General features: G+C 63.1%; 89 protein-coding genes and 1 tRNA gene (2 of these 90 cut by a window edge). 63 read left to right on the top strand and 27 right to left on the bottom strand.

The annotated features are described in order from the left end of the window. From C1717_RS09950 to C1717_RS09940, 3 genes are all read left to right on the top strand, one after another. Window positions 1-1,832, top strand: the 3' portion of a protein-coding gene (locus tag C1717_RS09950) for an InlB B-repeat-containing protein (RefSeq protein ID WP_146003694.1). It extends 511 nt beyond the left edge of the window; 1,832 of the gene's 2,343 nt are visible here — the last part of the coding sequence; its start codon lies off the left edge, out of view; the stop codon is at window positions 1,830-1,832. Window positions 1,833-2,114: 282 nt separating this feature from the next. Continuing rightward, window positions 2,115-2,381 (top strand): TIGR03905 family TSCPD domain-containing protein, encoded by a 267-nt coding sequence (locus tag C1717_RS09945; RefSeq protein ID WP_102372996.1) that lies wholly within the window; start codon window positions 2,115-2,117, stop codon window positions 2,379-2,381. After that, entirely contained in the window at window positions 2,378-3,667 is a 1,290-nt protein-coding gene (locus C1717_RS09940; protein ID WP_245859664.1) for a hypothetical protein, read from the top strand. The genes C1717_RS09945 and C1717_RS09940 overlap by 4 nt, the downstream gene beginning before the upstream one ends. Before the next feature lie 93 nt (window positions 3,668-3,760). Here C1717_RS09940 and C1717_RS09935 read toward each other — a convergent pair whose 3' ends face one another. Beyond that, a complete protein-coding gene (locus C1717_RS09935; RefSeq protein WP_180965924.1) occupies window positions 3,761-4,357 on the bottom strand; it encodes a GNAT family N-acetyltransferase in 597 nt (198 codons plus the stop codon). A gap of 156 nt (window positions 4,358-4,513) precedes the next feature. Here C1717_RS09935 and C1717_RS09930 point away from each other — a divergent pair, with 156 nt between their 5' ends. From C1717_RS09930 to C1717_RS09910, 5 genes are all read left to right on the top strand, one after another. Next, on the top strand, window positions 4,514-5,245 hold the full coding sequence (locus C1717_RS09930) for a response regulator transcription factor (RefSeq protein ID WP_102372994.1): 732 nt from the start codon (window positions 4,514-4,516) through the stop codon (window positions 5,243-5,245). Window positions 5,246-5,256: 11 nt separating this feature from the next. Continuing rightward, a complete protein-coding gene (locus C1717_RS09925) occupies window positions 5,257-6,975 on the top strand; it encodes a sensor histidine kinase (protein ID WP_102372993.1) in 1,719 nt (572 codons plus the stop codon). 90 nt (window positions 6,976-7,065) lie between these two features. Further along, the gene (locus C1717_RS09920; RefSeq protein WP_102372992.1) at window positions 7,066-7,944 is read left to right on the top strand and encodes a phosphoribosylaminoimidazolesuccinocarboxamide synthase; all 879 of its coding nucleotides are present in this window, start codon (window positions 7,066-7,068) and stop codon (window positions 7,942-7,944) included. Next, on the top strand, window positions 7,945-8,610 hold the full coding sequence (locus tag C1717_RS09915; RefSeq protein ID WP_180965923.1) for a hypothetical protein: 666 nt from the start codon (window positions 7,945-7,947) through the stop codon (window positions 8,608-8,610). It abuts the gene before it with no gap. A gap of 20 nt (window positions 8,611-8,630) precedes the next feature. Then, complete coding sequence (locus C1717_RS09910) at window positions 8,631-9,911, top strand: aminopeptidase (RefSeq protein ID WP_102372991.1); 1,281 nt, start codon at window positions 8,631-8,633, stop codon at window positions 9,909-9,911. Window positions 9,912-10,471: 560 nt separating this feature from the next. Here C1717_RS09910 and C1717_RS09905 read toward each other — a convergent pair. Beyond that, window positions 10,472-10,547: transfer RNA gene (locus C1717_RS09905), tRNA-Lys, on the bottom strand. A gap of 115 nt (window positions 10,548-10,662) precedes the next feature. Between C1717_RS09905 and C1717_RS09900 the strand changes: the two genes are divergently transcribed. From C1717_RS09900 to C1717_RS09890, 3 genes are all read left to right on the top strand, one after another. Further along, window positions 10,663-10,878 (top strand): PTS system mannose/fructose/sorbose family transporter subunit IID, encoded by a 216-nt coding sequence (locus C1717_RS09900; RefSeq protein ID WP_102372990.1) that lies wholly within the window; start codon window positions 10,663-10,665, stop codon window positions 10,876-10,878. 390 nt (window positions 10,879-11,268) lie between these two features. Then, window positions 11,269-12,963, top strand: a complete 1,695-nt coding sequence (locus tag C1717_RS09895) for a phospho-sugar mutase (protein ID WP_102372989.1) — start codon at window positions 11,269-11,271, stop codon at window positions 12,961-12,963. Between the two features lie 270 nt (window positions 12,964-13,233). Then, a complete protein-coding gene (locus tag C1717_RS09890; protein ID WP_102372988.1) occupies window positions 13,234-14,964 on the top strand; it encodes a class I mannose-6-phosphate isomerase in 1,731 nt (576 codons plus the stop codon). Window positions 14,965-15,099: 135 nt separating this feature from the next. Here the strand turns inward: C1717_RS09890 and C1717_RS09885 are convergent, their stop codons facing one another. Next, window positions 15,100-15,855: a DeoR/GlpR family DNA-binding transcription regulator gene (locus C1717_RS09885; protein ID WP_102372987.1), complete on the bottom strand. Its 756-nt coding sequence runs from the start codon at window positions 15,853-15,855 to the stop codon at window positions 15,100-15,102. Window positions 15,856-16,063: 208 nt separating this feature from the next. Here C1717_RS09885 and C1717_RS10875 point away from each other — a divergent pair, with 208 nt between their 5' ends. The 3 genes from C1717_RS10875 to C1717_RS09875 all read left to right on the top strand — a co-directional run bounded on the left by C1717_RS10875 (window position 16,064) and on the right by C1717_RS09875 (window position 20,054). Then, window positions 16,064-18,382 carry a formate C-acetyltransferase/glycerol dehydratase family glycyl radical enzyme gene (locus C1717_RS10875; protein WP_245859658.1) on the top strand — a complete coding sequence of 773 codons (2,319 nt, stop codon included), beginning with the start codon at window positions 16,064-16,066 and terminating at the stop codon, window positions 18,380-18,382. 29 nt (window positions 18,383-18,411) lie between these two features. Then, window positions 18,412-19,296, top strand: coding sequence for a glycyl-radical enzyme activating protein (locus C1717_RS10870; RefSeq protein ID WP_245859656.1), 885 nt, complete (start codon window positions 18,412-18,414; stop codon window positions 19,294-19,296). 92 nt (window positions 19,297-19,388) lie between these two features. Next, the gene (locus tag C1717_RS09875) at window positions 19,389-20,054 is read left to right on the top strand and encodes a transaldolase family protein (RefSeq protein WP_102372986.1); all 666 of its coding nucleotides are present in this window, start codon (window positions 19,389-19,391) and stop codon (window positions 20,052-20,054) included. Between the two features lie 290 nt (window positions 20,055-20,344). Here the strand turns inward: C1717_RS09875 and C1717_RS09870 are convergent, their stop codons facing one another. From C1717_RS09870 to deoC, 3 genes are all read right to left on the bottom strand, one after another. Then, a complete protein-coding gene (locus tag C1717_RS09870; RefSeq protein WP_102372985.1) occupies window positions 20,345-21,223 on the bottom strand; it encodes an SDR family oxidoreductase in 879 nt (292 codons plus the stop codon). A 64-nt stretch (window positions 21,224-21,287) separates the two neighbouring features. Beyond that, the gene (locus C1717_RS09865; protein ID WP_102372984.1) at window positions 21,288-22,238 is read right to left on the bottom strand and encodes a type I phosphomannose isomerase catalytic subunit; all 951 of its coding nucleotides are present in this window, start codon (window positions 22,236-22,238) and stop codon (window positions 21,288-21,290) included. Between the two features lie 63 nt (window positions 22,239-22,301). Next, window positions 22,302-23,033, bottom strand: coding sequence for a deoxyribose-phosphate aldolase (gene deoC, locus C1717_RS09860; RefSeq protein WP_102372983.1), 732 nt, complete (start codon window positions 23,031-23,033; stop codon window positions 22,302-22,304). 303 nt (window positions 23,034-23,336) lie between these two features. Between deoC and C1717_RS10635 the strand changes: the two genes are divergently transcribed. The 4 genes from C1717_RS10635 (at window position 23,337) to C1717_RS09850 (ending at window position 25,340) form a co-directional block, all read left to right on the top strand. Then, window positions 23,337-23,492, top strand: a complete 156-nt coding sequence (locus C1717_RS10635; protein WP_180965921.1) for a hypothetical protein — start codon at window positions 23,337-23,339, stop codon at window positions 23,490-23,492. Window positions 23,493-23,526: 34 nt separating this feature from the next. Beyond that, window positions 23,527-23,655: a hypothetical protein gene (locus tag C1717_RS10945; RefSeq protein ID WP_281255288.1), complete on the top strand. Its 129-nt coding sequence runs from the start codon at window positions 23,527-23,529 to the stop codon at window positions 23,653-23,655. A gap of 69 nt (window positions 23,656-23,724) precedes the next feature. Beyond that, window positions 23,725-24,372 carry a ribulose-phosphate 3-epimerase gene (locus C1717_RS09855; RefSeq protein ID WP_219722314.1) on the top strand — a complete coding sequence of 216 codons (648 nt, stop codon included), beginning with the start codon at window positions 23,725-23,727 and terminating at the stop codon, window positions 24,370-24,372. A 206-nt stretch (window positions 24,373-24,578) separates the two neighbouring features. Then, window positions 24,579-25,340 (top strand): GntR family transcriptional regulator, encoded by a 762-nt coding sequence (locus C1717_RS09850; RefSeq protein WP_180965920.1) that lies wholly within the window; start codon window positions 24,579-24,581, stop codon window positions 25,338-25,340. Window positions 25,341-25,363: 23 nt separating this feature from the next. On the opposite strand, the gene C1717_RS09845 is transcribed toward C1717_RS09850, so the two are convergent. Next, window positions 25,364-25,636, bottom strand: a complete 273-nt coding sequence (locus C1717_RS09845) for a hypothetical protein (protein ID WP_146003692.1) — start codon at window positions 25,634-25,636, stop codon at window positions 25,364-25,366. Window positions 25,637-25,703: 67 nt separating this feature from the next. On the opposite strand from C1717_RS09845, the gene C1717_RS09840 reads away from it, so the two are divergent. Further along, a complete protein-coding gene (locus C1717_RS09840; RefSeq protein ID WP_102372980.1) occupies window positions 25,704-26,435 on the top strand; it encodes a GntR family transcriptional regulator in 732 nt (243 codons plus the stop codon). 14 nt (window positions 26,436-26,449) lie between these two features. On the opposite strand, the gene C1717_RS09835 is transcribed toward C1717_RS09840, so the two are convergent. Beyond that, window positions 26,450-26,974, bottom strand: coding sequence for a hypothetical protein (locus C1717_RS09835; protein ID WP_102372979.1), 525 nt, complete (start codon window positions 26,972-26,974; stop codon window positions 26,450-26,452). Window positions 26,975-27,309: 335 nt separating this feature from the next. On the opposite strand from C1717_RS09835, the gene C1717_RS09830 reads away from it, so the two are divergent. Further along, a complete protein-coding gene (locus tag C1717_RS09830) occupies window positions 27,310-27,735 on the top strand; it encodes an Hsp20 family protein (RefSeq protein ID WP_102372978.1) in 426 nt (141 codons plus the stop codon). A gap of 157 nt (window positions 27,736-27,892) precedes the next feature. Here the strand turns inward: C1717_RS09830 and C1717_RS09825 are convergent, their stop codons facing one another. Next, window positions 27,893-28,762, bottom strand: a complete 870-nt coding sequence (locus tag C1717_RS09825; RefSeq protein WP_102372977.1) for an MBL fold metallo-hydrolase — start codon at window positions 28,760-28,762, stop codon at window positions 27,893-27,895. A 37-nt stretch (window positions 28,763-28,799) separates the two neighbouring features. Here C1717_RS09825 and tilS point away from each other — a divergent pair, with 37 nt between their 5' ends. The 4 genes from tilS (at window position 28,800) to C1717_RS09805 (ending at window position 34,441) form a co-directional block, all read left to right on the top strand. Continuing rightward, complete coding sequence (tilS, locus tag C1717_RS09820) at window positions 28,800-30,347, top strand: tRNA lysidine(34) synthetase TilS (protein ID WP_245859642.1); 1,548 nt, start codon at window positions 28,800-28,802, stop codon at window positions 30,345-30,347. 48 nt (window positions 30,348-30,395) lie between these two features. Further along, a complete protein-coding gene (gene hpt / locus C1717_RS09815; RefSeq protein WP_102372976.1) occupies window positions 30,396-30,953 on the top strand; it encodes a hypoxanthine phosphoribosyltransferase in 558 nt (185 codons plus the stop codon). Between the two features lie 210 nt (window positions 30,954-31,163). Continuing rightward, complete coding sequence (ftsH, locus tag C1717_RS09810; RefSeq protein WP_245859717.1) at window positions 31,164-33,221, top strand: ATP-dependent zinc metalloprotease FtsH; 2,058 nt, start codon at window positions 31,164-31,166, stop codon at window positions 33,219-33,221. Window positions 33,222-33,238: 17 nt separating this feature from the next. After that, a complete protein-coding gene (locus C1717_RS09805; protein WP_102372974.1) occupies window positions 33,239-34,441 on the top strand; it encodes a pyridoxal phosphate-dependent aminotransferase in 1,203 nt (400 codons plus the stop codon). An 8-nt stretch (window positions 34,442-34,449) separates the two neighbouring features. Here C1717_RS09805 and C1717_RS09800 read toward each other — a convergent pair whose 3' ends face one another. After that, window positions 34,450-35,304, bottom strand: a complete 855-nt coding sequence (locus tag C1717_RS09800; protein ID WP_102372973.1) for an HAD-IIB family hydrolase — start codon at window positions 35,302-35,304, stop codon at window positions 34,450-34,452. A 948-nt stretch (window positions 35,305-36,252) separates the two neighbouring features. On the opposite strand from C1717_RS09800, the gene C1717_RS09795 reads away from it, so the two are divergent. Together C1717_RS09795 and C1717_RS09790 are read left to right on the top strand one after the other, a co-directional pair. Then, window positions 36,253-37,092 (top strand): PHP domain-containing protein, encoded by an 840-nt coding sequence (locus C1717_RS09795; RefSeq protein ID WP_102372972.1) that lies wholly within the window; start codon window positions 36,253-36,255, stop codon window positions 37,090-37,092. Continuing rightward, window positions 37,076-38,377: a lipase family protein gene (locus tag C1717_RS09790; protein ID WP_102372971.1), complete on the top strand. Its 1,302-nt coding sequence runs from the start codon at window positions 37,076-37,078 to the stop codon at window positions 38,375-38,377. The genes C1717_RS09795 and C1717_RS09790 overlap by 17 nt, the downstream gene beginning before the upstream one ends. Window positions 38,378-38,471: 94 nt before the next feature. Here the strand turns inward: C1717_RS09790 and C1717_RS09785 are convergent, their stop codons facing one another. Further along, a complete protein-coding gene (locus C1717_RS09785) occupies window positions 38,472-39,692 on the bottom strand; it encodes an IS110 family RNA-guided transposase (RefSeq protein ID WP_245859336.1) in 1,221 nt (406 codons plus the stop codon). A gap of 226 nt (window positions 39,693-39,918) precedes the next feature. Between C1717_RS09785 and C1717_RS10940 the strand changes: the two genes are divergently transcribed. Further along, complete coding sequence (locus C1717_RS10940) at window positions 39,919-40,041, top strand: hypothetical protein (protein ID WP_281255287.1); 123 nt, start codon at window positions 39,919-39,921, stop codon at window positions 40,039-40,041. A 125-nt stretch (window positions 40,042-40,166) separates the two neighbouring features. Here C1717_RS10940 and rlmD read toward each other — a convergent pair whose 3' ends face one another. Further along, a complete protein-coding gene (rlmD, locus tag C1717_RS09780; RefSeq protein WP_102372970.1) occupies window positions 40,167-41,495 on the bottom strand; it encodes a 23S rRNA (uracil(1939)-C(5))-methyltransferase RlmD in 1,329 nt (442 codons plus the stop codon). Between the two features lie 288 nt (window positions 41,496-41,783). Then, window positions 41,784-43,004, bottom strand: a complete 1,221-nt coding sequence (locus C1717_RS09775; RefSeq protein ID WP_245859336.1) for an IS110 family RNA-guided transposase — start codon at window positions 43,002-43,004, stop codon at window positions 41,784-41,786. Window positions 43,005-43,758: 754 nt separating this feature from the next. On the opposite strand from C1717_RS09775, the gene C1717_RS09770 reads away from it, so the two are divergent. The 20 genes from C1717_RS09770 to C1717_RS09675 all read left to right on the top strand — a co-directional run bounded on the left by C1717_RS09770 (window position 43,759) and on the right by C1717_RS09675 (window position 82,441). Then, complete coding sequence (locus C1717_RS09770; protein ID WP_146003691.1) at window positions 43,759-55,737, top strand: SpaA isopeptide-forming pilin-related protein; 11,979 nt, start codon at window positions 43,759-43,761, stop codon at window positions 55,735-55,737. Between the two features lie 1,063 nt (window positions 55,738-56,800). Continuing rightward, complete coding sequence (locus tag C1717_RS09765; RefSeq protein ID WP_102372968.1) at window positions 56,801-57,310, top strand: HTH domain-containing protein; 510 nt, start codon at window positions 56,801-56,803, stop codon at window positions 57,308-57,310. A gap of 267 nt (window positions 57,311-57,577) precedes the next feature. Beyond that, on the top strand, window positions 57,578-60,250 hold the full coding sequence (locus tag C1717_RS09760) for an ABC transporter ATP-binding protein/permease (protein WP_102372967.1): 2,673 nt from the start codon (window positions 57,578-57,580) through the stop codon (window positions 60,248-60,250). 239 nt (window positions 60,251-60,489) lie between these two features. Continuing rightward, window positions 60,490-62,556 carry an elongation factor G gene (locus C1717_RS09755; protein ID WP_102372966.1) on the top strand — a complete coding sequence of 689 codons (2,067 nt, stop codon included), beginning with the start codon at window positions 60,490-60,492 and terminating at the stop codon, window positions 62,554-62,556. A gap of 315 nt (window positions 62,557-62,871) precedes the next feature. After that, window positions 62,872-64,191 (top strand): VanZ family protein, encoded by a 1,320-nt coding sequence (locus tag C1717_RS09750; protein WP_102372965.1) that lies wholly within the window; start codon window positions 62,872-62,874, stop codon window positions 64,189-64,191. Window positions 64,192-64,560: 369 nt separating this feature from the next. Next, entirely contained in the window at window positions 64,561-66,291 is a 1,731-nt protein-coding gene (gene purF / locus C1717_RS09745) for an amidophosphoribosyltransferase (RefSeq protein WP_102372964.1), read from the top strand. Window positions 66,292-66,444: 153 nt separating this feature from the next. After that, a complete protein-coding gene (locus tag C1717_RS09740; protein ID WP_102372963.1) occupies window positions 66,445-67,917 on the top strand; it encodes an ATP-binding protein in 1,473 nt (490 codons plus the stop codon). 281 nt (window positions 67,918-68,198) lie between these two features. After that, the gene (purM, locus tag C1717_RS09735; RefSeq protein WP_102372962.1) at window positions 68,199-69,305 is read left to right on the top strand and encodes a phosphoribosylformylglycinamidine cyclo-ligase; all 1,107 of its coding nucleotides are present in this window, start codon (window positions 68,199-68,201) and stop codon (window positions 69,303-69,305) included. A 229-nt stretch (window positions 69,306-69,534) separates the two neighbouring features. Further along, window positions 69,535-70,131 (top strand): phosphoribosylglycinamide formyltransferase, encoded by a 597-nt coding sequence (purN, locus tag C1717_RS09730; protein WP_245859714.1) that lies wholly within the window; start codon window positions 69,535-69,537, stop codon window positions 70,129-70,131. A 551-nt stretch (window positions 70,132-70,682) separates the two neighbouring features. After that, window positions 70,683-71,660 carry a hypothetical protein gene (locus C1717_RS09725; RefSeq protein WP_102372961.1) on the top strand — a complete coding sequence of 326 codons (978 nt, stop codon included), beginning with the start codon at window positions 70,683-70,685 and terminating at the stop codon, window positions 71,658-71,660. Between the two features lie 196 nt (window positions 71,661-71,856). After that, on the top strand, window positions 71,857-73,134 hold the full coding sequence (locus tag C1717_RS09720) for a peptidylprolyl isomerase (RefSeq protein WP_102372960.1): 1,278 nt from the start codon (window positions 71,857-71,859) through the stop codon (window positions 73,132-73,134). Window positions 73,135-73,223: 89 nt separating this feature from the next. Continuing rightward, the gene (locus C1717_RS09715; RefSeq protein WP_102372959.1) at window positions 73,224-73,667 is read left to right on the top strand and encodes a GatB/YqeY domain-containing protein; all 444 of its coding nucleotides are present in this window, start codon (window positions 73,224-73,226) and stop codon (window positions 73,665-73,667) included. Between the two features lie 194 nt (window positions 73,668-73,861). Then, window positions 73,862-74,515 carry a recombinase family protein gene (locus tag C1717_RS09710; protein ID WP_102372958.1) on the top strand — a complete coding sequence of 218 codons (654 nt, stop codon included), beginning with the start codon at window positions 73,862-73,864 and terminating at the stop codon, window positions 74,513-74,515. Window positions 74,516-74,788: 273 nt separating this feature from the next. Next, window positions 74,789-77,608: an autotransporter outer membrane beta-barrel domain-containing protein gene (locus tag C1717_RS09705; protein WP_245859641.1), complete on the top strand. Its 2,820-nt coding sequence runs from the start codon at window positions 74,789-74,791 to the stop codon at window positions 77,606-77,608. Between the two features lie 3 nt (window positions 77,609-77,611). Then, on the top strand, window positions 77,612-77,965 hold the full coding sequence (locus C1717_RS09700; protein WP_245859639.1) for a MarR family transcriptional regulator: 354 nt from the start codon (window positions 77,612-77,614) through the stop codon (window positions 77,963-77,965). Between the two features lie 450 nt (window positions 77,966-78,415). Beyond that, the gene (locus tag C1717_RS09695) at window positions 78,416-79,147 is read left to right on the top strand and encodes an amino acid ABC transporter ATP-binding protein (protein ID WP_102372957.1); all 732 of its coding nucleotides are present in this window, start codon (window positions 78,416-78,418) and stop codon (window positions 79,145-79,147) included. Window positions 79,148-79,246: 99 nt separating this feature from the next. After that, complete coding sequence (locus tag C1717_RS09690; protein ID WP_102372956.1) at window positions 79,247-80,110, top strand: transporter substrate-binding domain-containing protein; 864 nt, start codon at window positions 79,247-79,249, stop codon at window positions 80,108-80,110. Window positions 80,111-80,266: 156 nt separating this feature from the next. Beyond that, window positions 80,267-81,019, top strand: a complete 753-nt coding sequence (locus tag C1717_RS09685; protein ID WP_102372955.1) for an amino acid ABC transporter permease — start codon at window positions 80,267-80,269, stop codon at window positions 81,017-81,019. A gap of 3 nt (window positions 81,020-81,022) precedes the next feature. Continuing rightward, a complete protein-coding gene (locus C1717_RS09680) occupies window positions 81,023-81,670 on the top strand; it encodes an amino acid ABC transporter permease (RefSeq protein WP_102372954.1) in 648 nt (215 codons plus the stop codon). A gap of 63 nt (window positions 81,671-81,733) precedes the next feature. Continuing rightward, window positions 81,734-82,441 carry a cytidylate kinase-like family protein gene (locus tag C1717_RS09675; RefSeq protein WP_245859636.1) on the top strand — a complete coding sequence of 236 codons (708 nt, stop codon included), beginning with the start codon at window positions 81,734-81,736 and terminating at the stop codon, window positions 82,439-82,441. A 143-nt stretch (window positions 82,442-82,584) separates the two neighbouring features. Here C1717_RS09675 and C1717_RS09670 read toward each other — a convergent pair whose 3' ends face one another. The 7 genes from C1717_RS09670 to C1717_RS10955 all read right to left on the bottom strand — a co-directional run bounded on the left by C1717_RS09670 (window position 82,585) and on the right by C1717_RS10955 (window position 89,021). Beyond that, complete coding sequence (locus C1717_RS09670) at window positions 82,585-83,658, bottom strand: AbrB family transcriptional regulator (RefSeq protein ID WP_102372953.1); 1,074 nt, start codon at window positions 83,656-83,658, stop codon at window positions 82,585-82,587. 9 nt (window positions 83,659-83,667) lie between these two features. Then, complete coding sequence (gene citC, locus C1717_RS09665; protein WP_219722313.1) at window positions 83,668-84,717, bottom strand: [citrate (pro-3S)-lyase] ligase; 1,050 nt, start codon at window positions 84,715-84,717, stop codon at window positions 83,668-83,670. Beyond that, a complete protein-coding gene (locus tag C1717_RS09660) occupies window positions 84,714-85,574 on the bottom strand; it encodes a LysR family transcriptional regulator (protein WP_180965918.1) in 861 nt (286 codons plus the stop codon). The genes citC and C1717_RS09660 overlap by 4 nt, the downstream gene beginning before the upstream one ends. Window positions 85,575-85,835: 261 nt before the next feature. After that, entirely contained in the window at window positions 85,836-86,762 is a 927-nt protein-coding gene (locus tag C1717_RS09655; RefSeq protein ID WP_180965917.1) for a triphosphoribosyl-dephospho-CoA synthase, read from the bottom strand. Then, window positions 86,749-87,450 (bottom strand): GntR family transcriptional regulator, encoded by a 702-nt coding sequence (locus tag C1717_RS09650; protein ID WP_180965916.1) that lies wholly within the window; start codon window positions 87,448-87,450, stop codon window positions 86,749-86,751. Before C1717_RS09650 ends, C1717_RS09655 begins: the two co-directional genes overlap by 14 nt. A gap of 206 nt (window positions 87,451-87,656) precedes the next feature. Continuing rightward, window positions 87,657-88,517, bottom strand: a complete 861-nt coding sequence (locus C1717_RS10745) for a transporter permease (protein ID WP_219722312.1) — start codon at window positions 88,515-88,517, stop codon at window positions 87,657-87,659. A 21-nt stretch (window positions 88,518-88,538) separates the two neighbouring features. Next, a complete protein-coding gene (locus tag C1717_RS10955) occupies window positions 88,539-89,021 on the bottom strand; it encodes an SLC13 family permease (RefSeq protein ID WP_219722311.1) in 483 nt (160 codons plus the stop codon). 496 nt (window positions 89,022-89,517) lie between these two features. Here C1717_RS10955 and C1717_RS09640 point away from each other — a divergent pair, with 496 nt between their 5' ends. From C1717_RS09640 to C1717_RS09605, 9 genes are all read left to right on the top strand, one after another. Next, entirely contained in the window at window positions 89,518-89,883 is a 366-nt protein-coding gene (locus C1717_RS09640; RefSeq protein WP_102372950.1) for a hypothetical protein, read from the top strand. A 138-nt stretch (window positions 89,884-90,021) separates the two neighbouring features. Next, window positions 90,022-90,216 (top strand): biotin/lipoyl-containing protein, encoded by a 195-nt coding sequence (locus tag C1717_RS10735; protein WP_219722310.1) that lies wholly within the window; start codon window positions 90,022-90,024, stop codon window positions 90,214-90,216. A 31-nt stretch (window positions 90,217-90,247) separates the two neighbouring features. Further along, the gene (locus C1717_RS09630; protein WP_245859634.1) at window positions 90,248-91,375 is read left to right on the top strand and encodes a sodium ion-translocating decarboxylase subunit beta; all 1,128 of its coding nucleotides are present in this window, start codon (window positions 90,248-90,250) and stop codon (window positions 91,373-91,375) included. A gap of 12 nt (window positions 91,376-91,387) precedes the next feature. After that, window positions 91,388-91,519 (top strand): OadG-related small transporter subunit, encoded by a 132-nt coding sequence (locus C1717_RS10935; protein WP_281255286.1) that lies wholly within the window; start codon window positions 91,388-91,390, stop codon window positions 91,517-91,519. Window positions 91,520-91,636: 117 nt separating this feature from the next. Next, entirely contained in the window at window positions 91,637-91,948 is a 312-nt protein-coding gene (citD, locus tag C1717_RS09625; RefSeq protein ID WP_102372949.1) for a citrate lyase acyl carrier protein, read from the top strand. 8 nt (window positions 91,949-91,956) lie between these two features. Continuing rightward, on the top strand, window positions 91,957-92,826 hold the full coding sequence (locus C1717_RS09620; protein ID WP_245859630.1) for an aldolase/citrate lyase family protein: 870 nt from the start codon (window positions 91,957-91,959) through the stop codon (window positions 92,824-92,826). Then, window positions 92,826-94,361 carry a citrate lyase subunit alpha gene (citF, locus tag C1717_RS09615; RefSeq protein WP_102372947.1) on the top strand — a complete coding sequence of 512 codons (1,536 nt, stop codon included), beginning with the start codon at window positions 92,826-92,828 and terminating at the stop codon, window positions 94,359-94,361. The genes C1717_RS09620 and citF overlap by 1 nt, the downstream gene beginning before the upstream one ends. A gap of 58 nt (window positions 94,362-94,419) precedes the next feature. Beyond that, window positions 94,420-95,028 (top strand): citrate lyase holo-[acyl-carrier protein] synthase, encoded by a 609-nt coding sequence (gene citX / locus C1717_RS09610; protein ID WP_102372946.1) that lies wholly within the window; start codon window positions 94,420-94,422, stop codon window positions 95,026-95,028. Continuing rightward, on the top strand, window positions 95,025-96,419 hold the full coding sequence (locus C1717_RS09605) for an oxaloacetate decarboxylase subunit alpha (RefSeq protein ID WP_102372945.1): 1,395 nt from the start codon (window positions 95,025-95,027) through the stop codon (window positions 96,417-96,419). Before citX ends, C1717_RS09605 begins: the two co-directional genes overlap by 4 nt. A 308-nt stretch (window positions 96,420-96,727) precedes the next feature. Here the strand turns inward: C1717_RS09605 and C1717_RS09600 are convergent, their stop codons facing one another. The 4 genes from C1717_RS09600 to pth form a co-directional block, all read right to left on the bottom strand. Further along, window positions 96,728-99,961: a YDG domain-containing protein gene (locus tag C1717_RS09600; RefSeq protein WP_102372944.1), complete on the bottom strand. Its 3,234-nt coding sequence runs from the start codon at window positions 99,959-99,961 to the stop codon at window positions 96,728-96,730. A 273-nt stretch (window positions 99,962-100,234) separates the two neighbouring features. Further along, window positions 100,235-101,638 (bottom strand): NADPH-dependent glutamate synthase, encoded by a 1,404-nt coding sequence (gene gltA, locus C1717_RS09595; protein WP_102372943.1) that lies wholly within the window; start codon window positions 101,636-101,638, stop codon window positions 100,235-100,237. Beyond that, window positions 101,626-102,462, bottom strand: coding sequence for a sulfide/dihydroorotate dehydrogenase-like FAD/NAD-binding protein (locus C1717_RS09590; protein ID WP_102372942.1), 837 nt, complete (start codon window positions 102,460-102,462; stop codon window positions 101,626-101,628). The genes gltA and C1717_RS09590 overlap by 13 nt, the downstream gene beginning before the upstream one ends. 650 nt (window positions 102,463-103,112) lie before the next feature. Continuing rightward, window positions 103,113-103,742, bottom strand: coding sequence for an aminoacyl-tRNA hydrolase (gene pth, locus C1717_RS09585; protein WP_180965915.1), 630 nt, complete (start codon window positions 103,740-103,742; stop codon window positions 103,113-103,115). 679 nt (window positions 103,743-104,421) lie between these two features. Between pth and C1717_RS09580 the strand changes: the two genes are divergently transcribed. Continuing rightward, window positions 104,422-105,102 (top strand): PDDEXK family nuclease, encoded by a 681-nt coding sequence (locus C1717_RS09580; protein ID WP_245859623.1) that lies wholly within the window; start codon window positions 104,422-104,424, stop codon window positions 105,100-105,102. A 317-nt stretch (window positions 105,103-105,419) separates the two neighbouring features. On the opposite strand, the gene C1717_RS09575 is transcribed toward C1717_RS09580, so the two are convergent. After that, on the bottom strand, window positions 105,420-106,403 hold the full coding sequence (locus tag C1717_RS09575) for a ribose-phosphate diphosphokinase (RefSeq protein ID WP_102372941.1): 984 nt from the start codon (window positions 106,401-106,403) through the stop codon (window positions 105,420-105,422). Window positions 106,404-106,454: 51 nt separating this feature from the next. Then, window positions 106,455-107,843 (bottom strand): bifunctional UDP-N-acetylglucosamine diphosphorylase/glucosamine-1-phosphate N-acetyltransferase GlmU, encoded by a 1,389-nt coding sequence (gene glmU, locus C1717_RS09570; RefSeq protein WP_102372940.1) that lies wholly within the window; start codon window positions 107,841-107,843, stop codon window positions 106,455-106,457. A 193-nt stretch (window positions 107,844-108,036) separates the two neighbouring features. Here glmU and C1717_RS09565 point away from each other — a divergent pair, with 193 nt between their 5' ends. The 3 genes from C1717_RS09565 to C1717_RS09555 are packed head-to-tail and all read left to right on the top strand — an operon-like array spanning window position 108,037 to window position 111,267. Next, entirely contained in the window at window positions 108,037-108,960 is a 924-nt protein-coding gene (locus tag C1717_RS09565) for an energy-coupling factor transporter transmembrane component T (RefSeq protein ID WP_102372939.1), read from the top strand. Next, entirely contained in the window at window positions 108,957-110,513 is a 1,557-nt protein-coding gene (locus C1717_RS09560) for an ABC transporter ATP-binding protein (protein WP_102372938.1), read from the top strand. Before C1717_RS09565 ends, C1717_RS09560 begins: the two co-directional genes overlap by 4 nt. After that, window positions 110,494-111,267, top strand: coding sequence for a DUF6580 family putative transport protein (locus C1717_RS09555; protein WP_102372937.1), 774 nt, complete (start codon window positions 110,494-110,496; stop codon window positions 111,265-111,267). Before C1717_RS09560 ends, C1717_RS09555 begins: the two co-directional genes overlap by 20 nt. Window positions 111,268-111,341: 74 nt before the next feature. Here the strand turns inward: C1717_RS09555 and C1717_RS09550 are convergent, their stop codons facing one another. After that, window positions 111,342-112,172, bottom strand: a complete 831-nt coding sequence (locus tag C1717_RS09550; protein WP_102372936.1) for an exodeoxyribonuclease III — start codon at window positions 112,170-112,172, stop codon at window positions 111,342-111,344. A gap of 247 nt (window positions 112,173-112,419) precedes the next feature. Here C1717_RS09550 and C1717_RS09545 point away from each other — a divergent pair, with 247 nt between their 5' ends. From C1717_RS09545 to C1717_RS09535, 3 genes are all read left to right on the top strand, one after another. Next, window positions 112,420-113,172, top strand: coding sequence for an NAD-dependent protein deacylase (locus C1717_RS09545; RefSeq protein ID WP_102372935.1), 753 nt, complete (start codon window positions 112,420-112,422; stop codon window positions 113,170-113,172). A 184-nt stretch (window positions 113,173-113,356) separates the two neighbouring features. After that, window positions 113,357-115,069 carry a dihydropteroate synthase gene (gene folP, locus C1717_RS09540; RefSeq protein WP_102372934.1) on the top strand — a complete coding sequence of 571 codons (1,713 nt, stop codon included), beginning with the start codon at window positions 113,357-113,359 and terminating at the stop codon, window positions 115,067-115,069. A gap of 15 nt (window positions 115,070-115,084) precedes the next feature. Then, a protein-coding gene (locus tag C1717_RS09535) for a J domain-containing protein (RefSeq protein WP_102372933.1) crosses the window boundary here: on the top strand, window positions 115,085-115,343 show its 5' portion. 365 nt of this gene lie beyond the right edge of the window; 259 of the gene's 624 nt are visible here — the first part of the coding sequence; its start codon is at window positions 115,085-115,087; its stop codon lies beyond the right edge, outside the window.

Below are 115,343 nucleotides of genomic sequence, written 5' to 3'. Positions count from 1 at the left end.
CCGCTGACACCAGCACCGTTGATCGTGGGAACGGAGACTGCAAGGGCATCACCATCGCAGGCGGTACGGTGCATGCGAGTGCAGCGGACTGGATGTCGTCGGGAATCGGTGCAAGCGGACACGGATCTGCGTGGGATATCTCCATAACAGGTGGAGCGGTGTATGCCTCCTCGATCGGGGATGCAGGGATATATTACACCCATAATTCGACCATCACCGGTGGATACGTCGTCACCGGTGCTTGGGAGGGGAACGCGCCTACAGGTGGCATGGTGAGCACGGACAACGGCTCCAACTTCGTTGTGTACAGCGACACGAGCATGCCTTTTAATGTGACCGCTCCCAGCAACGGGACGCTCACGGTGAATGACGGTGCGACGCTCACGATTCCCCAAGGGACCACGTTGACCAACGACGGGATCATCTACAACAACGGGGGCATCGTCGTCGAGGGCCAGCTGATCAACAACGGCACGATCTGGAACGGCGGCCCACTTGGCGAGGTAGACGGATCGGGTACGATTCTCAACCAATATGTAGAGGTGACGAGCGGTAGCGGCACCGGTCCCTATGGGGCGGGCGACACGGTGACCATCACGGCGGATGAGTTCGATGACGGCCGCGTGTTCGATCATTGGGAAGTCACCCATGGCAGCGACGTGGCATTTGCAGATGCCGGCAGCGCAACCACTACGTTTTCCATGCCGGACGGCTACGTCAGGATCCGCGCGGTGTACGTATACGTTCAGGCGACCGTGACATACGAAGATGGCACCGAGGGCAGGATCGCGGTGGCAGAGCGAGACCGTCCTCTAGATCTTGATGGTTGCAGCAACTGCACCATCACGCTTTCCGAGACTTATCCCTACGGAGGCAACTGGACCATCTATGCTTACCGCGCGAGCGATGTGGTTCTCGATCTGTCGGGGCGGTCGGTGCACTTGAATGAAGCGCCGGGAGGAACATCGACCATACGAAACGGTGCGATATCAGTACGAGATATGTATCTCGACAGACAGACGCTTACGCTCGAGCACGTCGATGTGTCGACTGGCTATCTCTCAGGAATCGCTCTCAACGATAGCTCCGTGCTCGTGGTCGGCGAGGATGTGACGTTCTCAAGCGATGTGGAGTTCTACAACTATGGCGTTATCCGCACGCTCTGCACCGACGATCGCCTGTATTCAGGTAAAGTCGAGTTGATGCACGATGCCGGTTCCGATGCGCGCATCGAGAACGACAGCTTGGTCTACACCTGCGAGCGGTGCAGGCAGGCGGTGAGCGAGGCATGCAATGAGGTGCGCGATCCTTCGCTGGCCCTCGAGCTCGAGCAAAATCCTGTGTACGACGGCGAGCCCATCTCCGCGACGGTTGCAGCCAAGCGCGGGGAGGAAGACGTGGCGGATGAGGTGATCTTGTCCTACCGTGCCGCCGATGCGGCGGGAAGCGTCCCGTTCACGGATGGCCTGCCCTCAGCACCCGGCACGTACGTGGTCCGCGCCGTTCTGCCCGCTGCGTTGGTCCGGGCAAAGGACGGTACCGTCGTGGGGTACACCCGCATGGAGGTTGAGCGCGAGGTGACCATCGCCGCTGAGGGCCAGGGCGGATCCAGCGACGAAGGTGGTACGGGAAGCGGCTCTCAAGGCGACTCTGTCCACGGAGGCCAAAGCAATCAGCCCGGTGACGGGCAGCCCGAGGGTACTGGGGGCTTGCTTGCCTCAACGGGAGATCCGCTTTCTGCGGTCGTCGCTGCATGCATGGGGCTTGGCGGAATATCGGTGGGCCTGGGTGCTGTGCTCCTGAGGAGCCGCCGTATGTCGAATAGGGTATAGAGAGCATCCGCTGCCAAGGAGGCACGCGTCCGTGGCTGAAAGGCGAGCCAGGCCGGCTGGTGCAGCCGGGCGCGTCAACGCCCTGCGCCGGCTATTCGTGCGATCCAATCTGCTTTTTGGCTGGTCCGCGCCCTGTGGCCTTGCATCGGGCCGTGCAGCGGGTAGCATGGTTGCAGCACCGAGCCATAGGGGCGGGACGTGAGCGTGCACAGGGCTGGACGCCGGCGTCCCTGCGCCTCGCCAAGATAGCCGCTTCTTGTTCGCAGGCATAAGGAGAAACCAATGGTAGAGATCGACTTCACGCCTCGCGGCGTATGCTCCAAACGTATCCACGTCGCGCTTGATGATTCGGGCGAGACCATCGAGCAGGTCTCCTTCACGGGCGGCTGCAACGGCAACCTCAAGGCCATCTCCAAGCTCGTCGCCGGCAAGCCTGTCGATGAGATTCGCGACATCCTGCGCGGGAACACGTGCGGTCCGCGCCGTACATCTTGTGCGGACCAGCTCTGCTGTGCACTCGACGCCGCCCAGGAACAGGCGCGGGCATGAGGCTCTTCGGCAACAAGAAGCGCGCTGCCAAAGGCGCGGGGGTCCAAGCGGGGGCGCGGGTAGGCGCACGGCCTGAGGCGCGTGACCGCCGGGGCATCTCGCGCCGCGCATTCGCAGCAGGCACCCTCGCGGCGGGAGCTGGCATCGCGGCCATCTCGCTCGTAGGATGCTCGTCCGATAGCTCCGACCCGGCCACGGGCGACCCGCAGGTGGTGACCGATGAGTCGCAGATCATCGCCGTCATGGACGGTGACTACGAGAACTCGGATTCCACGCCCGCGGTCTCGTACGCTTGGACGCTCCCCTTGGGTACCATGCTCTTCCACAACGGAGGCGGCTCCTGGGCGGCGGCGCTTCTCACGCCCGAGTCGGCTGGCAACGCCAACACCCTCGGTGTTGTGAGCCTTGCCACAGGAAACGCCACCACGCTGCTGGAAACCCCTACGCAGGGTATCGCGTACGACTTCTTCGATGTGCGCTGCTCAAGTGGCGTGTACGCTTGGGTGGAGATCAACTATACCGACCGCAGCTGGCTTCTTCTTGCCCAAGAGCTGTCTAACGGCTCGCTGGTGGGCAATGCCGTCAAGCTCGACGAGGGCGATGCGGATTGGGAGCCTCCGCGCTTCACAGCATGGGAGTCGAGCGTGATCTGGCAGAAGATGCCACTCGCATCGGGCTCCCAGTCGTCGTCATACTCGCACTGCTACCGATGGACGGTTGGCTCCGACCAAGGCGTGGAGATTCGCGAGTCGCATGGGCGCTTCGCGACGGCGCCGCGTGTTGCCGACGGCATCCTGACCATCGCGCCCCGCGTGCACGAGGACGAGGGGACCTACTACGGCATGACGGCGATCGACCTCGCGGACGATTCGTTTTCCCAGGTCGATCAGCTCGTGCTCCCGCGCTCGGTCTCGCCGTTCGACGCGGTCTACATGAACGAGGCGTTCGTCTTCTCCATCGAGGCCTCTTACGAGGGCGTGGGCAGTCTGGGCAACATGGGGACCTACATCGGGCGCGAAGGAGGGCCCTATGTCTACCTGCGACGCGAGCCGCTCGCCCAGGTAACCGGCAATGGCACAAGGTACCTTGTGAAGTCCCAGGCATCGAACATCCTCGTGGATACCGAGGCAAAGACCTATGCGGTCATCTCCGCGCCGGATCGGTGCCTCGACTATGGAGATTGGCCTGCGACCGAGGGCGTGTCTGACCGGTTCGTGACCTACGCCACCGTTCGCGATGAGACCGGCATCCCTGCTAGCGTATCCGTGCGCGTGTTCGGACTGTAGGGCTGCCGCCGCCAAGCGGCGAGTGCGGACGCGCGGTAAGGGCTGCGGGTTCCCGCCTGGGGTTCTTTGCGACTGTTGTTGATCGAGCTTGCGTTACGCGAGCTGCTCGAGCCTTGCGTTTGCCTCGGCGAGGATGGCGCTCGCCTTCTCGTTGTCGAGCGGTTGCAGCGGTACGGGCTGGCTGGGCTTCTCGGCTATCGCCTTCTCCATCCACACGATGCCGAGCCAGCGCTCGAACTTGTGGGCGCAGGAGGGAAATACCGCACGGGTGCTATAGCCGTGCCGTTCGTGGAACGCAATCGAGCCGGTGTTCTCTGAGCAGATGCAGGCTTCGGCATTCACGATTCCCTGCGCCGCCATGAGGCGTTCGAGCGCGTCGAGCAGCACCGCCCCGAGCCCGCATCCGGTGAGGCCCTCTGCAAGGTAGATCGTGGTCTCGGCCGACCATTGATACGCCGCGCGATGGCCAAAGGGCCCGTGGCAGGCAAAGCCTATGATTCGCTTGCTGGGTATGTGCTCGAGCACGATGAAGGTACGCCGCTCCAGGGCCTCGGCGATGCGTGCTGCGTACTCGTCGACGGAGGGCACCGTGAATTCGAAGCTGACGGTCGTGTGCTCCACGTATGGGGCATACACCGCGAGGACCCCCGCGGCATCGCGCGGCGTGGCGGTGCGAATTTGGTATGTCATGGCAACCTCCGAAAGAAAAACGCCGCGATGGGAAAAATGAGCCAAACCATGCATTGCCCCCGCGATGCGTTTCCGCTGCGTGCTTGCATAACCAGTCTAGCGTCGCGTGCGGTACAATGTGGTAGTTCTTTCGAGTTGAGACAAGGAGGCCTGCTTATGGCTTCGGACGCAAGGAAAATCCTGCTCGTCGAGGATGAGAAGGCCATTCGCGATGCCGTTGCGGCATACCTCGAGCGCGAGGGGTACTGGGTCGTCGGCGTCGGTGACGGTCAATCGGCTGTTGAAGAGTTCGAGAAGCACCAGTTCGACCTCATCGTGCTCGACCTCATACTTCCGAAGCTTTCAGGCGAGCGCGTTTGCCGTGCCATCCGCGATACCTCCGATGTGCCCATCATCATGCTGACCGCCAAGGGCGAGGTCGAAGACCGCATCATCGGCCTCGAGCTCGGCGCAGATGACTACCTTATCAAGCCGTTCTCGCCCCGCGAGCTCGTGGCGCGCGTGCGCGCCCTCTTCCGCCGCGCCCATCAAAGCGATGAGCCGCAGGTGGAGGTTCTCGATTTCGGCGACCTGGTCATCGACATCTCCGGGCACAAGATTCTGGTTGAGGGCAGGGAGGTCGACCTTACGGCTTCTGAGTTCAAGCTGCTCACCACGCTTGCCCGTCATCCCGGCCGCGTGTACAACCGCATGGAGCTCGTCGAGAAGGTGCTCGGCTACGATTTCGAGGGTTACGAGCGCACCATCGACTCCCATGTGAAGAATCTCCGCGCCAAGCTGGGCGACGATCCCAAGCATCCCAAGTGGCTGTACACCGTGCACGGCGTGGGCTACCGTTTCGAGGCGCCGGCTCAGAACGCCGACGACAAGGCGGCTGCCGCTAAGTAGAAAGAGCGCGCATGCTCCCTGCTCGCGTAGAGATCGGACAACGGCATAAGCAAGGCGACGAAGCGAATTCCCGCGCGCGCTGGAATACGCCTCGTTCCGATGTGCGAAACGGCATGAGCTATGCCTCGCGCATGGCGGCGTCGTTTGCGTTGACCTCGGTGATGACAGTCGCGGTTCTGGTGACCGTGGTCACGGTGGTGTGGAGCGGCGTCTTCACGGATTACACGCGCGACAACATGACCGAGATCGCTCAGCTTGCAGCCCAGCGCCTTGCCGAGGCGTATGAGGCAGACGGCGAGTGGACCACGGAGTTCCTTGCCTCCGTTGCGGACTCGAGTCTGGTTTCCGACGACACGGGCATGCAGGTCGCCGACGAGGACGGCACGATTCTCTACGACGACTCGTGGCCAGCCGCCGCTATCGCCGCCGAGGTGCGCCGCAGCCAGGAGAACGAGGAGGCTGCGGACGCCGGGGCTGCGGAAGCGGATGCCGGAGAGGCAGAGGGCTCCGCCCCCGAAGGTTCGGCTACGGTCGAAGATCCCGCTCCGGCGGATGGAGCGAACCCCGAAGGCGATGCCGGCGATGCGGCATCATCGGAGGGCTCAGCCGACGAGGGCGATGACGACGAGCAGGCCCACAGCCTCACGTCGAGCGCGCCGACCGACGCCTCCGCCTCGGTGACGCGCGACATCGTTCTCTCCGACGGCACGGTCGTGGGACAGGTTCGTCTGTGGGTGCTTGGTTCCGATGCGTTGCTTAGCCGCGCCGATACGGCTTTCCGTGAGCGGACCTTCAACGCCATGTTCTTCGCTGCGATCATCGCCGTGGCGATCTCGCTCATCATCGGCTTCCTCGTCTCGCGGATGCTCACCAACCCGCTCCGCCGCATCACCGGTACCGCCAAGCAGATTCGCGATGGCGATCTCTCGGCTCGCACGGGCCTGCGCGGTGACGACGAGATAGACCGTCTGGGCGAGACGTTCGACGAGATGGCTACCTCGCTCGAGAAGGACCTCAAGCACGAGCGCCGCATCACGTCCGATGTCGCGCACGAGTTACGCACCCCGCTCATGGCCATGCTCGCGACCGTCGAGGCCATGCAGGACGGCGTGCTGCCCGCGGATGACGAGCACCTCGAGACCGTTGCATCCGAGACTCGCCGTCTTTCGAGGCTCGTCCAGCAGATGCTCGACCTCTCGCGCATGGAGAACCGTACCGCCCCGCTCAAGCTCGAGCCGGTGGACATCGCGCCGTTCGTCCAGCGCATCGTCGATAGTCAGCAGCAGCTCTTCCAAGCGCGCGATCTGCGTTTGCGCTTCGCAGATGATACGCAGGGCCGTCCGGCGACGATCGAGGTCGATCCGGACATGATTACCCAAGCCGTGATCAACCTGCTCAGCAATGCCATGCGCTATACGCCTGAGGGCGGTTGGGTCGTGGCGTCCGTCTCGGGTGATCGCCGCTACATCATGATCTCGGTCAAAGATACCGGCATCGGCATCGCCAAGGAGGACCTGTCGCGCATCTTCGGCCGCTTCTGGCGAGCGGATGCGAGCCGTGCGCGCGAGGCGGGCGGTCTAGGCGTGGGCCTCTCGGTCACCAAGCAGATCGTCGAGCGGCATCATGGGTTCATCTCGGTGGAGTCCGAACTTGAAAAAGGTACGACCTTTACGATTCATCTGCCGCGTGAAGCCACACCGGAAGGCTCATCCTCTACAATAGAACACTAGGCCTAGGCAGGGCGGCCTTTCCGACGGCTCGCGCCCGTGCCAGCCTGCGCATGTCACCATTGGATAGAGGAGTTGACTCTCGTGGCTCACATGGAACGCCGCCCCGATTCCCACGGCAAGGTACGCGATATCTACCAGGCGGGCGAAAACCTGCTCATGGTTGCGACCGACCGCATCTCAGCGTTCGACTACATTCTCCCCGATGAGATCCCGTTCAAGGGCGAGGTCCTGAACCGCATCTCCGCGTTTTGGTTTGAGAAGTTCGCCGACCTGGTGCCGAACCACCTTGTGAGCATCGACGTCGACGATTTCCCCACGGAGTTCGCTGAGTACCGTGATTATCTCGCCGGTCGCTCCATGCTCGTCCGCCGCGCCGAGCCCATCATGATCGAGTGCATCGTGCGCGGTTACCTCACCGGCTCCGGCAAGAAGACCTACGACGCGGACGGTACCGTTTGCGGCATCAAGCTGCCCGCCGGCCTCGTCGAGGCGTCCAAGCTTCCCGAGCCCATCTTCACCCCGTCCACCAAGGCGGCCATTGGCGACCACGACGAGAACATCTCGTTCGACCGCACGGTCGAGCTGGTTGGTGCCGATGTGGCCGAGCAGATCCGCGATCTGTCGCTCAAGATCTACACCGCCGCGAGCGATTACGCTGCCACGCGCGGCATCATCATCGCCGACACCAAGTTCGAGTTCGGCATCATCGACGGCAAGGTGACCCTTATCGACGAGTGCCTCACCCCCGACTCGAGCAGGTTCTGGCCTGCCGACTCCTACGAGGAGGGCAAGGTGCAGCCAAGCTATGACAAGCAGTACGTGCGTGACTGGCTGCGCGCCAATTGGGATATGACCGGCGACGCCCCGCACCTGCCCGCCGAGATCGTGGAGGGAACGTCCGCGCGGTACCGCGAGGCATATCAGATCATTACCGGCTCTGATTTTGTAAGCATGAAGGAGAACGCATAAGTGAGCATCCGTAGCGCCAACAACAAGCGTACGCAGAACCATGAGTATGTCGGGGCGGCCCGCAAGTCCGCCTCGTCCGCGAAGCCGGCGCGCGCTGCCGCGAGCTCGGTGCGCGTGGTGCCCGCCTCCTCGAAGGCTCGCCGTCGCGAGCTCGAGCAGGGCGAGTCGCTCGAGGGCTTGTCCAAAGAGGAGAAGAAGGCCCGCAAGCGTGAGGCCCGCCTCAAGGAAGATCGCATGATCTCGGCGGCAACCATCCTGATGAAAGAAGATGACGAGTACAACAAGAAGCGTCGCATCTTCTGGGTGCTCGTCGTGTTCGGCATGATCGTCGCCATCGCCGTGTGGATGCTCATGTCCTTCTCGCCGACGGTCGGGCAGAACCCGGTCGTGCAGTTCGGCGGCATCATCGTCGCGTATGCCGCGGTGATCGGTGGCTTCATCTACGATCTCGTGGCGATCCGCCCCATTCGCAACTACTACAAGTCGACCGTCGCCGGCATGACCGATAACAAGGTGCTCGCCGTGCTCGAGCGCTCGGCCGAGAAGGAGGAGCGCAAGCGCAGCGCGAAGAAGGCCGACGGCACGAAGGGTGATGACGCGCCGGCTCTCGCCGAGGAGGCTCCGCGCAAGCGCGGACCCAAGAAGAACCATCGTTCACGTCGATAAGGCACCGTAAAGGAACAGCCATGATCAAGGCCGCTCTGACCGTCGAGGACGCCCGCGCCGGCATGCAGGCGCTCGAGCCCGCTATCGAGCGATATGCTCGACTTATTGTCAGCAAGGGCGTAAATGTGCGTCTGGGACAGGAGGTTGTGGTCCAGGCGCCGGTTGAGTCCTGTGCCTTCGTGCGCAAGCTCGTCGCTGAGGCGTATCGCGCCGGCGCCGGTCATGTCACGGTTGTTTGGGGAGACGATGCGGTCTCGCGCCTGACGTACGAGAACGTCGAGGTATCGTGGTTCGAGCAGGTGCCCGCCTGGCAGCGGATGCAGCTGGATTCGCTTGCCGAGGCAGGTGCCTGCTTCATCTTTGTCGAGGGCGCGGACCCCGAAGCGCTCGCCGGCATCGATCCGGCAAAGCCCGCTGCTGCCTCCAAGGCGCGGAACACCCAGTGCGCGATCTTCCGCCGCGGGCTCGATTTCAATCTCAACCCGTGGTGCATCGCCGGCGCGCCAATCGTGGCTTGGGCTCGGGAGGTGTTCCCGCGCGTGCCGGATGAGGTTGCCCTCTACAAGCTGTGGTGCGCGATTCTCTCGGCGGCGCGTGCGGACGGCGCGGATCCCGAGAGCGATTGGGAGCTCCATGACGCCACATTCGAGAAGAACCTTCGCTTTCTGAACGAGCGTCATTTTGACGCGCTGCGCTATGAGTCGTCGAACGGGACGGCGCTTACCGTAGGCCTTGTCGATCGGCACCTTTGGGCTGGCGGCAAATGCGAGACCCCCGATGGACACGAGTTCTTTCCCAATATTCCCACCGAGGAGGTCTTCACCTCGCCGGATCGCATGCGGGCCGATGGCATCGTGTACTCGACGATGCCGCTTATCCATCATGGCAACAAGGTCAACCACTTCTGGCTTCGCTTCGAGGAGGGGCGCGTGGTCGACTACGGTGCCGAGCAAGGGCTCGAGACGCTGCGAAGCATCATCGAGGCCGATGAGGGCGCCAGCCGCCTGGGCGAGGTGGCGCTCATCTCCAAGAACACACCCATCCGCGAGAGCGAGACGCTTTTCTACGATACGCTATACGACGAAAACGCGAGCTGTCATCTAGCGCTCGGCGTCGGGTTCCCGGAGTGCTACGACGGCGGGTATGACCTCACGCCTGACGAGCTGCGTGAGCGCGGCGTGAACACGTCGAGCACCCACGTCGATTTCATGATCGGTGCGGACGACCTCGCTGTTACCGGCATCATGGCGGACGGTACCGAGGTGCCTGTCTTCGTTAACGGCCAGTGGAGCTGGGAATAGGCTGCTACCGGGTATTGTTCGCAAGTCTATTTCCGTTGCCGTCGCGGTTGCGTCAATGCGTCGCCTCGTGACGATGGATGACGCGCGACAACCTTGAAATGCTCCTAGGCCTGTTTCTTGGCGAGCGGGATGATGCCTACCGTCGAGGAAGAGCGAAATGAGAACACATCGTAAGATGTCTGCATATATCCGACGCTAATAGTGAGGTCTGTGCATCTATCAGAAACCATTCATAAGCACTATGCGCGTAACAGATGCTCATCGTAAGAAAAATGCAGTTCAGAATTTGATATCGTAAGAATATTGTAATAACAATAGAAATAATGAACAAAACTTACGAGCAGCATGGCAATAACAAAGAAATTATACGATAGCAATTTTAAAAATGAAAGAATCTTACGACAGTCACGTCTGGAAATGAGGAATCGTTACGACTCCTTTTACCGCACGATTGACGGGCGTGCCGCACAACTCCGCGCTGGAGCAAAATGCGGTTTCGCTATTGGGTCCGAGGATGCGAGAAAGAAAACGCCTCCTTTACGGGAGGCGTTACCATGTCGTGGTGGGCCGTTAGGGGTTCGAACCCTAGACCTTGGGATTAAAAGTCCCCTGCTCTGCCAGCTGAGCTAACGGCCCGTAGGCGCTATTGTAACACGAAGGCGGAGGTGCCGGGGCTGGGTACCGGCGTACGACCGAATTGCGGCTTGCTGGCAAGAGCAAAGAGGAGCAGGCCGAGGCCCTTGTGCGGCACATGGCCATCTTCAACACCACGCCGCTCGCCGTGACGCTCGGTGAGACGACCTTCGCGATCCAGGACTACATCGACCAGATCTTCCCGTCGCTGCTGCCGTTGCTCTACGTGCTCGCGATGTTCGGCTGCCTCAAGAAGGGCATGAGCTCGACCGCCATCCTGCTCATCACGATCGCCGTGGCGCTTCTTGGCGTGTGGACGGGCCTGCTGGCGTAGGCTTATCTGACGATTCTGCCGCTTGTTCTCACGTTCGGCATGTATAGTCCGGTTGACCCGCTGAGATGCAAGGAAACAATCCGGATGTGAGAACCTGTGACGCAGCGGCTAGGCATTAGCTGCGTTTGGGGGCGATCGCAAGGTCGCCCCCTTTTTCTCTATGGCCATGCCGCCGTTGGGCGAAGATGTTCCGTGGGACATGCGGCCGTATCCACGGGATGCCACCTGCTTCGTCCTCTGCCGCCCTGCAATCTTGCGCGTTCACCGGCGCGTTAGAGTCTGCCCGCACCAGTTGCCGTATGATTCTGCTATAGAGGCGCGCCTGCGCTTGGTGGCTGCTGCTGCGATTGCGCGGCGGCGCGATGCACGGCTCGGAAGGAAGGCAATGCAATGGCAGATGTACATGAGCTTCTCGACCTTTGGATCGAGAACGTCAAGGACGACGAGCTCCTGGCGGAGCTTACTGCGCTGAAGGAATCCGGCGACGAGAACGCGATCACCGACGCGTTCTTCCAGGACCTGGCCTTTGGTACAGCGGGCCTGCGCGGCACCATTGGAGCTGGTACCAATCGCATGAACATCTATACCGTCGGTCGCGCAACCCAGGGCTTCGCGAACTACCTCAACGCGACGTTCGAGAATCCCACGGTCGCCATCGCGCGCGATTCGCGCAACAAAGGCGAGCTGTTCGTGAAGACCACCGCAGCCATCCTTGCGGCGAATGGCGTTACCGCCTACGTGTATCCCAAGATCTCCCCGGTGCCCACGCTTTCCTGGGCAACCCGCTACCTCAAGTGCTCCGGCGGCATCTGCATGACCGCCTCGCACAACCCCGCCGCCTACAACGGCTACAAGGCTTACGGACCCGATGGCTGTCAGATCACCTCCGAAGCTGCCGACGCCATCGGAGCCGCGATGGAGGCCACTAATCCCTTCACCGACGTCAAGACCATGGACTTCGACGAGGCGGTGGAGCAGGGCCTCGTGAAGTGGATCGACGACGAGGTGCTCGACGCCTACTACGATGCCGTGCTCAAGTGCTCGGTCTGCAACCTTACCGAGGAGGAGTCTGCCTCAGCGCCGCTCAAGCTCGTGTACACGCCGCTTAACGGCACCGGCCTCATTCCTGTGACCACCGTGCTCGCCCGCGCCGGCATTACCGACGTCACCGTGGTTCCCGAGCAGAAGGACCCCGACGGCAACTTTCCCACCTGCCCGTATCCCAACCCGGAGATTCGCGAGGCCATGCAGAAGGGCATCGACCTGTGCCAGGAGGTGCAGCCCGACCTGCTTCTCGCCACCGACCCCGATGCAGACCGCGTGGGCGTGGCTTGCCAGGATGGCGACGACTACACGCTGCTCACCGGTAACGAGATGGGCGTGCTCCTGCTCGACTACATCTGCAAGATGCGCGCCGCTCGCGGCGAAGACCTCTCCAACAAGGTCGCTGTGACCACCATCGTGTCTTCCGCCATGGTCGATGCGCTTGCTGAGGAGTATGGCTTCGAGATGCGCCGCTGCCTCACCGGCTTCAAGTACATCGGCGACATCATCACCGGACTTTCGGACGCCGGCGAGGTGGACCGCTTCATCTTCGGCTTCGAGGAGAGCTATGGCTACCTCTCTGGTGACCACGTGCGCGACAAGGATGCCGTGAACGCCTCGCTGCTCATCTGCCAGATGGCCCAGTACTACAAGCTGCAGGGCAAGAACCTGGTCCAGGCTATGCGCGAGCTGTACGAGAAGTACGGTTACTACCACAACAAGACCGTGTCGCTGAGCTATCCCGGTGCGGATGGTGCCGCCAAGATGGCGGGTATCATGGCGGGGCTGCGCGAGACCACCCCGACGGAGATTGCAGGCAGCAAGGTCGAGGGCGTTGTGGACTACAAGGGCGGCGTGAACGGCTTGCCGAGCGCCAATGTCATCGAGTTCGACCTCGAGGGCGGCAACAAGGCTATCGTGCGCCCCTCGGGCACCGAGCCCAAGATCAAGCTTTACATCTTCGCCAAGGGCGAGGATGCCGCGGCAGCGGATGCGCTCCTTGCGGCGATCGAGGAGGACGGCCGCAAGCTGCTGAGCTAACGCGTCGCCGCGCTAGCGTGACAAGATCGTTTCCCTGCTGTGGATGAACGCAGGGGTAGGGGCGGGTGCCTGCGGGTGTCCGCCCTTTGCGTGCGCATGCTCGTGCATGCGAGGCGCGCCACGATAGCCGTGCGCAGGCTGTCTGGGTGATGGCTGCGGCGAGCTTTCGGCGGCGGTGTTGCCTGGGTGCATGATGCTCGCTCGGGCACGCCTCAACCAAAGAGTCATGGCATAATGGCGCTATCTGTCTCCACGTTAATAGGAGTGTGCATGAGCTCGTACGACGGGTTCCCGACGACGGTCATCGCAGGCTACGGTTCTGAGGCCGTAACGGAGGGATGGGAGGCGATTACGGCGCGCCTTGCCGCGATCATGCCGCAAGACGGCGTTCTTGCTATCGAAGCATATCCGGGCGTCGATGATGATGCGGTCCTTTCGCATCTGGAAGCGCTCAACCCCGCACTCCTCGTAAGCACGCGCGAGCTCTTCCCCGAGCCGGCGGAGCTTACGGCGCGTCTCAAGCCCTTCCTTACCGACGACCGTGTGTTTGGCCGCATGTGCTACTTCGATCTCGAGGACCTTATGGAGCCTGAGCGCCTGGAAGCTGCTCGCGAGCAGGTGAACGCCGCGGAAGGCCCGGTAGTGGTGTACGGCTGGGGAGCTACGCTCGTTCACCCGGGCGACCAGCTCGTCTTCTTCGACATGACGCGTTGGGAGATCACGCTGCGCTACCGTGCGGGCATGACCAACTACCGTGCGGAGAACGCCGATGAGGACAGTCTGCGCAAGATCAAGCGCGGCTACTATGTTGAATGGCGCGTGGCAGATAAGCACAAGATGACCTTCTTCGACCGGATGGATCTGTTCGTCGACACGGTCGATACCGATGCGCCCAAGATGCTTGCGGGTGACGCGGTCCGTGACGGCCTGAGCCAGATAGCGCGGCGCCCGTTCCGCCTCAAGCCGTACTTCGACCCGGGTGTGTGGGGCGGCCAGTGGATGAAGCGCGTTTGCGGTCTCGATCCCGAGGCAGATAACTACGCGTGGTCGTTCGATGGCGTCCCCGAGGAAAACGCCCTTATCCTGGCGTATGGCGATAAGACCATCGAGCTGCCGGCGATGGACCTCACCCTCACGCAGCCGCTCGCGCTGTTGGGCGAGGATGTGTACGCGCGCTTCGGTGCCGAGTATCCGATTCGCTTCGACTTCCTGGACACCGTGGGCGGTCAGAACCTGTCGCTGCAGGTTCATCCTACGACGGAGTACGAGCACCGGCAGTTCGGAATGGCGTACACTCAGGACGAGAGCTACTACATCCTCGATGCCGACGAGGGCGCCACGGTTTACCTTGGTCTCAGGGAGGGGGTCGACCCTGACGAGATGATCGCGGCGCTGCGCGAGGCCAATGCGGGCGGCGATCCCTTCGATGCCGAGCGCTATGTGAACCGCTTCCCGGCTAAGAAGCATGATCATTTCCTGATCCCCGCGGGCACGATCCATTGCTCGGGTGCGGGCGCCATGGTGCTCGAGATCAGCGCCACGCCCTACAACAACACCTTCAAGCTGTGGGATTGGGGCCGGCTCGGCCTCGACGGCAAGCCGCGTCCGGTTCATGTCGACCATGGTTCGCACGTCATCAGGTGGGACCGTACGACGCCGTGGGTCGAGGAGAACCTGGTCAACGCCGTCACGGTGGTCAACGAAGACGAGCATGTGCGCGAGGAGCACACCGGTTTGCACGAGCTCGAGTTCATCGAGACGCGACGCCTTTGGATCGAGGACGAGGTTACCATCGATAACGGCGGTTCGGTGAACCAGCTGAACCTCGTCGAGGGTGAACGGGCGCTCGTGGAGAGCCTCGACGGCAGTTTCGAGCCGTACGAGGTGCATTACGCCGAGACCTTTATCGTTCCGGCCTCGGTCAAGGGGTATCGCCTGGTCAATCCCACCGGCGAGCGCATCGGCGTGATTCGCGCCTACGTTCGCAAGCCGCAGGCGTAGGCGGGCGCTGCGGCCTGCCGGGCCGCACCGTTCGGGCAGATAGTTGAGAAGAAAGAGGGATGGAGGCCAAGCGGCTTCCATCCCTCTTCGCATGCGTACCGGGGTTCGGCACCGGCGTCGATGCTGCGGTGAGTGCTAGAGCACGTCGACGTCGGCATCGCGCAGGGTGCAGATGCTTTCCTGATCCTGGTCATCGCAGACGAGCGCATCGAAGTCGCTGAGCGATGCGAAGCGGTACGTGCCGAATGCTTCGAACTTGCGCGACTCGCACAGCAGGTAGCTTTGGCCCGCGCGTTCGATTGCGGCGCGCTTGAGCAAGCCGTCCTCAGCATCGAACGTGGCAACGGCATGGGTGTCGACATCGATGCTGTAGGCACCCAGAAACGCGATGTCGAACCGGTGCGGATCGAGCGCGTCGATGGCGAGGGCTCCTACGAAGCCGTTGAGATCGGGCCGCATGGTGCCTCCGGGACAGATCGCTGTCACGTTGGGGCTGGAGCCCATCGTCGTGAGGATATCGACCATGGGGGAGATGACGGTGAGCGGCATGTCGCCTTGGGCGAGCAGGCGCGCGAGATGCAACGCGGTGGTCGAGATGTCGAGGTAGAGGGTCTGGTTGGGCTTCACGAGCTCGATGGCCTTCAGGGCGATCGCTTGCTTCTCCGGTTGGAAGAGGTTCAAGCGCTCGCCCACGGTGCGGCCACCGGAGCGTTCGATGCGGGTGGCACCGCCATAGACCTTGCGACACCGACCCTCGGCTGCGAGCAGCTTCAAGTCCTTGCGGATGCAGTCCTCGGTAACCTCGAAGCGGCTTGCAAGGTCGGATACGGTCACGCGGCCGCGCTGCTCTATGAGGGCGCAGATCTGCTGTTGACGCTCTTCTTGGAACATGGGCGGCTCCTCGCGGGTATAGCTGAGGCGAGCCCTGGATAGGTGCTCGCGCTCTGGTGAATCTCAAACTAAGTATAGGAGGTTGCCCGTGCAAACGATACAGACTAATAATAAATTCCAACGTAAACGGAATAATCACTTGTAAATCAATACGGAAAACGATAAAGTAATAATAATTTGGATTGGCCCAGTCCCAAGGAGGGAATCCATGCTCACCCCACGTACCCAAGCCATCAGGGACAGCCTCTTTGCCGAAAATCGCGTCGTTTCGCTCGAGCGCGGACGGCTCTACATGGAGAGCTATAAGGAGACGGAGGGAGAGCCGGTTGTCGTCCGTCGCGCGAAGGCCTTGCGCCACCTGCTCGAGAACCACGAGATCGTTATCGATGACTACGATTTGCTTGCCGGTAACCGCACCGCCAAGCCGCGCGCCGGCGTGATCTCGCCCGAGATGTCCCCGTACTGGATCGACGACGAGCTCGACGTGTTCCCTACGCGCCCGCAGGACACGTTCGACATCTCCGACGAGGATAAGGCCTACTACCGCGAGGTGCTCCTGCCGTTCTGGAGCGGCCAGTCGCTGAACGACTGGTACCAAGCGCACATCGACGAGGAGGTCACCGAGGCGGAGCGCACCAAGGTCTTCTCGGTTGCGCAGACCGACAAGGGGCAGGGACACATCATCTGCGACTTCGATATGGTGCTGCACCGCGGCTGGGGCGACATCCTGCGCGAGGTACGCGGGCTTCTCGAGGCTCATCCCGAGAACGAGTTCTACCAGGCGGCCGTGATCTGCCTCGAGGCGACCATCGCCTACTATGGCCGCTATGAGGAGGCGCTGCGGGCCAAGCTCGTCGATGCCACGCCCGAGCGCGCTGCCGAGCTTGAGCGCATGATCGAGATCATGCACCACCTCGCGACCGAGCCCGCTCGCGACCTGTACGACGCGCTGCAGCAGGTGTGGATGATCGAGGTCGTGCTCGAGCACGAGAGCAATGCGAGCTCGCTGTCGCTCGGCCGCGCCGACCAGTACCTGTGGCCCTACTACCAGAAAAGCCTGGAGCAGGGCGAAACGCCCGAGTTCATCCGCGAGCTCCTGCAGGACTTCTACCTCAAGACCAACACCATCGTCTTCATTCGCTCTACGGCGAGTGCCGCGTTCTTCGCCGGCTTCCCGAGCGGCTTCAACCTCGTGGTGGGCGGTGTCGACGCCGAGGGCAACGATTGCTCCAACGACCTCTCCGAGTTGCTGCTCGACATCCAGAAGGACACGCGCCTTCCCCAGCCCAACCTGTCGCTGCGCGTGCATGAAGGCACTCCTGCCGAGCTCTACCACGAGGCGGGCGAGATCATCCGCCTGGGCGACGGCATCCCGCAGTGCTTCAACGACGAGGTCAACATCCCTGCGTTCGTGAACCGCGGGATCTCGCTCGAGGACGCGCGCGACTACGCCGTCGTGGGCTGCGTCGAGCTCTCCATCCCCGGTCGCATGTACGGCCTGCACGACATTTCGATGTTCAACATGGTGCGCTGCCTCGAGATCACGCTCGAGGAGCATCCCGAGGGCTTCGATACGTTCGAGGAGCTCGAGGAGGCCGTCGAGGCGACCATCGACCGCTATGTCGAGCTCATGGTTCGCGGATGCAACGTGTGCGACCTCGCGCATCGAGAGACCTCGCCCACGCCGCTGCTCTCCTGCCTGGTCCACGACAGCCTCGAGAAGGGTGCCGACATCACTTCCGCGGGCGCGCGCTACAACCTCTCCGGCGTGCAGGGCGTGGGCACCGCCAACGTCGCGGACTCGCTCGCGGTCATGAAGCGCGCGGTCTTCGGCGAGGGCGAGGACGGCAAGAAGCTGGAGCCCAAGCTCACCTACGGCCAGCTGCTCGAGATGCTCGAGCGCGATTGGGAGGGCGAGGGCGACGAGATCTGGCGTCAGTCGTTCATCAACCGCTATCCCAAGTACGGCAACGATATCGACGAGGTCGACCTGCTCGGCCGCCGCTTCCTCTCGCACTACGGCCACGCGGTCGAGAAGTACGACAACGTGCGCGGGGGCAAGTTCCAGCCCGGAAGCTACACGGTGTCGGCCCACGTGCCGCTGGGTGCCGCCTGCGGCGCGACTCCGGATGGCCGCAAGGCGCACGAGGCCCTCGCCGACGGCGGCCTCTCGCCGATGCGCGGCGTCGACAAGCACGGCCCCACCGCGAGCCTGCGCTCGGTGAGCAAGCTCGAAAACGTGCTCAACTCCAACGGCAGCCTGCTGAACGTCAAGTTCTCGCCGTCCACGCTCGAAGGCGAGCGCGGCCTTGCCAAGCTCACCGCCTATCTGCGTGCCTTCTCGCGCCTCAAGCTGCAGCACATCCAGTTCAACGTGGTCAACCGTCAGACGCTTATCGATGCGCAGAAGCATCCCGAGCGGCACAAGGACCTCGTCGTGCGCGTGGCGGGTTACAGCGCCATGTTCGTCGAACTGTCGAAGGCCATTCAGGACGACATCATCAACCGCACCGAGCACGTGCTCTAAGCATCCGGCAAAGGAGAGTCGAGGACCGAGTGGACGCATCCCAGAAGAGCCTCTGCATAACCAACGTGCAGCGCTATTCCCTGCATGATGGCGGCGGCATCCGGACCGTGGTGTTCTGCAAGGGCTGCCCCTTCAAATGCCCGTGGTGCTGCAACCCCGAGAACCTCTCGTTCAAGCCGGAGGTCTCGTGGAAGGAGCGACTGTGCATCGGGTGCTCCGTGCGCGCCGACGGGCGTCGCGATCAAAACGGGTGCCCCTGCGATACCCCGCCCGACCAGTGCCCCACGGGAGCCAAGGAGCTCATGGGTGTGGAGCGCAGCGTGCAGAGCCTCGTTGACGAGGCCATGCGCGACCTCGAGTTCTACGAAGAGAGCGGCGGCGGCGTGACCGCGTCGGGCGGGGAGGCCCTTGCCGGGGCGGCGCGCCAGGCCGCTGTGACCGAGATGCTCGCCGCCTGCAAGCAGCGGGGCACGCACACGGCTATCGAGAGCACCCTCGCGCTCCCGCTTGACGATCCAGAGGCCCTCGTCGCCGCCTGCGACGTGTTCCTGATCGACTTCAAGATCGCGGATCGCGAGCGCAGCCTCGAGGTCACCGGCATCGATCCCGACGTGCGGGACGCCAACCTCAAGCGCGTCTTGGAGCTCGGCGCGAAGGTCGTTGCCCGCATGCCCATCATCCCCGGCTACACGGACAGCCCTGAGAACGTGCGCGCCAACGCCGAGCGCGCTCGCGAGCTCGGCATCAGCCGCGCCGACATCCTGCCCTTCCACCAGCTCGGCGAGGGCAAATACGACTCGCTCGGCATGGACTATACCTGCGAGGGAATTCCTCAGCTTACCGATGTGGACGTGGAGTTCGCCGTCAAGATCTGCGAGGAAGCCGGCCTTGAGGTGGTGGTGCACGGGGAATGACGCGGGGTGCTAACCGATAACGATGTAGTATTAGTATGCGCGCGTGCGCGAAGGCGCTCGGTGAGCGGCGCAGGTTACAGGAGGTTGTACCAATGGAATTCATGCTTGACACCGCTGATCTCGATGCAATCAAGGAGTTCGACGAGGTCCTGACCGTTGCCGGCGTCACCACCAACCCCACCATCATCACCAAGAGCGGAAAGACCCCCGAGCAGGTCATCAGCGAGCTCGTTGACTACCTGCGCCCCGACCAGTCGCTCTTCGTCCAGTCCGTCTCCACGGACTTCGAGGGCATCATGGAGGAGGCCCGCTACATCAACGCCCTGCGCCCCGAGAACACCTATGTCAAGATTCCCGTTACCCGCGAGGGCATGAAGGCCATCAAGGCTGCCAAGGCCGAGGGCCTCAACGTGCTCGCTACCGCTATCTACTCCGCTGACGAGGCCTTCATGGCGGCGCTCAACGGTGCCGACTACCTCGCGCCTTACGTCAACCGTATGTGCAACTACGGCGATGGCGTGGGCCAGGTCATCGACCTCATCCGCATGATCGAGGTCCAGGGCCTGAGCTCCAAGATCGTCGCCGCCTCCTTCAAGAGCGTCGAGCAGGTGCACGAGCTTATCGCTGCCGGCATCCAGGCCGTGACCGTCCAGCCCGATATCGTGCGCGCCATGATCGACCACCCCGGCACCGAGATCGCCGTGGGCGAGTTCACCGACGCGTGGGACAAGACCTTCGGTCGCAAGACCCTGCGCTAGGTCGCGTCGTGCACGCGCCCGTGTCTGGCATGCGGGGGCGTGCAGGGTCGGCTGTGGTTGGGAGCCGCCTGCGTGCCGCTGCGGTTTCGGTGCCGTTTGCGAGCAGCGGTTGTTTCTCGCCGGTGGCCAACCTAAAACGAAACAAGACAGGAGAGGGGCGCCCGTGGGCGCCCCTCTTGTTGTTCTGCGCTTACGATGAGCTTCGCGGCGCATCAATCCGATGATTCGGCCGTGCGGTGCGAGCAGGTTGGTTGTCAACCGCTTCGCACCGCATCGACGCGGCGCTTATGCTACTTCCAGCCGAAGTCCGCCAGGCAGCGGTCGACATCGGACTCGAAGGTTCCGAGCTCGATACCCGCCTGCTTGATCTTGGTCGCATCCATGCGGAAATCGCGGAAGCGATCCGCGTAGCGCTCCGTGTTGGGAAGGATGCAGCGCTCGACCTGCTCAGGGGTCGTGATCCCGGCTTCGATCAGCTTGCTGCCGATGAGCTTGGCGGCCTCATAGGTCGAGAGCTCGTTCTGGCTGGCGAAGTGATACACGCCGTTCGGCAGCTCGCTGATGGCGGCAAACTGGTCGGCAAGGTGCTGCGCATAGGTCATGCAGCGCTTCTCGTTTACCGTGAAGAGCGTGGGCGTGTCGGTGCGCAGCGCTTTGATGACGTTGCCCATGATGCCCGGCGAGGGCTTGACGTGGGGCATGGGCATGCCGAACATCCAGGAGAAGCGAAGGACCAGATAGTCTTCCATGTTCTGCTGCATCCAGGAGTCGACCTCGGCCTTCTGCATGCCGTAGTTGGTCACGCTTGCGGGCTCGGCGTCCTCGGCGAAGGGGCCGGGCTCGGTCTTGCCGTTGAAGATCTGCTCGGTCGAGATGAAGATCATGCGGCATCCGCGCTCCTTGCAGATGCGCGCGATCTCGATGGCGGCGTCGCAGTTGACACGATGGGTGCCCTCGGGATCGTTCTCGCAGTCCGCCGTGGTGGCGTTGGCGGCGGTGTGGAACATGATGTCGAAGTCGAGGTTTTCGAAGTAGGAGCGCACGGAGCCAAGGTCGGTGTAGTCCACATTCTTGCGGCTGACGCGAACGAACTCGAAGCGGTCCTTGTTGTACATCTGGACGAGGCTTGCGAGGTACCCGTTGGCACCTGTGATGGCGAGGCGCTTCATCGGACGGTAATCCCTTCTGTGAGAAGGAGGGTCGCAGCTGTGCGGCCCTCCTGCTGGTCGTTGGCTATTTGCGGCAGCTGTCGGGACGGTAGCTTTGGAGCACGCGGCAGGTCCCGCGCACGGTGTAGGCGCCGGCGGAGGCGGGCACGAGCGTCGACTCGGTGTAGCCGAGCTCGACCGCGCCGTCTGCGGTCTCCACCGTGCAGATGTCCTCGACACAGGTGACGATGTGGTAGATGCCGTCCATCTCGACATGGTACTCGCCGGCCACATCGGCGACGTTGGAGACGAAGGTGCTGCAAGAGACGCCTTCACGCACGCGCGTGCCGTTGGCGGGGTCGAAGGAGCCCAGATGGTTGACCCCGGGCTTGCTCGAGGTGTCGAGAACCTCGAACGCCTTTTCGACGTGCAGCTCGCGACCGCGACCCCAGTCGCAGATGCGGTAGGTGCGGTTGCCGAACGATCCGACCTCTACGGCGAACATGCCGGCGCCGAGCGCGTGCATGGTTCCGGCGGGGATCACGATGAAGTCGCCGTCGTGCATCTCCACGCGACGCCCGTAGCGATCGCCGATGGTGTCGTCGGCGGCGGCGGCGCGCAGGGCGTCGACGTCGTCGGTCAGGCTGCCGGCGATGAGCGTCGCGCCCGGTTCGGCATGCAGGATGTACCAGGACTCGCTCTTCTCGTGGTCGCCGTCGAGGCGCTGCGCCTGCTCCTCGTTAGGATGCACCTGCACAGACAGGGTCTCGCATGCGTCCATGAAGGTTACCTGGATGATGTCGTTCTCGGGAAGATCGCCGATGATCTCGTCATGATGGGTGCGGACGGCTTCGTCGAGGCGCATGCCGGCGAGCGGGCCGTTCGCGATGGTCACGCAAACGTCGGGGTGCATGGTGACGTCGAACGCCTCGCCGTTGTTGCGCTCGGCATCATGTTCAAGGCCCCGTGCTTCGGAGATGGCATCACCACCCCAAATGGGATGGGCGTACGTTGTATTGAACTTCAGGGGTTGCATCACGAGGCTCGCTTTTGAAAGAATGCGGGCCGGCCTCAGCCGACCCGTCGCCTGCATGGGATATTAGAGCTCGATGGAGTCGATGCTTTCGGCTTCGAAGCGACGGCGAAGCTCATCGATGATGGGGATGCCGGCGCTGCAGCCGATGCGCGTGGCGCCCGCGCGGACCATGTCGAGGAATTGGTCGGCGGTGCGGATGCCGCCGGCGGCCTTGACCTGGATCTCGGGATCGCAATGCTCGCGCATGAGCTTGACGTCCTCGACGGTGGCGCCACCGGTGGAGAAGCCGGTGCTCGTCTTCACGAAGGTGGGCTTGACCTCGTTGGCAATCTCACAAAGCTTGATCTTCTCGTCATCGGTGAGCAGGCAGTTCTCGAAGATGACCTTGGAGGGGATCTCCTCCTCGCGCCCTTCGCTTGCCTCGCGGCAGATGTTGACGATCTGGTTCATCTCGTCTTTAACGTAATCCCAGTTACCGGCTTTGACCTCGGTGAGGTTGACGACGTAATCGATCTCGGTCGCACCGTTCTCGATGGCGTCACGGGTCTCGAAGGCCTTGACCGCGATGGTCTGCTGGCCCAGCGGGAAGCCGATGGCGGCACCGGTGTGGATGTCGGTGCCGGCGAGCAGGGCGGAGCAGCGTGCGGACTGGCCGGAGTTGATGGCGACCATCTTGAAGTGGTAGGCCTTTGCCTCGTTGCAGAGCTTCTCCATATCGGCCTCGGTGGCATCGGCATGGAGGTTCGTGTGGTCTACGAGGCGGGCGAGATCGTCGAGGGTGTACATCTTGCTCATGGCGGATCCTTTCCTGTCGGAGGAGATGACGACTAGAGTATAGAACAAATTGTAAAGAGGTTGAACAACGAATTGTAATTATGTATGCAATTATGTATCTATAATACAATTAAATCCAAGGTCTAAGACACAATAACTGCAAATCAGTGTTGACAGCGTGAAGAAATTCGACGTATCAGCACATGTTATGTAGAGGCGCCTAAATCGTTAAGAGAATCGACCGTGTAAGCCACGTGGTTGCGTGGCTTTTGTCGAGTCGATTCGCGATGTCGCGCCCGTGGCCCGATAACAGGAGGTTGGGGTATGAACATTCTTCTCGTCTCGCACGGCGGTCTGAGCGCGGGTGTGGCGGAGGCCTACCGCATGTTCTCGCCCGGGGCGGACTACGTTCACTCCCTGAGCCTGACCGAGGACGGCGGCATGGCCGTCTTCAATCGAGAAGCTCCAGATCGACGATGACACGTATCGCCTCGAGGAAGGCGCATACGAGCTGGTGAGCGTCGTTCGCGGCGAGGGCACCGTCAACGGCGAGAGCGTCAAGGTCGGGTCGCATTTCCTCGCCCCCAAGGACTGCCCGGTGGATATAGCGGATACCCTTACCTGCATGATGACGACCGCGTAATTTCGATCATGGACTTGGCCGCGCTGCTGCACGGACGGCGCGGCCGCTACGTTTTAAGGAGACGCCCCTATGCTAATGATCCCCTCCCTCATGTGCGCCGACTTCGCCCGCCTGGGCGAGGAGGTCGACGAGCTTGTTGCCGCCGGTGCCGACGGTTTCCACCTTGATATCATGGACGGCTCGTTCGTCCCTAATTTCGGTATGGGTTTAGGTGACGTGCAGGCGGTCTGCAAACGCTCGCCGATTCCCTGCGACGTGCACCTTATGGCCGAGAAGTCCGAGGTCTTCATCGACTTGTTCGCCGATGCCGGCGTGAAGATCATGTACGTCCATCCTGAAACCGAGCGCACCATCAACTCCACGTTGCTTGCTATCGAGAAGCGCGGGATGCATCCCGGCCTCGTGGTCGACCCGGGCGTGACGTTCGAATCGGTCGAGTACTCGCTGCCCGTGGCGGATTACGTGCTCGTGATGACCGTAAACCCCGGCTTCGCGGGCCAGAAGTACCTGGACCACGTGAACCCCAAGATCGAGCAGTTCGCCGCTGCTAAGGAGAAGTACGGCTACAAGCTGCTTATCGACGGCGCCTGCTCGCCCGAGGTCGTGAAGCATGCGGCAGAGCTCGGCGCCGACGGCGCGATCCTGGGTACGAGCTCGCTCTTCGGCAAGGGCCGCCCGTATGCCGAGCTGCTCAAGGAGCTCCACGAGAGCTGCTAGCACTTGCGAGTGCCCCCTAGCGGGGCGAATTCCCCCGGCAATCAGTAGCGCCAAGTGCATGCGGTACGCTACCATAAAAAAGGGGGGATCGCGACGGTGTGCTGGCTCTGCGCTGGCTTGCAGCCGGCGGGGGCTGCCCATCTAGGCAAAACCAGCCCGCACGTGACCAGGTCATGTGCGGGCTCTTGCTTCGAGGTAGAGATACGATGACGGCTCGGTACATGACGGTAAGGGACGACCTGCTCAGGAAAATCGAGGATGGAACCTACGCGGTGGGTGAGCTCATTCCCTCGGAGATCGAGCTTGTCGAGGAATATGCCGTGAGCCGTTCGACCGTGCGCAAGGCGCTGCGCATGCTTGAGGCGGAGGGTCGCCTCGACCGCCGTAGAAGGCGCGGCACCGTGGTGAAGGCGGTTGAGACGCAGGAGGAGGTCGCCCAAGCGGAGGGTTACACCCGCGGTGACCCGTGGAGCATCGAGGACAACATCGCGACCCAGCTACGCCTCTCCACGACCGTGCCCATCGTGGCCAAGCGAACGCACGCCACCGCGGAGATCGCCGAGAACCTCGACATAGAGCCTGGCGAGGAGGTCTACCGACTCGTGCGGCTACGCTATCTGAACGGCGAGCCCAACCTCTTCGTGGAGAACTACATACCGGTCGCGATGTATCCAAACCTGCTGGATGGCGTTGACTTCTCGCGCGTTCGCCTGCACGATCGCCTGCGCGAGCTCGGTCGGCCCGTAAAGGAGCAGCGCAACCGGGTGAACGTGTGCGCGGCAGACGAATCGATGGCGACCCTCCTCGATGTGCCGGAGGGAGATCCGCTCCTGGTGTTCCACATCACGAGCGTCGACATGGGAGGAACGGTCGTCGAGTACGCTATATCGACCTATCGCTCGGCGAATACGTTCGAGTTCACCGTCGTTCACTCCGTCGTATTGAGCAACGAGGAGCTATTGGGCTAGCACACGGCCGGCGATTAGAACCCTCAACATGAAGAACCGCTGTCAGCAGGTGCCTGCTCGGCTGCGGATTCCTTCTCGAGTTCTTCGAAGAGCTTGCTATCGAGCTCGGTGTAGCGTGCAGCGCCCTTCTTGTCCCCCTTGTTGGCGTACTGCAGCGAAAGCAGGTAGTACAGGCGATGCTTGGTCGCGGGATCGGCGTCATCGAGCTGGGCTTCCATGTCCTCGATGTAGGCGGAGGACTTGTTCGCCATGATCTCGTAAAGCTGCGTGAGGTCCTCGACCATGGGCTGGAGCAAGTTGATGGGTGCATGTAGGCTATATTGTATAGAAAAACGTGTCGCATCGTACGAATAAGAGGCTCGCATGGAAGCGCTGTACTTGAAGATTCGCGACGAGCTTGCTCGGCAGATCAAAAATCGTGTTTACCGCGAGGGGGAGACGCTTCCTTCGGAGGATGAGCTTGCAGAACGCTTTGGGGTGAGCAGGCCAACCATCAGGCGGGCGATCCAAGAGCTGGTCGATGACGGTATGCTCGAGAAGAAACCGTACCGAGGCACGACGGTGTGCCCTGCAAAGATCGAGCAGGGGTTCACAACCATGCTGCGCAGCTTCAACGAGGAGATCCTTGCAAACGGGCGCATCCCGCGCACGACGGTGCTTACCGCGCGCGTGCAGGAGGCGAGCCCCGAGGCGTCGTCGCGCATGGGCGTCGAGGTGGGGGCGCCGCTGTTCAAGCTTGTGCGCCTGCGGTACGCCGGCGACTATCCCAACGTGCTCGTGTCAAGCCTGATTCCGCTCGACATGTATCCCGGAATCGTCGAAGTCGACTTCTCGCAGGAATCGCTCTACGCATACTTTAGGAAATACGGCAAGCCGGTGGTGCGCGCCCATCGCCAGCTGGAGGTCATGAAGGCAAGTTCCGGTATGGCAGCGTTGCTCGACATCGACGAAGGCGATCCGGTGTACCGGTTCTACACCACCGCGACGACCGAGGCTGGTCGTGTTGCGGAATACACGACGGCAACGTATCGCGGCCGGAGCAACGCGTTTGAGTTCGACGTATCGCTTGTTGATGGAAGCCAGGTCAACGGCTAGCGCTCGGCGAGGCGTTAGAGGACGAGCCAGAGCACGAGTCCGACGATCGCGAGGATCACGAGAAGCGCCACCAGCAGATGCAGGCGCCTGCGCTCGCGTTCCTGTCGCGAGGTGAAGATCGATTTGCGACCCGACGGACCCTGTAGATAGCGTTCGTAATGGAGGCGAGGGCGCTCCTCGCCGGGTTGCGGCGTGCGCCTGGGGTGCGCGGGGCCTGTTGGCGGGAGATACTGCGGGTCGGCGGTGGCGACGCCCATGTGCCGGCGCCCGGGCCGCGGCTGCGTGGCTTCAGGGGCTTGCTCCGTGTTGAGTGCGCGGGGGTCTTGCGCCGGCTGGTGCGCATCCGCTGCCTGTCGGGCATAGGGATCGCGTTGGGATTGTGTAGGGTCAGGATAGGTGCCGGGGTGGACGCGCTGGCGGTACTTCAGGGCGTCATCGGTGATGGGCTCTTGGGTGATATGGGGCGTCGAGCGACGGTAGGGCACGCGTGCTGCCCGTTGAGGCGATGCTGATCGGGGTGTGCGGCTGTCCTCATCCATCGAGGTCTCCGTCCAAAGTGGAAAGGTGCATACCAGCACACATTTTAGTGATAGGCGCGCTGCTTGAACAAGGTACAACCAGGAAATGAAGCTAAAAAGTACGAGGTTGGAAACATGGCGTTGGGAGCAGAGCTATCGAGAGGCGATTTGTGGAGGTGGAGAAGGGGCAAACGATAAATCTAAGCCTATTAGACTGAGGTTTGATGATAATGTGACGCTTAGAAAATATCGGTTTGTTGGTATAGATGTCTCTGGCTCGGGAATAACTGAGAGCGAACAAAGAAGTCCACGTCCCGCAGGGTACGGGATGTGGCAATCACAAGGGAGTGATTGTTATGGCAAGCCTGATTCCTTATCGTTCGGTTCTCGGTATTCGTCCCGGTTCGATTTTCGATGCGTTCGATGACATGATGGACCTCGCATCTTCGCCGATGTCTTCCAGCGCGTTCCCCATGGACGTCGAGGACAAGGGCGATGCTTACGAGATCAAGGCATATCTCACCGGCGCCAAGAAGGACGACATCGACGTCGAGCTCAACGAGGGCCGTCTCTCCATCGCCGTCAAGGTTGAGGAGACCGAGGAGAACAAGGATAAGAACTTCCTGCAGAAGGAGTTCACTTCCTATAGCGCAACGCGCGGGGTCTACCTCAAGGATGCCGCGAGCGAGGGTCTTTCCGCGCGCTATGCGGACGGCGTTCTGACCGTCACGGTGCCTAAGATGGTCGAGAAGAAGAACGTCACCAAGGTCGCTATCGACTAACTGGACGCGCAGAGGCGAGGTTCAGCATTCGACCTACTGGGCTAACTGCACATAACGAGGCCTTCGGGCTCATGGGGGCGGGGCTGCGCAAGCGGCTCCGCCCTGCTTTCATGCGCTCGTGCTGCCAAGATGCGCCTGCGCTGCCAACGAAATGGTGTCATAAGATGGTGATGGGGCGGTTCTGGCCGGCTGCGCGGATATGCAGCGTGGGCGCTCCGGTGCGTTCGAGCATCGCGGTGGAACCGAGTTCGTCATCGAGCTCGGCTCCCAGAGCTGCCGCCCACGCGCGCACCGCGAGGCTCGGCCGGTTGTTCTCTTGTGAGATGTGCATCGCGATGAGCTGCTCGGTCCGTTCGGTAACCAGGTTGGGAAGCGCTTCGGCGGCTTGGGCGTTCGAAAGATGACCCCGCTCCGAGATGATGCGGTCCTGGAGATAGCGCGGGTAGGAGCCGGTGCGGAGCAGGGCGACGTCATGATTGCTTTCGAGGGCGAGGATGCGCACGTCGCGTAGATAGGTGAGGGAGCCGGGTGTAAGAATCCCGGTATCGGTGGCAAACCCAATGGAGTCGCCGCTGCAGTCGAATCGAAGCCCTACGGGATTCAGCACATCGTGCATGGTGGGGAAGGTCTGGACGTGGATGCCTGCAACCACAAACGAGCCGCCGGGCGCGAACTCCTCGAAGGGCAGCGCGGTGAGGGCGTCGCGGGTGCCCGGCGTGCCCAGGCTCGCGTGAAGCGATCCCCCGAAGCGCTTGCACCAAACGGCTGCGCCCTTCACGTGGTCGCCGTGCTCGTGCGTGATGATAAGAGCCTGGACGCGCTCCTCATCGAGGTCGAGCTCGTGCATGCGGCGCAGCGTCTCGCGGCGCGAGAAGCCTGCGTCGATCATGATGAGACCGCCGGGACCTTCCACCAGCGCGCAATTGCCCTTGGAACCGCTGCCTAGGATATGCAGGTGGAGCTGGTTACAATGGGTTGGTGCGGCGTGGGGCGCCGTGCTTCGTATGTGTCCATCTGCATCATGCATGGAGAACGCCTCTCGCCAGTTCAAGAAGGAGGAACATGTGCCTACGGTAGCACAGCGCTATATCCAGGGGCAGTCGTGCGCTGCCGCCCATGGTTCGTCTGCGCCCGCGAGCCCGGTGGTGCTCATGGTATCAGGCGGAGCGGACTCGACCGCCTTGCTCGTAATGGCATGCACCTCGAAGCTCGATATCGGTGACGGGATGGGCCGTGCGCGCATCGCGCGCGAGCGGATCTTCGTCCTGCACGTGAACCATCACCTTCGCGGCGAGGAATCCGATGCGGACGAGGCCTTCGTGCGCGATCTCTGCGAACGCTACGGGGTTCCGGTCTGCGTGGTCCACGCGTCGTTCACCGATCTGGGCGGGCAGAACCTCGAGGCCGCTGCGCGCGAGGTGCGCTATGCTGCGGCTCGCCGCTATGTGCGCGAGCTTTGCGCCGAGCGCGGGTGTCCCAGGTCAACCGCGCGCATCGCCACGGCGCATACGGCGAGCGATCGGACCGAGACGTTCTTTATGAACGCGATCAAGGGCTCCGGGCTTGCGGGGCTCTCGAGCATCCCGCGCCGGCGCAACATCATCGTGCGCCCGCTCATCGATATGACCCACGAGGAGCTCTGCCGCTATCTCGAGGTGGCTGGCGTGGGCTGGCGCGAGGACTCGACCAATGGCGACACGGCCTACCTGCGCAACTTCGTGCGGCATCGCATCGTGCCCGTGGCGCGGGAGCGCAACGCCAACCTTGCGCGGGTGGTATCTGCAGCCTGTGACGTGCTGGGAGACGAGGACGCCTTCATGGCGCAGCTTGCCGCCACCGCTCTGCGCACCTGCACGCGCCGTAGCCGCGAGGGGCTCGTGGTGATCGACGGCGCGCGGCTTGCCGCGGCGGAGGTTGCCATCGCGCGCCGCATGGTGCGCCTTGCCGTGAAGCAGCTCGACCCAGACGTTCGCCTGGAGTTCCGCCATGTCGAGGCGGTCCTTTCCTGCGTGGCGGCAGGCGAGGGGTCGCTCACCCTGCCGGGCGGAATCGATGCGCGCATGGAGTTCGGCACGCTCTCGCTGCGCACGGCGGCAGCTCGCGAGGAGCTCGTCTCGGGCTGGCTCAGGGTGCCCGGGCGCATGCCGCTTGCCAACGGTGCGATGCTCGAGGCTTCGCTTGAACGCGTGTCCTCTGGTGAGGACGCGGTGGTGCTGGCACGCTCGCTCGCCGCGGCCGATGATGCGACAACGAGCACGGTTCTGGTCGATGCGGCATCCCTCGGCTATGCGGAGCACGACGTGGTGCGGCTCAAGGAGGACGGTTCCGGCCAGTCTGCCGGGGTCATGGGAGTGCGCCTATGGGTCGATGCTCCCGCTGCGGGCGATCTGATGTGCCCTTTGGGCATGCACGGTCGATCCAAGAAGGTCTCGGACATCCTCAACGAGGAGCAGGTTCCGGTTGCCGAGCGCGCCCAGGTGCCCGTGGTGCGCACGGCGCCGAGCGGCTCCGTTGTGTGGGTTGGCGGAATTCGCCTCGACGACCGCTTTAAGTGCACGGCTGCAAGCAGGGTGCTGGTAAAATTGGTTATTCGTCGCGTCGATGCCGCCTAAGGTCGGCGCGCGGTTCGAGGTCCAAACGAACGAGCAGGAAGGGCGAGTATGAGCGAGACGAGCATGCAGCATCCGGATGTCGAGAGCGTGCTGTTCGATGAGGAGACCATCGCGTCGATCGTGAAGCGGATGGGCGAGGAGATCACGCGCGACTATCACGACAGGGACCTGGTGCTCATCGCCGTCCTGCGCGGCGCCGTCGTGTTCATGGGCGACCTCATGCGCGCGATCGATGTGCCGCTCGCCATCGACTTCATGGCGGTGTCGAGCTACGGCGACAAGGCCAAGAGCTCGGGCGTGGTCCGCATCGTCAAGGACCTCGATATGGATATCAAGGGCCGCGATGTGCTCATCGTCGAGGACATTCTCGACTCGGGCCTGACCCTCAAGTACCTCATGAAGAATCTCAGCAGCCGCAAGCCCGCGTCCATCGAGGTCGCGACCTTCCTGTGGAAGGACATCGAGGGCAAGCAGGCGGCCATCAATCCTAAGTACGTGGGAACCCATTGCCCCGACGCGTTCGTGGTGGGCTACGGTCTCGACTTCGCCGAGCGCTACCGCAACCTCCCGTACGTGGGCATTCTCAAACCGGAGGTCTATTCGTAAATGCCTTGTTCAACCGAATCGCTTCAGAAGGAGGGGCGCGCTCTTTTGCGCACGGCCCTGTTTGCCGAAGCCGAGCATAAGCCCAGCGAGGACAAGCCGACCCCCGAGCCCGAGGCCCAGCGCCCTGCCGGCGAAGAGCCCCGGGAACAGCATCCTGAAGCCCCGCGCCCGGATCGTTCGGACGACAGCCTCTTCGATCGTATCGACGGCATGGTGGCCGATAACCGCTCCGGCGCGCGCAACGGCGGGCGCAACGGCGGCGGACGTCGCGGGCCCAGCCGCGCTTCGCTGCTCTACCTGCTGATCGCGTGCGCCTTCATCGCGTACCTCTTCTTCAACATGGGAGGCGCGCTGGGCGGACAGGAGCAGTCGCAAACGCTCCCCACCAGCCAGTTCGTTTCTGCCGTGAAGCACGGCCAGGTGGACTCCGTGGTCTACACCGTGGTCACCGGCGAGGTGAGGGGCACGTACTGGCCGGATGCGGAAGACAAGGGTGACGCAGACGCGCTCGTTCCCTTCACCTCCACCTACGTTGGATCCGATTCGCTCGCTGAGCTCATGGCGCGCTTCCCGGGTGTGACCTACGAGGTCGACACCAACAACCCCAACGCCTTCACCGACATGCTCATCAATGTGGTTCCCACGATCATCCTGGTGCTCGTGATGTTCTACCTCATGCGCCAGATGATGGGTGCCAACAGCAAGACCATGCAGTTCGGGAAGACCAACGCCAAGACCGACGAAGCCACGCGCCCAAAGGTCAAGTTCAAGGATGTCGCTGGTATCGACGAGGCCGTGGAGGAGCTCGAGGAGGTCCGCGACTTCCTGGCCGATCCCGATCGCTACCGCAAGCTCGGTGCCAAGATCCCGCGCGGCGTGCTTCTGGTGGGCCCTCCGGGCACCGGCAAGACCTTGCTCGCCAAGGCGGTCGCCGGCGAGGCGGGCGTTCCGTTCTTCAGCATCTCCGGCTCCGACTTCGTGGAGATGTTCGTGGGCGTTGGCGCGAGCCGCGTGCGCGACCTCTTCTCCAAGGCAAAGGAGCTCGCCCCATCGATCATCTTCATCGACGAGATCGACGCGGTGGGTCGCCAGCGCGGCGCAGGTCTGGGCGGCGGCCACGACGAGCGCGAGCAGACGCTCAACCAGCTGCTCGTCGAGATGGACGGCTTCGAGGAGAGCGAGAGCGTGATCCTCATCGCCGCGACCAACCGCCCCGACATCCTGGATCCGGCGCTGCTGCGCCCGGGGCGCTTCGACCGCCAGATCACCGTCGACAGGCCCGACGTGCGCGGCCGCGAGCAGATCCTGCGCGTGCATGCCGCCAACAAGCCGCTCGCCGGCGATGTGAGCTTTGAAAAGCTCGCCCAGCTCACCGTGGGCTTCACGGGTGCGGACCTCGCCAACCTCATGAACGAGGCGGCCCTGCTTACCGCTCGCCGGCATGAGAAGCGCATCACCATGGCCGAGATCGAGGAATCCATGGAGCGTGTGATCGCCGGTCCCGAGCGCAAGGCTCGCGTCATGACCGAGGCCGAGCGCCGCACGATCGCCTTCCACGAGAGCGGACACGCGCTGGTGGGCCACGTCCTCGAGCATTCGGACCCGGTTCACAAGATCACGATCATCCCGCGCGGCCAGGCGCTCGGCTACACGATGCAGCTCCCCACGGAGGACCATTTCCTCAAGACGCGCAACGAGATGCTCGACGAACTCGCTGTCTTCTTGGGCGGCCGCGTGGCCGAAGAGCTCATGTGCGATGACATCACCAGCGGAGCCTCGAACGACTTGGAGCGCGCGACCAAGATGGCACGCGAGATGGTCACGCGGCTCGGCATGAGCAAGGAGCTGGGAACGCAGGTCTTTGGCGAGGCGCAGCACCAAGTGTTTTTGGGTCGCGACTATGCCGATCACCAGGACTACTCCGAGGAGACGGCGCGCCGCATCGACGCCGAGGTGCAGCGCATCATGCGCGAGGCCCACGAGCGCGCCGAGGCTATCCTCTCCGAGCGCCGTGAGCAGCTCGAGCTCATGGCGAGCGTCCTGCTGGAGCGTGAGACCGTCGAGGGCGATGCCGTGCACGCGCTGCTTGATAACACCTGGGATGATTACCTGGCTCACGAGGCCGAGCAGCCCGGTGCGTCCGCCGCTGGCGGCCCGGCGCGCGGTCGCAAGCCGCGCCAGAGCGACGAGGAGATCGCGGAGGAAGCGGCTCGCTTCGCCGAGGAGGCCATGGCATCTGAGGACGGGGATTCCAAGGAAGGCGTGTAGGCTGCCGGGAGGTACCGATGATCAACGAGACGATGTATGAACGCGGAGCCGAGAGCTCGGTTATCCGCGAGATCTTCAGCTACGCCAACGAGCGCAAGGCCCAGATCGGGGCGGACAAGGTGTTCGATTTCAGCCTGGGCAACCCCAGCGTGCCGGCGCCGGCGGCGGTGCGCGCGAGCATCGAGCGATCGCTTGCAGAGCTCAGCCCGGCGGAGCTTCACGGTTACACGCCCGCACCCGGTCTTCCCGCGGTGCGCCAAGCGGTAGCGGACTCGCTGAACCGTCGCTTCGGAACATCCTACGGAGCCGCAGACGTTTTCATGACCGTGGGGGCAGCGGCGTCGGTGTCCTGCACCCTCAAGGCAGTCACCTGTCCGGGTGAGGAGGTCATCGTCATAGCCCCGTACTTCCCCGAGTACCGCGTGTGGATCGAGACGGTGGGCGCGACTTGCGTGGAGGTGCCGGCAGATTCCAGGACCTTCCAGATCGACGTCGCAGCGGTGGAGGCGGCCATCACGGAGCGCACCGCAGCGGTCATCATCGACTCGCCTAACAACCCCACCGGCGTAGTCTACCCCCGCGAGAGCCTCGAGGCGCTCGCCGCCGTGCTTGAGCGCGCCAACGCCCGTCGCGCGGAGCGCCTGGGCCACCCGCAGCCCATCGTGCTCGTGTCTGACGAGCCGTACCGCGAGATCACCTACGGTGCCGAGGTCCCGTGGGTGCCGAGCCTCTACGAGCACACCATCGTGTGCTACTCCTACAGCAAATCGCTGTCGCTGCCCGGCGAGCGCGTGGGCTGGGTGCTTGTTCCCCAGGTGAGCGAGGGTGCCCGCCGCGCGATGTGCGCGGTGGCGGGCGCAGCCCGGGCCCTGGGCTTCGTGTGCGCCCCGGCGCTGTTCCAGCGCGTGGTTGCCGACTGCGTTGACGAGCCGTCGGACGTTGCTGCCTATGCGCGCAACCGCGACCTCCTCTGCGACGCCCTGCGCGAGGCGGGCTATACGTTCGTAGAGCCCGACGGTGCCTTCTACCTGTGGGTTAAGGCGCTCGAGCCGGATGCTGAGGCGTTCTGCGAGCGCGCCCGCGCCTATGAGCTGCTGCCCGTGCCGTCGAACAGCTTTGGTGTCGAGGGTTGGGTGCGCGTGGGCTACTGCGTGGCGCCGGAGGTCATCGAGGGCTCGCTGCCTGCATGGCGCGCGCTTGCCGAGGAATATCGCAGCTAGCCTGTTTGCTAGGCGATGGTCACCCGGCCGCGCTCAGCTCGCACGATGGCGAGCATGTGGCGCGGAACCGCGTGGAACGCGCAGTTGCCGATCACATTGCCCGCCGCCTTCTTGGCATCCGCGTCGGCGTTGGCGGTAGCGTAGGCATGCTCGAAGCGCTCGAGCATCGTCACGTCGTTGCCGCCGTCGCCGTAGACGGCGACCTCGTTGTCGGTGAAGCCAAGGCTCTGCGCCAGCCACGAGATGCTCGCGCCCTTATTCACGTCGGCGTTGGTGATCTCGAACATGATGGGGTTGAAGGGCGTGTTCACGAACGCGTCCTGGGCATCCAGGTAGGCTGCTAGGTCGCGCTTGAGCTGCTCGTCGACCACGCGGCTGTTGATCTTCACGATGTCATGCTCGAGCACCTGCTCGACGGACTGCTCGAAGTGCATGGTGGGGTCGGATTCCTCGCGCTTATACATGCCGCGCATGGCGATGCGGCGGATGAACCCGTCGCGCGCGAACTGAGCTTGGCGCTTCTCGCGCGTGGCGGTGATGTAGGTTCCCTCTGCGGAAACGCATTCGAATACCACATCGGGGAAGGCGCGCAGCATCTTCTCGAGCGCTGCCTTGTCGAGGGGGAACGACTTGACGACCTTGCCGGTCGCGTCGCGCACGATCGCGCCGTTGAGCTCGACGATGTCGAGCGGCAGCCCCTCGAACCCGTGCTCGTTGGTGGAGCGCATGGTGCGGCCCGTGGCGATGACTACATGGGCGCCTGCGTCGACAACCTGCTTGAGCGCTGCGAGAATCCGTTTGTCCGTTAAGTGGAACGCGTTGAGCAGCGTGCCGTCGAGATCGGTTGCGAACACTTCGATCATGCTGATTCCTTCCCCTGCGACGCAATGAGCCGAGAACCATCTTGTTATCATTCTATCGCACTCTGTATTGTTCTGTATCGTTAATTCTGAAGGTTTTGTCACAACACCTCGTTGATTCCCCAGCGCTTCCACATGCGTGCAGACGAGAGCCCCTACACGTCCTCGCGGAACATCGGCTACGTTCCGCGGCGGGGCTTCCTGAAGCATGGCGCCGCGGACGGCCGGGCCTCCCGCTCGCGGCTCCATCGGGCCTCTCCGCCCCGTCGGGGCCCATCCGTCGGAAAGATGAATAGCACCATTCCCCGAGCGCCCATTCGATGGAAAAATGAACGCCTTCGCCCCCTGAACGCCCACTCGTTGGAAAAGTGAGCGGCTTTTTCGTGCTCAAAAAATGCGCGAATAGAATGCCGTCGGAATAACCGCAGGTAGCCGGGTTGCCCGCCATCCGCTCCAGGCGGATTTTCCACACACTTTTCGATCGGATGGTCGCGGAGCCCCCATCGGCCCATATTCTGCATGGTTTTCGGCGCTTGCCCTCCCGTTCGGCGTTCAAATGATCGCCGAGTGGGAGGCAGGAGCCCATCAGGCGTTCAAATGATCGCCGAGTGGGAGGCGGGAGCCCATCCGGCGTTCAAATGATCGCCGAGTGGGAGGCGGGAGCCCATCCGATGATCAGACGACCGGTGGATGGGGGCAAGAGCCCATTCGATGCTCGAAAGGACACTGCCGCAACGGCGTGGTTGACCTTCCAGCACTTCTACGCACGCGCAGGCGAGAGCCCTGTACGCTTTTGAGGAGTATCGGCTATGTATCGTGACCGAGCCATGCTGAAAACCGTAGCGATACGTGGCGTTGTTGTTCAAGATTCCGAGTGCTTCTTACCGCGCGGTACAATGGACCGCAGCTTCTACGCCGTCCAACAGCCGAGTTATCGATGGAGGAGCACCCGTGACCTATCGCATCAAGTCGGATATCCACAACCATACCCTCTTCTCGCGGCACGCCTATTCCACCATCGCGGAGAACGTCGCTGCCGCTCGCGCTGCGGGTCTCGAGGTGCTCGGTTCGGCCGACCACTTCAGCCCCATGCTTTTCCCGGAGCAGCACATCCGCAACTTCCAATTCTTCTTGAACCAGGGCATCTGGCCGCGCGCCTGGGACGGGGTCACGCTCCTGCGCGGGGCCGAGGTCGATATCCTGGGTCTCGACGGCCGCCTCTTCGCGCAGGACATTCCCTGTCCCGAAGCTATCGAGGGCTCGGTGTATCGACGCGAGCAGAGCCTGTTCGAGCGCGTGACCGGCAACCTCGATTACCTGGTCGCGAGCGTGCACAACTCAAGCTTTGCCGAGGGGGCCACCGTAGCGCAGGCCACGGCCATGTACACCGCCGTGCTCGAGCAGCCGCGCGTGTTCGTGCTCGGCCATACCGGTCGCTCGGGCGTGGCCTTCGACGTGGACGAGGTCCTTACCGTGGCTAAGGAGCGCGGCAAGCTCATCGAGATCAACGAGCATAGCCTCGAGCGCGGGCTCGACAGCAAGGTGGGCCATGCGTGCCAGCACATCGCCGAGCGCTGCGCCGAGCTGGGCGTGGGCATCGCGGTGTCGAGCGATGCACATATCGCGTGCCACATCGGGCGGTATCCTCTGGCTCAGACCTTGCTGGACCAGATCCACTTCCCGCAGGAGCTTATCGTCAACCGCGACCGCGCGTCGCTCATCAAGGCCCTGGCCTCGTCGGGCGTGTGCGACCTCACCGAGCTGCTCGAGCACGATGAAGCTGCTGAGTAACGCGCTCGCTGTCATTCTGGCGATCGCCGGCGTCACCGTGCTCGCCGCCGCGGTGGTGCTCATCTGCCGCTACTACCAGACGCGCATCGCTCCAAGCGAGGTTCCCGAGCCGCCGCAGCAGCCCGCGGCTGCGGTGTCGCAGCCCGCACACGGCCGCTTCGAGACGAGCCTAACCTACACGTGCCTGGCCTCGCCCACGGGCGAGGCGACGTCCACCATCACCTGGGACGATGCGTGGTTCGCGCTCGATTCCAATACCTACAACCACGAGCTTGCTCGAGCGGCCGCCGTGCTCTCGGCGCTCGCGTACGCCGAATCGAACTATTACCAGGCGTCCTACGATTGCCCACCCTATATGGAGGACGCCCTGACCGCCTTGGGCTTCGACGAGGTCTCGACCGAGTCGTATCGCTACCGGAGCGAGATCGTCGATCAGGTGCTCAACGTCTTCACGCAGGAAGAGGACTCGGTTGCCTACACGATCGCTCGCAAGCGCCTGGACGAGGGGACGGGTGCCACTCGCTCGGTCATCCTGGTGTCGGTGCGCGGGAGCTACGGTGCCGAATGGGTGAGCAACCTCTACGTGGGCGAGCAAGGCGCCGCCCCGCACGAGGAGCTCGCTGCGCGGGCTCGCGAGGCGCTCGAGGCCGAGGCGGACCGCGTGCGCGAGGCGCCGGACCTCGAGGCGCTTCTCGAGGCGCATGGCAACCACGCGGGCTATACGGACGGCGCTGCCGAGATCATGGAAGCCGTGCGCCCCTGGATCGCAGCGAGCCACGAACGCGGCGATGCTGTGACGCTGCTGGTGGTGGGGCATAGCCGAGGCGGTGCCATCGCGAACATCGTCGCTGCCCAGGCGGACGACGAGCTTGCCGGAGCGAAGGACGATCCCACCTGGGAGGAGGGCGCGCTTGGCCTTGGGACGGGCGATGCCGTTATGGCCTACACCTTCGCGTCGCCGGCGACCACCGTCTCCCAAGATGCGCACGATGCGCGCTACGGCAACATCTTCAACATCGTGAATCCCTCTGATATCGTGCCCTACCTGCCGCTTTCCGCATGGGGCTACGGACGTTACGGCGAGGACCGCTTCCTGCCGGCGGTCGATGACGCGGGCTTCGACGAAGCCTATGGCGAGATGTGCGTGCGGTTCGAGCAGGCGGTGGGCACGGAGAGCCCCTATGACCCGGCGGACGCCCGTACCGTGCGGGCGGTCATCGCCGAGGTGTCGCGTCAGGTGCCCACCACGGACGCATTTCTCACACCGCAGGGGGTGTTCCTATAGTTTTGTCAACTGATTTTGTTGGCAAAGATCACTGCTTTCGAGCATGCTGACGCCAGCCCTTGTCGGGCTGGCGTTTTTCTATGGCTCTGGCTAGCTAGGCCGAGTACGGGACCTTGTCCCTCATGATCGCGTAGATCACCTTCATCCTCTTCCTGGCGACCGCCTTCAATGCCTCTCCGTGGCACATGCCGCGATCCCTGCATTTGCGGTAGTAGTCGCCGAACCGGCCCCTGCTCCTGCTAAGCGAGTTGCAGGAGAAGATGAGCAGGTTTTTCAGCCTCTTGTTTCCCTGGCGCGAGGCGCTCACCGACGATATCGACTTGCCTGACTGGCGGTTCCTGGGAGCGATTCCGCAATACGATGCGAGGTGGTCGTGGTCGGGGAAGTCGTCGATGTCGATGCTTATCACCAGCTCCGATGCGGTCCTTGGGCCGATTCCTGGGATGGTCAGCAGGCATTCGTAAGTGCCGTCCTCGACGAGCAGCGCCGTTATCTCCGTGTCGAGCCTTGCGGCTTCCTCGGCGGACTCCCTGATACGCCTGGCAAGCATCCTGACCTGCGGGTTCTCTGCCATGACCTGGTATTCGGACGGGCGCGTCGACGACGATATCGCCGCCAGCGCGGCGTCGATGCGCGCCCTGTTCGCGCCGCGGGTCACGGCGCCGACGGCAGGCTTGCCGGCATCCAGGATGCCCCAGGGGCCGCCCAGGGACTCCATCATCTTCAGCCAATGGGGATCGGCCAGGTCGGCCAGCGCCTCGAACGCGGGGCAGCTTTCCAGGAGTATGCTCCTGAGCCTGTTCTTGTCACGGGTGGAGCAGGTGACCATGTGGTTCCTCTGCGCCGCCATCGACCTTGCGGCCTCGAGCCTCTCGTCGCGCCTTGGCACGGGCAGCAGCGAATCCGGGATGCCGAGCGCCGTCTTGGCTATGACCGCGGCGTCGCGCTCGTCGGTCTTGGCGTCGCCCGCGAACAGCTTGGCAGCTCCGTGGGCGGCGATTCCCGGCAGGTAGGCGACGGGCAGCCCGGCCAGCCTTGCCCTCGATATCGCCAGCGACCCGATGTTGCGCACTTGGTCGACGACGACCAGCGTCCCTGCATCCACTCGGGCGAACAGGCTGTCCAGGTCATGCTCGGTGTTGGCCACGGGGCCGCTGGCGAGGATCTCGCCCTGCCTGGTCACGTGGCACGCCCAATGGGAGAACTTCCCGACGTCGAGGCCTATTACGGCAGGGCAGGCGGTGGCTTCGGTCAGCATGATGGTATCCTTCCAATCGTCGGTCGATCGGAATGCTGCCTCGCGCGACACCCACATTACCTGGCCGTGGCGCTCTTTGGTCGGAGGAGCCCGGCAGTTTCCTATTAGTCGTCAGAAGCAGCGGCGCCCGCGTCGGCAACACCCCCCGGGCCCTCAAGGGGCAGGGGCATAAGGCCGTCCGCGGGCGCCCGATCGGCAGTCCCTCGGGACATATGTCAATCGTAGTCCGACCGTCTAAGCGGATGGCTTAAGCGATTGGGCTAACTACTTCTCAAACTGTAATGTGGCGTCGGTGATCGGCGCCTGCGCAACCAACGTCGACCCCATCCGCATCCTCTATGGACACTATCCCAGCACCTATATCGCCTGGATGCAGGCGATCGAGAGCGATGGTCTGCACAGGTAGCACACGCTGGGGCGGTGCCGCGCCGATCGGACGAGCACCGCTGGTCGGGCGTGAACTGCCGCCTGCCGCCCTCGCTGCTCCCGCACATCGGTTTCCGCCAAGGTGCCCCGTCGGCGGCGCTGCTATCAGCGACGGTTGAGAACGGCGACGGTCTCCACATGTGGCGTGTGGGGGAAGAGGTCCACCGGCGTGAGCCGCGTCAGCGCGTAGCCCGCCTTGCCGAGCACCTCGAGGTCGCGGACCTGCGTGGCGGGGTTGCAGCTGATGTAGACGACGGTTCGCGGGGCCATGGCGGCTGCCGCCTCGAGGAACTCCGGCGTGGAGCCGGCTCGCGGTGGGTCGAGGACCACGACGTCGGCGTGCTCGCCTGTGCCTGCCGCGCGCTCGAGGTAGGCCGTGGCGTCCTCGGCGATGAAACGAGCGCGGTCACCAAGGCCGTTGAGCTCGGCATTGCGCTGCGCATCGGCGATGCCGGCGGCATTTCGTTCCACGCCGATGAGCGTTGCCTCGACGCCGGTGTCCACCGCGGCGCGCAGCGCGGTGATGCCGATGGTCCCGCTGCCGCAGTACGCATCGATGAGCGTATCGCCCGCCTGCAGCCCCATTCCGTCGATCGCCAGCTGGTAGAGGACCTCGGTCTGCCGGGGGTTCGTCTGGTAGAAGGCCGTGGGCGAGATCTCGAACGTGCAGTTCAGCAATTGGTCGCGCATACAGGGCTTGCCTGCGATGACCTTGGTCACGGGGCCGAGCACGGCGTTTCCCGGCAGGGTGTTGATGTTGTGGGCCACGCAGACGATGCGCGGGTCATACGCCATGAGCGCGGCGGCGAACTCGTCGGCGCGCGGCAGAACGCGCTTGGCGGTGACGAGCGTGAGCATTGCCTCCTCGGTGCGCCAGCCCATGCGCAGCACGGCGTAGCGCAAGATGCCCCGGCGCGTATCCTCGTCGAAGGCGGATATGCCGAGATGTTCGGCCGTGCGCGCCACTTCGTTGAGGATTGCCCGTGCTCCAGGGGCCTCGACGGGGCAATCCGGTACGGCGACGATGTCGTGTGTGCCTTGGGCATAGAGTCCGCTCAGCACCTCGCCATGCTGTCCCGGCGCGAAGGGGGTCTGCGCTTTATGACGAAAGCCGCGCGGTGCCGGTGCCTTACCGGGTTCGCCGGCATGCGCGCCCATGCCCCACACGGGATCGAGCTTGAGATTCCAACCCATGCGGTCGAGCAGGGGAGAGAAGAGCTCCTCCATCGCCTGCTGCTTGCGGGCAAGCTGCTTGCGGTAGGGCATGCCGATCCAGGCGCAGCCGCCGCAAGCGCGCATGATGGGGCACGGACCCGCCGTGCTCTTGGCTTCGCGGCGTTGAGCGGAATGCGAGGGCACGGCGGGGCGCGGCGTGTTCGACGAGCGCGCTTTGCGGTTCGGTCGCGGGTTGCGCGAGCGGGGTGCGGATGACATAAGACTCCCGGTTCAAGTTGCTGGAGGATGGGCTGCCGACGGTAGGTGCCCATACCTATATATAAGTATACGTGCTTGGAAGAATAGAGGCTTTGCGTGCGGACCCGGGGCACTCCGAGCCTCCAAGAGAAACTATGTAAATTTGGTGAAGAGCTTTTGCATCGAATCCATAAAGATGGGGGGTGTTCCTATAGTTTTGTCAACTGATTTTGTTGGCAAAGATCACTGCTTTCGAGCATGCTGACGCCAGCCCTTGTCGGGCTGGCGTTTTTCTATGGCTCTGGCTAGCTAGGCCGAGTACGGGACCTTGTCCCTCATGATCGCGTAGATCACCTTCATCCTCTTCCTGGCGACCGCCTTCAATGCCTCTCCGTGGCACATGCCGCGATCCCTGCATTTGCGGTAGTAGTCGCCGAACCGGCCCCTGCTCCTGCTAAGCGAGTTGCAGGAGAAGATGAGCAGGTTTTTCAGCCTCTTGTTTCCCTGGCGCGAGGCGCTCACCGACGATATCGACTTGCCTGACTGGCGGTTCCTGGGAGCGATTCCGCAATACGATGCGAGGTGGTCGTGGTCGGGGAAGTCGTCGATGTCGATGCTTATCACCAGCTCCGATGCGGTCCTTGGGCCGATTCCTGGGATGGTCAGCAGGCATTCGTAAGTGCCGTCCTCGACGAGCAGCGCCGTTATCTCCGTGTCGAGCCTTGCGGCTTCCTCGGCGGACTCCCTGATACGCCTGGCAAGCATCCTGACCTGCGGGTTCTCTGCCATGACCTGGTATTCGGACGGGCGCGTCGACGACGATATCGCCGCCAGCGCGGCGTCGATGCGCGCCCTGTTCGCGCCGCGGGTCACGGCGCCGACGGCAGGCTTGCCGGCATCCAGGATGCCCCAGGGGCCGCCCAGGGACTCCATCATCTTCAGCCAATGGGGATCGGCCAGGTCGGCCAGCGCCTCGAACGCGGGGCAGCTTTCCAGGAGTATGCTCCTGAGCCTGTTCTTGTCACGGGTGGAGCAGGTGACCATGTGGTTCCTCTGCGCCGCCATCGACCTTGCGGCCTCGAGCCTCTCGTCGCGCCTTGGCACGGGCAGCAGCGAATCCGGGATGCCGAGCGCCGTCTTGGCTATGACCGCGGCGTCGCGCTCGTCGGTCTTGGCGTCGCCCGCGAACAGCTTGGCAGCTCCGTGGGCGGCGATTCCCGGCAGGTAGGCGACGGGCAGCCCGGCCAGCCTTGCCCTCGATATCGCCAGCGACCCGATGTTGCGCACTTGGTCGACGACGACCAGCGTCCCTGCATCCACTCGGGCGAACAGGCTGTCCAGGTCATGCTCGGTGTTGGCCACGGGGCCGCTGGCGAGGATCTCGCCCTGCCTGGTCACGTGGCACGCCCAATGGGAGAACTTCCCGACGTCGAGGCCTATTACGGCAGGGCAGGCGGTGGCTTCGGTCAGCATGATGGTATCCTTCCAATCGTCGGTCGATCGGAATGCTGCCTCGCGCGACACCCACATTACCTGGCCGTGGCGCTCTTTGGTCGGAGGAGCCCGGCAGTTTCCTATTAGTCGTCAGAAGCAGCGGCGCCCGCGTCGGCAACACCCCCCGGGCCCTCAAGGGGCAGGGGCATAAGGCCGTCCGCGGGCGCCCGATCGGCAGTCCCTCGGGACATATGTCAATCGTAGTCCGACCGTCTAAGCGGATGGCTTAAGCGATTGGGCTAACTACTTCTCAAACTGTAATGGGGTGCCTATTTATCCAATAGAACTCAGAATCTAGCGAATCTGAAAGCTTGATAGGGGGGTCATTTTTATTCGCAAGGTGCATGAGGTGCTCTGGTAGGGAAAGATCGGCGATTGTTCGAGTCTATTTGAATGGGTCATCGAATCCTTGATGGACGAAGCGGCGATAACGAATGCGTGTGAAAAATGATAGGGGGGACCACATTAAGTAATTTGTATGAAATCTGTAAGACCCCTGTAAGAAATGAAAGAGACCACCTGATAGCCCCATTGTTTCCACAGGTGAGAGACGTAAACGGAAAACCCTTCCAATCCGTAGAGTAGTACGTACTCGTATTAGGCACCTTGAGTGCCTAATACATGGAGCGTGTCGATACAGGGTGTACGTGGGTGAGTCGGGGAATCCGGCAGCGCCCCCGGTATCGAGGCGGCGCATAGCACCCGACTCCTGAGCGGCTGGAAGGAAATTCAAATGAAGCACGGCAGTCGAACTGGTCAGCACAGAGACGCATCGTCTTTGGCCACCCGCATGGCGCAAATGGGGCGCAAGGCCCTCAAGACGGTTCGCCGCGAATGGCGCGGCGCGCTTACCGTGCTCGTGGTCGTCGCGTTCTTGTGGCAGACCTTTGCGTCGAGCGGCGTGGCGTTCGCCATCTCGGAGACCGCGGGCGACGTCGCCCACACTGTGATGGTCAACGCAAACAGCGAGAGCGATCCCACCGCATCCACTGGCAACGGTGCGAGTACCGAGCCTTCTGGCGATGAGAATGCTTCCGGCCAGGATGGCGATACCGGCACCGCGGCAGACCAGAGTGGAACCGATCAGGGCGATGCTTCCGCCGAAGATGACGGAGCCGCTGAGAGCGACGAAGCCGATTCCACGACGAGTTCCGATGAGGCGCTGACCGGAGCGGGCCAGGGCAGCGACGCCGCGACCTCGCAGGGAGACGGCTCGACCGTTTCGACCGAGGGCGATGGCGCTACGGACGATCCCTCCGCCACCACCGGTGCCGAAGGCGAGGAGCCTGCTGACGAGCTCCGTGCTGTGGAGGCGTGGGACTGGACTGGTCGCGCGCTGAACCTCGAGCTCTCCTCTCCCGAGGGCCTTGCGATTGACGAGGACGCGGTCCGCGCCTACGTTGCCGAGCAGCTCGCCGCTCAAGCTGCCGACGACGCCGCGAGCGCGCCTGCTTCGGAGGACGGCCAGGATGGCTCCGCGCTCGCCACAACCGAGAATGAGGAGGGCGACGCTGCTGGCGATGCTACCGACGAGACCGCCCCTGCCGAGGATGTCCTCACGGAGGACGACGTACGCGCGCTGCTGCCAGCCCAGCTCCCTGCGACGCTCGACCTCGCCGCAGTGCTCGACCCGGCTGCCAACGCCGAGACGGGCGACCACACCGTGATCATGCCCGGCGACACCTTCACCGTGAACCTTCCTGAGGGCATCGTGCTCGCGAGCGCCGATACCTTCGATATCTACCAGCGCGATGCGAACGGTGATGAGACCAGCATCCGCATCGCGACCGCCGAGCCTGCAGCCGATGGCTCCGCGCTCACCGTCACCTTCGTCACCGCGACCGATGCGGCCGGCACCACCTACACCATCGGCGCCCCCACCGAGGGCACCGAGCCGGCGGCGGAGGCCGAGGGCACCGAGGCCCTTGCGACCGCCGATATGCGCCTTGCGCTCGAGGTCGAGGTCGATACCGCTCTTATGACCATGGCGGAGACCCAGATCGAGTGGGCCCTTCAGATAGCGACCGATGGCGACGCCAACCAGACCGCGGTCCTCACCCTTCCTGCGCTCGACGCCTTTGCGGCGGCGATGGGCATCGAGGGCGAGATCCAGGCGAGCGGGTCCGTGGAGACCGAAGAGCCCGCCGAGGGGGACCCGGCCAACGAGTCGACCCCCGAGGAGGACGCCCTCTCCTCGGGCCTTGACGTGCTCGATGCCATGAGCGACCTCATGCTCCTTGCAGACGAGAACAAGCCCGCAGACGAATACCGGCTCAGCAACTTCAACGGGTCCGGTAGCATCATCACGCAATGGGCCGATAACAACAGCTCGAGCCGCCCCTCCGTTGAAACCATCAAGAGCAACAGCAAGCTCTACTTCACGGTAAACGGAACGCAGCACGAGTTCACGTTCGAGAACGCCAAGACCTACTTGGGCATGAGCGAAGAGCAGTTCCAACAGATCCAGGACGCTTTTGTGGCGACGTCGACCGGCGTGAATACCGTCGAGATCTCGGCGACGGGCCTGCCCGGCAACCTCGCGGTCACCACCTACGCGCCGCGCCTCGATGACGAGGGCTTCCAGATGACGGATACCGACGGCAACCTCCTGTGGGATGCGACCACCAAGGATCACCCGATCACCTGGAGCGTCAGCCACAACGCCGAGAGCGCCGACTACAGCCGCTACTTCCATGGCAACAGCACGGCGGACAGCCAGATCTTCCAGCTCGAGTCCGACAAGTACTTCAACATCATCATGAAGGTCGGCGACGAGGACCCGGGCACGCTGATCGGTGCCACCGACGCCCGCGTATGGCTCGAGATGTTCGTGGACAACCAGCCCTACGGGACGAGCTACTCGCTTGCCGCCCTCTATGCGATGAGCGCTGAGGATCGGGCGCAGATCGGCATCGAGATATCGTCGGAAGATTGGGACGAGCACAACCAGCTCGTCATCACGCTCACCTCCCCGCAATACACGCCCGATGGCAAGCCCATCGAGTACCGTATCCGCTACGAGCGCGACCAAACCCAGACGACGGACTACTACGAGGCGACCTACGACAACACCGCCGTGCCCAACCGCGGCAGCGACGTGACCGCTGCCTACGGCGGCACCTCGCAGGAGACGGCCGGCTCGATGATCATGACGCACGTGGGCGTGACCGACTTCACGGCCAGCAAGGCATGGCTCGACGGCGGCAACACCGAGGGGCGCGGCCCGGTCTCCTTCAGCCTGTGGCGCTACACGCAGAACGGCTCGGCCGCCACGGCCTCGCAGGTGCGCGACGCCGAGGGCAACTTCGTGACCCTCACGCTCGACCCCGCCAGCCCCGACTACGAGGATTACCTCAACGGTGACGGTACGGTGAACCTGGGCAAGCTGCTCGACGCGCAGTACCCGAACCTCAGGCTCGACAAGTACGACTCCGACGGCTACCCGTATGCCTACGGCGTGCGCGAGGACACGCAGCTTGCCAACTACGAGACCGTCTACGGCAGCGTGAGTGCCGACGGCACGGTGGCGGACACCGCGCCCAACTACACCAACCGCAACGGCCAGAACACGCCGCTCACCGGCAGCTACACGCGCACCTCGACCGACCGCCTCACCTACAACGGCGGCACGGTGAGCAACCGCCTGACGGGCCAGACCATGGTCACCGCGACCAAGACCTGGGCCATGGACGCCTTCGCCGACCAGGTGAAGGGGATCACCTGCGAGTTCACCCTGCAGGAGTGGGTCGCTGACGACAGCGAGGCCGGCGGACATTGGGCCGACGTGCTCGGCGACGACGGCAACGCCGTAACCCAGGACCTCGACGGCTTCAACGCCGAGCAGCTCACGCTCGACATCAGCGGGCGCTTCGACCGCTATGACGAGGAGGGCGAGGAGGTCCGCTACCGCTGGGTCGAGTCCGGCGTGACGCAGGACGGCTACACCGCCGACGACGTGGACTTCCAGCGCAACGAGGACGGCTCGGCGAGCTTCACGCTGCACCTGCGCACCACCGAGGGCGACGGCGACTCCGTCGAGGCGGTGCACTTCACCTCCACGATCGACGAGACCGGCGAGACCCCCGTCATCACCAACACGTTCGAGAACACGGTCGACGAGTACGTGGACAAGACCTGGCAGCAGGCCGACGGCGAGTTCTACCACGAGCAGGTCGACTTCCCCGACAAGGCAAGCGCCTGCACGGTCAACGTCTACCGGGGCACGACGCTCATCGGCACGTTCGTGCTCGACGGCACTGTCGACACCGAGCCCCAGGACGGGTTCGTGGCCGAGGGCTTCGAGGGCGCGACGGTACTCGAGACGAGCGCCTACTACCTCGAGATCGAGGGCCTGCCGCTCTATGACGAGACCGGCGGCCGTTACGTCTACCGCATCGTCGAGGAGGACCCCGAGGGCTGGAACAGCACGCGCGTCTACGATGCCGAGACGCACACCACCTACATCGAGAACTCCTACGGCCCCGGTGAGGCGACCGACTTCCACCTCACCAAGGAATGGGTCGACGGCGACGACGCGGCGCACCGCCTCACGAGCCTCGTGAGCGTCACCGCCAACAGGAATATCTACAACAGCGCGGGCGATCTCGCGATCCCGGCGGGCACGCTGCTCTTCGGCGAGGATGCCGAGGGCAATCCCGTCGGCGGCGGCTACCTCGAGCTCTCCGAGGCCAACGGCTGGTTCCACGAGTTCACGGTCGCCGGCTCCAACACCATCGACTGGCGCGATCTCACCATCGAGGAGGTCATGCTCCGTGACGAGGTGACCGGTGAGGAGTACCCCGTGGTCGCCAACCGCGACGAGGCGCTCGATGTCTACGGCGAGAGCGCGGCCTACTGGGCGAACCAGGGCTGGGACGACGATTATCCCCAGAACCAGACGTGCCCGCGCGTGGCCACCGAGAACCACGTCTACGAGGTGACGACCTCCGGCAAGGGCATCGGCGAGGAAGGCACGATGGGCAAGCAGCTGCTCACGGTCGAGAACCGCCGCATCGGTCTGGTGGACCTCACAGTCGAGAAGGAGTGGAAGGACGAGGGCGCCGACGCCACGAGCCGTCCCGAAGCCATCCTCGAGCTCACGGTCGATGACCCGGGCGCGACCTTCGTCGAGTACCAGGGTCGCATCTACATCCACCTGACCGACGGCAACTACCTGCCCGTCTACAAGAGCCGGGGCGGCACGTCGACGAACAAGGAGCAGTACACCACGGCCGACGCCACGGTCTCCGCCGACGGCAAGACACTCAGCGTCCCGGTGAGCACCCAGGCGGACGGCACGTACTACTTCTCCGGCCTGCCCAAGTACACGGGCGCGGGCGACGTGGTGCACTACACCGTGAACGAGGTGTGGGCACCCGGCACGGATGCGGGCGACTACCGCATCTCCGTCTCCGCGGGCGACTACAACGTGGGCGACCTGCACTTCCATGACAACCAGACCTGGACCGCGACCAACCGCCGCCAGGGCACCACGGAGGCGCATTTCCACAAGCAGTGGAACGACTACTACGTGAACGAGGGCTCCGCGCAGCAGCGTCCCGACATCTACCTCACGCTCTACCGCGTGACGAGCGAGAACGGCTACAAGCCCGAGCAGGTCGACGGCTACGTGAACTGGCTGTGGACCGCCGATGAGGAAGAGGCAACCGACCCGGGTTCCTCGAACCTTGCGGCGTCGCAGTATGCGCAGACCTGCTCGATCAGCAACCTGCCCAAGTACGACGCGAACGGCTTCGAAATCATCTACTACGCCACCGAGCAGATGGCGAGCGACGGCGCGAGCATGGGCTACGGCGACGTGACCTTCTCGGCCGACGGCGTGACCGATGACGACTTCGCCAAGCTCGTGAACGTGAAGGGTACGGGTAGCGCGCAGGACAACGACACCACCGGCACCGCGATCGCCGACGAGAACATCGGCAACGTGGCCGGCTCCGACTACGCCGTGCGCTCCGGCGGCACGTTCCACAACGCGCTCACGGGTACCGTGGTCGCGAACGGCACCAAGCTCTGGGAGGACGTGCCCGGCATCGCTGACGGCGAGGACCTGCCCGAGGTGCTCGTCATCATCCAGCGCCGCCCGGTGCGCGCCGCGGGGCAGGAGGTCGCATGGCCTTCGGTGCACCTCCAGCACAACACTGACGGAACCTGGACGCCGGTAGCGGGAGAGGAGACCGCCGACGGTGCGAACAGCGCCATCGCGTGGACGCAGGAACTCGAGTCCGTGGGCGGCAACGCCTATTCGTTCACGATCGACCACAAGGGGCTCAACACCTCGGATAGCACCGACACGGGCGAGGCGCTCGAGCGCTACAACGAGGCGGGTGAGCTCTACGAGTATCGCGCGGTCGAGGTCATCGTGGGCCTCATCGGCACCGACGCGCTCGAGGGCACCGACTGGAACGACCCCGAAAAGGTCGAGCAGATCGACCTCTCCGACGTCTACACCAACCTCGAAAACAACGTCTACATCGTCCAGCACGGTGAGACCGGCTCCTTCATGCTCCGCAACGTCTACCAGCCCACCGATGGCAGCCTCACGGTGAAGAAGCTCTTCAGCGGCGAGCGCGTCGATGGCGACGTCTACCCGGACGTGACCTATACGCTCTACCGCACGTTCAGGCATGAGAACGGCGACACCAGCGACCCCGAGCTCGTGGCGACCCATACCGTGACGGGCGAGCAGTTCACCGCGGCGGCGTCGGGCACCGGTGACACTGGCGGGCTCGCCTACACCGCGGACGGCGGCTTCGCCTACACGTTCGAGGGGCTCGACATCTACGCGCCCGACGGCGAGTACTGGCACTACTACGTGGTCGAGAGCTCGATCGACGGCTACACCACCACGGTGGGCCTGGGCGACCTGAGCCTGGGCAGCGGCGACCTCAAGACGGGTGAGACCGTCGAGCTCGCCGACGGCTCGGAGGGCATGCGCTCCGATGACCTCATGGATGGCGACGGCAAGACCCTCGTGGTCGCGGCGACCGAGAACGCGGGCGATGACGGCACCACCACCAAGACCTACGACCAGATGGTCGACGTGACCTTCGCCAACAGCTACCACCGCGATACGCTCGAGCTCACGGGTACCAAGCGCTGGGAGGACTACGGCGGCTACTACGGCCCGCGCCCGGATTCCGTCATCCTCACGCTCTCGCGCTATACCGAGAACATCGCAGAGCACACCGTCCAGCTCAACTACGTGAACGACGAGGCGCCGGCGTATCTCGAGTGGACGCAGATCGATAGCGCTACCGACCAGCACGACACCTGGACGTACACCATCTCGAACCTCGAGCAGTGGGCGCCCGACGGCAACGCCTGGACCTACAAGGTGACCGAGCGGCTGCCGGACGGCAGCACCTCGTACCGCGTCATCACCGGCACGGGCGAGGGCCAGGGCACCGACCTGGTGCAGGGCACGACCGATGAGTACACCGGCGAGATCTCCGAGCTGGTGAACGGCCTTGACGGCAGCGTGACCGTGACCAAGGTCTGGCAGGACGAGGGCAACCAGTGGAACCTGCGCCCCGTCTCCATCGAGGTGACGCTCCAGGCGCGCTATCAGGTGGTCGGCTCGACCGATTGGTCCGCATGGGCGGACGCCGACGTGGCGTTCGGCGCGAGCGGCATGAACAGGCCCCTGCCGAACTCGCAGCAGCCGATCGAGACGCAGACGCTCAGCGCAGCCAACAACTGGACCTACACCTGGGAGAGCGTGCCCACCGTGGTCACGAACGACGCGGACACGAGCTACAACGTGCAGTACCGCGTGGTCGAGTCCTCGATGACGCAGACGGCGAGCTCGCAGTCCCCCGTGGACGTTGACATCGCCCAGAACGGCGATACGACCCATGACGACGGCAGCTGCGAGATCACCTACGAAACGACCCTCTCGTACCACGGCGCGGGCGTGACCGAGCAGACGGAGAACGTCCTCGGCCCCGGCCAGGGCAACGAGATCGAGAGCGCGACGACCATCACCAACAGGCTCGAGTCCACGCAGCTCTCCATCAAGAAGGTGTGGGACGACGAGTCCAACATGTGGGGCCTGCGCGATGAGGTGCAGAACGCCGATGAATCGACGTATTGGACGGTAACGTATCGCCTGCAGCAACGCATCGGAGACGGCGAGTGGTCCTATGTGACCGATGTCAACAACAACCAGATCGAGGCGACCGTCCGCTCCGCCATGCTGGACGGCAACGGCGACGTTATCAACGAGGCGACGGCGACCTTCACCGGTCTGCCAATGTACGACGCTGGCGGCCGTGCGTACGAGTACCGCGCCGTCGAGGTCGTGCCCGATGCGTACGATGTCGAGAGCCCCCTGAATGAGAACCTCGGCGACGGTATGGCGACGGTCGAGGGCGACAGCACCGAGCTCAACGGCGACGGTGTGAACCAGACCTTTGTGAACTCGACCGAACTGATCGGCTTCAGCGGCACCAAGACGTGGGACGACCACGGCACGGGCATCGCGCCGAGCCAGCCCGGCGATGACGTCACGCCCGAGCTGACGCTCCAGTCGACGACGGATGAGACCCTTGCGTCCGGCTGGACGAACGTGACGTATGAGTACGGCGAGGATGCGACCCACGCGCCCGAGGCGACGTGGACGATCGAGGGCGTCACATGGACATGGGCATACAGCAGCCTGCCCAAGCTCGATGAGAACGGCAACCAGCTCTATTACCGCGCCGTCGAAAAAGACGGTTCGGTGGCGGGCTACTATGCCGTGAGCGATGGCACCACCACCGGCGCGGGCGATGCGGACACCGGCGACCAGACCGCCGGAGCCATCCAGAACGTGGCCACGCGCTTCACGCTCGACAAGGTCGATGACACGAACGACGGCACGACCGAGATCGACCAGGGCGACGTGACGCTCGAGCTCGCCATCATGCAGCACGGGCGTGTCTACGGCGTGTGGCAGAAGGCCCCCGACGGCACCGTCTCCAGCTGGGTGTGGCCCGGCGGAGCCGAGCAGAGGGCGGTGTGGCCTAACGGGACCGGCAACGGCGGCGCCGTCACGAGCGGCAACGGCGCGGTCCCGATGACGGGCGATAACGCCGGCTGGTTCGTGGGCATCCCCACGGGCACCTATACCGTGGTAGAGACCGGCGCCGTGCCCGATGGTTACGCGCGCATGGACGAGGTGACGTTCACCATCTCCGCCAGCCGAAACGGCTATGCCGACGATAACAATGGTACGCAGCTCACGCTTGGCGCGGGCGAGGAGGGAAGTGTCTCGGTCGAGGACGGCCGCCTGACGCTCACCGTGGAGGACCCGATCTTCCGCGGGTACTTCAGCTTCACGAAGCGCCTCGGCGGGGCGAGCGGCGCCGGCATCAACGGGGCGACCTTCGACCTGTACCGCGCCGTCGGTGATGCGCCCGACCTGAGCGAGGGCTCGCAGGATGTCCTCATGGTCGAGGGCATCAGGACCGGCTCGAACGGCATGTACAACTCCAAGACAGGCATCGGTACTGGCCAAGAGTACATTAACGGCGGCGATGACGAGCACAAGCGGACCGGGGACGGCCTGCTGCCCGGCACGTACTACCTCGTGGAGACCTCCACGAGCGATAGCGCCTACCTGCCGGACGGCGAGGACGCCGTCTTCACCTTCCAGATCACCGAGGATAACCACGGCGAGACGGTGACGGTGCGCGACAACGCGGAGCAGAACCCGGCAACCGTGCTCATCAACGAGCAGTTTGGCGCGACGGTGACGCTCCATAAGTACGATGCGGACGACCCGGATCAGGGCGGCATCTCGGGCGCGACCTTCAAGCTCGAGTACCAGGCGCCTGGCAGCACCAGCTGGTCGACGGTGGCGCCTGCCCTCAGGACCGACGCGAACGGCGACCTGACCATTTCGACGCAGCTCAACCGCAAGGGCACCTACCGCCTGACCGAGACGGCCAACCCCGGCTATGAGGTCGACGCGCAGAACCCGCTCACTATCACGTTCGAGCTTGAAAACGAGGACCATAACGGCGAATTCAACCTTATGGATGCGGGCGCCCGCGAGGCGCTCCGCGTGGACGTCCGGTACGGCACGCTCGATGCGGCCGGCGTCGCGAACACGCGCCTGCCGGGCACGGTGACCCTCACCAAGATCGACGCGCAGACGCGCGAGCAGCTCAACGGCGCGGTCTTCACGCTCCAGCGTCAGGACCCGGAGAGCGGGAACTGGGAGGACGCCATCACCAACCTGGTGACCGGCAACCGCTACAGGGTCACCGAGGGCCAGGACGGCACCCTGAGCGCCGGCGCTCCTGAGTCGCTCGGCGACACGAGCGGCGTGCTGACCCTCGAGAACCTGTCCTGGGGCACCTACCGTTTCGTCGAGACCCAGGCCGCCCCGGGCTACGAGCACGTCGCGCCGGACGGCACCACGGGTGCCGGCGGCATGGTGACCACCCAGGCGTTCACCATCGGCCGCCTCGCTGACGGCTCTGCATCGCTTGACGTCAACCTCGGCAACGTGGTGAACACCCAGACGGGTCTCACGCTCCGCAAGGTCGACGAGGCGGGCGGCGCGCTCACCGGCGCGACCTTCAGCGTGACCCCGGTCGGTGGCAGCGCGTTCGCCGACGGCACGACGGACCCCAAGGACTTCGCGACGGGCAACGTCGAGTTCGTGAACATCACGGGTGAGCTCGTCGACGGCGGCACCTACCGCATCGAGGAGGTCGCGGCGCCCGCGGGCTACGCCTGCGCGCAGGGCAGCATCACTGTGACCATGCACCACGACGGCACGGTGACGGTCGACGGCACGGCGGACAACGACCCGCTCTTCAAGCTCGAGTACAGCCAGGTGACGATCACCGCGACCAACCGCCCGGTAACCGTGAAGCTCCAGAAGAACGGCGACGACGGCTCGCAGAACCTCGTGGGCGCGCGCTTCGTGGTCGAGCCGGCCGACGGCACGACGTTCGCCGACGGCACGACCGAGAACGACCGCTACACCACGACGGACGCCGGCCCGCTCGAGATCGAGCAGCTGCTCGTGGGCGGCACCTATACCATCCGCGAGGACATCTACCCCGAGGGCTACGAGGACATGACGGCCGAGCTCACCTTCACGGTGGGCGACCACGGCGAGATCGTCCCGCTGGGCGACTACGATGAGTCCGTCTACGGCATCGCCTTCGACGGCCAGACCGGCGTGGCCACTATCACGGTGACCGACCCGGCGACGCGCGTGCAGCTCCTCAAGACCGACGCCGCGGGCACGCCGCTCGCGGGCGCCGTGTTCGAGATCAAGCCCGCCGGAACCTCCACGTGGGCGGGCGGCGGCCAAGAGGTGCGCAGCTACATCAGTGACGTGGACGGCCTAATCACCTTGGAGGCAGAGGTCGCGACTGGTGGCACCTACCAGGTGACCGAGGTCACGGCGCCCGAGGGCTTCGAGCTCGCGGGCACCGTGGAGTTCACGGTCGCCGCGGACGGCACCGTCGAGGTCGCCGGGGCCGCGGACGGCACGCTCGCGCCGACGGACGGCTCGGGTACCTACACCGTCACGCATGACGACGGCACGGGCATCGCCCTCATCACCGTCGCCGACACGCCGGCTGAGCTCACGGTCGTGAAGGCCGCGGGCGCCGACGGCGGCAAGGTCTACCTCGCGGGCGCCGAGTTCACCCTCACCGAGGTGCTGCCTGCTGGTAGCACAGGGGAGCCGCAGGTCATTAGCGGTATCACGGGCGATGACGGCTCCGTGGTGCTTGCGGGTCTCAAAGCCGGCAGCCGCTATGTGCTCGCCGAGACCGTGGCGCCTGCAGGCTACGAGCTCCTGACGGATACCCTTACGTTCGACGTTGCTGCGGACGGCACGATAACCGTGGTGGGCAATACCCCCGACGGCTTCACGGTGGGCGCTGCGCAAGATTCGGTCGAGGTGCTCGACCGGGTGCTCGGCGTCTCGCTCGTGAAGACCGATGAGGGCGGCCAGGCGCTCGCCGGGGCCGAGTTCACGCTCGAGCCGGTGGAGGGCACCTTCCCGGACGGCTCGGCCTCGAAGACCTTCACGTCCGATGAGTTCGGCGCCGTGTTCACGGATCTCCAGCTCGCGGGCTCGCCCGAGGGTCGCGCCTACGTCCTCACCGAGACGGTTCCGCCGAACGGCTACCGGGCGATCGACCCGATCACCCTGCTCGTCTACGAGGACGGCACGGTGGCGCTCGCAGGCGATACGCCCGAGGGAGTCGCACGTCTCGTCCAGGTCGACAATGCGGGCGATACGCCCGTGGTGACCGTTGCCGACGAGGTCGTCCAAGTCGACCTTGCCAAGGTGAGCACCGGCGGCGGTGCGCTTGCGGGCGCTGAGTTCCGCATCGAGGGCACCTTCGCGGACGGAACCACCGAGAGCACGGTCGCGGTCGCCGAAGATGGTACCGCGGCGCTCGAAGGACTCGTGGCCGGGGAGACCTACACCCTGACCGAGACGGTGGCACCCGAGGGCTATGAGCTCATAGCGGGCGACTTCTCCTTCACGGTGGCCAACGATGGCTCCGTGAGCGGCGAGGCTACCTCCTCTGCCGGGTTCCTCGGCCAGCGCTCGGCCGGCTACTACGTGTCGGACGATGGACTTACCGTGACCGCGGTGGACGAGCCTACGCCGCTGCTCGACCGGCTCACCTCGACCGGCGACCTGCTGCCCATGGCGGGCTACCTGGTCGCGAGCGGTGCGCTGCTGATCATGGCGGGTGAGCTGCGACGCCGCCGCAAGGCTCGGTAAGGCAGGCGGCCGTGAGGGCCGACGTGCGATAGCTGCCGGCCAGGGGGGCAGATTCGGGTACCGCTGGATGTCGGCTGCAAGATAAGGGACGCGGGGCGTCCGCTCAATCGAGCGGGCGCCCCGTTTTCCATGGATGCCGGACTCCGTTACGCCGCGCGCGGTGTCGTCCGTGCCAGCTTATGCCGTGCGGCGCGCACAGCGCCGGCATTTCTCGCGCGGCGAGCGCGGAGACGAGGGAAACGTCCATATTCCAGAATCTCGAGATGAGCTCAAAATTCGAGATTCCGCAAATTGGACAGTATGGGCCTTTGAGGAGCCGATTCTGTACATCCAGAGGGACCTCGGCGGATTTTATATATAAATCAATTCATCGAGATGCTCTCAGATGGCCATTCCGGGTCGGGCGGCCATTACGGGCTGGATCTTCGACTGGGCACGCCGTTTCGGGCGGCAGCGCTCCCCAAGGTGCTGCCGAGGAAAGGGTTCCCGGTTCTGAACCGGGGGCCGTGGCTCGCCCGAGGGCTCCCGGGGGCACGGAATGTCTATATCACCGCATCTCGAGAAGCGGTGAAAAATCGAGATCCCTCAAATCGGACAGAATCGGCCTTTGAGAAGCCGATTCTGTCCATCCGGAGGGATCTCAAAGAAATGAATTTATAAATAAATTCATCGAGATGCGGGCAGATAGCCATTCCGAGATGGAGGACCATTCCGGGTCGGGCGCCATTTCGGGCTGGATCTGCGTTCGGGGGCGCCGTTTCGGACGGCGGCGTTCCTCGGGTGATGATCGAGCATGGGATTCGTCTCTGAACCGGAACTTGAGCGCACCCGAGGGTTCCCGGGAATAAAAGCATCTTGTTTACAATATCGTTTCGATTGTCGAACAACAACGTCTCAGACCGGCGAGATATTGGTGAAAGGGAATATTATCGAGGGGGGCCATAACATTTTTCAGCACGATCCGCCTGCCTTGGTACCCACCGGCGTTCCGGTGGGGAGCGGCCACCGTTCGAGCGCCGCATTCGTCCTGTCCACCCCTATGGAGCTTGCTTGGAGGATCAACATGGCAAACCGCACCTTCACCTCGGAAGAGCGCGCCTACTTGGAGTCGCTTCCTGCTGTGGCCGCGGTGGGCGATGACACGATCTCGTATGCTCCCGAGTTCAGGAACGCATGCATGGAGCGCTACTATGCAGGCGAATCGCCTGCGGCGATCTTCCGCGAGGCGGGGCTCGACCCGGCATTCATCGGCTATAAGCGCATCGAGCGCTGCATAGCGCGTTGGCGAGGACCCAAAGACCCGGCCTCCTCGACATCCGACATCAAGGTTGCCGCCGAGCAGCGCGATATACGACAGCAGAATCGCGACCTCAAGACGCGCGTTGCGGCGCTCCAAGGGCTGGTCGAGCTTGCTGATGCTCGGAACATCCATGTGGTGCGCAAGTCGCTCCGCTTCGAGCTCATCGACCGGCTGCACGAGGAAGACCCCGATTTCGCCATCTCCACGGCGTGCGAGGAGCTCGGCGTCTCGGTAGGCGGCTACTACCGGTGGAGAAATGCGCGAGGGGAATAGCAGCCAAGGCTTCGGAAATCCGACAATATCGAGCTGATGGGTGGTGCCGCGGTCTGCGAAGCGGTACTGCGACGTGCGAAGCGGTGCTGCGATTCGTGAAGCGATGGCGCGATGCGCGAGGTGGCGTTGCGAACGGTTAAGGAAGCCGGTGGAAGGCTTCTAGAGCATGCGCGAAATCCGCGCGTTTTAGGATAGCCGCATGATGATGGGGTACAACGAGATAATGCGTCCATCCATGACCGCGCCATGCTGCTAGGAAGGCTTCTCGTGCTCGAACTCAAAGGCATCACCAAAGACTATCCATCGGGCGATTCGGTCGTCCACGCGCTCAAGGGCATCTCGGTCACGTTTAGGGACAAGGAGTTCGTGAGCATCCTCGGCCAGTCTGGCTGCGGCAAGACGACGCTGCTCAACATCATCGGCGGGCTCGACCAGTACACCAAGGGCGACCTCGTCATCAACGGCCGTTCCACCAAGAGCTACCTCGATCGCGACTGGGATACGTACCGCAACCATTCCGTGGGCTTCGTGTTCCAGAGCTACAACCTCATTCCGCACCAGACAGTGCTCGCCAACGTGGAGATGGCGCTGCTGCTCTCGGGTACGCCCAAGGCCGAGCGCCGCCGCCGTGCAGAAGAGGCCCTGCGCCGCGTGGGCCTGGGCGAGCAGCTCAAGAAGCGGCCCAACCAGCTCTCCGGCGGACAGATGCAGCGCGTGGCCATCGCCCGCTCCCTCGTGAACGACCCCGAGATCATTCTCGCTGACGAGCCGACCGGAGCGCTCGATACCGATACCTCCGTCGAGGTCATGGAGATCTTGAAGGAGCTCTCCCGCGATCGGCTCGTCATCATGGTGACGCACAACCCGCAGCTCGCGGAAGAGTATTCCGATCGCATCGTTCGCATCAAGGATGGCCTCATCACCAGCGACTCCGATCCGGTGGACCCGGTGCGTGAGCGTCTCACCCAAGAGCAGATCCAGGCGCACGCCGTGGCGGATGCCCGCAAGGGGAAGCGGTCGATGAGCTTCCGCTCGGCGCTCTCGCTGTCGTTCACCAACCTCATGACCAAGAAGGGGCGCACGTTCCTCACGGCGTTCGCGGGGTCGATCGGCATCATCGGCATCGCGCTGATCCTCTCGCTCTCGGACGGCGCGCAGAACTACATCACCGAGACCGAGGAATCCACCATGGGGAGCTACCCGCTCACCATCAACGCCACCAGCATGGATATGGCGAGCATGATGACCTCCATGATGGGATCGAGCGACGAGATAAGCTCTGCGAACACCTCGGGTGCGATCGAGTCCAAGGATCTGGTGACCGACATGGTCTCGGGTGTGGCAAACGGCGCCACCGAGAACGATATGGAGGCCATCAAGGCGTGGCTCGAGACGAATCCCGGTGACATCCAGAGCCTCGTAACCGATATCGAGTACGGCTACGACACCCCGCTCAACGTCTACGCGTCGGACACGAGCGACGGCGCGGTGCAGGTGAACCCCGCCACCGTGCTGGACTCGCTCGGCATCGCGATGGGCGACACCCAGACCGAGATGCTCACGAGCATGTCGGGCGGCGGCGGGACGGCCTACGACGTGTGGACCGCGCTGTTGCCCAACCGCGATACCTGGGAGCGCGACTACGACGTGGTGGCAGGCCGCATGCCCGAGGCATGGAACGAGGTCGTGATCTACGTCGACCGCAATGACCGCATCTCTGACTACACGCTCTACGCGCTGGGCCTTATGGACCAAAGCGAGCTGCGCGGCATGATGGCGGACGTCATCGCGGGCGAGCGGGTCGAGGCGAGCGAGACGACCACCTACACCTACGACGATCTCATGTCGCTCACCTTCAAGCTGCTGCCCGAGAGCGCGAAGTACGCCGAGCAGGCGGACGGTACCTGGGCGAACATGAGCGAAGACGACGCCTACATGCGCGAAGCCGTGGACGCGGCCGATGAGGTGCGCGTGGTGGGCATCGTGCGGCCGAGCGAGGACAACGCCAGCGGCAGCAACTGGGGTGCGGTGCTCTACACGCCCGAGCTCATGGAGCACCTCATCGACGAGGTCGATGCGAGCCCGGCGGTCCAGGCGCAGGAGGCAGATCCCACGACGGACATCTTCACCGGCCTGACCTTCCCCGACGACGTGAGCTTGAACCTCTCCATGGAGGAAATCGAGGCCATGATCGCCCAGATGCCTGGTGACCAGGGAGCCCAGCTGCAAAGTTACGTGGACGGCTTGCGCGAGGACGGCATGAGCGACGAGGACATCGCCGCGGCGTTCTCCGAGCAGATGGCCGCGCAGACCGATAACGCAACCTACGAGGGCAACCTCGAGATCCTGGGCAAGGCGGACCTCGACGACCCGGCGAGCATCAACATCTATCCGATCGACTTCGAGGCAAAGGAGCAGATCGACGCGCTCATCGACGAGTACAACGAGCAGATCCGTTCCGCTGGCGAGGGGACCGAGATCCAGTACACGGACATCGTGGGGATGCTCATGTCGAGTGTGACCGACATCGTGAACGCCCTTACCTACATCCTCATCGCGTTCGTGGCGATCTCGCTCGTGGTGAGCTCCATCATGATCGGCATCATCACCTATATCAGCGTGCTCGAGCGAACGAAGGAAATCGGCATCCTGCGCGCCATCGGCGCGAGCAAACGCGACGTGAGCCGCATCTTCACGGCTGAGACCTTCATCATCGGCCTGGTGAGCGGTGCTCTGGGCGTGGGGATCACGGTGGCGCTCGACATTCCGGTGAACATGATCATCTACCAGGTGGCGGGGGTCGAGAACCTTGCGGCGGTGCCGTTGGGGCCGGGCATCGCGCTCGTGGTGATCTCCGTCGTGCTGTCGTTGGCGGCGGGCCTGGCGCCATCGCGCATGGCGGCCAAGAAGGATCCCGTTACGGCGCTGCGCACGGAGTAGATGCGCCGGCCTCGTGGGCGGCGCGCCCGCGTATCGAGTTCGCCATTCTGCCGCGCGCGGCGTCACGGTGCGCGCTGGGCGAAATGTGCGAAAGATGCTCCCGCGCCGAGGGTAGGCTAGTCCGTAACGTATGAGTTCGGTGCGCGTGCGGCGTGCCAGCTGCGCGGGCGCCTCCACCTCACAACCGGTTGCGGCGCCCCCGGGCATGCCACGCGCCCCCTTGGACGAAGGAGGCTGCCATGGGTGCGCCCAAAACCGGTGATGTAAGGAACGTGGTTCTCGTAGGCCAAGGCGGGGTGGGCAAGACCTCGCTCGCAGAGGCCATGCTCCACCTTTCCGGCAAGACCGCCCGTCTGGGCGGCCACGCGGGCACCAAGCCCACGCTCGACTATGATGCCGAGGAGGTCAAGCGCGAGTTCTCCATCTCGACCTCCATCGCGCCGATCGACTGGAAGGGCGTCCGCATCAACGTCCTCGATGCCCCGTGCTACCCCGATTTCATCGGCGATGCCTATGCCGCGATGAGCGTGTGCGAGACAGCGCTCTTCGTGGTCGATGCAGCCGAGGGACCGCAGCCCACCACGGTGAAGCTGTGGTACGCCGCCGAGGACCTGCGCCTGGCACGCGCGGTGTTCATCAACCGTATCGACAAGGAGAACGCCAACTACGACTCCTGCATGAAGGAGCTTCGCGAGCGCTTCGGCATGCGCCTGGGTGCCGTGACGCTGCCTTGGGGCACCGGCGAGGACTTCGAGGGCGTCATCGACGTCGTGCGCATGAAGGCCCGCCATTGCGAGGGCGTCACGCAGACCGAGTACGACATCCCCGAGGAGTATCGCGCCGCCGCCGAGGAAGCACGCGAGCAGCTGTGCGAGGCCGTCGCCGAGGCCGACGACGAGCTCATGATGAAGTATCTCGACGGTGAGCCGCTCACCCAGGAAGAGATCGAGGGCCTGCTGTCCGAGGCAATCGCCAAGCGCCTGTTCGTCCCCGTGTTCGTGGGCTCGTGCACCAAGGAGCTCGGCATCCACTCGGTCATGGACGATGTGGCCACGTACTTCCCGAGCCCCACGGATTACGGCGAGATGCCGCTCTTTGACGGCGACACGCTCAAGATTTCGGCAGAGGACGACCGCCCCGTGGCCTTCGTCTTCAAGACCTTGAACGATCCTCAGCAGGGGCGCATCAGCTTCCTCAAGGTGCTCACCGGCACGCTCACACCCGGCATCGAGCTCACCAACGCGCGCACCCGCAAGGGCGAGCGCCTGGCGCACCTGTATGTGATGTGCGGCCGCGAGCAGACCGAGGTCGGCAAGGCCGAGGCGGGCGACATCATCGTTACGACCAAGATCTCCGCTGATACGGGCGACACGCTCTCCGTCTCCGGCAAGATCGAGGCGGCTGCCTTCCAGTTCCCCAACAGCCAGTACCGCATCGCCATCGAGGCCGAGAACCGCTCCGACGAAGACAAGCTCTTCACGTTCATCGACCGCGCCTGCGAGGCCGACCCCACGATGAAGATCGAGCGCGACGAGGAGACCGGCCAGACCATCATCTCCGCTGTGGGCGAGGCGCAGGTGTCCGTGCTGCTCAACCGCTTGGAGGAGCGTACCAAGGTCGCCGCGCACATCGTGCCCATCCGCATCCCGTACCGCGAGACCATCCGCCGCGTGGCGAGCGCCCAGGGCCGCCACAAGAAGCAGACCGGCGGCGCCGGGCAGTTCGGCGACTGCTACCTGCGCGTTGAGCCGTTGCTCGACGGCACCGACTACGAGTTCGTGGACGAGGTCGTGGGCGGTCGCATTCCGCGCGCGCTGATCCCGGCCGTGGACAAGGGCGTTCAGGAGACCATGAAGGAAGGCGTCATCGCCGGCTACCCGCTCACGGGCATTCGCGTGGCGTGCTACGACGGCTCGTATCACCCGGTCGACTCCAACGAGATGGCATTCCGCGCCGCCGCGCGCATCGCGCTCAAGAAGGCATGCGCCGACGCCGACCCCGTGGTGCTCGAGCCCATGGAGAACATCACGGTCACGATTCCCGAGAGCTACGCTGGCGCCGTGATGGGCGATGTGTCCGGCTCGCGCGGCCGCGTGACCGGCATGGATACCGACGAGCGCGGCAACACCGTGGTCACCGCCACCGTACCGTACGCCGAGCTCGTGGACTACGCCACCCGCCTGCGCTCCATCACGCGCGGCACGGGTGATTTCACCATGGAGCCTGCTGGCTACGAGCAGGTTCCCTACGACGTGCAGAAGCACCTCGTGGAGTTCTACGAGGAATCTCGCTCGCAGGGACGCTAGGCGCATCCACGCGCTAGCTGGATCCGCGCCTTACAATCGGCGCGTCCTCGACGCCGCAGGCAGCGACTCGCCTGCGGCGTCTTTTTATGTGGACAGCGCTGCTAGCGCGCACCTTCGCATAGCGGTTGACGGATAATCTCGACAGGTTCCGTGTACCTGGTCTTGTTGCGGTATGCTTGAACGCCGTGAAACGCCAGAGGCGGTGCGCAACGCCGGGCAAAGAGGTCTCCGGGCTCGCAAGTGGTGCCGGCTACCTCCCATGCTCGATACGAAAGGCATGTGCTGCCGGCGTTCTTCCGCGCAGAAAGGGCCTGCATGAGCTCATATGTGAACAACATCCGCGTCGCGGTCCTCCTCTTCCCGCTGCTCTCCGCGTTGTTCTCGCTGCCGTATGCGATCTACCAGTACCGCAAATACGGGAGCATCTCGTTATGGAAGACGTTTATGGTCTTCTCCTTCATCTTCTACCTCATGTGCGCCTACTTCATGGTGATCTTGCCGCTTCCGGCCGACCGCACCATCCTGATCCCCTCCGCGCAGCACCCCCAGCTCCATCCGCTGAGCTTCCTCGACAGCTTCACGATGGCGGACTTGCGCAGCCTCGCCTCGTTTAGCGGGGTCATCGCCTTTCTACGCCGTCAGGATGTCTACACGGTCTACTTCAACGTGCTACTCACCGTGCCATTCGGCCTATACATGCGCTATCTGTTCCATCGCAAGTGGTGGCAGACGCTCATCGTGGGCTTCTGCCTTTCGCTGTTCTTCGAGATCTCGCAGCTGAGTGGTCTGTTCGGTATCTACGAGCATCCGTACCGACTCTTTGATGTGGACGACCTCATCACCAACACGACCGGTGCAATACTGGGCTTCTGGGTATCGATTCCGCTGTGCCACTTCCTACCCGACCTGCGCGAGGTCGACGAGCGCTCCATCGTTCGCGGGTCCGTGCACACGTCCTTCACGCGCCGCCTCATCGCGTTCGCGATCGACCTTGTGGTGACGGCCGCCGTTCTCTGGGCGTGGCACACCTTTATCGCTGGTGGATCGACCTGGCGTTATGATACGCTCGCGGGCCTGCTCGTTTCCACGGGAGTCGCATTCATGCTCATCCCCTGCATCACCCGCGGGCAGACGGTCGGGCACATGGTGCTCAGGCTGCGCGTGGTGCGCCCTGATGGCGACAGCGCGACGTGCCTTTCCTACATAGCTCGCTACGGCCTGCTGTTTTGGGTGTTCCTGCTGCTCCCCGTTTGGGTGAGCGCGCTGTATCCCACGCAGGGCATCACCGTGCGCATGTGGGTCGACGAGTACGCGGTGGGCGCGGATACCGTCGAGGCGATCCTCTCGTCCGTCTACATCACGTGGTTCGTCACCATCGCGCTGCGCGCGGTGATCTCGGCGTTCAAGCACCCGTTCGTGATGCTCAACGGCGTGATGACCGACACGCGCGTGATGTCCGAGGCCCAGGTCGAACGCCTGCGTGCTGCCCGCAACGCCCAGAGCCTCGCCGACGAGCTGGCAGAAAACGACCTAGGCGCTTCAAGCGTGGACGACGCATTCGACACATCGTTCGACAGCGTGTATTCCGACGAGCTTGATTCCGAGATCGATGAGGTTCGTGCCGAGGACGAGTAGCTCAGGTCGAGGAGTTTTCCCGTGAGTGCTGGCCGAAGAGGGCCGCTCGGAGGATGGTTCTACGCGGAACGACGCGATTTCCGCTGAAATGGCCCTATTCCTGCATCTCGACGATCATCCCACGAGAAATGGCCCTATTCCTGCATCTCGACGAATAGTTATATAGATGAATTTCACCGAGATGCTGCCAGATAGCCAGAATCGGTCTCCAGAAGGCCGAAATTGGCTATCTGGCGGGATCTCGATTTTCGACTCTTGCTCGAGGTCCGGCAATTTAGACGTTTGTAACGCACGGCACGATTTGTCGGTGTTGTGGTGGCTGGTCGTGCCATAATGGCAAAATCGCGAGTTCAGGAAAGGGGCGCAGTAATGACGAGCGATTTCAGCGACAGTGTGACTCGGTGCGCGAAACGGGAAGACGGCGGGCGCGTGGGTGTCGGGCGCCTGGATGTCGGGTGCGCGGGCGGCAGGCGCGCACGTGGCAGGCGCGTGGATACCGGGCATACGGGCGATGGGCGCGTGGACAGCGCCGCAGATGATACCCTGCATGAGGAGTGCGGCGTCTTTGGCGTATGGGCACCGGATCGCGACGTGGCGCGGCTCGCGTACTTCGGCCTCAAGGCGTTGCAGCATCGCGGCCAGGAGTCGGCGGGTATCGCGGTGGGCGACGGCGGCACCGTCATGGTGCGGAAGGACCTGGGCCTCATCGACCAGGTGTTCAGCGACGCCGACCTCTCCACGCTCACCGGCCAGCTCGCCGTTGGGCATGTGCGCTACGGCACGGCTGGAGCCAAGAGCTGGGAGGCAGCGCAGCCGCACCTCTCGACCATCAACGACGTCATCATCGCGCTCGCCCACAACGGCACCCTGGTGAACACCGACGAGCTGCGGAGACAGCTCATCGACCTGGGCGTTCCCTTCCTATCCAACTCCGACTCAGAGGTCGCGACGAAGCTCATCGGCTACTTCACCCAGCGCACGAAGCATCTGCGCGAGGGCATCCGCAAGACGATGGAGCTCATCCGGGGCGGCTACGCCATGACCCTCATCAACGAGCAGGCGCTCTATGCCTTCCGCGACCCTTACGGCATCAGGCCGCTCGTGCTCGGCAAGCTGCCGGCAGCCGAGGACGGCGATTCCCAGGAGCCGGCTACTGAGGGCTGGATCGTGGCATCGGAGACCTGTGCCCTCGACATCGTGGGTGCCGAATATGTGCGCGATATTCGCCCTGGTGAGATTCTGCGCATCTCCGCAGAGGGGCTCGTCTCCGAACAGGGGGTGCCTGCGGCCGCCGAGTCTGCCGAATGCATCTTCGAACAGGTCTATTTCGCTCGCCCGGATTCGATCATGGGCGGCAAGTCCGTCTACGCTTGTCGTTACGACATGGGCCGTCGCCTCGCGCTCGAAGCGCCGGTTGAGGCAGATATGGTGATCGGCGTGCCGGACTCGGGCCTGCCGCCGGCGGAGGGTTACGCGCACGAGAGCGGCATCCCCTTCGGGGAGGGCCTCATCAAGAACCGCTACGTTGCGCGCACCTTTATCCAGCCCACCCAGGAGCTTCGCGCCATGGGCGTGCGCATGAAGCTCAACCCGCTGCGCGACAACATCGCCGGCAAGCGCCTCGTGGTGATCGACGACTCCATCGTGCGCGGCACCACCATGGTGCAGCTCGTGAAGATGCTCCGTCAGGCCGGTGCGGCCGAGGTGCACGTTCGCATCAACAGCCCCGAGGTCGTGTGGCCGTGCTTCTATGGCATCGATACCGACGTGCAGGCGCAGCTCATCAGCGCGAACAAGTCGGTGGAGGAGATTCGCGCCTACATCGGCGCCGATTCGCTGGCGTTCCTCTCGGTCGAGGGGCTGCTCGCCTGCGTGCCCCAGATCGGCGAGCCGGTGTGCGGCGGCTGCGCGGAGCGCGGGTACTGCACAGCATGCTTTACGGGCGTCTACCCCGTGGCGATCCCCGACAGCTTTGGGCGCGACAAGTTCATGCCCGGCTACGACCCGCTTAACTTCACGACGCCCGAGCCGGTGAGCGGGCACTGCGTTACCGAGAAGGAGCGCGATCGCAGCTGGGAGACCGCTCACGGCGAAGCATAAGCCGAACAAGCCGGCTCATCGCGTCCTCAAGACATATCGCTTACGTCACTTACGTCACTTACGTCATGCGACGTGACGTAAGTGACGTTAGTTGTGATATAAGTGAGGTGGTGCTGCTGATGACGCTTCCGAGCTTTGTGAGGTGCATGAGACATGGGACTTCCTACGAGCATAAAAACCTTGCTACGCGGGGGTGTCGTTGAATGGGCGCGCATCGAGTTCAAAACCACGTGGGATCCGCAAGCTTCTCTCAAGACCATTTGTGCCTTTGCTAACGATGTGGACAATTGGGGCGGCGGTTACCTTGTGATCGGGGTCTCACAGCAGGATGACGGTACCCCAGCTCAACTGGTTGGCGTCCCGCCTGAGAAGATCGATACCTATCTCAAAAACATGCTCAATGCATGCAAGCTTATCCAGCCCAGCTACATGCCTATTACCGAGGTTGCTGAATACGAGGGAAAACTCTTCATCGTTGCCTGGGCACCTGGGGGAAGTACGCGGCCGTATTCATCGCCCAAGCATATCGGTTCAAAGCAAAGTTCGCGTATACACTGGATCCGCCGTATGGCGAGCACGATCGAGCCGACGGTGGAAGATGAGAGAGACCTCTATAACCTGGCAAACAACGTGCCATTCGACGACAGGGTCAATCATGCTGCCGAGTTATCCGATCTCAGCCTGCCCCTCATCGAGAGCTATTTAAATGAAGTGGGGAGCTCGCTGTACCGCGAAGCGGCCTCGATGGATTTTAGTGAGCTATGCCGCAGCATGAATATCGCTGATGGCCCAGACGAATACATCAAGCCAAAAAACGTCGGGCTGCTGTTCTTTTCGATGACGCCCGAGGTCTGGATGCCATATACGCAAATCGATATCGTCGAGCTTCCAGAAGGCGAGGCGGGCGACATCATCCGAGAGCACACATTCAAAGGCCCGCTGCACCATCAGCTTCGTGACGCCTTGCGTTATTTGAACAACTACATAATCGTTGAAGAGGTAGTTAAGCACTCAGATGTGGCGGAAGCGGAGAGGCATTTCAACTATCCCTATGCGGCGATAGAAGAAGCGCTCTCCAATGCGGTGTACCACAAAGGATATGATTCGCGTGAACCCATTGAGGTTCGCGTGCTTCCCGATCGCATTGAGATCCTGAGTCATCCCGGCGCTGACCGCTCGATTAGCATCGAGAATCTTAAGCAGTTCAGGGCGGTAAGCAGACGGTATAGGAATCGTCGTGTGGGTGAGTTTCTAAAGGAGCTACATCTCACCGAGGGGAGAAATACCGGATTCAGGACAATACTCAAAGCCCTTCGTTCAAATGGATCTCCAGATCCCCTGTTCGAGACAGATGAGAGCCGAATCTATTTCCTGACGACGATTTATGCGCGTAAGAGCTCGGAGGGTGTTCCTAACACGACCGCCGCGACTGATGAGGTCAACGAGCGTCGTCGTGCAATGCTCCGGTATTTGGCAAAACACCCGTCTGCTAGCCTGTCGGTGGTTGCTCGCGAGCTAGATGTATCGCGTAGCACGGTTGATCGAGATGTGCGCACATTGAAGCTCGAAGGGCGCCTGCGGCGCACGGGCTCTACCTCCAATGGGGCATGGGAGGTGCTTGCCTAGCGGTTGCGCGCGGCGAAGCGTGCTCGGACATCGGGCGGATTATGGCTGTCGTTGGGTCGGACCGCCGAATGCCTCTAACGTCACTTACGTCACTTACGTCATGCGGGGTGACGTTAGTGACGTTAGTTGTGAAGGAGCGCAGAAAGGCTGTCCGCGATTCTGGAGACACTCCTTTGGACGTGTCGTGTTCTGAGTGTTGCGGCATGCGGCCATCGTCGTGTTGGCCCTCATACCCTGCTATCATCATGAGCAGGTAAAACCCGTTCACGAAAGGACCGCCGATGAGCGAGACCCCGAAGCACGTAACGTACGAAGACGCGGGTGTGGATACCGCCGAAGGCGGCCGCGCGGTCGATGCGATCAAGCAGATGGTCGCCTCCACCAATCGCTCTGAGGTCATCGGCGGCATCGGTGGCTTTGGCGGCCTGTTCTCCGCTGCTGCGCTCAAGGACATGGACGATCCCGTGCTCATCTCGGGCACCGATGGCGTGGGCACCAAGCTCGTGCTCGCCCAGATTCTCGACCGGCATGAGACCGTGGGCCAGGACTTGGTCGCCATGTGCGTGAACGACATCCTCGCTTCGGGTGCTGAGCCGCTGTTCTTCCTCGACTACATCGCCATCGGTCACATCGAGGCCGACCACATGGCAAAGATCGTGAAGGGCGTGGCCGACGGCTGCAAGCTGGCGGGCTGCGCACTCGTGGGCGGCGAGATGGCTGAGCATCCTGGCGTCATGCGCCCCGATGACTACGACCTCGCCGGCTTCACCGTGGGCGTGGTCGATCGGCCCAAGATGCTCGACCCGGCGAACGTTTGCGCCGGCGACGCGATCATCGGCCTGCCCTCGACCGGCGTGCATTCCAACGGCTACTCACTGGTGCGCAAGGTCATCGGTGTGGACGGCATCGTCCCCGGCACGCCTGAGGCTGCTGCGAAGAAGGCCGAGCTGGAGCAGCCGCTTGCTGAGCTCGGCGGTGCGACGCTTGCCGACGCCCTGCTCGAGCCTACGCGCATCTACGTGAAGCCCGTGCTCGAGCTGCTGCGCGGCGGCGCGAAGGTCCACGCGATCGCGCACATCACGGGCGGTGGCATCACCGAGAATCTCAACCGCGCGCTCGCGCCGGACGTCGACGCCGTGGTCACGCGCGACGGCGCCGCGATGGGCTGGGACGTCCCGCCCGTCATCACCTATATCTCCGAGCACGCCGGGCTTACGCCCGCGGAGGCGTGCAAGACCTTCAACATGGGCGTCGGCATGTGCATCATCTGCGCTCCCGAGGATGAGGCCTCCATCACCTCGGCGCTCGAGGCTCTGGGTGAGCATCCGTTCCGCGTGGGCACCTGCGTGCCCGGCTCCGGTGAGGTGAGGTATTCCGATGACCGATAAACCGCTGAACAGCAGCGACGAGTATCGTAGGCTGGTCGAGGAGGCCGGCCTTCCGCCCGAGGCGCTGCCGCGCGATTTCTTCTTTTCGAGCGATGTCGACGGCGAGCTCTCGCGCGCGCTTGCTGACGCGCAGGGCAAGATCGACCGTCGTCCGCTTGCGCCGGGAAACAACGAGGTCCAAGCTGCCCGCGCTGCCGCTCGCGAGACGGGCGCGCTCGCTCCGCTCAAGATCGGCGTGCTCATCTCCGGGTCGGGTACTAATCTGCAGGCCATCATCGACCGCATCGCGGACGGTTCGCTCAACGCCGAGATCGTGCTCGTGGTCTCGAGCCGCCCGAGTGCAGCCGGTCTCAAGCGCGCGGCGGATGCCGGCATCCAGACGCTCGCCCTCTCCAAGGACATCTATGCCGATCCATGGGATGCCGACGAGGTCATCGCCACGGAGCTCAAGCGCGCCGGTGCCGAGTACATCGTTATGGCGGGCTATATGCGCAAGGTCCATGAACCGTTGCTTGCGCTCTGGCCCGACCGCGTGGTGAACATCCATCCCGCGCTGCTGCCGAGTTTCCAGGGTGCGCATGGCATCCAGGATGCCTATGAGCGCGGGGTCAAGGTGACCGGCGTGACCGTGCACTTTGCTAATGCCGTGTACGACCAGGGGCCCATCATCGCGCAGGAGTCGGTGCGCGTGGAGGAGGGCATGACCTTGGACGAGCTGGAGGCCGCCATTCACGCGGTCGAGCATCAGCTCTATCCTCATGTGGTAAAGCTGCTCGTTGAGGGCCGTGTCCACGTGAACGATGACCGCACGGTCTCGATCTCGTAGGCACTATCTAGTCGGAGCAAGAGTCCGCCTTGAGATCAGACGATGCGCATGCATTAAGGTGACGCGCTTGCTTCCAGGTGGCGCGGCTGATCAAAGGGGTTTTTCTCCAAAACGGCCATTCGCCCGCATCTCGGTGCGTCTAGATCTGGCTTCATTTCTTCGAGATCCCGCTGGATGGACAGAATCGACCTCCAGGAGGCCGAAACCGTCCAATAATCGGGATCTCGATTTCTTGCGGCATTTCGAGATGCGGGAACATGGACGTTTCAGGGCTCGCCGCATTGCCGATTCCCGCGAGCGGGAATCTCGGCCATAGTTTTCAACATAATCCACGGTTTTGCGAATGTACGGGGAGTAACGCTCGTTCACCCGCCGTTTCCTGCCGCTTGCCGACGGAGGTTTTCCACAGGCAGCAGCTCTCGAGGACTTGAGCTGCTGTGTAAGATTCCTGTTTGACCGCTGAAAGCTGTTGATAACATCATCGCAGGTCAAATGGCCTATCCTTGTTCCCACGAATAGATTTCAAGGGCGGGATTCTAAGGGTGGGGTAGATGGCGCATGCGGTAGACATACGGCTCTCGGGCATGCTCGATGCAGCGGAGTGCGCCGCGCGCTGTCTCGTGTTGACCTTGCAAGCAGACCAGCGAGCGGCGCATCGCAGGGACAGGGAGATCCTATTTCTGGCTCCGCGGATCTGCGTGCGAGCGGTGTACTGGCGCAAGCTCGGTCCCAAGCAAAAGGTCATCCATCTTGCGCGAGCACTTGCTGAGATTCATCCAGACTGGATGTTCACGCACACAACGGCTGCCGTGCTCCACGGGCTCTATGTTTCATACGCAGACATTCAAAAAGAAGGGAAGCCCCTGCTTCATGTGCAGGGGAAGAGTGAAACACTCGTCTATCCAGAGTTCACGGTCAAGTCCGGGCTCTTTCTGCCGGAGATCCGGGTGAAAAAGCAGGTTCTGGGCGTCCCGGCGGCAGATGCGATGACCACGGCGCTCGAATGCGCGTGCTCGCTGACGTTTCCGAAAGCACTTGCCATTGCGGATTCGGCAGACCGCTTCTACGGGCTTGGGCGCGGAGCGATGCTCAGCGTGATCGAGCAGTGCGGAAGAGGCATCCGAGGCATCAAGACCGCGCGCAGGGCCTTCTCGCACGCGAACCCGGCGAGCGAGAACGGCGGGGAGTCCATTGCGCGTGGCGTGATGATCGAGGAAGGATTCCAGGAGCCGTTGGTTCAGGTGCACGTCATAGACTGCATCGACGGCGAGGAATATCGCACAGATTTCGCTTGGATGGATGAAGTGCGTGCGATTGCGTTCGGCGAGCTTGATGGCCAGGAGAAGCTGATCAACGAGGAGATGCGGGCAGGTAGGAGCGTTGCTCATGCTGTCCGCGATGAGCGCCTGCGCGAGTCGCGTCTCACCATCAACGGGGTCAAAGTGGTTCGCTTCACCATGGAGATCGTCGAGAACAGGCAGGCCTTCACGAACCCGCTCGATGCATACGGCATTCCTCGCGTTAGGTGATGGAGGGCAGGCAACGCCGGGGCTGATGGATTTTGAGGCGTCGAGCGTTCGGTAGCCTGATGAAGAACGAAGGCGCCCCGCGCGTGAAAGGATAAGGGGGTTTGCGTACGCGCGAGTCGCATGCAGCCGGCGTGCAAGAGGCCGTAGTATCATATGGCCTAGTGTGATTCGAGTACGTACCATGGGAGGTAACCCTATGGCATCCAATAATCAGCAGGGCAAGGGTAGGTCCGCTGGCAAGCACCCCTCGCGCAATGCCCATAGCGGCGCGTCGGCGCCTTTGACCAAGGGCGACTTCAAACGCGAGCAGAAGCGCAAGATGGGCACCGGCGTCAAGTACGTGCTGGTCGTCATCGGCATCCTGGCGATGCTGCTCTCCGTCACCGGCGTTGCATGCTCGGGCATCCTGAACCAGGTGCAGTCCGGAGAGTCCTACAACCTCACGGGCGGCGTCGCCGCGACGGTCAACGGGGTGAACATCACCGAGGACACGGTTACCAACCAGATCATGAGCACGCGTTCGTCGCTCGGATGCGATGCCGACGAGGACTGGGCGGCATACCTCGCGCAGAACGACCAGACTCCGGAGAGCTACCGCGAGAGCGTGATCCAGAGCATCGCTGAGGATTACCTCTTAACCGAGGCAATTCGCGACAACAACATCACGGTAAGCGATGAGGAAGTCGAGGCCAGGTGGCAGGAGGCTGTCGCCGGCTATGAGTCCGAGGACGCTTTCGTCTCCATGCTGTCCCAGTTGGGCTATACCGAGGATTCTTACAAGCAGATGATCGAAAGCCAGCTCCAGCAGCAGGCGCTTCGCGACGCCGTGGCGCCGGTCGAGGATCCCACGGATGACGAGATCATCGCCTACGCGAACGAGAACCTAAGCACCTACAATGACGCCCGCCGCTCCTCGCACATCCTGATCGAGGTCGCCGAGGATGCCGACGACGCCACGCGCGAGGAAGCACGTCAGCAGGCGCAGGACATCCTCGACCGGATCAATGCCGGAGAGATCTCCTTTGAGGACGCGGCCAAGGAATACTCCGACGATTCCTCGGCGGAGAATGGCGGCGATGTGGGCTGGGACAAGGAGACCACCTTCGTGGATGCCTACCAGGAAGCGCTTTCCGCACTCGATACCGGCCAGGTGAGCGGCGTGGTGGAGACTGAGTACGGCTTCCACATCATCACGTGTACGGATCACTTCTACGTGGACGGCGAGGTGACCTCGATCGATCAGATTCCAGAGGACCTGCGCACCACGTTCAGCGATGCCATCAAGTCCGAGAAGCAGGGCACCGCTTATACCGAGTGGTTCCAGAACTACGTCGACTCGGCAGACCTGCAGATCAACGAGATGCCTGCCGACGTGCCGTACAACGTGGACATGAACCTTGCAATGAGCGCCTCGACCGACGAGGGCGATGCAAGCGGAGACGCCTCATCTACCGGGGATGCCGCCGCGGAGTAACTGCCGGAACGAATTGCACCACAAGGTCGTGAGCCGGCGGGGATGAATGTCGCCGCTGGCAGCGCACCGGCTTTAGGAGGAGAACGCGTATGACAAACGAAGAGCTGCACAACGAGATGGTCGCCGCCATGAAGGCGAAGGACAAGGTCCGCCTTTCCATCGTCCGCCAGGTTATGGGCGAGGTGAAGAACATCGAGGTCAACGAGCGCCGCGATGCCACCGAGGAGGACGTCAACAACATGATCAAGCGCCTCATCAAGCAGACGAACGAGACGCTTGAGATGTCCCGTAAGGCTGCGAACGATCAGGAGCGCACCGACACGCTCGCGCAGCAGGTCGAGATCCTGGAGAGTCTGCTGCCCGCGCAGCTCTCCGGCGACGCCTTGGTGGAGCTCATCGAAAAGACCATAGCCGAGGTGGGTGCCACCACGCGAAAGGATATGGGTCGTGTGATGGGCGCGCTCAACAAGGCAACCGGCGGCAACTTCGATAAGGCTGCCGCAGCCAAGGAGGTTGGCGCGCGCTTGGCGTAGAGCTTCGCGCTTTGAATACGTTTATGGGGCGTTCCTCCTATTCGCGAGGGACGCCCTATTTGTGTCTCGGATGGTAGTTTCTCTTTCTGAATTGATAAGCTGCGCCACACTCCCGGCAGTGCTACCCGCAAACCCTCCTACAACCCGCACGCTACGCTGTGTCTCATCTAGCCAGCTCGATGAAAAGAGGCAGTATGCAGCGGAAGAAGCCAAATGTGAAAAGGACGGGTCAGGAGGCGTGCGAGCGGGCGATCTATGGATATGCACGCGTTTCATCTCGAGATCAAAACCTCGCTCGTCAGCTTGACGCGCTGAGCGAATATGGCGTAGATGAGCGGCGCATCTATGCTGACCAGGCGAGCGGAAAGAACTTTCAGCGCCCTGCATATCGCAGGCTCATGCGTCAGCTCCGCCCAGGCGATACGCTTGTTATCAAGAGCATCGATAGACTGGGCCGCAACTATAACGAAATTCTGGAGGAGTGGCGGCACATCTCAAAGGAGCGCCAGGTGGGAATCGTGGTGCTCGACATGCCGTTGCTGGACACCACGCGCGAGCTCGACGGTATCACAGGTGCGTTCATCGCCGACATGATGCTGCAGCTACTGTCGTATGTAGCGCAGATAGAGCGTGAAAACATTCGGCAACGACAAGCGGAGGGGATCGCCGCTGCTCGAGCTCGCGGCGTGCGCTTTGGGAGGCCGCGCCGTGAGCGCCCTGCGGCTTTCGAGGAGATGCGTCAGGCGTATCTTTCCGGCCGCGTCGCAGGTGCGAGGGCCGCCGAGCTCTGCGGCATACCCCGATCCACATTTTTTCGATGGGTCCGCGAGGATGCGCCTCAGGAATGAGATGCGAGCGCAGAACGCTCATCGATGTCATGGCACCATCTGCGGCCAAAATGTAGACGTTTTTGGACAGGATGCAGCGCGATTCTGCCCGTAGCAACGCCCCTGCTCAGCATGCCGACATGCATATATCGTGAATTAAAGCACCCCTCTCTAAAAATGTCTGCTAATTGATCAGCGCGCCACATGCACCTGCCGTCTTCGCCGGCGCTCAGTGCAATCGAAGGCGGTTCTTACGCGGAGGGAAACGAGAAAGAAATGAAGGGGTGACCTGCGTTGAGAAGAAAAGGCCTGGGGGTGCTCGCGGCGTTCGGCATGCTGTTCGCGCTGCTCCTCACATGGACAACACCGGCGTATGCGGTCGGCGAGGTAGCACAGGTTGGCGACACACAATATATGACGCTGGATGAGGCGATTGAAGAGGCTCCTGAGGGATCAACGATTGTGCTGCTGCAGGATTGCACACTCGAAACCGGCTTCAACAAGACCCTTACCTTTACGGGCAACGGTAGGATTACCGTTGATAAGCAGCTTACAAGCAACGGTGAGGGCTGGATGTGTTTCGGCCTGTACGATCCGTCTCGAGTGCTAACGCTCGATGGTCCTAACGTTTCGATCGAATGGACTTCTGACGGTTCTGCACCGTGGCTCATGCTTTCACTGAGCGGAACGATTAACGTGACCAATGGTGCACATTGGACCTTTAAGTTTGACAGCAGGACCACCGGCACCAGAAACGCGCTCTACATGAACGCGGGTTCTGAGCTTAACGTGAGCAATGGCTCCACGTTTGAGATTCTCGGTGTGGGCACTGAGGGGAATGCCGGGCAGGGCATTCAGCTTGATGCCACCGGTGCTGCAAATATCAATGTTACAGGCGGTAGCACCTTCCTTATTGACGGGACGAACCGCGGCTACGTGAATAGCCCGTCGATTTATGTTGAAGACTCGACTTTCACCGTCCAGAATTGCACGAGCAACGGTTCAAATGGTGGCACATTTACCGCGATTAACTCTCAGGTCAAATATGAGAACAATGCGGGGCACGGCCTTTCTGCTGGGAATGTGACCATTCAGAACTCGACGGTCGATTGCTTGGACAATGGATTGTTTGGCTTTACATATTCCGGCAATATGACAGTGGATTCGACTTCCACCATCAATGCAAATGGGAATGCGTTCAAGGGGAGCGGTGGCGGTATCCGTGCGAGCAGCTCGTCTGGCACTACTACCGTTGAGGCCGGAGCCACAATCAACATTCTGAATAACGGGCACAACGGTTTGGAGAATTACGGATCCTTCACCATGGAGGACGGCGTCAAGTTTGTGGCGACGGGGAACCAGGAGCGTACGACCAACGGCGGTGGTATTTACAACGGCGGCACACTCGTTCTGCCTTCAAACGCTGTCATCACGGGCAACTATGCCAAGCAGACCGGTGGCGGAATCTGCAATGACGGAACTGTGATCATTCCCGATGGTGTTACCGGCATTCAGCTGTATAACAACCATGCTGATGATGCTGGTGACGATATCAATAACCGCGGTGACGCGAGGATTGAGGGGCTATTCCAGACGGGTGATTGGACTCTTGATGGCGTCGGTCTGGGCGGCGTAGCCGATGACTGTACGGATCCCATTACTGGATGGTATGACGATGCTGCGTCTACTCGCTGGGAGGCCCATGCGGATACGTATGCTGGCGTTCATGCGGAGGAATACGCTTTCGAGGGCGAGGCCACTACGGTAACCGGTCCTCTGGCTCTCAAGGCCGCCCATGGCCTTGGCTCCGTGGCGGTCGATCCTGCCGACATCACCGTCTACATGGGTGGCGACCAGGGATACGAGGGCGTCATCACCGACGAGGACGATGGCAGCTACGACGCGAGCAACTCGCTCCCTGAGCCGGGCTTCTACTTCGTCCTTCCCGATGAGATCAATCAGGCATTTGCCGACGCCGACATCGCCGAGGTGGGCGAGGCCGCCGACCTTTCGAGCTACATGACCATCTACACCAATGGTTACGGCGGCTCGACCGGCGAGCTTCATTGGAAGCTTGTGAAGTACGGCGCGACCAATTCCAGCGCGTACGGTCAGTTCATCTACCGCATCGTGCCCGTTCCCGCCCCGGGTCAGGAAGCGGTGCCCGTGCGCCTGCAGTTCACGTCTGAGGACGGCACCACCTTCACCAACGACACCTTCGATCCCGCCCAGGCAGGCGCTCTGCACCAGCAGTACACGATGCAGCTCTACACCGAGCTCGTCGACGCGAATCAGGTCGTCTTCGAAGTTGATATCAAGGGCACGAAGTACTACAACAGCATGGAGCTCCAGGAGGGCGTGCTCGATATTCGCTACGTCACGGGCAACCAGGACGACGTGGTAACCGACGTGGTCAATTCCAACGAGGAGCTCGCTGCTGCCCGCGCTCAGAATCCCGACAAGGCTTATGCGGTCATGCCGGATAGTACGGTCTACTACATCAACGAGAGCCAGGTCGACGTGACCGACTCCGCCGCACCGTCGCTTCTGTTCGACGACCTTGCGGACAGCGATGACACCGGCGTCGCGGCAGATCACCCCCAGCAGCTCGCTAACCGCGCGCTCGACGTGATCACCGAGACAGGCGCCAGCTTTGAGCACCCGTGGTACCAGGCCAAGTATCTCGATTTGGTGGACGCCAACAACGGTAACGTGTACCTCACGGCTAACCATCCCGTGACCGTGTATTGGCCGTACCCCGCGGGCACCGACCAGAACACCGAGTTCCATCTGGTGCATTTCGCCGACCTCGACCGCGACATGAACAACGGCGAGCTTTCCGGCCAGATCGAGAGCTCGTCCGCTGCATACGTCGAGGTAGAGAATACCGAGCATGGTATCCGCTTCACTACCGATGGCTTCTCGCCGTTCGTGCTCATGTGGGAAGGCGAGGGCGATGGCCCGGCTGAGCCTCCGGTGAATGCGGAGCCCCCGGCTTCCGGCACGCTCACCGCTACGGGCGACAATTCCCTCACCGCCATTACGGTGCTGGGCGCCGCAGGTGGCACCTGCATCGCGGCTGCCTACGTGCTGCGCAAGAGGAAGGCCCAGTAGCCTATGGCAAGGACGGGCGCGGATATCTCTCTCGAGGGCGTGAGCTCGCGCATCAACGGCCGCCATGCTTTCGTGCATGAGCGCGTCCTGGAGCTCATCGTGCGGGAGACCGAGCAGAACGGTTCGGTGAACTTCCGCAAGAGCGAGCTCGTGGAGCGGCTGGGCTGCTGCGAGCGGACGATCGACCGGTCGCTCACGCGCCTTCGCCGCGAGGGCTTGGTGACCTCCACGCCCGCCTTCAACGAGAACGGGGCGCAGCTGGGTAATACCTACAGCGCCACCGAGGCCGGGAAGGTCCATGCTCGGTGTTTCACGGCCGAGAAGGCACCGCGGCGCGCAAAGAGCGCCAACGTCTGAGTTGCCAATCTGGCACAGCGGAAACGCAGCAATCGGGCGGCGGGCATCCATCGCGGGTGCTCGCCGCCCGTTCTTGTGTCGCGAAGTCTCATAGATTATTCAGTCATATCATGCGCGTGAGCGAGCTCGTCCTCGTTTTGATTGATAGGGGGGCGAGTCCGATGGCTGTTGCTCTGATCGACCCTTGTTAACAATTATGGCTTAAAACTGTCCAAACGGCGCCTTATAGGGTATACTGCCATCCAACCAACTGGGGTTTCTTTGGCTAGCAGTGAGAACTCCTGGGTAAACGGTTTGTATCGCTTGGGTTTCGGGTTCGTTGCATCTTCAGAGCCAAAGCGTTCACGGCAGGGTGAAACCGTACAATTGTGCTAATCGTATAGCGCGTTTACACACGGGCTCAGGTCCATGCCGCTTACGTGCATGTAAAGAAGGAAGGGGACCTCGCGCATGGCGAATATGATCGAGATCCGCAATCTCAATAAGTATTTCGGTGACCTTCACGTGCTGAAGGACATCAACCTCACCGTCGCGGCCGGCGAGAAGGTCGTCATCATCGGCCCGTCCGGCTCCGGTAAGTCGACGCTCATCCGCTGCGTCGACTGGCTGGAAGAGCCCACCACGGGCGAGGTCCTCATCGACGGTCAGCTCGTCACCAAGAAGAACCACCTCGAGATGGCGCGCAAGTACTCCTCGATGGTGTTCCAGCAGTTCAACCTGTATCCCAACATGACGGTGCTCGGCAACCTCACGCTGGCCCCCATCAAGCTGCAGAAGAAGTCCAAGGAAGAGGCTACCAAGGCAGCCATGGTGGCGCTCAAGCGCGTTGGACTGGAGCAAAAGGCCGGCGAATACCCGCAGAACCTCTCCGGCGGTCAGCAGCAGCGCGTGGCCATCGCCCGCGCTATGTGTACCAAGCAGCCCATCATCCTCTTCGACGAGCCCACCTCGGCACTCGACCCCGAGATGATCCAGGAAGTGCTCGACGTCATGATCGAGCTCGCGCATGAGAACATCACCATGATCTGCGTGACGCACGAGATGAACTTCGCCAAGCAAGTGGCAGACCGCGTGATCTTCATGGATGACGGCCAGATCCTGGAAGAGGGCACGCCGGAGCACTTCTTCACCAACCCGCAGAACCCGCGCTGCAAGGACTTCCTCAACAAGATCTTGCACTAGCGCAGCCTTCGTTGATCGCATCGCTACCACGCCCTTTTAGGCGATGCGGAGACGATAGCCCCGTTCCGGGGCACCTATTTCGACTGGAAGGAGTCAATCATGTCCATCTCTCGTCGTAACTTCATCAAGGCATTCGGTGCTTCCGCTGCCGTGGCAGGCCTTGGCCTCGCAGGCTGCGGCGGCTCGGGCGACACCGGCTCCGGTTCGGCTGCTGCGAGCGCATCCAAGCTGCAGACCATTCGCGACCGCGGCGTGCTCAACTGCGGCGTCAAGGCCGATGTTTTGGGCTATGGCTACCTAGATACCGCCACGCAAGAGTACGAGGGCCTGGAGATCGATCTGTGCTACCAGATCGCGGCCGCCGTCTTTGAGGTCGAGTACGAGGAGGCCAAGGAGCAGGATCTCTGCGCCTTCACCACGGTGACCCCCGCCACGCGCGGCACGCTCATCGACTCCGGCCAGCTCGACATCGTGGCCGCCACCTACACCATCACCCCCGAGCGCGAGGAGGACTGGGACTTCTCCACGCCGTACCGCACGGACTCCGTGGGCATCATGGTCAAGAAGGACAACGGCTGGACCAGCATGGAGGACCTCGACGGCGTGACCATCGGCGTCTCCACCGGCTCCACCACCCAGTCGCTCGTCGAGCAGATGATCGAGGACGAGGGCTTCAGCTGCGTACCCACCTTCCAGGAGTACCAGTCCTATCCCGAGATCAAGGACGCCCTTGACGCCGGCATGGTGGGCGCCTTCGCGATGGACCGCTCGACGCTCAACACCTACATGGACGATACCGTCGAGTTGCTCCAGCCCGAGGTCGAGTTCGGCACGCAGGACTACGGCGTTGCGACCGAGAAGGGTTCCGACCTCTCCGAGCTCGTCGATGAGACGGTGAATGAGCTCCTCGATAACGGTTGGATGGACGAGGAGATCACTACCTGGCTGGGCGAGAGCGCCTAGTTTGGCATGATTGATGCTGCGGCTGCGGGCCACGTAGGTGCGCTCGCGGCCGCTTTGTCCCGTTGATGGCAATCGAATAGCTGACCGCAAGGCGCGTGGCGCCTATTCGATGCCGGCCATGATACGGGCTGTTTGTTGGATTGAGAAAGGAGCGCCATGCTAGAGAGCATCTTGGATCCTGGACGCTGGGAGGTGACGTTCGCCTCGCTCGATGCGTTTTGGGCCGGCTTCTTCGTGACTCTGCAGGTGGTCGCATGGGGCCTCTTGCTGGCGCTCGTGCTCGGAACGATCCTGGGCGTGTTCTCCACCACGCATTCGCGCATCTTGCGCGCCATCAGCCGCGTGTACGTGGAGTTCTATCAGAACACGCCGCTTCCCGTGCAGGTCGTCTTCATGTACCTCATGGGCCCGCAGCTGCTCCAGATCATCACGGGCGCGCCGCGACCGGTCGCGATTCCGCCGGTGGTTCTGGGCTTTGTGGGCGTCGGCCTGTATCACGCTGCCTACGTATCGGAGGTCATCCGCACGGGCATCGAGAGCGTCCCGCGCGGGCAGATGGAGGCGGCGCTCTCGCAGGGCTTTACCCGCGTGCAGGCCTACGCCTACATCATCTTGCCGCAGACGTTCAAGGTGATCCTGCCGCCGCTGTGCAACCAGGCGCTCAACCTGGTCAAGAACAGCTCCGTGCTCGCGCTCGTGGCGGGCGGCGACATCATGTACCGCTCGAACAGCTTTGTGGGCACCTATGGATACCTGCAGGGATACTTCGTCGCCTGCGCGATGTACTTCGTGATCTGCTTCCCGCTGGCGCTGCTCGTCCAGTTCCTGGAGAAGCGTTCCAAGCGCATCCCCAAGGCCAAGAAGATCGACATCGCGGCTATCACCGCCGAGACCGCGAAGGAGGCGTAAGGCATGGACGCGTTCAACGCTACGAACATCGGGTTCATCTTGAGCGGTTTTTGGCTCACCATCCGCATCTCGGTGCTCGCGATCATCTTCTCGGTGATCTTTGGCACCATCCTCGCCATGATCAAGCAGTACTGCCGCGGCAAGCTGAGTCCCCTGCGCTGGCTCGTGACGGCGTATATCGAGCTCTTCCGCTGCACGCCCAACCTGCTGTGGATCCTCTTCATCTACTTCACCATGAGGGCGTCGAACTTCGTGGTGTCGGTGACGGCGTTCACGGTCTTCACCTCGGCCGTTATGGCCGAGATCGTGCGCGGCGGCTTCAACTCGATCCCCAAGAGCCAGTTCGAGGCTGCGCAGAGCCAGGGCTTCGGCTTCTTCGCGACCATGCGGCTCATCATCTTACCGCAGACGTTCAAGACCATCATCCCGGCGCTCTTCAGCCAGTGCACGACGGTCATCAAGGACTCGTCGTATCTGGCGAGCATCAGCGTGATGGAGCTCATGTTCAACGCCCGCGTGGTCATGGCCCAGATCCCCAGTTTGGACCAGAAGCTTCTCATGTACGGCTTGGTGTTCTTGCTGTATTTCGTCCTCAATTTTGGCATTTCGCTCATCGTGCGCGCCTATCAGCGTCGTATAGTGGCAGCATAGGGACGTTCGCGTTCGGTTTGATGGAATCCGGTCGCATGCGGCCGGACGAGGGAAGGGCAGCATATGTCGCAGAAGGACCAGAAGAAGCTCGATGTCTCGAAGCTGATGGCTCGTGACATGTACTCCAACGAGGCCCTCGGTGCCCCGACCGAGGACATCGACCCTTCGGCCCCGGTGGTGATTTCCATCGCGCGCCAGTACGGCACGGATGCTCATGAGATCGGTATCGCGCTCCAGGAGCGTCTGGGCATCCCGCTCTACGACAACGAGCTGCTCATCCGCGCCGCCAAGCGCAGCGACACCGTGGTGGAGAAGGTCGCCCCCTACGACGAGGTCGTTGCGGCAGAGATGATGGCCTTCCTGCCGGATCGCTTCGATTCGCGCACGATGGCGGATAAGCTGTTCGAGAACCTGCGCCAGGTGATCCTGGATGTGGGCACCACGGAGTCGTGCATCATCATCGGGCGCCTGTCCGACTACATTCTGCGCGACAACCCCAACCTCATCAGCGTGTACGTGACGGCGCCGCTCGAGGAGCGCGTCGAGATCGTCATGAAGCGCCGCGGCATCTCGGAGCGCCAGGCGCTCAAGCGCATCAAGCACATGCAGCGCAACCGCGAGCTGTTCTACAAGCGCTACTCTGCCGGTAAGGCGAAACTGCGAGGCGATAAGGACCTCACCATCAACCGCGCGCTGTTTGGCGTGGAGGGCTGCTGCGAGATCATCGCGCGGGCCTACGAGATCAAGATGAGAGAGCTCGGCCGCATGTAGCGCCGTAGCACCGGCGCCTCCGTTTGCGCCTGGGAACCTATCCGCGCCGTGCGTGCCCGGATGCTGGGTGCGCACGGCGCGGCCTTTCCATGCAAGCGCCCCTTTTGCAGCCGCGTCCTTGCGCCGCGAACCGGTCTTCTGCGTCAGCCCCAAAGCCGTACGCACAGGAGCGCGACCTGGGGCATGATGGCGGCGGCATATGCGGCGCGCGCGATCTGCATCACGCCGATCTTGGTGAGGTCGGCGCCAAAGTCCGCGGCGATGAGGGCCATGTCGCTCGCACCGCCTGGTGACGATGCGAACAGGGCGCTCTTCATGTCGAGCATGCCCGTGCGCGATGCGATGATGGAGAACAGGGCGTTCACTGCCATGTACATGACGATCATGCAGATGAGCGGTCCAACGATCGAGCCTAGGTGTGCAATCGTATCGGGCGTGACGGACGAGCCCACCAGGCTTCCTGCCAGGATCTGCGCGATGCGCTTGATGTCGATGGGCATGGTTACGACGTCTGTAGTGATGTTGAGCGCTGCGACGGCGACGAGTGAAAACACCAGGGCACCTGCCGGCACGCCGCTCATATAGCCGGCAACACCGCAGCTAAGGGCAATGACCAGCGTGAATGCCGTCTTACGACGTGGCGTCGTGAGCAGCCGGTCGAGTGGGGTGGGGCTCGAGCCGGGCGACATATCGAGGGGCTCGCTTGCGGCGGGCGCGGCGTCCGTGTTGCGCGTCATGAAGCCAATCCATGATGGAAGGACCGCGAGCACGAAGAACAGGCGGATCGTCTGCATGATCGCGACGGTCGAGGCGTCGGCGTCCATGTCCATCGCAATAAGCGACACATCGGCGATACCGCCAGCCACGCACGAGAGCAGACCGGTCATGAGATCCCAACCAAAGAGGGTGTGGAACGCGAAGCCCAGCAGCAGCGTGTTGAGCGTGAGCAGCGTGAGCAGCAGCAGGAGGGGCTTGATCATATGCGGGATATTGCGCACGTCGCGCCTGCCCACGGAAAGGCCGATGAATGCGCCGGAGATCCCCTGTGACGCCATCTTGATGGGCGCGGGCATCTCGGCAAAGCCGGTAAAGGCGCTCACCAAGCCGACGGCGAGCATCGAACCGATCATCGCGGGAGCGGGGATGCCGGCGCGCCGTGCAACGAAATAGCCCAAGATACCGATGACGATCGTTCCAACAATATGAAATAGATGCATGCGGGCTCCCTAGTAATGCTCGACGTTTTGGGCTGCGCGCAGGCGTTTCAGCACAGGTGCGGCTTCGGGGCTGGCGAGGTAAGCGTAGGTGGTATCGGGAACGAGGGCGCGCACGGTTTCCAGATCGCCGTCATGCAGGGCATGGCGCACGGTCGAGGCGCTCACCGGGTTGCCGTCCGCTGTAGCGAGTCGTGGCACGATCTGGCAGGAGATGCCTGCGCGCGGGAGCTCCTCGGCCATGATGCGATTGTAGGTGCTCGTCACGCTGCTGGTGGGTTCTTCGCCCACGAAGCGTTCCGTGATGCCGAGCGCCTGAGCGATGCGCTGGAACACGGCTATGTCCAGGCGTGCATGGTTCTCGTTCACGGCGGCGGTGTCTTTGAGGAAATAGCTGGGAAATGTCGCTGACGAGATGATGTATGGGCCAGAATCGTGCAGCACCACGTTAGGCAAGTCGGCCACGCCCTCGCGCACCAGCCGCCGGCGCACCTCGAAGGGGATGAGGCTCGCATCCTCGCTGAGCACGAACAGATGGAGTGTATCGCAGGCGCGCGCCGCAACCTCGACGAGGTGCCGGTGCCCTAAGGTGAACGGATTGGCATTCATCACCACTGCCGCCGCAGTGCCAGGTCGGCGGGTAGCGGCAAGCTCGCGCAGGTAGGCATCGAAGCCCCCGGGCCGATTCTCTAAGAACACGAGCGAGCCGTCTACACGAGCGATCTCGTGGAAACCCATGTCGCGGAAGAACTTCGCGGCTGCGACCTTCGTATACACGAAGAGCTGCAGGTTGCCTCGGACGCGCTCTTCCTCAATCAGGTGGCCCACAAGCTTGCTCATGAGCCCCACTCCCTGGTGGTGCTCATCGACGGCGAGACAGCGTAGCGTGTTGCCAAAGAAGCTCCCGGTGGCGATCACGTCAAGGTCGTCGTTGAAGATGGCGCAGGTGTAGTCGAGGTTTCCGTCGCGCTCAATGCCTTCCTGCGCGAGGAGAGCGTCGACCTTTGCGAGCATGCCCGCGTCTTGCGGCCAGACCTTGCCGATGCTGTAGGTGTCCATCATGCGCCGTATCCTTTGCGAATGAGATCGACCATGGCATCGACCTGGGGCAGCTCATACGTTTCGCGGTGGCAGCAGATGTACATGCGCCTCATGAACGCCTCGCCGTTTGCGAACGTACAGGGGTGCACTGCCCCGTCGAACTCCTCGAGGATGATGTCGGGTAGAAGCGCCCAGCCCACACCCAGCTCAACGAGGCGCATGCAGGTGTGCAGGTCTGCGACGTTGAGGGTGCTTTTGGGGTCTGTGAGGCCGTTTTCCCTCAGCCAGCGCTGCATGAGGGCGCTTTGGCTTGAATCGGTGATATGGCAGATGTAGGTGAGTTCCCCGAGCGGCACCTGCTCGAGCTCGTGTGAGCGAGCGACGCAGACGCGCTCCTCGGCGAGCAGATAGCGCTTGCCGTCCCAAGGGAGCTCGCCGCGCACGACCGCGACGTCGAGCTGGCTCGTCTGGAGCTGCTTGATGAGGTTGAGGCTCCTGCCCGTTTTGACGTCGAGCCTCACGAGCGGATAGCTGCGATGGTATTCGGCGAGCAGCTTGGGAAGGCGCAGAGCGGCGTAGTTGACTGAGAACCCGGCTGAGAGCGAGCCACATACCTCGTCATGGGCCGAGTCGATATAGCTGCGCAGATCGTGCAGCTCATGGCGGATGCGCGCCGTGTGCTCCAGTACGACTTCGCCCTCGGGCGTGAAGCGCACGCCTTTGCTGGTGCGGATGAGCAAGGTGCAGCCAAGCTCGCGCTCGATTGCCTTTATGCGTTTGGAGAGCGCCGATTGGGTGAGGCTCAGGCGATCGGCGGCGTGCGAGATATTGTTGCATTCCTGCAAGGTGCTTAGAAGGGCGAAGTCTCTCTCATCCATGGCGAGGTCCTTACGATGGTGCATGGGGCGGCGTGTCTACCGAGAACGGTGGGCTATACTTGGCTGCTTCCATTCCATTCGGTCATACCTTATGGTAGGGCGTCGCCGGAGGAGGGATCGGCTGGTGCGTGAATTAGAACACCAGCAGAACAGGAGCGCTTGGTGAGGTCGCGCATGGGGCGGTGCGTAGGGCGCGGCGCAGAAGCCAAGGTGCTGCGGAAGCTTGGCGTGCGCGCTGCGATAGATTGGATGGCGTGGCGACTAGACGAGCAGCGCCGGGTCGATGACGCCTTCTACCATGGCGAAGAAGGCGGAGAGCGAGAGCAGGTCCGCAGCGCCGCCAGGGCTCACATTCTGCCGGATGAGCTCGGCATCATAGCGCTCGAGCTCGTCTATGAGCTTGCTATCGGGTAGTTCGGCTGCGTCGAGCGCGGTGCAGCGGGCGCGGTGCAGGGCAAGGGCTTGTTTGCCGCCCCGATGAACGACGTTGGTGTCTTCGAGCGCCGCCATGGCCTTCACGAGCGCGCGGAGCAGGGTGACGCGCACATCCTGCTTGGTGGCGCAGCAGCCGCTCTTTGCACGCTCGCGCAGGTAGGGCACGAGCGTCTTGCGCGCGATCGGATAGCCGCGCGCCGCTTCGCCGCGCGCCCCTTGCATGCCGTGCTGGAGCATGAGGCGCTCGCCGTGGGAGAGACCGTGCGTTCCCAGGCGCTCGCGGCGGCGCAGGTCGCGGACGTCGTGGCTCAGCAGCGTTTCGCCCATGCGGGAGACGAGGGCGAAAGCATCGGTAGCATTCGGTTCGCCGACGGCTCCCAGGGCTCCGACCGCGCCCAGCGCCAACGCGAAGCCGAAGTTCGCCCCCTTATGAGTGTTCACTCCTCCGGTGGCTTGGAACATGGCAGCTTCGGCTCGGATGCCAATCATGCGCAGCTCTTCGGCGAGCGCAGCGGGAGAGCCCGCACCCAGTCCCATGCCTGCAGCGGCGTATTCTACCAGGAACGGCTCGAGCGCGGCTGCGCTCGCTTGGAACGTGGCGAGGTCCATGTCCGTGTGCGCGCCGTTGCCCCGAGCGTCGACCAGGCCGGGCTTTGGGGTGAGTTGAGCTTCGGCGAGCAGCGCCGTGCGTGCGATCCTGCCGAGCTCGTGAGCGCTCATCTGGTTGTTGGAGCGTGTGCTACTTGATGCCACGAAGTGCCATTTCCTCACGTACCACCGCATAGGAGTTGCTCAAGTGCTCGCGTACGAGCGTCTCGATGCGCTTCTCTGGTCCAAAGCGCATCGCGAGGTAGATGCCCCAATGCTCATCGCACGCTTTATCGCGGCGCGCTTCGGGCTGAGCGGAGACATTGCGGAAGAATCGCGTGTACGCCTGGAGCGGCTCGAGGATGCTCTGCAAGCGCGGGCTGTCCGCCATGTTGAAGATGAAGCGGTTGAAGTCGTTCCAGTTCATGAGAACGCCCTCGATGTTGCCCTCGGCGTTTAGGCGCTGGCCTTCTTCGAGCAGGATCCTGAGGTCCTCGAAGTCCTGTTCGGTCATGTTGCGGGCTGCCTTCACGGTGGCGAGGCACTCGAGCACCGTGCGGATCTCGAACGTATCCTCCGCATCGCTCATGCGGATGCCAAGCACCACGACGCCGACTCCCGCCCTGCGTTCGACGAGCCTCTCGCTTGCGAGGGCGTCGAGGGCGGTGCGGATAGGCGTGCGGCTGATGTGCAGGGCCTGTGCGAGCTGCTTCTCGTTGATAATGGTCTCTGCAGGAATCTTGCCGCTTGCGATCGCATGGCGAAAGGCGTCGTACATGGCATCCTTTAGTGGGGCGTTCTTCGATAGGTCGAGGTGCTCGCATAGGGTGAGCATCAAGGCGTCGTTATCCATGTGGTTCCCTGTTCCCGCAGTGCTGGTCGGCATGTGCAAAGGATTTAGCTACATAGTATCAGTGACGGTTGGGTTGACGGGGCGAAAGGCTCCCGGCGAGTCGATCTTGCCGGGAGCGTGGTTCACGCGACATAAGATAGCGCCCGCAGCCAGTACGTGAGCTGCGGGCGCATGAATAGGGGCGTGCTATCCTGGCAAAGCGGGAGCTATGCCTGAGGGATGTACAGCGGGATGGCGCCTGTCGCCATGATGCAGACGACGAAGATCACGAAGATCACAGCGGCCCACTTGCCCGCAGCGCGCTGCCACTCGCCCAGGTCCTGGTCGGTGAGGCGCAGGAGCAGGTAGATGAAGGCAGTGAGCGGGGAGAGCAGGTGGAAGGCCTGGCCCATGACGGAAGCGAGGGCCATCTGCATCGGCGTGAAGCCGTAGGCGTAGCCGGCCTCGCAGAGTGCGGGCATAACGCCGAAGTAGAAGCCGTCGTTGGAGATGAAGAACGTGCCGGGCGCGGAGATAAGGGCGACGATGAGGCCCCAGAAGCCCGCGAGTTGCTGCGGGATGATCGTGATGAGCGACTGCGCGATGGCATCGGACATGGAGAGGCCGAGCTCGGTGTCACCCTGGAAGAGGCCCATGAAGATGCCGGCGCCGAAGATCAGGATGACGACCTGCACGGCGTCGCCGCCGTTGGCGCCGATGCGTGCGGACTGGTCCTTGAGCTTGGGATAGTTCACCAGAAGCGCGATGATGGTGCCCACGATGAAGAGCATCTGGTTGGGCAGCGAGATCGCCTCGATGAAGGAGCCCGCGACGAGCCATGCAATGAGCACGACGGTCATGATGGCGTTGAAGGCCCAGTTCTGCGGGCGGCGGAGCTCGATGGTCTCGGGGTCGTCCACGGCGCAGAGCTCATCGATCTCGGCCTGCGTGAACTCGGTGATGCCCAAACGAGCGCGCTCCTTCTTACCCATGTAGCGCGCAACGACCACGATGTTGAAGATCACGGAGACGATCATGCCGGGCAGGAGGTAGGCGAGGATATCGCCACCGGCACCGGTGACTGCCATGGCGCGCGCGGTGGGGCCACCCTAGGGCAGAAGGTTCATGACCGTGTTCTGAAGAATAACCAGCACCGCGAGGTTCATCTTCTTCATGCCGAGTTTCTCGTAGATGGGAAGGAACGCGGCGCAGCAGACGAGTGTGGTGGTGCCGTCACCGTTGAGCGAGATGGCGGCGACGACCGCGGTCGCGATGAGGACCTTCATGGGGTCGCCCTTGGCAAACTCGATCATCTTCTTGGTGATGGGGTCGAACAGACCGGCATCGAGCATGATGGAGAAGTAGAGGATGGCGAACAGGAGCAGGATGCCCGTGTTGGCCGTGGTGCCCAGGCCGTTCATGACCCAGTCGCCCAGAAGCGTCCACTTGTCGATGTTGCCCGTAGCGACGAGCATGATGAACGCGAAGGCCATTGGAATCGTGACGAGGGCCACGAGCGGCGATAGCTTCTTGGTCATGACGACGGCCATGAAGACCGCGATCATAGCCCATCCAAGGATGGTTACTACCATTGCTTCCTTCCTTTCTTGGTGCCAGTGGAATGAATCTCGGGAGTTCGCGTAAGGTGCAGCAAGCGCGAGCTCGTTGAATTCACAGGCAAGATAGCGCGTATGCCCGCAAGGAATGACGATGCATGCGCAAGCGGAACACCGGGAAAACAATATCGACCTGCAGATTGACAAAATTGCAGGTAAAACGATTAAAGAGATAGGCGAGTGCTGGTAAAGCGCGCGTGGTATACCGTTTGCGGCAAAAAATCTACCGTTCGGCGAAAGGCATGTGCCTGCTGTAGCTGTCTACATGGAGAAGCCACATGGCTAATCGGTGCCTCGGTGACATACAACATCGAGGTAGAAGGCTTGAGACAGCAAAAAGACACGGAGTCAGCCCGAGGAACATCAAAAGTGCAGTGCTATGAGGGATGGCGAACGTAAGGTTATGCCTAATCGTCATAGCTAAACCGAGGCGAGAACCTCGGAAACGACGCAAAGGGAAAGGAGGGGCTTCATGGGGTTCTTTGATTGGCTGCGTGGCCGTGGAAACAAGGACGCACAGGCGAAGGAGCCCGCTGCGGCAGGCACCGAGGCGGGCGCCGTGCTGCGTTCCGACAATGATGGCTGGGAGGAGCTGCCGCCGTATATTCCGGTGGATGCGAACGATCACCTACCTGCGATCATTATCTCATCGGCGATAGCCGCGGGGGCGTTCGAGCACTGCGCCGTGAAGGTCCGCCGCGTAAACGTCGCCAACCCGGAGCACCGCTTGGTGTCTTGCATCGCCGCTGCCATCGCGGCCGGGGCGCAGGAACAGAGCAAGCTCGTGGTGAAGCATATCTATAAGCAGATCGATACGGAGGATGCAAATGCTGCGTAAGTTCAAGATCTCGATCGACGGGACCCAGTACCTCGTGGAGATGGAGGAGGTCGGCGCCCCCCGGCGCCCGAGCCCGAGCCCGCGCCCGCCCCGGCGGCCTCGAGCGCGCCGGCCGGCGCCCACGTCCAGGCGGCCGCCATGCCCGGCAAGATCGTCGACATCCACGTCGCCGTCGGCGACAGGGTCGAGGTGAACCAGCCCGTCATGGTGCTCGAGGCCATGAAGATGGAGAACGAGGTCGTGGCCGAGGTGGCCGGCACCGTCGCCTCCGTCGCCGTCGCCAAGGGCGACATGGTGAACCCCGGCGACGAGCTGTTCTCCATCGCCCAGTAGGGCAGCGGACGACGTCAAGGAAGGAGCCACAGTGGACATTCTCATGACGGCCGTCGACGTCCTCACCGCGGGCGTTATCGGCCTCGCCGAGGAGCCCGGCCGCATCGTCATGATGCTCATCGGCTGCATCCTCATGTACCTCGGCATCAAGAAGGAGTACGAGCCCACCCTGCTCGTGCCCATGGGCCTCGGCACCATCCTCGTGAACATCCCGTTCTCGGGCGTGATCGGGGAGGCGGGCCCCTTCACCGCCCTGTTCAACATGGGCATCGAGACGGAGCTCTTCCCGCTCCTGCTCTTCATCGGCATCGGCGCGATGATCGACTTCGGGCCCCTGCTCTCGAGCCCGTTCCTGCTGCTGTTCGGCGCCGCTGCGCAGTTCGGCATCTTCTTCGTCATCATCGTGGCGACGCTCCTGGGCTTCGACATGGTCGACGCCGCCTCGACGGGCATCATCGCCGCCGCGGACGGCCCCACCTCGATCTTCGTGGCGAACAGCCTGGGGTCGAAGTACATGGGCGCCATCATGGTGGCCGCCTACTCCTACATGGCGCTCGTGCCCATCATCCAGCCGGTCGCCATCAAGGCCGTGACCACCAAGAAGGAGCGCCAGATCCGCATGGCGTACAACCCGCTCGCGGTGTCCAAGACGGCCAAGATCCTCTTCCCGATCACGATCTGCGTCATCGCCGGCCTCATCGCGCCGGCGTCGCTCCCGCTCGTGGGCTTCCTCATGTTCGGCAACCTGCTGCGCGAGTGCGGCGTGCTCGACTCGCTCTCCAAGTCGGCGCAGAACGAGCTCGTGAACCTCATCTCGATCCTCTTGGGCCTCTGCGTGTCCGTGAAGATGGAGTATCACGACTTCCTGCAGGTCGACACCCTCATCGTCATGGGGCTCGGCCTCGTGGGCTTCGTGATGGACACCGTGGGCGGCGTCATGTTCGCCAAGATCTTGAACCTCTTCCGCAGGGAGAAGATCAACCCCATGGTGGGCGCGGCCGGCATCTCGGCCTTCCCCATGAGCTCGCGCGTGGTGCAGAAGCTCGCCACCGAGGCCGACCCGCAGAACTTCATCCTCATGCAGGCCAGCGCCGCGAACGTCGCCGGGCAGATCGCGTCGGTCGTGGCCGGCGGCCTCGTGCTCGGACTTCTTATGTAGGGAGGCTCGCATATGACTGAGAACCTCATGGCCGCCTTCGAGCTCCTCGGCGTGGGCTGGGGCGGGATCTTCGTCGTCATGATCGTCATCTACCTCGTGTCGCTCGCGCTGTCGAAGATCTTCGCTCCGAAGAGCGGCAACTAAGTACGTCTATCTTTGAGCGCCCATCGCGCTGCGGGTGCAGACGCTGGCACGACAGACGCTCCGCTGGATTCGTTGTATTCGTCTGAATGTGAGTTTGGGATTGGAGTGAAGGTAGCTATGGAGCTAAAGCAGCAGGCGGTTGCCGGCACCACCGAATCGAGTGACATCATGGTCACCATCGATCCCGTCGGCGGCGACACCGTCGAGATCAACCTCGAGAGCAGTGTCGAGAAGGCATTCGGCGCGCGCATTCGCGAGGTCATTGAGCAGACCCTTGCCAACCTGGGTGTTACCGGCGTCTGCGTTACGGCCATCGACAAGGGTGCGCTCGACTGCACTGTGCAGGCGCGCACCATCGCGGCCGTGTACCGTGCCGCCGGGAAGGACGGCGAGTTCGACTGGAAGGAGATCGACGCATGGAACGCCTAAGGAGAACCATGATGTTCATGCCGGGCGCCAACCCGGCCATGCTCCGCGATGCCGGTCTGTACGGCGCGGACTCGCTCATGTTCGATCTCGAGGACGCCGTCTCCATCAAGGAGAAGGACACCGCGCGCGCTCTCGTGCACTTTGCGCTCAAGACGTTCGATTACGGTAACTGCGAGACCATCGTGCGCATCAACGACCTTAACACGGTGGGCAAGCTCGACATCGATGCGGTCGTGCGCGCCGGCGTCGACGTGATCCGCCTGCCCAAGACCGAGTGCGCCCAGGACGTCATCGACGCCGACGAGGTCATCACCGAGGTCGAGAAGGCCTGCGGCCGCGAGGTGGGCTCCACCGGCATCTTCGCCGCCATCGAGTCCGCCGAGGGCGTGCTGAACGCGCTCTCGATCGCCACCGCTTCCCCGCGCGTGTGCGGCATCGCCCTCGGTGCGGAGGACTACGTCACCAACCTCAAGACGTTCCGCGCCTACGGCGACAACATGCAGCTCTACTTCGCCCGCGAGATGATCCTGCACGCCGCCCGCGTGGCTGGCGTCGCCGCCGTCGATACGGTCTTCTCCGATGTGGACAACATGGACGGCTTCCGCGCCGAGGTCGAGCACATCAAGATGCTCGGCTTCGACGGCAAGTCCGTCATCAACCCGCGCCAGATCCCTGTGGTCAACGAGGTGTACGCGCCCTCCGAGAAGGAGATCCAGAAGTCCAAGGAGATCGTCTGGGCTGCGCGCGAGGCCGAGGAGAAGGGCCTTGGCGTTGTATCCGTCCGCGGCAAGATGGTCGACAAGCCCGTTATCGCCCGTGCCGAGCGTACCATCACGCTTGCTAAGGCGTCCGGCCTTATTGGGGAGGAGGATCTCTAATGGCTCTAAACAAGGTCGGTCGGGAGATCCCCGACACGTATGCCGAGCAGTTCGGCGTCTTCGGTTCCGAATTCGAGAACGTTAAGCCGTTCAATGCTGCGGTGCACACCGTGAATCCGAGCAAGCCGGGTGAGTCGAAGCTCCTCGACTCCATCCACGATGCCATCGTGAAGACCGGCATCAAGGACGGCATGACCATCTCGTTCCATCATCACTTCCGCGAGGGCGACTACGTGATGAACATGGTGCTCGATGAGATCGCCCGTATGGGTATCAAGGACATCTCCATCGCGCCTAGCTCCATCGCAAACGTGCACGCGCCGCTCATCGACCACATCAAGAACGGAGTCGTGACCCACATCACCTCGTCCGGCCTGCGCGACAAGCTCGGTGCGGCCATCTCGTCCGGCATCATGGACGAGCCCGTCATCATCCGCAGCCACGGTGGTCGTGCGCGCGCCATCGAGCGTGGCGACATCCACATCGACGTGGCCTTCCTGGGTGCGCCCTGCTGCGACGAGTACGGTAACGCCAACGGCTTCGAGGGCCCCTCTGCCTGCGGTTCGCTCGGCTACGCCCTCATGGATGCCGACTACGCCGACCAGGTGGTGCTCGTCACCGACAACCTCGTGCCCTACATCAACACCAAGATCTCCATCCCGCAGTCCAAGGTCGACTACGTGGTGAAGGTCGACGCCATCGGCGACCCCAAGGGCATCGCGAAGGGCGCCACGCGCTTCACCAAGAACCCCAAGGAGCTCATCATCGCCGAGTACGCGGCCAAGGTCATGATGGCCTCGCCGTACTTCAAGGAGGGATTCTCCTTCCAGACCGGTACCGGCGGCGCCTCGCTCGCGGTCACCCGCTTCCTGCGCGAGGGCATGATCGAGCAGGGCGTGCACGCATCGTTCGCGCTCGGCGGCATCACCAATTCCATGGTCGAGCTGCTCGACGAAGGCCTTGTGGGTGCCATCACCGACGTGCAGGACTTCGACACGCCGTCCGGCGCGTCGCTCGCCCGCAACGCCACGCACCTGGAGATCGATGCGTCCATGTACGCCTCGCCGCTTTCCAAGGGCGCCATGGTCAACCGCCTCGACATGGTCATCCTCTCGGCGCTGGAGATCGACACCGACTTCAACGTCAACGTCATCACCGGCTCCGACGGCGTGATCCGCGGCGCTTCCGGCGGCCACTGCGACGCCGCTGCCGGCTCCAAGATGGCCATCATCGTGGCCCCGCTCATCCGCGGCCGCATCCCAACGGTCGTGGACAAGGTCACCACGGTGGTCACCCCCGGCTCCAGCATCGATGTGCTCGTGACCGAGGTGGGCATCGCCGTCAATCCGGCGCGCACCGACCTCATCGAGGCCTTCAAGGACCTCAAGGTCCCGCAGTTCACCATCGAGGAGCTGCGTGATCGCGCGTACGCGATCGTGGGCAAGCCCGAGCCCATCAAGTTCGGCGATAAGCCCGTGGCGCTCATCGAGTACCGCGATGGCACGCTCATCGACGCGGTGTACAACTGCGCGTAGCTCAGCAGCTTAACCACGTAACCCAGGCATCGGCACGACGGGAAGAAAGGGGAGTGCCATGGCATGTGAATCCGGTCACCTTGTCTCCTTACCGGATGGCTATGCTGCCGTCGTGTTTCAAGGGCCTGAGGTAGCGCTCCCCGATATGCTTGCCGCCCGCGAGCGTCGCGTGGACTCTCTGCGCGCGATGCTCGCGGCGGCTAGGCAAAACGAGGCGCTGCTGTGTCTCACGCTTTCGATTCCCGGTCCGGTCAAGACGAGCCCTGTGCTCGAGCGCGTGTTCGACGAGCTGGTGTGCGCAGCGGAGTCCGAGCTGGCTGACGTGGCCGTGCGCGAGCGTCGCCGCACGAACGATGCCACGGGACCCGAGTACTATGCGCTTGTGGAGCTGCCTGCGCACGAGCTCAAGCTCCGCATGGTGGGGATCGAAGAGGGGCATCCCCTGGGTCGCCTTGGCGACCTGGATGTGCTCGCGCGAGCGGATGACATGCCGGGCCAGGCTGCGGTGAACTCCATCTCGCGAAGGAATTTGGGGCTGCCGCTGCGCCGCTGTCTGATATGCGGCGGCGAGGCCAAGGCGTGTGCCCGTTCGCGCGCGCACACCGTAGAGGAAATGCAGGCGAGAATCGCAACCATCATCGAACAAGGGGGTTATAGCCAACCATGACAAAGCAGGTGAAGTTTACCGAGACCGCGCTGCGCGACGGCCAGCAGAGCCAGATCGCCACGCGTATGCCCATCGCGGACATGCTACCCGTGCTCGAGGACCTCGACAGCTGCGGCCTCTACGCCCTCGAGGTCTGGGGCGGCGCGACCTTCGACTCGTGCCTGCGCTACCTCGGCGAGGACCCGTGGGAGCGCCTGCGCACCATCCGCGCCCACGTGAGGAACGCGAAGCTCCAGATGCTGCTGCGCGGCCAGAACCTGCTCGGCTACCGCAACTACGCCGACGACGTGGTGGAGGAGTTCGTCAGGAGGTCCGTGGAGAACGGCATCGACGTGCTGCGCATCTTCGACGCCCTGAACGACACCCGCAACCTCGAGACCTCGATCCGCGCCGCCAAGGAGGCCGGCGGCGAGGTCCAGGCCGCCATCTGCTACACCACGAGCGACGTGCACACCGTCCCCTACTTCGTGGGCCTCGCCCGCGAGATGGCGGCCGCAGGCGCCGACAGCATCTGCATCAAGGACATGGCGGGCGTGCTCGAGCCCGGCGTCGCCCACGAGCTCGTGGGCGAGATCAAGGACGCCGTCGACCTGCCGGTCGAGGTGCACACGCACTGCACCGCCGGTATCGCGGAGATGACGCTGCTGCGCTCCATCGACGCGGGTGCGGACATCATCGACACGGCCATCTCGGCATTCGCGGGCGGTACCTCGCAGCCGTGTACCGAGTCCATGGCGGTGGCGCTTGAGGGCATGGGCTACGAGACCGGTTTGAACATGGGCAAGCTCGAGGAGGTCGCCAAGCACCTTCAGACCGTGAGGGAGCGCTTCAAGGCCGAGGGAGGCTTGAACCCCAAGGTTATGGAAGTCGAGCCCAAGGCGCTGCTGTACAAGGTGCCGGGCGGCATGCTCTCCAACCTCATCAGCAACCTGGCTGACCTTGGCGTATCCGACAAGTACAACGACGTTCTGGCTGAGGTTCCGCGCGTCCGCGCCGACCTTGGCTACCCGCCGCTCGTGACGCCGCTCTCGCAGATGGTGGGCACGCAGGCCATGATGAATGTGATCTCGGGCGAGCGCTACAAGGTCGTTCCCAAAGAGATCAAGGACTACGTGCTCGGGCAGTACGGCAAGCCTCCTGCTCCGATTGACCCGGAGGTGCAGCAGAAGATCATCGGCGATGACGAGCCCATCACCTGTCGTCCAGCCGACCTCATCGAGCCGCAGCTTCCGCGCATCCGCGAGGAGATCTCCCAGTATGCGAAGACCGAGGAAGACGTCCTTTCCTACGCGCTCTTCCCCGACCAGGCGCGCGACTTCCTCGGCCGGCGCGAGGACCCGTTCTACGACGTCCCCGTGCAGGAGGTCGAGGTCTCCATCGACGTGGCGTAGCGCCGCACCCCGGCGGCGCCGGGCGGGCAGCGGGGCTGCGGTTGCCGGGCCGCCAATGCGGCGGCCGCCGATACCGCTTCAGATAGGCTTTGACGAAACCTCTGTGCGCTTGCGGCACGCTTCTCGCCCTATGTTGATGCGAAACTGTGCCAATGGCGCACAGAGGTTTTGCATGTAGGCAACTTCAGGGTCCGCTCAGAATCCAATGTATTCAGGACCCTGTGTTCAGAATCGGCTGGATCCAAAAGCTCGCGCTGGATCTCGCGGCGCATGGCCGCTGGTGCGGCCGTTGAGCGCTATCGCTGAGGTTATCGCTTCGAACGCAGGCGAGCGCCGATTACGACGATGGCAACGCCGGCGGCGGCTACAAGCGCGATGACGATCGGCAGGCTGTCGCCGGTGCCGAGGAGTCCGGCCTGCGTGCCGTGATCGCTGCCGTTATTCGAGCCGCTTGCACTACCTCCGCCGGGGGTTGCCCCGTCGCCATGTTCGCCGTTTTGACCCGAGTCACCGGTTCCTTGGCCGTCGTTCCCGGTGCTCCCGTTCAGGTCCTTGAACACAGCCTCGATGGTGTGGTCTGCAGTGACGTTCTCGAATGTGTAGGTGCCGTCGTCCGCGAGCGCGACCGGTTGGCCGTCGACCAAAAGTCGGTCGAGTTCATAGCCCTCATCGACGGTAACCGTGAATGCCTGGTCGTGTGCATCAACCACTTCGACAGCGCCTTCGGGCGAGATGCTGCCGCCTTCGCCAGCGCGCGCCGTGATGGTGTGGACCCGCATATCCTGACGCATGATCCGGATTGTGCCCGTCATGCCCTCGAAGTGGGGCGAGATCATATCGAGCGTGATGGTACCCAGTTCGCCTGTAGCATGTGCTTCGACGTCGCTCACCGTGAGGTAAAGGGTTTGCGTGGTGTTGTCGATACGGATGTCATCCTGGTCGAAATAGCGGTTGTCAGAGATTGCGACCTGGGGGTTCTCGAACATGATCCAGCCGGGATAAAGAGCATCGTCATCGTTTACGGGCTTGGAATCCGGTACAAGATCCTGCAGGTCGAAGACATACGTCGCAGCGACGCAGTTAGAGATGGTGAGTTCACCGGTCTTGCCCTGAAGCGTGCTGTCGCCTGCCTGCTCTTTGGAGATGGTTACCGTTGTCGCAGGGGAGTTCGCAAGGACGTAGTCGTCCGCCTTATCGCCCCTGAGCTCGTATGAAACGGTGACGGAGATGTCCTCGCCCACCTCGGGTTGCGCTGCGGTGCCCGTGGCGGCAAGGTCGATGTACCCGTTAGCGGCATCGTCGCCGACGATGCCCGTACCGTCGAGCTCCGCAAAGACCTCGACGGAGCGCGTTCCGTCATAGGGGCGGTCGGTGGCTCGGACCGTGGCTTCGTTGACGGCGACCTGTGCGGGGGAGACAACAACCTCGATGGTTACGAAGGCGGGGCCATAGGTGTCGCCCTTGTTGCCATCGGTCGCTGCGGGGTCGGTGTACGCCTCGATTTCAGCTGTGACCGTAGCGGCGCCGGCACCCACGAACGAGATTTCGCCGGTCTGCTGGTTGACGGTTACCACATCGCCACGATCAGCAGGTGTTTGATTTTGCACCACATAGGAGATGTCGCTCTTTGGGTCGATCCATGTACGCCCGTCATCAAGGCTGATCTGAATACGGGGCGTATAGGGCGCATCGCCATAGGTTGCCTGCTTTACAACGTCGTCCGCGCTGCCGTCAACCTGGACCAGCGGCGGTTTCTCATCCGTCATGATGAGGGTGGTGCTGCCTGTTTTGGATGCAACAACGCTGGAGTTGCCAGTTTGGGTGTACTTCCACCAGATGATGATCCGAGCGCCTTCCTGAGCGTCCTTGACGTGTTCGTCGGTCAGCGGCTGGGTACACGCATCGTCAGCAAACCACTCGAACGTGCCGCCTTCGACACCTGCGGGGTTTCCTGTGCCGAACGTGGGCGCGCTGGGAAGCTTGGACAGCAGATGAGTCTCTCCAACCTGCACGTAACGACGGGAGACGGTCGATACGGTGAAGTCGCCTTCGGTGATTTCGAAGGTTGCGGAGCCGGTCGATGGATTGTCCTCGACCGTGTTGAGCAGGTTGCCGCCGGCGGATGTCGCCGTGGCCGTGGCTGTGCCCTTTTCAACATTGTTTGCGTAGGAGACCGTGTACTCCGTGCCCTGCGCGAAGCTCTGAGTAAAGTTCCACTTGTTGAACTCGACGGTGACCTGAGGCATTTTCTCGTTGCCATCGTAGACGTAGGTTGTTGGGCTGACGGTAACCATGTCGTCGGAGAGGGGGAGTTGGACTCTGCCGCGTGCATGGACGGTACCCTGAGCGGAAGTGGCGATCATGGTGCCTTTGCCCCAGCACTGGGACACGCCATCTTGAAGCACGAGCGTAGAGCCGGGCATCAGGGCGATGCCGGCGATGCCGGGGTCGGATGCCTCGTTGTTGTTTATGAGCCTTGTACCCGAGAGCATGGTGAGCGTCGATGGCTCGTTGTTGGGCGTATCCGGGTCGCCATCAAGGTCGATGTCGGTTTCGATGCGCAGGGACGCGGGCGCGTTCACCTGAATGTTGTAGTCTGCCTTCACATCGCCGTATACCTGCGGGGTTCCGCCCTTGAAAGTGACGTTGACTCTGCCGTTTGGATCTTGCGAATAGTTGACGAGCTGGTCTTCGGTACCCTCATCGCGCGTCGATTCAAGCAGGATGCAGTCCCAGTCTGCTACGCCGGACATATCGCCGATACCCCGGGGCGCGAAGATGACCGCGTTGCCGCCCGCACCCGTGGTGAAGGTGCCGTTATTTAAGCCGCTGGTAGCATGTCCGCCACCGCCGATAGAGGTCTGATCCGCATCGCCGCCGACGGCGCGCACGTCGCCGCCGTTGATGGTGATATTTCCGCTGTGCGACCCGCTTGCAGTGCTATAGCCACCGCCGATGCCGGCGCTTCCAGCGGAGCCGTAGGCCTCGATGCGTCCTTCGTTAATGATGATGTCACCGAAATCTTGGTTGTAGCCTCCGCCTATGCCCGCCGCTCCAGTTTGGCCGGTCGTACCGGGGTCATCGGCTTTTGCGACCAAGCGACCGGGTCCGTCGATGATGAGCGTCGAACCCGGTTGGACCCAGATTGCTGCTAGGGTGCTATTCAAATCGCCGTAGTTTACATGGGAGGCGAAGCTGTTCGTTCCTTCGATGGTGAGGTGGACGGTCGCATTGCCGCCGATGGCAAACGGGGAGTCGCCATTCATGAGCGAGTTGTACTCATCGAGCTCGATGTACACGTTGTTGATCGTGATGTCGTGCTCGCCTGGCTCGATAAGAATCTTGTTTTTAGGATTACTGGTGCTGCCCGTAATCACGTGACCGGGGCAACCGTCTGGCTCGCTGCGGAGCTGCACCTCTTCATGTGAGATGTCGTGCTGGGTCGGTTCGGCAAAAGCGGGTTCAGGTGCGCTGACGAGCAGGGCGATACCTGCTGCGACAGCGGTGAATGTAGAGCAGGCGCGAACGAGCGGGAGCCTCATAGTGACCTGTTTTACATATTGTCTAATGGTGCAGAATCCAACGTGATTAGCTTACGAGAAAATGTGGCCCCCCTTAAGGAATCATTAAACTACACAGGATTTGAAGGAAAAAGATGAGAGGGAGTGAAAGCTCTTATCCCGCTTGTGCGTGCGCTAACGGGTGCCGTTTCAAAAATGCCCACCCTGTAGAGGTCAGGGGATGGGGAGCAAAAAAGGGTCCGCAGCCAAGTTCGACTGCGGACCCTTCCGGTTTATGCACGGTAGACCTAGGGGCTACTCGGCGAGCAGCTTCTCCTTGATGTCGGCAGCGGCCTTCTTGCCGGCGCCCATGGCCAGGATGACCGTGGCGGCGCCGGTCACGATGTCGCCGCCGGCCCAGACCTTGGGGTTCGAGGTGCGGCCGTTCTCATCGGTCTCGATGAGGCCCCAGCGGTTGAGCTCGACGTCGGCGCAGAGCTTCGCGAACGGGTTCGCGCGCGTACCGATGGCCGTGACCGCGACGTCGCAGGGGATCGCGAACTCGGAATCCTGGATGGGAATCGGGCGACGGCGGCCGGAGGCGTCGGGCTCGCCGAGCTCCATGCGCTGGAGCTCGATCGTGGAGACGAAGCCGTCCGGGCCGGGCAGGAAGCGCAGCGGGTTGCAGAGCTCGAGGATCTCGACGCCCTCCTCCTTGGCGTGATGGACCTCGGCCTTACGGGCGGGCATCTCGGCCTCGGTGCGGCGGTAGGCGAGCGTGACGTGCTCGGCGCCCAGGCGCAGCGCCGTGCGCGCGGCGTCCATGGCCACATTGCCGCCACCGAAGACGACGACGTTCTTGCCGTGGCGGATGGGGGTGTCGTACTCGGGGAACTCGTACGCCTTCATGAGGTTCGTGCGGGTGAGGTACTCGTTCGCGCAGTACACGCCGGGCAGGTTCTCGCCGTCGACATGCAGGAAGCGCGGCAGGCCGGCGCCGACGGCGAGGTAGAGCGCGTCGAAGCCGTCCTCGTTGAAGAGCTCCTCGGCGTCGAAGAGGCGGCCGGCGACCGAGTTGTACTCGAAGTGGACGCCCAGCTCCTCCAGGCCCTTGATCTCGCGCTTGACGATGGCCTTGGGCAGACGGAACTCGGGGATGCCGTAGGTGAGCACGCCGCCGCCGGTGAAGAACGCCTCGAAGACGGTGACCTCGAAGCCCTCGCGCGCGAGCTCGCCGGCGCAGGCGATGCCGGAGGGGCCGGAACCCACGATGGCGACCTTCTTGCCGTTGGACGGCTTGCACTCGGGCGCCTCGCCGACCTCGTCGGCCATGTCGCCGAGCATGCGCTCGAGCTGGCCGATGGCGACGGGCTCGCCCTTCTTGCCGAGGATGCACTTGCCCTCGCACTGGTTCTCCTGCGGGCAGACGCGGCCGCAGACGGAGGGGAGCAGATTGTCGCCCTTGATGACCTTCAGGGCGCCGCCCCAGTCCTCCTCGCGGATCTTCTCGATGAACTGCGGGATGTGCACGCCTACCGGGCAACCCTCCATGCACAGCGGCTTCTTGCAGTCGAGGCAGCGATTGGCCTCGGCGATGGCATCCGCCTTGGTGTAGCCGGTGTCGACCGGGCGGAAATCGCGGGCGCGCTCAGCAGCGGGCTCCTCGTTGGCGGGGGTGCGGGGAGCGCCGATGTTGGGGCGATACTTTACTTCTGGCATGCGCAATCCTCCTCATGGCGCTTGATGGATTCGGCTTCCTCGGCCTTGTAGCTGGCCTGACGATGCGCAAGGTCGTCCCAGTCGACGAGGTTCGCATCGAAATCGGGGCCGTCGACGCAGGCGAACTTGGTCTCGCCGCCGACCTCGACGCGGCAGCAACCGCACATGCCGGTGCCGTCGACCATGATGGGGTTCAGGCTCGCCACGATGGGGATCTTGAACTCGCGGCAGGTGAGGGTCGAGAACTTCATCATGGGCACGGGGCCAACGCAGAAGGCGGAGTCGATGGCGTCCGTCTCGCACAGACGGCGCAGCGGGAGGGTCACGACGCCCTTCTCGCCCATGGATCCGTCATCGGTGGTGACGAAGAGGTTCTCGAGGGGCAGCGCGGCGAACTGCTCGAAGAGGATGAGCAGGTCCTTGGTGCGGGCACCCATGATGACGGAAACCTTCTTGCCCTGCTCGCAGAGGGTGCGGGCAACGGGGTAGGCGATTGCCAGGCCCACGCCGCCGCCGATAACGGCAACGCGATCGCCCTCTACTTCGGTTGGGCAGCCGAGCGGGCCGGTAATGTCGCGGATCTCGTCGCCCTCGTTGAGCTCGGAGAGGCACTGGGTGGTCTTACCGACGACCATGAAGATGAATTCGACCCAGCCCTCCTCCGGGTTCCAGTTGGCAAACGTGAACGGGACGCGCTCGCCCGTCTCGTCGATGCGCACCATGAGGAACTGGCCGGCATGCGCATGCTTGGCCATCCTGGGCGCGTGGACGCGGAACTCGAAGACCTTCTCCGAGAACTGCGTCTTTTTCAGGATCTTGAACATAGAACCCCTCTCTTACCATGGGATGCGTGGAATACCCGTGCCTCGCACCAGGCGCGGCGCGCGGCGGCCGGCATCCCAAATTGCAACCGTGCTGCGGGTATACGCGTAGGCGCATACACTATCGGATTATAGCGCTCGGAAGGGAATATTCAGCGTGTTACGGCAAAGCCTATTGGCCTATTTGGACAAGGCGGCTGCTGCATGCCGGTTACGCGGCAGCCATGCGGGAATCGTGGCGCAGGCTCAGATTTCGAGGAGCTTCGGTGCGGGTGGGCTCGGCACTTCGCATGTGATCTTTGCAAGCTTGCATATGATTGGTTTGCTTAGTAGGGAAACCCTGTTTCTTACGAGGCATCGTAAGAATTCTACATATCTCAGAATACCTAGCGTAGAGAATCTTCAGTATCTCAGGCGCTATCGTAGGAAATCCTCAGAATGAAATAGGCTATCGTAAGAAATATGTATTATAAGATTTTTTATCGTAGAAAATCATAATAATTAATAAAATAATTTCATATATCATACGATAGAGATAGTAATAATGAAGAAATCTTACGATAAGCAATAGCAATAATGCAAAAAATGTACGATTGCCCTGGAGATGGGATGCTGCCCGCGCGGAAGTGCGCAGCCAGTATCCCTACGGTTCCCTAGTGCTTGCCGTTGTTCGCGGCGGAGCCGTTCACGTGGTCGCGGGCGAAGACGACGCCGTGGGTGAGCGCGAGCTCGCAGGCGTCGGCAGCGCGCATCACGGTGTCATCGAACGCCTTGGCATCCTTGCCGCGCAGTTGCTTGAGTACGAAGTCTGCCGTGGGCATCTTGCCCGGGGGCTCGCCGATGCCCACGCGGATGCGGCTGAAGTCGCGGCTCCCCAGCTTGTCGATGATGGAACGCAGGCCGTTGTGGCCGGCGTGCCCGCCGCCCACTTTCACACGCACGTCGCCCTCGGGAATATCGAGCTCGTCGTGTACCACGAGGACCTCCTCGGGCGCGACCTTGTATTCGCGGCACAGCTTGGAGATCGGGCCGCCGCTCGTGTTCATGAAGCTCTGCGGCTTCACGAGCACGACCTCGCGCACGCCGCCCTCGGCTTCGGCGTCGCGCACCTTGGTCGTAGCGACCTCGGCACCGAGCTGGTTCTTCCAATAGGACACACCCGCACGCCGCGCGAGCTCGTCCACGGTCTTGAAGCCGGCGTTGTGCCGGGTGCTCGCATATTCCTCGCCGGGGTTTCCCAGGCCCGCAATCATGCGGATGGGTTTAGGTGTCGGTTGTGCCATGTATGCTCCGTCTCCGTTGCGTTTGGATTAGCAAGTCTCAATCGACCAAAAGGGTACAGCACATTAGGCGGCTGGGGAGCCGACTCGGCGCATGTTTGCTGAATGTCCCGAATCGGTTAGGAGATTCTTGGCTCCTAGGCCGATGCCCACGTCTCACGACGATGAGAATCTAACAAAGCCCTGCCGTGAATCAAACGCGAATCTAACGGATATCCAACCGGTGCGCAAACGTCATAGCGTTAAAAAACCGAGGTAAACATAGGTATCATGCTTGTGGTAACGTCTCCGCATGGGGACGTTGGTGCTATCGCATATTCCATCGCTGAGGGCTCTTCGCGCGGCGCGAAGAGCCTATGGATTCCTGCCATGGGAGTCTTTTGGACGCGTCGAGCAGCGCCGTGCGCTCGCGGGCTGCGTTCCCAATGCCGACCAGATCGACTTCATTGAGCTCAATCGCCTGGGAGCTTGGGACCCAGCTGAGGGGGAGCCGCTTCATTTGCTCGTACAGGACGCCTCTGCACGGCGGCATAGGAAGCCTCTCGAATGTCATGTGGTTGCAAGCTCGCTTCCCGCTGGCGCTCTGATGCGTATCGGTCCTGGCGTGTTTGCGTGCGCTCCAGCGTTCGCGGCGCTGCTCTATTCTCGGGACCGCTCTCTGGGTGAGGTCCTTACGCTGCTGATGGAGCTGCTGGGGACCTATTCACTGCCTGAGGAGGCTACCGTTCCCATCTCATGGGGTGGCGTCTGGCCGGATGGGCGCTCGCGCGAGGATGTCGAGCAGGCTCGTTACCATTGCGACCCGGCGGTTACGATGGCAGATCTGAAGGCGATGGCGCGTTGGGCAAAGAGCAGCAGGTACGCCGTTTTCCGTGAGGCGGTGCGTATCGCGACCCCAGGCTCTGCCTCGCCCGGGGAAACCGTGATGTTCGGTATGCTCGGAGCTCCAATGAGACATGGCGGTTTCGGCTGCGGCTCATTGCCGAAAGGGGGCATGCTGCTCAACCACCGTCTTGATTTCGATGCTGATGCCGTGCTTATGGCGTCAGGCATGCCTTACGCGATATGCGACGCTTACATTCCGGCGGCCAAGACCGATGTTGAATACAACGGATGTGGCCATGAGCTGGAGAACGCGCGCATACACGATGGGCAGCGCAACAACGGAATCAAGGGCATGGGCGTGACCGTGCTGGTAATCAACCGTGACCAGATGCGTGACATCGTAGCGCTTGAAGCGATTGCAAAAGCGATATGCAGGGCGGCGGGCAAGCAGTTTAGATATCGTTTCAATGGCTATCGGAAGATGCAGGAGAAATGGCTGAATCAATTACGGATGGGAGTTGGGCTGCCCCCGGTTTAAGTGTGCGCCTGCGAATGTTTTCTAAGCAACAGAACGAGTTTTAGCCGCCCAGTTCAGATATGAACGATTTCTAGCTCGTATGCGCGCCCATCGCGCTGCCGTCGGCCCCATCCGAAATAAAATCCGCAGGATTACCGATGACTTGGCTCATTCGTGATTAACGTTTTACTATCGATGCTCCTTCAAATCGTTCATATCTGAACTGGACGGCTAATACAGATGGAAATGATTGAAAAATCGGGCCGCGGCTTTGCCGCGACCCGATTCGCTAAGCGTTAATTAACTAGAGCGTGAATCTAAGCTTGTTTGCGCAATCTTTACAGAGCGAAGTCGCCGCCGACGAGCTTGGAGACGGAGTTCTCATAGTACACGGCGTTGATGGCGTCGGCGAACTCGTTGGCGACCGTGATGGTCTTGATCTTGCCGCCCTCCTCAACGGGGATGGAGTCCGTGACCACGCACTCCACGATGGGGGCATCGTTCAGGCGCTCGATGGCGGGACCGGAGAAGATGCCGTGGGTGGCGCACACGTAGATGTCGCCGGCGCCCATCTTCTTGAGCTCGCGAACGCTTGCGCAGAGCGTGCCCGCCGTGTCGATCATGTCGTCGTTGATGATGCAGGTCTTGCCCTCGATATCGCCGATGATGCCCATGACCTCGGCTGCGTTGTGGCGCGGACGGCCCTTGTGCGCGATGGCGAGCGAGCAATCCAGCATGTCGGAGAGCTTCTTCGCAGCCTTGGCGCGTCCCACGTCCGGAGACACGACAACAAGGTTGTCGGTATCGAAGTGCATGTTGTTGTAGTACTCGCCAAAGAGCGGCAGGGCGGAGAGGTGGTTCACCGGGATGTCGAAGAAGCCCTGGATCTGCCCCTGGTGCAGGTCGAGCGTGATCACTCGGTCCACGCCGGCGCGCTCGAGCAGGTTCGCGACGAGGCGCGCGGTGATGGGCTCGCGTGGGGCGGCCTTACGGTCCTGACGGGCATAGCCGTAGTGCGTGATGCACGCGGTGATGGTGCGGGCGGATGCGCGCTTGGCGGCATCGGTGGCGATGAGCAGCTCCATGAGTGCGTCGTTCACGTCACCGGAGATGGATTGCACGAAGAACACGTCGGCGCCGCGTACGGTCTCGTCAAAACGGGCGTAGATCTCGCCGTTGGCGAACTTCTCGAGCGCAAGGCCCGAGAGCTCCACGCCCAGAATCTCGCCGATCTTCTCGGCGAGCGGGCGATTGGCGGTGCCCGAGTAAAGACGCAGCGTCTTTACCATTTCCATGGTCTTCTTCGAATCGTTGGTCGGCATGTTCCCCTTCTCCTTTTGTTGAGCTGCCTGCCTGCCGCGTTCGGGCTCCGGCTAGCGCCGCGCGTTCTTGCGCTCGGTGTAGCCGGCTATGATGCGCTGCTCGGTGCGCTCGATGGCGAGCGCACCGTCAGGAACATCCTTGGTGATGGTGCCGCCGGCGCCGGTCACCGCATGCGCCCCGATGTTCACGGGGGCGACCATCATCGTGTCCGACCCGATGAAGGTGCCGTCGCCGATCGTGGTCGCATGCTTGTTGACGCCGTCGTAGTTGCAGGTGATGGACCCAGCGCCGATGTTCACGCCGGCGCCCATGGTGGTATCACCAATATAGGAGAGGTGGGGGACCTTGGATCCCTCGCCGATAGTCGACTTCTTGATTTCCACGTGCGTACCGGCCTTGGAGCGGTCGAGCATGTGGGTGCCGGGGCGCAGGTAGGCGCGCGGGCCGCAGTTCACGTCGTTCTCGAGGACCGCGTCGATGGCGACGGTCTCGTCGAGCGTGCAGCCGTTGCCGCAGCGGACGTTGGTGAGGCGCGTGTTGGGACCGACAACGCAGTCCTGGCCGATCACGCAGGTGCCGATCATGTGCGTCTGCGGCCAGATCACCGTGTCGCGGCCGACCGTGGCGTCCGGCCCGATCCACGCCTGCGCGGGGTCGATGAAGGTGACCCCCTCGGCCATGAGGTGCTCGTTGATGCGGTCGCGAGCGATGGCGGTGAGCTCGGCAAGCTGGGCACGGCTGTTGACACCGAGCCCCTCGCGGTAGTCGTCGCAGCAAAACGATGTGACGGGCTGTCCGGCGCGGCGAAGGATTTCGAGCATATCGGGCAGATAGTACTCGCCCTGGGCGTTGTCGCAGGTGATGTCGGCGATGTGCGCAGCGAGCTGGGCGCCGTCGAACGCATAGCAGCCCACGTTGCTCTCCTGGATGTCCGCTTGCTCAGGCGTGCAGTCCTTCTGCTCGACGATCGCCAGAAGCGAGCCGTTCTCGTCGGTGATGATGCGGCCGTAGCCAAAGGGATCGGGCGGCAGCATGGAGAGGACCGCACCAGCGACCTCGCCGGTGGAAACGGTGGCGGCGAAACCGGAGATGGTCTCGGGTTGGATGAGCGGCAGGTCGCCGTTGAGCACGACCACCGGCCCTGCGGAGATGCCGGTCGCTTCGAGCGCCACGCGCACGGCGTGCCCGGTGCCCAGGCGCTCTGTCTGCTCTACGCAGGTGATGGCATCGTTTCCGGGGTAGGTCGCGTCGATGATGTCGCGCACCTCGTCGGCATGGCTGCCCACTACCACGACGATGCGCGAGCAACCGGCCGCCAGCGCGGCGTCGACTACCCACGAAATCATTGGTTTGCCCAAGATGCGATGGGCGACCTTGGCGTGGTTGGACTTCATGCGGGTACCCTCGCCAGCGGCGAGGATGATGGCGGTTGCGTCCATATGCTCCCCCGGATAGCAGTTGCATTCCGCGCGTTGCGCCCCTCGATGATACCCCACGCACGGTGCGTTCGCCGGGCGCATCGCCGGACCTTCGCAAACGCCACAGCTACTGCGCAGTCCAGGCGTGTCGGGTTGGTATGATAGGGTGCGCTGCGGCGCTATGCTTGGAGCCTTGGCGTGATGGGAGGTGGCGATGTCCGCGAGAGTCAAACATACGGCGTTCGGCACGTCCCATCCTGCGGTGCCGGCGGTATACCTGCTGGTGACCCTCGCGCTTACCATGGGGGCGTTCCAGCCCGTCCTCATCTTTCTCTCGCTCGCGGGCGCATTCTCCTGCGCGGTCTGCCTGCGTGGCTTCGGAGCCGCGTGCGCAAGCTTCCGTTGGCAGCTCCCCTTGGTGCTCATCATCGCCGTTCTCAATCCGCTGTTCTCCGCCTCGGGCTCGACTGAGCTGTTCAGGTTGGGCGCGCGAGCCGTCTACCTCGAAAGCCTGTGCTACGGCTGCTGCATGGGGATGCTGTTCATCGCGAGCGTCCTGTGGCTGCAGGTGGCGGCGGAGCTGTTGCCGTTCGACAAGGTCATGGCGCTCTTGGGCAACGCCGCTCCCGTGCTCGCGCTCATGGTCGCGCAATGCATGCGCCTCATTCCGCGCTTCGCTCGCCAAGGGCGCACGATCATGGATGTGCACGCTGTTGCCATGGAGGCGGCGCGAGCCGGTGCCGGCGAGCGGGACGAGGGATCGGCCTCGGTCGCCCTCGTCCGTCGTACCTTGCCTGACGCCTTGCGCGACGGTCTGCGGACCTCCTCGGTGCTTATGGGGTGGAGTATGGAGAACTCGCTGGAGACAGCCGATGCGATGCGCGCTCGCGGCTGGGGCGAGGTCCCGTGCCGTACGACATACGCCCGCTACCACTTTACCGGTGCCGACGCCGCTGCCATCGTGGCGCTTTTCGCGTCGACCAGCCTCATGGCGCTCATCGCCATCGCCGCTACCGTGCAGTTTTCGTTCTACCCCACCATGACGCGGCTCGTTCTGTGGTGGGGCTACGTGCCGTATGCCCTATGGATGGCGCTGCCTTGCATGTTGCACGCGTATGAGGTGGTGAGCTTTAGATGATCGAGCCGAACGAAGCTTCGCTAAGCCCGGCTGCGCGGGATGGGGCCTCTCAAAGACCCGCGTCCGGCAAGCAGGCAGCCGCTCTCGCCTTTCGCAACGTGACCTTCACCTATCCGGGCCAGGAGCGCCCGGTGCTCGATGGTGTCGATTGGGAGGTTGAACAGGGATCGTTCACCCTGCTCGTGGGCAGTACGGGATCAGGCAAGTCCACGCTGCTCTCGCTCGCTAAGCCAGAGATCGCCCCGGCGGGGGAGCGCACGGGCGAGGTGCTTGTCCAAGGCATTCCCGTCGAGGATCTTGGCGCGGAGCGTTCCGCGCGCGCCGTGGGCTTCGTGTTCCAGAACCCAGAAAACCAGATCGTGTGCGAAAGCGTCTGGCACGAGATGGCCTTTGGTCTGGAGAACCTCGCGACCCCCCGCGCCGAGATGCGCCGCCTTGTGGCGGAGACGAGCTACTTCTTTGGTATGGAGGATTGGTTCCGCGCCGATACCGCCGAGCTGTCCGGTGGCCGCAAGCAGCTGCTCGCGCTTGCCTCGACCCTGGTCATGCAGCCACGGTTGCTTCTGCTTGACGAGCCGACCGCCCAGCTGGATCCCGTCGCCGAGAAGAACTTCCTGCACGCGCTCTTTCGCGTGAACCGCGAGCTGGGCTGCACGGTGGTGGTCGCCACGCATGCGCCCCGCGCCATGCTGGATTATGCGACTTGCGCGTACCGCCTTGAGGAGGGCCGCATCGCGCGTGTCGAGAACCTGTCTGATTTGGAGAGGCGCTGGGAACCGGGTCTGGGTCACCGGGGGCGGGGCGAGTCACCTCGCCCGACCTCGGAAGAGCAGCCGCCCCCATCCCCAGCTCCCGAGCAGACCCCGGTAGGGCGGCTGATCCCGCCTGCTGCGGCGTCTCGGGCGGTGGAGTTCTCGCGCGCGTGGTTCAGATACGGCCGCGATGACGATTGGGTCTTGCGCAACCTCGACCTCGCCGTCGGCGCGGGGAGCGTGCACGCCCTCGTGGGCGGCAACGGCTGCGGCAAGTCGACCCTGCTCGCCCTCATGGCGGGGCTGCACAAGCTTCAGCGCGGCAGCCTGCGCCGGGCGTCGCGCTCGTGTGCGCTGCTGCCTCAGGATCCGCGTGCGCTCTTTGTTGCCGAGACGGCCGATGACGAGCTTGCCGAGTGGGGAGCGGCTGCCGGCTATGGCGAGGCGGAAGCGAGCGCGATGCTCGAGCGCGTGGGCCTTGCCGGATGCGGGCCCATGCACCCCTACGATTTGTCCGGTGGCCAGCAGCAGCTCCTCGCCCTCGCGAAGCTGCTACTGGTAAAACCCCGCGTGCTGCTGCTTGACGAACCCACCAAGGGGCTGGACATGGCGGCGCGCTGCGCGGTGTGCGAGCTCCTTGACGGGGTCGCCGCAGAAGGCGCCACCGTCGTCGTTGCCACGCACGACCTCGAGCTGGTCGAGCACCTGGCAGACGAGGTGTCGATGATCTTCGATGGCGAGGTTGCTTCGACCGAGCCGACAGAGAGGTTCTTCCAGGGCAATGTCTACTATCGACCGTGATACGCAGGGCGCACGCGCCGCAGGCAGAGATGGCCGTCCAGCCACGCGCCTTGTCCGTGCGCTGCGCGCGCTCGAGGTTCCGCTGCTCGCCGCGGTCCCCTGTGCGATGTTCGCGCTTGCCGCGCTCGATGCCGACCAGTCGGCGCTCTTGATGCTCGTCGTGGTGGCGCTCGTCATCGCGCTCTTCTTCGCAGGGTACGAGGCGGACCGTCCGGGCCTCCGTCAGATCATGCCCACGGTGGTGCTTGCGGCCCTGGGCGCGGCGGGGCGCATCCTCTTCGCCCCGGTACCCGATGTGAAGCCGCTCTCTGCCATCGCGATCATCGCCGGCGCCGCTCTGGGCCCGCGCAACGGTTTCATGGTGGGTGCGCTCGCGGCGTTCACCAGCAACTTCTTCTTCGGCCAGGGTATGTGGTCACCATGGCAGATGTACGCTTGGGGGCTTGTGGGCTATGCGGGCGGAGTCCTGGCAGGCGCGGGAGTTTTCGACCGGGCAGACGGGAGCGTGCGCGTGCCATCCCTGGCGGTGTGGGGTTTCTGTTCCGGGTTGCTGTACGGTTTTGTGATCAACGCCTATGACATCATCGGGTTCGTGCGCCCCTTCACATGGGCAGGGGCTCTTGCGCGGCTCGCGGCAGCAGTTCCCTTCGATCTGATGCATGCGGCATCGACGGCGGTCTTCCTCGTCGCGCTCTACAAACCCTGGACGCATCGGATCGGCCGCGTGGTCGCGAAGTACCGCCTGCGCGAATAAGGCTCGCCGAGGCGATGTGCGAGCCGCGCGGCCCTCGATTGCGCGGCATCTCCCGATTACCGCTCGTTCCGCTCTTACAGCTCGATGACGAGCTCGACGGGGCAGTGGTCCGAGCCGAAGATGTCCGAACGGATGGATGCCTCGCGCACGTTGCTCGCGATAGCGTCGCTTACCAGGAAGTAGTCGATGCGCCAGCCGGCGTTGTTCTTGCGCGCGTTGAAGCGGTAGCTCCACCAGCTGTAGGCGCCCTCTTCATCGGGATGCAGGGCACGGAAGGTGTCCGTGAAGCCAGCGTTCAGAAGCTCGGTGAACTTGCCGCGCTCCTCGTCGGAGAAGCCTGCGTTGCCGCGGTTGCTCTTGGGATTCTTGAGGTCGATCTCCTCGTGCGCGACATTGAAGTCGCCACAGGTCACAATCGGCTTGCCGGTCTCGCCCTCGAGCCCTTTGAGGAAAGCGCGGTAGGCGTCGTCCCAGGCCATGCGGCCTTCGATGCGGGCAAGGCCCTCCTTGGCGTTGGGCGTGTAGACGTCCACGAACCAGAACCGGTCGAATTCGAGTGCGCACACGCGGCCCTCGGTTGCGGCTTCCGCCACGAGGTCGGCGACCTCGCCTGCACCGGCGAACGGAAGCAGGCTGTCCGCTCGGCGCACGGAGAGCGGCTCCTCACGCGTGAACACGGCCGTGCCGGAATAGCCCTTGCGCTCGGCGTAGCTCCAAACCTGCTGGTAGCCAGGCAGGTCGAGCGAGACCTGGCCCTCCTGAAGCTTGGTTTCCTGGAGTGCTAAGATATCGGCGTCCAGCTCGCTCGCGATCTCTGTGAAGCTCGGCTCCTTTTTGAGGACGGCGCGCAGGCCATTCACGTTCCACGAGGCGAACTTGTAGCTTTTAGCTGCGGTGTTGGTCATGGTGCTCCTTCAGGGCGGGGTGGTGCGCGGCGCTCGGCTTGCGCTGGCGCACAGCGGCCGGTTTGCTCGGGGCGCGTACCGTTGGGTCCGCGTTGAGCGCCGGTGTGCCTTCGGGTCTATCCTACCTGAGCGCGCCGGGGATGGGGAGCATGCGGCATGGCTTCGTGGATTCTGCGGAGGGCGAGCATGCGGCGCGATGCGCCTCAGGGGGTAAAGGATTTCAGGGCAACGGGCAGGGGAGACGCGCATGGAAACAGCGATTACCGAGGTCAAGGCGGCTCAAGATGCACTCCGGCAGCTCTTCGGCACCCACCAGCGAGTGGTGTTCTTCGGCGGGGCGGGCGTGTCGACCGCGAGCGGCATCCCCGACTTCCGCAGCGTCGACGGCCTCTACCATCAGCATTTCGCCTATCCGCCCGAGGAGATGCTCAGCCACGGCTTCTATGTCGAGCATGCGCCGGAGTTTTTCGAGTTCTACCGCGAGCGGATGATCGCACTCGATGCCGTGCCCAACCGCTGCCATACGAAGCTCGCAGAACTCGAGGCGGCAGGTACGCTTTCGGCGGTCGTGACGCAAAATATCGACGGGCTCCATCAGGCTGCAGGCAGCCAGAGCGTGTACGAGCTCCATGGTTCGGTGCACCGCAACATCTGCCAGCGCTGCGGAGCGGTCTACGATGCCGCGTGGATATGCGCTCGCGAGCACGAGGACGAGCAGGGCGTGCCCGTTTGTCCGGCGTGCGGCGGCTCCGTCAAGCCCGACGTGGTGCTCTACGGCGAATCGCTCGACGATGCGACGGTGGAGGGCGCCGTGCGCGCCATCGCCCAGGCGGACGCGCTCGTGATAGGCGGCACCTCGCTCGTGGTCTATCCGGCTGCGGGACTCATACGCTACTTCACGGGCGACGTGCTCGCGATCGTGAACCGTGATCCCACGCCGCAGGACCGCTACGCGGACCTGCTGATCTCCTGCGACATCGCGCAGGCGTTCGACTTCTAGCCCTTATCGCTCGGCTCTACGTTCAGTCCCGGGCGCCCGTCCGGCCCATCGGCATTTCCTGGAACCTTGCGCGGGTGACGTATCGCACGGGGCCGGGCGGATACAATAGTGAAAGCTCTGTACCGGCTCTTTATCGATCGTCTCCGGCAGTGCGCTCAGCCGGCGACGAGGCGAAAGGATCATCATGGCTCGTGACACCAAGATTTGGCGCTGCGGAAAGCATACCCTCACGTTCGACCGTCCTCGCATCATGGGCGTGCTCAACGTCACACCCGATTCGTTCAGCGATGGCGGGGAGCACTTCGACGCGCAGGCAGCCATCGATCATGGCTTAGCGATGCTCGATGCGGGCGCCGACATCATCGACGTGGGCGGTGAGTCCACGCGCCCGGGGTTCACGCCGGTCAATGCCGACGAGGAGGCCAAACGCGTCCTGCCCGTGATCCGTGCGCTCGCCTCCAAGGGAGCGATCGTCTCCATCGACACGCGCCACGTCGAGGTCGCCAAGGCCGCGGTGCGCGTGGGCGCCTCCATCGTGAACGACGTCACCGGCTTCACCGATCCCAAGATGGTCGAGTTCGTCAAGAACAGCAACTGCGGCGTGATCATCGTGCATGCGGGCGAGGTCTCTGATCCGCCGGCTCGCACGCGCACGGCCGTGCAGCTCGACACCTCGGCAGCGGCATTCGTGGCCGAGCGTGCCCGCGAGGCCGAGGAAGAGGCCGCGGCGGGCAAGGGCGCTAAGCGCGGCCACGGCAAGGTGCTCGGCGGCAAGCTGGGCATCGCGGTGCAGCCGCCGCTGCCGTTCGGCGACTTGCCCAACGGTTCGGCAGCAGCAGATGCCGAGGCCGAGGCTGCAGCGCAAGCGGCTCATGCCGAGGAGGACGCCCGCGAGGTCGCTTCGCACGAGGAGGCGCGCGTCATCGAGCAGACCGACCAGCTTGCCGCCGTCATGCGTCGCTCGGCGCGTCGTGCCGAGGCCTATGTGAGCACATCCCAGCTCCGCCGCTTCACCCTTCCGGATTCTGCCCCCATCATGCGCCGCGTGATGGGCTTCCTCTCCGATCAGGCGCGAGCTCTCATGCATGCGGGCGTGGAGCGCGAGCGTATCTGCATCGATCCGGGCGCGGGATTTGGCAAGTCCGCCAACGAGGACGTGATCATCCAGCGCGAGACCGCCAAGATGGCGTCGCTCGGCTATCCGCTCATGTGCGCGGTGTCGCGTAAGCGCTTCGTGGGCACCGTCTCCGGCGTCGTCGACGCGGCTGACCGCGACGCCGCCACGTTCGGCGTGTGCCTGGGCGCCATCGAGAACGGTGCGAACATCGTGCGCGTGCACGACGTAGCTGGTTTCGCGCAGTTCCTGAATGGTTTTTGGGCGGTCGCCCGCCCGCAGCCGCGTCGCGCGTTCGTGGCGCTTGGCTCCAACATGGGCCAGCGACTCGATAACATCCGGCGCGCACGCGACCTCATCGCCGAGATTCCGCTTACCTGCGTGTCCAACTGCTCGCGCATCTACGAGACCGAACCTGCCTACGAGACGCGCCAGTCGCCGTTTGCCAACGCCGTGATCGAGATCAAGACCGAGCTGGCGCCGCTCGTGCTTATCGACGAGCTGCTCGATGTGGAGAACCGCATGGGCCGCAATCGCACCAAGAGCGCCAGGCCCAACGGCCCGCGCGTGATCGATTGCGATCTGCTCTGGATGGATGGCGAGACGCACGGGGGCAACAAGCTGCAGCTGCCGCATCCCAAGCTGGGCGAGCGCGACTTCGTGCTCGTGCCGCTCGAGGACCTCATGCACGATCCGGCGCGCTTCTTCCGTTACGAAGGCGTACCCGTGGTGGAACCCGAGGAGCGCATCGGCCATGTGGTCGGCGAGCTCGGCAGCATGTAAGGTCGAGACGTGGCGATGACGCGCGATGAGGCGCTGACGACGCTCGGGTTGGACGAGGGCGCGACGCGCGAGGAGATCCAGATCGCGCACCGCGAGCTCGCCCAGATGCTCCATCCCGACAAATTCAGCGAGAACAAGCGTTTGCGCTCGCGTGCCGAGCAACAGATGAAGCGCATCAACGAAGCGCGCGACGTGCTGCTCAAGAGTGCGGGGAGCGCACGCCGCTCGGGAGCGGCCGGCACGGGCCGAAGTTCCGGAGGGCGAGCGCGGGGCG

Source organism: Enorma phocaeensis (genome assembly GCF_900186505.1).
GTDB classification, from domain to species: Bacteria; Actinomycetota; Coriobacteriia; order Coriobacteriales; family Coriobacteriaceae; genus Enorma; species Enorma phocaeensis.
The sequence above is the reverse complement of the archived record's forward strand: the minus strand, read 5'-3'. Positions and strand labels throughout refer to the sequence as shown.

Bases quoted from the DNA above. Each gene is read 5' to 3' on its own strand.
- C1717_RS10875 (WP_245859658.1), top strand. From the start codon at position 16,064: ATGCTCACCCCACGTACCCAAGCCATCAGGGACAGCCTCTTTGCCGAA.
- C1717_RS09800 (WP_102372973.1), bottom strand. From the start codon at position 35,304: ATGATCGAAGTGTTCGCAACCGATCTCGACGGCACGCTGCTCAACGCG.
- C1717_RS09575 (WP_102372941.1), bottom strand. From the start codon at position 106,403: ATGCCGACCAACGATTCGAAGAAGACCATGGAAATGGTAAAGACGCTG.
- C1717_RS09660 (WP_180965918.1), bottom strand. From the start codon at position 85,574: ATGGATGAGAGAGACTTCGCCCTTCTAAGCACCTTGCAGGAATGCAAC.
- C1717_RS09935 (WP_180965924.1), bottom strand. From the start codon at position 4,357: ATGACATACCAAATTCGCACCGCCACGCCGCGCGATGCCGCGGGGGTC.
- purF (WP_102372964.1), top strand. From the start codon at position 64,561: ATGACGAGCGATTTCAGCGACAGTGTGACTCGGTGCGCGAAACGGGAA.
- C1717_RS09785 (WP_245859336.1), bottom strand. From the start codon at position 39,692: ATGTGGGTGTCGCGCGAGGCAGCATTCCGATCGACCGACGATTGGAAG.
- C1717_RS09755 (WP_102372966.1), top strand. From the start codon at position 60,490: ATGGGTGCGCCCAAAACCGGTGATGTAAGGAACGTGGTTCTCGTAGGC.
- C1717_RS09550 (WP_102372936.1), bottom strand. From the start codon at position 112,172: ATGACCAACACCGCAGCTAAAAGCTACAAGTTCGCCTCGTGGAACGTG.
- C1717_RS10635 (WP_180965921.1), top strand. From the start codon at position 23,337: ATGAACATTCTTCTCGTCTCGCACGGCGGTCTGAGCGCGGGTGTGGCG.
- C1717_RS09720 (WP_102372960.1), top strand. From the start codon at position 71,857: ATGGCATCCAATAATCAGCAGGGCAAGGGTAGGTCCGCTGGCAAGCAC.
- citF (WP_102372947.1), top strand. From the start codon at position 92,826: ATGGCTCTAAACAAGGTCGGTCGGGAGATCCCCGACACGTATGCCGAG.
- C1717_RS09580 (WP_245859623.1), top strand. From the start codon at position 104,422: ATGGAGCTGCTGGGGACCTATTCACTGCCTGAGGAGGCTACCGTTCCC.
- C1717_RS09865 (WP_102372984.1), bottom strand. From the start codon at position 22,238: ATGCAACCCCTGAAGTTCAATACAACGTACGCCCATCCCATTTGGGGT.
- C1717_RS09695 (WP_102372957.1), top strand. From the start codon at position 78,416: ATGGCGAATATGATCGAGATCCGCAATCTCAATAAGTATTTCGGTGAC.
- C1717_RS09770 (WP_146003691.1), top strand. From the start codon at position 43,759: ATGGCGCAAATGGGGCGCAAGGCCCTCAAGACGGTTCGCCGCGAATGG.
- C1717_RS09840 (WP_102372980.1), top strand. From the start codon at position 25,704: ATGGAAGCGCTGTACTTGAAGATTCGCGACGAGCTTGCTCGGCAGATC.
- C1717_RS09900 (WP_102372990.1), top strand. From the start codon at position 10,663: ATGGCCATCTTCAACACCACGCCGCTCGCCGTGACGCTCGGTGAGACG.
- C1717_RS09640 (WP_102372950.1), top strand. From the start codon at position 89,518: ATGGGGTTCTTTGATTGGCTGCGTGGCCGTGGAAACAAGGACGCACAG.
- C1717_RS09855 (WP_219722314.1), top strand. From the start codon at position 23,725: ATGCTAATGATCCCCTCCCTCATGTGCGCCGACTTCGCCCGCCTGGGC.
- C1717_RS09910 (WP_102372991.1), top strand. From the start codon at position 8,631: ATGATCAAGGCCGCTCTGACCGTCGAGGACGCCCGCGCCGGCATGCAG.
- C1717_RS09590 (WP_102372942.1), bottom strand. From the start codon at position 102,462: ATGTTCAAGATCCTGAAAAAGACGCAGTTCTCGGAGAAGGTCTTCGAG.
- C1717_RS09725 (WP_102372961.1), top strand. From the start codon at position 70,683: ATGGCGCATGCGGTAGACATACGGCTCTCGGGCATGCTCGATGCAGCG.
- C1717_RS09945 (WP_102372996.1), top strand. From the start codon at position 2,115: ATGGTAGAGATCGACTTCACGCCTCGCGGCGTATGCTCCAAACGTATC.
- C1717_RS09700 (WP_245859639.1), top strand. From the start codon at position 77,612: ATGGCAAGGACGGGCGCGGATATCTCTCTCGAGGGCGTGAGCTCGCGC.
- C1717_RS09685 (WP_102372955.1), top strand. From the start codon at position 80,267: ATGCTAGAGAGCATCTTGGATCCTGGACGCTGGGAGGTGACGTTCGCC.
- ftsH (WP_245859717.1), top strand. From the start codon at position 31,164: ATGGTGGCCGATAACCGCTCCGGCGCGCGCAACGGCGGGCGCAACGGC.
- C1717_RS09930 (WP_102372994.1), top strand. From the start codon at position 4,514: ATGGCTTCGGACGCAAGGAAAATCCTGCTCGTCGAGGATGAGAAGGCC.
- C1717_RS09925 (WP_102372993.1), top strand. From the start codon at position 5,257: ATGCTCCCTGCTCGCGTAGAGATCGGACAACGGCATAAGCAAGGCGAC.
- C1717_RS09830 (WP_102372978.1), top strand. From the start codon at position 27,310: ATGGCAAGCCTGATTCCTTATCGTTCGGTTCTCGGTATTCGTCCCGGT.
- C1717_RS09805 (WP_102372974.1), top strand. From the start codon at position 33,239: ATGATCAACGAGACGATGTATGAACGCGGAGCCGAGAGCTCGGTTATC.
- C1717_RS09680 (WP_102372954.1), top strand. From the start codon at position 81,023: ATGGACGCGTTCAACGCTACGAACATCGGGTTCATCTTGAGCGGTTTT.
- C1717_RS09885 (WP_102372987.1), bottom strand. From the start codon at position 15,855: ATGTTCCAAGAAGAGCGTCAACAGCAGATCTGCGCCCTCATAGAGCAG.
- C1717_RS09560 (WP_102372938.1), top strand. From the start codon at position 108,957: ATGATCGAGCCGAACGAAGCTTCGCTAAGCCCGGCTGCGCGGGATGGG.
- purM (WP_102372962.1), top strand. From the start codon at position 68,199: ATGAGCGAGACCCCGAAGCACGTAACGTACGAAGACGCGGGTGTGGAT.
- pth (WP_180965915.1), bottom strand. From the start codon at position 103,742: ATGGCACAACCGACACCTAAACCCATCCGCATGATTGCGGGCCTGGGA.
- C1717_RS09825 (WP_102372977.1), bottom strand. From the start codon at position 28,762: ATGCATGATGCAGATGGACACATACGAAGCACGGCGCCCCACGCCGCA.
- C1717_RS09545 (WP_102372935.1), top strand. From the start codon at position 112,420: ATGGAAACAGCGATTACCGAGGTCAAGGCGGCTCAAGATGCACTCCGG.
- C1717_RS09890 (WP_102372988.1), top strand. From the start codon at position 13,234: ATGAGCTCGTACGACGGGTTCCCGACGACGGTCATCGCAGGCTACGGT.
- C1717_RS09790 (WP_102372971.1), top strand. From the start codon at position 37,076: ATGAAGCTGCTGAGTAACGCGCTCGCTGTCATTCTGGCGATCGCCGGC.
- C1717_RS09750 (WP_102372965.1), top strand. From the start codon at position 62,872: ATGAGCTCATATGTGAACAACATCCGCGTCGCGGTCCTCCTCTTCCCG.
- C1717_RS09710 (WP_102372958.1), top strand. From the start codon at position 73,862: ATGCAGCGGAAGAAGCCAAATGTGAAAAGGACGGGTCAGGAGGCGTGC.
- gltA (WP_102372943.1), bottom strand. From the start codon at position 101,638: ATGCCAGAAGTAAAGTATCGCCCCAACATCGGCGCTCCCCGCACCCCC.
- deoC (WP_102372983.1), bottom strand. From the start codon at position 23,033: ATGAGCAAGATGTACACCCTCGACGATCTCGCCCGCCTCGTAGACCAC.
- C1717_RS09775 (WP_245859336.1), bottom strand. From the start codon at position 43,004: ATGTGGGTGTCGCGCGAGGCAGCATTCCGATCGACCGACGATTGGAAG.
- C1717_RS09920 (WP_102372992.1), top strand. From the start codon at position 7,066: ATGGAACGCCGCCCCGATTCCCACGGCAAGGTACGCGATATCTACCAG.
- C1717_RS09670 (WP_102372953.1), bottom strand. From the start codon at position 83,658: ATGCATCTATTTCATATTGTTGGAACGATCGTCATCGGTATCTTGGGC.
- C1717_RS10955 (WP_219722311.1), bottom strand. From the start codon at position 89,021: ATGGTAGTAACCATCCTTGGATGGGCTATGATCGCGGTCTTCATGGCC.
- C1717_RS10935 (WP_281255286.1), top strand. From the start codon at position 91,388: ATGACTGAGAACCTCATGGCCGCCTTCGAGCTCCTCGGCGTGGGCTGG.
- glmU (WP_102372940.1), bottom strand. From the start codon at position 107,843: ATGGACGCAACCGCCATCATCCTCGCCGCTGGCGAGGGTACCCGCATG.
- C1717_RS09765 (WP_102372968.1), top strand. From the start codon at position 56,801: ATGGCAAACCGCACCTTCACCTCGGAAGAGCGCGCCTACTTGGAGTCG.
- C1717_RS09875 (WP_102372986.1), top strand. From the start codon at position 19,389: ATGGAATTCATGCTTGACACCGCTGATCTCGATGCAATCAAGGAGTTC.
- C1717_RS09740 (WP_102372963.1), top strand. From the start codon at position 66,445: ATGGGACTTCCTACGAGCATAAAAACCTTGCTACGCGGGGGTGTCGTT.
- rlmD (WP_102372970.1), bottom strand. From the start codon at position 41,495: ATGTCATCCGCACCCCGCTCGCGCAACCCGCGACCGAACCGCAAAGCG.
- C1717_RS09675 (WP_245859636.1), top strand. From the start codon at position 81,734: ATGTCGCAGAAGGACCAGAAGAAGCTCGATGTCTCGAAGCTGATGGCT.
- citD (WP_102372949.1), top strand. From the start codon at position 91,637: ATGGAGCTAAAGCAGCAGGCGGTTGCCGGCACCACCGAATCGAGTGAC.
- C1717_RS09835 (WP_102372979.1), bottom strand. From the start codon at position 26,974: ATGGATGAGGACAGCCGCACACCCCGATCAGCATCGCCTCAACGGGCA.
- C1717_RS09870 (WP_102372985.1), bottom strand. From the start codon at position 21,223: ATGAAGCGCCTCGCCATCACAGGTGCCAACGGGTACCTCGCAAGCCTC.
- folP (WP_102372934.1), top strand. From the start codon at position 113,357: ATGGCTCGTGACACCAAGATTTGGCGCTGCGGAAAGCATACCCTCACG.
- C1717_RS09650 (WP_180965916.1), bottom strand. From the start codon at position 87,450: ATGGATAACGACGCCTTGATGCTCACCCTATGCGAGCACCTCGACCTA.
- C1717_RS10735 (WP_219722310.1), top strand. From the start codon at position 90,022: ATGCCCGGCAAGATCGTCGACATCCACGTCGCCGTCGGCGACAGGGTC.
- C1717_RS09690 (WP_102372956.1), top strand. From the start codon at position 79,247: ATGTCCATCTCTCGTCGTAACTTCATCAAGGCATTCGGTGCTTCCGCT.
- C1717_RS09850 (WP_180965920.1), top strand. From the start codon at position 24,579: ATGACGGCTCGGTACATGACGGTAAGGGACGACCTGCTCAGGAAAATC.
- C1717_RS09620 (WP_245859630.1), top strand. From the start codon at position 91,957: ATGATGTTCATGCCGGGCGCCAACCCGGCCATGCTCCGCGATGCCGGT.
- C1717_RS09940 (WP_245859664.1), top strand. From the start codon at position 2,378: ATGAGGCTCTTCGGCAACAAGAAGCGCGCTGCCAAAGGCGCGGGGGTC.
- C1717_RS09600 (WP_102372944.1), bottom strand. From the start codon at position 99,961: ATGAGGCTCCCGCTCGTTCGCGCCTGCTCTACATTCACCGCTGTCGCA.
- hpt (WP_102372976.1), top strand. From the start codon at position 30,396: ATGAGCGAGACGAGCATGCAGCATCCGGATGTCGAGAGCGTGCTGTTC.
- C1717_RS09565 (WP_102372939.1), top strand. From the start codon at position 108,037: ATGTCCGCGAGAGTCAAACATACGGCGTTCGGCACGTCCCATCCTGCG.
- C1717_RS09715 (WP_102372959.1), top strand. From the start codon at position 73,224: ATGACAAACGAAGAGCTGCACAACGAGATGGTCGCCGCCATGAAGGCG.
- C1717_RS09605 (WP_102372945.1), top strand. From the start codon at position 95,025: ATGACAAAGCAGGTGAAGTTTACCGAGACCGCGCTGCGCGACGGCCAG.
- C1717_RS10745 (WP_219722312.1), bottom strand. From the start codon at position 88,517: ATGGCAGTCACCGGTGCCGGTGGCGATATCCTCGCCTACCTCCTGCCC.
- citX (WP_102372946.1), top strand. From the start codon at position 94,420: ATGGCATGTGAATCCGGTCACCTTGTCTCCTTACCGGATGGCTATGCT.
- citC (WP_219722313.1), bottom strand. From the start codon at position 84,717: ATGATGGACACCTACAGCATCGGCAAGGTCTGGCCGCAAGACGCGGGC.
- C1717_RS09555 (WP_102372937.1), top strand. From the start codon at position 110,494: ATGTCTACTATCGACCGTGATACGCAGGGCGCACGCGCCGCAGGCAGA.
- C1717_RS09895 (WP_102372989.1), top strand. From the start codon at position 11,269: ATGGCAGATGTACATGAGCTTCTCGACCTTTGGATCGAGAACGTCAAG.